Raw genomic sequence first — 115,343 nt, forward strand, 5'->3', positions numbered from 1 at the left:
TCGTTGTCGGTATCTTTATTGAGTGGGTCTGTTCCTATTTCGATTTCCTTACCGTCGTTTAATCCGTCACCATCCGTGTCGATTTTTGTCGGATCGGTCCCGAGTTTTTTTTCTTCCCCATCGTTAAGTCCATCGTCATCGGTGTCAGGTTCTAATGGATCTGTTTCTCCCCCAAGCTCGGTAGCATCGCTGAGACCATCTCCGTCAGTGTCATTTTTTGTCGGATCGGTCGCTGGATTTCCGTTGATCTCTTTTATATCTGTTAACCCGTCACCGTCGGTATCTGCTGCGCTCGCGTTTGTCCCATTTTGAACTTCTTGGCCATCATTCAACCCATCGTCATCCGTATCAGATTGATTTGGATTTGCTCCTAACTGTATCTCTTCAGCGTCTCGAAGCCCATCGTCATCTGAATCTGCTTTCGTTGGGTCTGTTTCATAATCAATAACTTCTGCACGGTCGTTAAGTCCATCCTTATCAGTGTCCTCACTAGTGACGTTTGTTCCAATCTCTATTTCTTCCTTGTTCATCAGTTGATCCCCATCTTCGTCTCCTGATTTAGTCATAGCATAGACCGGTGCTGTATTTTGTGTGAGGACAGTTCCATCCTTTTTGACGTTAACAACAGCAGTCCGTTGTCCGCTTTCGTTTTGAGGAACGTTGGCAAAGCTGAGATTGATACGTTGTACGGTATTTTTAGACAACGATATATCTCGGCACGTACCCGGACTCGTCGTGTTATTATTCGATAATTTGGTATACGTACAAAGTTCGTAGCTCCCCGAACGATTTCCTGTATAGAGTGTCACACTCAAATTATACGGTTCTGATTGCCAGAGATACGTATTGTTCTCGCCAGTTTCAGCTGCACCTGCCCCGCTGTATGTAATAGATTGAATAACAAGTTGATTATTCGATGATGATGCAGCTAATGCCACAGGTGTCATGGTGGCAAATAGAAGTACACATGTGCATACTATCACTACTATCTTATTTGTCATTTTTATTACGTATCCGAACTATCTATTTCAAAGATTGGACCTTCTGTGTTTGCTATCTCGGTGATGGGTATTTTTCTTTTGGGTTGTGTTCCTATTGTATAGGTATTTTGGATTTAATCGAGATCGACCCAACTACCTAGCATCAATCAGAGCCCTGTTTGACTGGTTCTGTGGGTTACTGCCTATCTTACATACGTGATGTCACTATATTTAATAATTAGGGTGAAATATCCTACATCGCTTATCAACGTACTATATGTTTGCACCAAACAAGTTGGAAATCAATAGTAAATATATAAACAATACTTAGAAGAAGAAAATTAAAAATGATTATAAAATAGAAAATCGTATTGTTAGAGTCATTTAGTGAGGGTGATCGTACCGATATCTGTTGTCTAAGGTAGTGCCACTCACATGATAGCACCGCTTATCGTATTGCTCACTTCGTAGTTACGTTGATACAGGCGCAAAGCCTCGCCCTTTAGGGCAGGGATACGCGCCGTACACTCCGTTAGCCAACCGAAAACTACGGTATTTCTGGCGTCGTACTGTACGGTAAGCCAATCGCATAAAGTATCAATTGGGAGACCCGGGGCCGCTCCCCGTCGATACGGACGGTTCCACACCCACCGGCGGCAAACCCGCCGAGGAGTACGTGGTTCGGATTCGTTCGCCGTCCTCACAGTACCCTTAACTCCGCTGGAATCATGGCGGTAACGCCTGTGTACGAGAGGGGGTGATGACTGAATCAAAACCTGCCCCGTTCGCGGTTGCACTTCGCCACAACCGGCGTGGCGGAGTACGGTCGATGGCACGTCCCGTGTCAGGTCCTTCGAAAGAGGGACGTGAATCGCCACGTTCGAACGGTCGCACCGTGCGACCGGACGTGACGAGCGCCACAAGCGGATATCCAAGCATACTACGTCGCGTTTGCGGCCCGACGTGGAGCGCACGAACCCGGTACTCCCACCATGGGGGGAAGTTGCCTTCGGGGAACTCGGTACGAGTCCGACGCCCCACGAAGGAATCCTCGCGCTTCAGCGCAGGGAGGATGTCAATCATCTGGCTTTCTTCGTGATAGTTATACAGCGTTTCGACAGACGAGGTTTTTAAACAGTGTCCGCCTCTTCTTTTGACATCCTCCCCGCCGTAAACGGCGAGTATTCCTCGAAGAGGAGATTACGGTTGCGCGTTTCCTCGGGAGCGAAGGACGCTTTCGCGTCTTCCCTCAATGGGTACCGTCCAATTATGACCACAGACGTACATTGCAGCGCGTAGAGCCGTGTCAAAGCGGCCTTCCCACCCATGTTCAATGGGCGTTTCACCTGGGAATATTACATCCCGTCCACGGCAGGATATTCAGCCTGCTGGGTACCATCATCAGCGTCAGACGACCCATAGGCCCAAACTGGTGGAGTGGGCTTCGACTTTGTTACCATGTGACGAGTCGATGCGAAGCATCGATACGGTCAAAGTCCGTGTTCGCCAACGAGGAAACGTCGGTAGCTATAGATGCGGCGGTAAGAGGCTTAATCCTACCGTTCGTGGCATATCCGGTAATGAAATGTACAGCGGAAGCCGAACCAAGCTGACGGTGCATATCTACGCCCGAAAGAACGTGGCATTGCGCCTGTTCAACCTGTAAATGTGAAGATCTGTGGTATGAAAACAAAGTGTGTAATATTGTCCTCTCACCTAGCGATCTATGTGTTATACTACTGGTTTGGTACATTTCTAACAAATTTATTACCAATTTAGGTTGTTGTGCTGTGTTTAACACCTTGCAGCCTGGTGATTTTGCGCAATATGAATTCTATTCTTTATCTTATAATAAACTCGTGATTCTGTTGTCGATGCAACTGAATCATATGGATGCATAATGAATCACTTGGACTGTTGCTATTTGACTGTGGGTTTCCCCCTCTTTGTAATCAGTTAGCACGAAAAATATTGGTTGAATACGGATTTTCGGGTACGACAGGCTTAGCTACTGTATAATAAAGCCTCTATGGTCACATTGATCAGATGAGGCTAATGTCTGACCGGACTAAGAGGGTTAAATACCTCCACACTCCCTGCTGCCGGTCGCTTCAATGCCGTTCAGGCGGCGTTGAAGAGCGAACGACGGAGGATCATCATCCATGAACTCGACGATAGGAGACACAGACACCCAGCAAGAGTATACTGAAAGCGAGAAAAAAGACATAATTAGAAGTCGAGACGCAACGATTTGTGTTGTCGGTCTCGGTTATGTTGGACTCCCGTTGGCGGTCGGATTTGACCAAGAAGGGTTTGACGTTGTCGGCTTCGATATTGACGACGGAAAAGTCGAAACTCTTCAGAGTGGCACCGATACGACAGGCGATCTCGGTGACAAAACTATCACCGAAAGCGAAGTTGCATACACAACCGACCCGGCGGAAATCGCTGATGCTGACTATGTGATGATTACGGTACCAACCCCCGTCGATCAGAACCAACAACCCAATTTCGATTTTGTCGAGAGCGCCGGGCGAACTATAGGCGAATACATGTCCCCTGATACGACGGTTATTCTCGAATCGACTGTCTTCCCAGGTGCGACTCGCGAAGTCCTTATCCCTGCACTCGAAGCCGCTTCTAGACTTACCTGCGGCGAAGACTTCTATGTCGGCTATTCGCCCGAACGTGCAACACCAGGCGACCCCAAGCATGGATTGCGTGATGTGGTTAAAGTCGTCGGCGGGATGAATGCTGAAGTTCGCGATGATATTGCAGATCTATATGCAACAGTCATCGACGCGGGCGTACACAAGGCTGCATCGATGGAAGTCGCGGAGGCAAGCAAAGTCGTTGAAAACATTCAGCGAGATCTGAACATCGCCCTCATGAACGAGCTCGCGATGGCATTTGACAACATGGATATGGATATCGACACCCGCGATGTACTCGAAGCGTCGGGCACAAAGTGGAACTTCCACGACTATCGCCCTGGACTCGTCGGCGGCCACTGCATTCCTGTTGATCCGTACTTCTTTATCCATCGCTCTAAACAAGCTGGCTACGCACCACATCTCATCGAACAAAGTCGGACTGTAAACGAGACGATGCCTGCTCACATCGCGAACATGATGATAAAGGAACTCAACCGAGCAGGCAAAACGCTACGCGGCAGTCGGGTTCTCATTCTTGGCCTGACTTACAAACCGGACGTGGCTGACATTCGTACGTCGAAAGTGGATAATATCGTTCGACATCTTCACGAGTACGATATCGAAACAATCGGCTATGACCCACACGGGGATAACGACTTGATGCGCGACCAGCTCGATACCTTAATCCAAGAGGACGACGAGCTATCGTTCGAGAAATTCGACGGCATTATCCTTGCGACACCGCATCACGAGTTCAACGACCTCGACACCACAAAGATGGCTGCTCAGATGAATGAAAACCCTGTCCTCATAGACGTTACCGGTGCGCTCAATGGCGATGAGGTTTCTAACGCCGGATTCTCGTATCGGAGGGTGTAGAATGTATGGAGGGCACACGATAGGCGTCGTCGTGCCCGCGTACAACGAAGAAGGGTTCGTGGGCGATGTTCTTGATTCGCTTCCCGACTTCGTAGATCGCGTCTACGCTGTAGACGACGCCTCAACAGACGGTACGTGGGACGAAATTTGTGAATACGCTGCAGTCGAGCGCGCGGCCCGCACCAATGTAAGTGACGATACCGATGGCCAGGTCGTCGCCATTCGACATGACCACAATCGCGGCGCGGGTGGAGCGATTAAAACTGGTTATTTCGCTGCTCGTGCCGACGGTACCGACGTGACGGTCACTATTGATGCAGACGGGCAGATGGATCCCGAGATGATGACGCGGCTTCTCGATCCCATTGTGGCCGATGAGGCTGACTATACGAAAGGGAATCGATTGTCGAATCCGAAGTTTCGGAGCTCAATGCCGAAATTCCGCCTGCTCGGCAACTGGTTGCTAACCGGTTTAACACGAATCGCAAGCGGGTATTGGGATATAACTGACCCACAAAACGGTTATACGGCCATCTCGCTTCCCTCACTTGAAGCAATTGATCTAGAGGGGATGTATGAATACTACGGCTACTGTAACGATATCCTCGTCAAATTGAATGTGGCAGGAATGCGGGTCATGGATGTGGACATGCCCGCAGTCTACGGCGCAGAAGAGAGTAGTATCGAATACGGCGATTACATCCCGAAGGTGTCTCTCATGCTTCTTCGCAATTTCCTTTGGCGATTAGGGGCACGCTATCGTACCCACCCACTCGGTATTGCGTACGCATTCGGTATTTTTGCGGCGCTGACTGGCTTCGTTCATGTGTTCCGCGCGATCGGTTCGATCCTAACGGGATCACAAAGCAACAACATGCGGAAGTCGCTCACATCGTTCATACTTGGCATCGTCGGCATTATTACCGGCCTTGCTCTTGATCGGAGGGAGAATCGATGAGGGTATTTGTTACTATCCAGCATCCAGCACATGTTCACTTCTTCCGAAATGCAATCACAGCACTAGAAGATGAGGGTCATGATGTGCATGTTTTCGCTCGCAGGAAGGAGATGGCTGTAGAGCTGCTCCAACGATACGATATCGACCATGAAGTATTGGCTGGCACTGCATCGGGACTGTCGCAGTTGGCATGGGTGCAAACAACCTATGAAGCTCGTTTGCTTCGCCGAGCGGTGCAGTTGAAACCGGACGTAATTACTGCAATCGGTGGGGTCGCAGCCGCTCATGTTGCGACAGTTGTTGGCGCACGAAGCATCGTCTTTTATGACACAGAACACGCAAATCTCATCCAAAACCTTGCGTACCCGTTCGCGGATGTCATTTACACGCCAGATTGTTACAATCAAAGCATCGGCCCAAAGCAGGTTCGTTACCCCGGTTATCACGAACTCGCCTATCTTCACCCTGACCGCTTCACACCGGATCCAACTGTCATTTCCGACTTTGGACTTGATCCCGACGATACGTTTGTCGTCCTCAGACTCGTCAAATGGGGCGCATCTCATGATGTCGGGCAGAGCGGGTTCAATGCCGTGGAGGATGTGATTGATCGACTCGAAAACGCTGGAGCAGAAGTACTGATCACATCTGAACGACCGCTTCCAGCAGAACTCGAATCATATCGAACAACGGTTGAACCCCATCGGATGCATGACCTCCTTGCTTTTGCTGACCTTTTCATCGGTGAAGGGGCAACAATGGCCGCAGAGAGCGCTGTTCTCGGCACTCCCGCAATTTATGTCAATACGCTCACGATGGGCTATACGGACGAATTGGACGAGCGGTACGGACTATTGTTCAATTATCAAGGCGATGACCGCCATGCATTGGCACTCGATAAAGCTGTTTCCATCCTTGAGAATGATGAGAACTGGGAAGAATATCGTGAACGATTGTTAGCTGATAAGGTCGATACGACAAGCGTAATTCTCCGCGCAATTACCGGTCGCTCTAGTCAATCGAATACACAAGCTCAGAACCCGAATATCGAGGGAGAACTACTATGATCGAACTACGATTCGACAGACGGAGGCTCTAATATGTCCGGACAATTAACTGGCTGGCTCCAACAACGACGGTTCGACGTCGACGCCGCGATAATCGGATTCATAATCGCATTAGGACTATTTCCACTGCGATTCATCGCGTCCCAGATCTACATTCAGACGATTCCAATTGTTCTTGGTCTGGGATGTGGTCTATACCTTCTCGCAGTTCGGAACGACCGCGCGTCGATGGATCTCTTCCCATCCTTCTCACAACCAGTGGCCCAAGTATTGCCGAGCATCGTCTTCACGACGGCTGCCCTAATGGTCGGTGTTGCGCTTTTCTTTGGAGAGCGGAACCTGTTGTTCCATGCCCTTTCAGGTCTAGCAGGTACGCTCATTCTTCTTCAGATCCTGTTTACTGATGACGAAGAGTTCCTCCCGCAACTTCTGCTTACGCAAATACTTGTCCTTGCGTTCGTCATCCGACTTATGGCGGTATACACTACACCGTCATATATCGGGATCGACATTTGGACGCATATGACACAGTTAGCACAGGGAGTGCTCGATCAGCATTCGCTTGCCTCAATGCAGGGGAACAAACATATTGCGGCACCGTTGTACCATCTGTTGGTCGCGTCTTCTGCAATGTTGTACGATGTGTCGCTCCGGAATGCACTGTATCTGTCTATTGGCATAGCAATGCCGATGGTTATCCTGTTCGTCTACGCGGCGACAAAACTACTTGTTCCGGTGCGCTGGGCGGTATTTGCAGCGATGCTCTATTCGATTGGTGATTACGTTATTGAATGGGGTATCCACCTGATCCCGACGAGTCATGGCTTGTTGTTTTTCGTCGCAATTGTATATGCTCTCCTACGTATCATGCAGCTGCAATATAATGCACGAGACTTTAGTCTGCTTATCTTTCTCTCCGTCGCTATCATTTTGACACACCAAGTCTCGACGTTCATCATGCTCGTCGTTCTGTTTTCGGGACTGGCCGCGCAGTTCATTCTGCGACTTGGTCTGCTCCAGTCAAACACGACGCGCAAACCGAATACCTTTGGGAATATGGAGCCGGTCAATCTCGCCGGACTGTTAGCGTTTGATATTGGCCTTATCACGTTCATGTGGTCGTTCACGCCGTACAATGGGGATTCATTCCTCGAAACGGTACTCCTGTATCTCGGTGAGACGATGCAGGAAAGTTTCGGATTTATGAATCTCGCAAATCCTGGAGACAGCGCGCAAGGCATTACACTGCCACCACCAACACTCATGCAAACACTCGCAACGTACACTGAGACGTTAGGGTTCCTGTTACTGTTCGGACTCTGCGTCGTCGGCTGTCTGTACGTTCTGCGACGTAAGCGTATCTCGCACGCTGCATTCACGCTACTGTTCGCCACTGTTGTCATGACCGGATTTACGCTCGGACTTCCATTGTTCGGCATCCGCAACTTTATCCCACAACGGTGGTTTGCGTTCCTCTATGTGCCGATGGCGATCCTCGCTGCTCTCGGTGTGGGTTATCTCGTTCACAACCTTAATCGGAATATTGTTGTAGCAACCCTGCTCGTTGTTGCGCTCATTTATCCCGGTACAATGATGATTTCAGGACATGGCGCGCTGGATAACCCTGTCTTCGAGCAAGAGCAGACTCGGCTAACATATACCGAACAAGAGATGGCCGCCGTCTCAAGTATTCGGAGGATGACCGGATCACCGGATTCCTCGAACGTTCTTCCAGAACAGGTGCTTCGCACCGACCATCCATATCAAACGGTGTTCAAAAGAACAGGGGCATATCCAGCCGCGGCATTTAACATCTCGGCAAATGGCGGACCAACGGACCATCCCCTCACGTTATATCGATCATATCAATCCACTGGCGCTCCGAACTATATGGTCGTTAATGAATCTGCAAACTCGAGTGTTCCCGTTACGCGGCCTATCCCAAAACGGAACGTGTGTCGCCCAGGCCAGAGCGTGCTCTATACGAATGGTGATGTAATGATGTGCGCCAACCAATCGACATAACTTCTTTTCTCACTTCGATCACAGTGAGCTATATAAGGACGGGTATGCTCATTTGACCTTCTCCACGCTGTCACCGGCGTGAAATCCCACCATGGGATATCGGCCAACGTCCTACAAGGTTTCAAGATGCATATGTCCGCGTGGGCAGTGACACCCCGTCAGAGACCATCCTTTAGCTGAAATGCAGGCAATGCCCCTTCCGAACCGGACGACCGAAGGAAGTGAGTAGTACGGATACATCTGCCATCTTTGGTCACTTCCACTGTACGCCATATCTGTACTACCTTCGCGATCAAACGTTGTAGTAAGATATTCACTACACTGGTTCCGGTGTTCAAACGCGATAAGAAGCATGCATCGGCCGTGGTAGTTGAGTGTCCATTCGGGAAGAGTGGGACACTTCGAACCACCCCTCGAGGGAAATCACCTGCGGAGTCTGGAACTGCAGTACCTTCCGGTGCAAGTTCCGACACAGAACCAGGACGCTCCGTCCGAAATATGCGAGAGCCGGGGAGGCCCGAGCGCGGGAGGGCAGGGTAGTTCACAATTAAGATCTTGATGACGCAACTGAGTTCTATGACGCAACTATTCTTCATGATGAACCGCTAATGAACATGAATGTCAGCTCCGACCTTGCAACGCTCTTATTGCAGTTAACGCTCGAAAAATGTCCAGTGAAAGCGGGCGAAGACGGACGTGAACTCCACACCTATATCCGTGATAATTAGTATACGATTCAGTAGTGGCAAACGAGCATGTCCCAAAATCTCTGTCGACAAGAATTGAGACGAATACGGACACGGCTTTGAAGGACAGAACAATCGCACGGAATCAGAAACGTTTCTTTGAAAATATTGGATTACGAATTCAAATCAATGGTATGATTTGTGCGATTTGGATGGGACAACTACGACTGGTCGGAGAAACCATATCTACGAAAGTCCAAAGAAGTATGTTCGAACTTGCGTATCCCGACGAAAGCGAAGTGAGTCAGAAAGGAGTCACACCCCAAATCCGCGCCGGAAGAATCCTCGTATTTTAGCGCGCGGAGATGATCAGGAGGAGAGCCACAACCGAATTACTCGGTATGGACTACCGGATGGATCACCTTTGTAGAGAAGCAGACGAACTCGGACGTTGTCGCCGGAAAGAGATGGGTTACCATTGAGTGTTACCTGTTTTGTCTGTCTCGACTGAACTGTTACTTGCTGTTGGTCAAATCGGTTCTGTTCGGTCACACTTCCGTTTTCGACGCGTTCGAGTACCGCTATGACGGTGTACTGGGTTTGTTCTCCTTCGCGATTGCCAACGTTGACGGTTATTCCGTTGTCTCCCAGATTAGATTGGTAGAACGTGTTCGTGTTACTGTTGATGTTTTGTCCTTCCACGTAAAACTCGGTAAATTGCTGCCCAGTTGGTTGACTAAGAACCGCAAACCCGACACTGGATGTAACCAGCAGAAGGCTGATAACGATACCAATGTTCACCATCGTCGTTGAACCATTCGAATGCCGTCCCACCGAGTTAAACAGTAATTTCGGCAGACCAATCGAATAGCGTTGGTTGGCGGGAACACGCCATCGACGAACGAATGCACCGAGTGCAGACAGAACGGTGAAGCCGAGAACTCCGATTACAATTGGCAGGACTCGGATCCCCCATGGGGTAAAGTTTGCAATTGCTGCGACTAGTGGAACGATAGCAACGCTTACCGTGACGGAAAGGCCGACTCGTTCAGGGCCGCCGACTGCGTATATGGCTTCGCTTTTATCGCTCCCAAATTTTCGAGTATCATCGTTTCCAGCTTCGGGGAAGATTGCTGAAATAAATGCGTATCCGGGAAGAAAGAGAACGAGCGGAAGCACAAATGCAACACGTAGCGGCCCATCAAGTCCGGTGAGTGCTATGCTTCCGCTAAAACTAGCTAGTCCTACGACTAGCACGAGGTCTGCAAACCACCAGCGGCTATTCGTACTCATTGTCTTTTAACTAGCGTGAACCGGGTTTTATTATACGGCTCCTAATCAGTTCTCGGACGAAATTCCGTCAGCCCCACCGTCATCTGTTTGCAAATAGAGGACGTCCGTTGGGTTGACGGCAGTTTTGGAACACTGGGCAACCCAACCAACCATGTCGTTGATGCGGAGTTTATGCCGCGGTGGCAGGTTGTGAATCGACTCATGGTGCGGGAACAACCGCTGATCGAGATTATATTTGTCGTACACCTGCTTCCGATCCGGCCATGCTGGCTCAAAGTTCTTCATGAATGGAACCTTACGCCGTGCAAATCGCTCCACCTCCGAGAGGAGCGTCGACATGTATGGTCGGTCCGGTGGTCGATGCCGGAACAAATCTCCATCCAATTGTCGAATCGCGCGGATAAACGTCGCTGTATTCCGGTACTCTGGCGGTGTTTGCAGATGCCACTCCAACAGCTCTGAATCTGCCGCAATGAATGATTCGAGGTAGTTGTCTGCGAGATGTGTCCGGAATGGAATCGTTGGCTGGTTGCTAATGCTGAACAACGAAAGTGCATTCTGTTCGGAATCGGTACGGCTCCAACATCGGTCAAATTCGTTGGCGATCGCGTTGCGGACGAACTTGCCCGCTGCGTCTAAGTCATCTGTGTACTGTTCTGCAACAATTTGACTTTTATCCGGGATGTAGCCAAAGTTATCGAGTGACGCTTCAGTGGGATCTATATCGACTTCCATCCGCTTTAGCGGAAGCGTTTTACCAAACAGCTCAATCTCGCTTCGTTTGTGACCAAAACCACGCAGAAGAGTGTCAAACAAGAGCCCGTGATACATTGTGTCGACTTCGATATCGTTGTTGTAGCCTGCGTGGTGGATGTGGATCGATTCCTTGATTCCGTTTGTATCCCGAACCTTCTGCTCGCCGGGCATAATGTACCGGTCGTTTGTCACCAGTGTTGTGTGGTCGACGTCGTACTGTTTGGCAAGTCGGCGGGCAACTTTTACTTCTTGTGCATTTGGTCTTCCGACTGTGTAACAGTGTTCGATTTCAGAGAACTGTGATAATAGCGTTCGAGAATCGTAGCCTGCCGACAGAAGCAGCCCTTTTTTCCCAGGCTGGCGCGATCGCCGTTGAATCGCTCGTTGCATGCGATCTGCAAGCTCGCCCACATAGTCCATCTCTTGTTCGTCGTAAATGAACCGGTCTAAGTCACCGACTTCATCGGCCGTTAGGTAGCCATCGAATGAGGTTCGATGCAGTTCGTCAAACAGCGTCTTGTTTCCGAGGACGACGCCCATATGGAGAAACTCGCCCACTGACTGTCTGCGCATAGTCGGGCTCTCAATGGTTTTTGCGACTTCTGCCGCGTCGGAGCCAAACACTCGGACACCGGGATCGTCCGTATAGAAACATTCCCACGAACGAATCATGTCGGTGAGAACTATTGCATCGCCCTCGCATTCGATAAACGCGAGGTAGGATCCGTTGAGTGCCTTGATGGCGTCTTTTCCTTTTTTCTTATACTGTTCAAGTAACCAGTGAGCGGGTTCCGACCAGCCACGTTTATTTGGATACGCTTCTCCCCAAATGATACACGATCCATCCTCTCCCGAGTAGGAGGCGCTTCGCCCCGGAATTCCGAGTCCTGTATCTCGAATCCCGACTGTTGCGACGTCGCTCGTCACGATATCGTCGAACTCGTGGGCGGTCCGGAATTGTTCAAATTCGTCCCGGTCGCCGAAAACGCCAAATATTTCTTTATTCATTGTTCACACACCTTACTCTCCGCGATTTGGAGATCTCTCCGTGCCACAGTGACAACTAGTCGTCCGTCGGTTCGGACGTCCAATGATAGGTCTCGTTCGTGTCACGGTTGGCTCTATCACAACTATTGTGTCTAGGGCGGTTAACTATACACAGTATAACATCAGGAATATTGTGTTTAGGAACATCCGAAATCAGTTCTTAGTCTTCAACACTATCTATTATCACTACCTCGTCTTTCTTTCGTCGTTGTTCGGTGCTTGAGCCATTATCGTTTCATCTAAGACTTCCTTGGATTTCATAATGAACAAGTGATTTCTCTACTCAAAACCAGTAATAAGCCGTTACTATCCGTCCTTTAGTTTCGCTCTGTTTGAGCGTTGTCTGCAAGTCGCTTTCTAAGTGCTGCTCTCACTTTGTATTCTGTTTTTTAAAGATATCTAACGTATCAAAGGCAATTGGTGCTCTGTTCATGCTTTTCAAATGTGTAGAGAATGTAAGTGCTGAATGAATCTGATTGCGTTGGTTATTGAGGGTGAAATAAGACGAACTACTGTGTCGCTGGAGAAACAATATGCTAGTCAATAGCTCTTTTCTAGAATATTTAATTTATAATTATGGATTCAGGAACTCATCTGGGTGATTATGCAGTTACTAAACCGGTAGTGATTTTGTTCCTCCCACAGATTATCCGTGATATATATTTATGGTCGCCACCTGCAATTTCTTATTATGCTTGATCTGGAACGCCGCGCGACCCGAAGTCACCTATGGGATTTCTGTGAGCGGGTCGGGATCGCACCAGTACTCGCTACTTTGTACTGGCACACTAAGCTAGGGCTTCATCTCTGGTCTGCAACAGTGTCCATCGGTGACCACACCGCTACATTTGCGACAGATACTCGAACTGAGTATCAGCGCGTAAACTCGCTCGTCGGTGAACTTCCCGTCATAGAAGCACTACTTACCGATGTTCGAGAATCCGATGTAGTGTTTGACATCGGTGCTAATATTGGTACCCACACTTGTTTTGTGGGGAAGTCCTTGGAAAGTGGCCGTGTTATCGCATTTGAGCCAATGCCAATGAACGCTGCTCGCCTCCGCCACAATCTTTCGGCAAACCTCCCGGCAAGTAAGTGGGAAGTCGCTGAATTTGCCCTTTCAAATGAGGACGGTTCTGGTACTCTTGCTGTCAAAGGGCAGCGCTACGGTGAAGGAAAACATTCTCTTTCTTCAGACGGTGAGCTAAAAATCGACGTTTTCCGAGGTGAGACTTTAATTGAGGAAGATCGATATCCTGCACCAGATATTCTTAAAATCGATGTTGAAGGCGCGGAATTGCAAGTGCTTAAAGGATTCGGCGAGCGGCTTTCGGACGTCCGTGTCATTTACGTTGAACTCCATCACGATCTAAGCGTGGAATACGGAACTTCGACAGCAGAAATCGAAACGTACCTGCGTGATCATGGTTTCGAAATTGATCGTCTTAATGACCGGACAGATGCGTACCATATCCGTGCTTTGAACTCCGCCCACGATTGAAGTCACGGGAATACCACTATCGGATTTCTGGCCATCCGATACGGCCTGCCGGTTTCAAGATGCATAGTTCCCAAGCGTCACTTGCTGGGTGTCAGCACCGGTGTGGGCGTCTTGCAGAACGGTCAAATGTCCCCCATCTCTACTCATTTTATCGGTATCCGAATCTTCTGGAATGGCTCTCGCCATCAAGGTAGCACTTTGAAACAAGCTATACAAGCGCTCAACCGTGCCAAGAACAGATATCCGACACAATCATTGGCGGCGGTGTGTCGGTTCATCTACCTTTCAACTCGCATCTGAAGGCGTGAGTAATCACTACAAACTACTATCATTCCAAGTCAACACCTGAAGAAGATATGTCTTCTGTGAACACGGTTGTTCACACAGCGTGTCGTCAAACCGGGAAGCTTATTCCATTAAGGCGGGGAGACCTCACCTCTTTGGACACAAGTCTCCATCCGGGACATCACTATAGTCATCGTCATCAGACCCACCGGATCCGCCGTCGTCGCCGCCGGAACCACCATCATCGCCGGAGCTGCCATCATCGCCGGAGCTGCCATCATCGCCGGAGCTGCCATCATCGCCGGACCCGCCATCGTCACCGGAACCACCATCATCGCCGGAATTACCATCGTTCTCGTCGCCGGAGTCGTACTCTGAACTGTTGTTACTGCCGTTGTACCCATCCGAACTATTGTCGTTGATACCGTTTGCGAAGTTGGAATCTTTGACAGTAACGTTTTCAGCGTCGCTTGTGATGCGAAGTGCCGCGTTGCCGCTGCGCGCTTTTGCAGAGACACTTTGGATCAAAGTTCCAGTACCACTCTCTACAATCGCATTTTCTTCGGAGACGTAATCGCCTTCGTAGATTGTGACATTGCTCGCTGTGTTCGTCAGTGCACGTCGACCTGATTCACCACCATGGTCGATCTTCAGATTCCGGAACTCCGAGTTATCGCGATTGTTTTGAATTGCACTCCGGGTTCCATTGATTGGTGCATTCCCAACGACAGTGACGTTTTCGAGGATAGCGGGTTCGCTACCTTGTTTGATTTTGATAGCTGGGCCACCACTGGTCTCATGGTCGACGGTGGTCTGTCTAATACTGGTTCGTCCTGCAGATTCTCGAATTGAAATCGCAGGCATTGCATCGTCGGCTCGAGCTGTGACAGTAGAATCGACGATTGCGACGTTATCTGCACTACTCGTAACCCAAATTGCAGGGCTCTTTTCGATTGTCGTCCGGACATCGACATTCCGTGCTACAAGATCCGACCCGTCTTCGATGCGAAGACCACGTTGGCTGACACCGTTTGCATCCTGTTGGTTCACGAGGATTGTTGCGTCTTCAATGTAACTTTCGTTACCACCGAGCCGGACGTTTGCGCCCGTACTACCCTCAAAGCGACCACCTTCAATTTGGATAGTACCAGTACCCTCGGATGCATATAGACCGTTGTCCGGGAAACCTCCTAGGTCACAGTCACGGTACGTTATTGTACCGCTGTTCTGATTGCAGAGAATACCGGTTGGTCCGCGCCAAAGCGAATCGCCGGGCGCGTTTCCGATATACGCGCCGCCATCTGGGGCGTTAAATTGCTCGACAAGGCCCGTACCGTCAGCATTTACAATTTCGAATCGTGCCGGTCCGAACGTTCCACTGTCATGCAGACCCTGGATGTTGATGTCGCGAACAACGAGTCCATCTGTGACTGCAGCTTCTATGACGCGAATGCCTGTGTTTTCGGCCGTTTGGTCAACGGTGAATCCCTCGACGCGCAGGTCTGTACCGGGGTTATCATCGACACCCAATCGGAAGAGTCGGTAATTCCCGCCGTTGTCATTGAAGTCTTGATAACTTGCTGGAACGAGTTCAGCATCGTGGCCGACCATACCGAAATTGGTGAAGCCAGTAAAACGGAATTGCTCGTCCATATAGTATCGCCCGGACGGGAAATACAGGAGCGTATTGTCGTCTGCATGCTCCTCAAGTACGGGTGTAATAGATTCGTTTCCATTATTATCTGCTCCCACGTCGGTTACATTGATGACGGTATCATAGTCATCGTCATACTCCGAGTGGTTGGCAGCCGCAGACCCAATCGCCGCAGATGAGGCCATGATTGCTCCAGTTAGTTTGAGATAATTTCTACGGGTTGTTCCGGTTCGATTTCTCTTGTCTGACGCCATCAAAATCACCCAATCAACCCCACCTATTAATTATCTGGTGGCTAGTCCACACTCTCCCTATTTTCCCGCCGTTGGAAACAGTATAAACGGTCTGAAGTGAGTCAATTTCACCCCTGCATAATAATTCACACACCGCGATTAAGTTCCATATAAGAAAATACCTATGTCTGGTTTAGTAGAGTAGTCATGAAACGACAAACGCGACGTACGTTCCTGACAACTGTGGGTGCAGCTGGCTCGTTCAGTCTTGCCGGTTGTACGGGGATCTTTGGATCCTCTGACGGTGAGACGACGACCGAAACCACTACCGATCAGGGAACACCCTCCACTACGACTACGTCCGCGGAGACCACGTCCGACGGCAATGGACAACAGAACGGTCCCCAGACTTTCGAGAGCTTCGAAAAGCTCGGTTCGTGGAGTGCCATGGAACGACAGGGCACACTGAAAAAGAGTACGAAGCAAAAATACGAAGGTTCACAATCAGCGCACATTATCGGTGGCAAACAGACAAAGGCAGGAAAAATATTCCGTGCAGACTTTGCACAGGATGGTGGACCTGCGGATCTCAGCAACAAAAATCTCTCTCTTGCCTTCAAATGTACTTCACACGACTTTGTGAAGATCGCTGTCCAGCTATTCGCACCTGATCGCGGTCACATCGTTGAGATGAAGCGCACGTTATACGGACCGAAAGGCAAATGGGTTCGTGTTAATCTTGGTGTCACGAGTGCGCAGCGCCCAAAAAGCGTTGACCTCTCAAAAGTGTACCAAATGCGCATCGTCGGTCGCCCGAACGACTCCAACTCAAGCAAACCAGTCAACTTTTTCGTTGACGATGTGAAAACGGTGCCCGCACCAAAGAAGGGAATGGTGATGCTCACCTTTGACGATGGTCTCAAATCGCAGTACACCAAGGCGTTCAAGATGATGAAGCAATACGGCTTCCCGGGTGTCGACGCCGTTATTACTGATGCCGTTTATGATGACGGTTTTCTCACGCAAAGCAATATGCGAAAGATGACTGAAAACGGATGGGACATGATTGCTCACCCGAACGCCCAAGCAACATCGTTGGACCAGCGACCGGCAAAAGAGCAAGAAAAGCTCATGCTAGATGCGAAAAATTGGCTTAAACAATACGGGTATAATGGCCACAAATACATGGCTGTCCCGAAAAACATTCTGGGTCCAAAGACATTCGAACTCGCACAAAAACACTTCGATGCAACGATGTCGTTCGGTGCATCACCAAATGCAGTTCCCGTCATCCAGAAGGACGCTGTCCTCTCGCGAATGTACGGTGACGGTAGCCTGCAAAAGACCAAACAGATGATCGACTATGCAGCCAGGTACAAACAGTTGTCGCCACTTCTATTCCACAAAATCGGTGGCGATGGGTTCCCGCAACAGAAATTCAAGCAGGTCTTAGAGTATATTAAACAGAGCAACGTCGACGTTGTCACACTCTCAGACTTGGAGGAAAGAGGTCTCTTCGTTTGAATTACCACGTCTCATCCCACCACTGATGCAACTTCAGTGAGCGCGCTGTTTTCTGTTTTGATGTATTTTGCAGATGTAGACGTATTTATACTATGTTGATATGTTGAAATCCTCTTGCTGTCATGCGGTTTTGTATTGCACCGATGTTCGATCGCATTGCCTATGAATAGCGTGCAAAGCCTTTTCCCAAATATCCTTCGAGAAGAAAATAGTGTCTACTATGTTGGTACGGTGGGAAGCGCCTTGAAGGCGCTGTTGAACACTCCTTCGCTGAACAGGAAGGCGGCGATGCGTGAAGTGCGTCAATACCTTCGATGTTGTATCACAGTCGGCGAACAAACGTGTCTTCTACGGCTACTCAATGCCTGTTTTTCTGTGGAACGAACCTACGGACGTCGTTAGAACTACTTCGGTGACGATACTGTGTAAGAAACCTCTGAATACCGAGGGAACTATCTTTAAACAGTGAGAGAATCCCGCCGTATACGGCGAGCGTGAATCGCGTACGCTCAACCGCACTACCGACGTTAATCAGCCGGTAGGAATCCCAACGTAAACGTTTAGTAGTTCTCGAACCAACTAATTGATGGCAAAGGTAAAAGTCTGCATGCAGAGGGTTGCCGTCCGGGTGTCCGGACGGGGTGCTCATAAGTCCGTTTCGGCAGGTGCCACCAGAAAGCCGGGTAAAAACGGTATAACGGCCTCCCGCAAGGGTAACCCGTTGGGAGAGAGCCGCGTTGAGAAACTGCGCGGCAATGACTCGCTTCGGGATAGGAGCACTGGTGACGGTGCCACAAGACACACCACCGGAGGGATGAACCCCGTCCCAACGAACGTGGTGCGAGGCGTCTTGAAACCGAACCGGCGTCATGCCGGGTTCCTCCTATGTGGGGAAGCCCCGCCGTTTACGGCGGGCGAGGACGTCACAGCAAAGCCGTACTCCCTTTGTGGTCAAACGTTGTAGTACGATACTTACGTAATTGCAGGAGAGAAAGCCTCGCCCTTGAGGGCGGGGAGGATGTCAATTAATACGTCTGGTGTTCAAACGCGACAACAAGCGTGCATCAGTGTGGTGATTGAGTGGTCATCCGGTCAGAGTGAGACACTCCGAACCACCCCTTAAAGGAAATCGCTGACGAAGTCTGGAACCGTCTGCAGAACCATCGGTTCTAATGGGCCACACAAGAGCTAAGCTCTTGTGAACGCTGTGGAATCGTTTTCTACACGTTCTGACACAGAAACAGGAATCTCCGGCCGTAACAAGTGAGGGCTCAACCTGCACGCGGTTAGATGGAGTAGTTCACTACCGAATAAGCGTTAAAATTGTGTCGTGTTGACTGTCGATGTGCTTCCCTGCGTGCTTGTTCCAGATGTCGTTGTTGAAGCTATGCCAAGTAGATCTCCACTGGTAGTTGTCGTAGATGAGGGCGCTGTTGTAGATTGGGAATTGGGTGTAGTGGTTGTCGTAGTCGATGGTTGGTTTGTATTGGTTGTCGACGATGGTGGTTGATTCGTACTAGTTGTAGTAGTTGGACTAGTCGACGGAGGCTGATTCGTGGTAGTCGTAGTCGATGGTGGTTGTGTCGTACTGGTTGTGGTTATCGTTGGGGTTGTGGTTGTAGTCGTTGTTGTGGATGGGGCTGTTGTCGTAGTGGTTGTGGTCGATGGAGCTTGAGTTGTGCTGGTTGTGGTCGACGGAGGTTGAGTTGTCTCTTCCGGTGGCGTTGTAGACGGTGGTTTCGTCGTACTGTCCGGTGGTGTCGTTTCCTCCGTGGTTGTGGATGACTGGGTTGTACTATCGGTTGGTCCAGCGGGCGTCGTACTCACTGGCGGCTGTGTAGTCATGTTCGATGCTGGATCGGAATCATCACCGAATCCGCCGAATCCGGGATCGAGGAACGCGTATCCGATTCCCGAAACGAAGAGCAGGATTCCGGCAACGACCATTATTTTTTGCATTGAGTCGGATGACATGGTATCTTTATTAACTTTTGTTTTGAGTGTTTCAGCGGTTGAGCCGAGTGGTTCTGGAAGTGGAGTGAGTAGATCTAAAACCTCATGGAGGTCAAGCGCACCGAGTGCAAAGGCGAAAAAGAGGAAGATAATGAGACCGACTACTGGGATGATAACAAGCGCCAGTGGTAGTTCAATACCTAGTACGGTTGGGCGTACGTCAAGAAGACGGGCGAGCAGGTAAATTGGTGGTGCGGAGAGCAATGTTGTTGCGAGGACGCGACCAAGACGAGCATCAGAGAGGGGATCGAATCCAACTTTTCGAGCGCTCCAAAGGTGGAACACGAACATCAGGCCGTATCCAATGCTCGTAGAGACTGCTGCGCCATGCATCCCAAACCGTGGGATGAGAATGGCATTTAATACGAGATTGATACCTGCTGCCGATCCGGTCGCAGCAATCGGATATTTCAATTCGCCTTTTCCCTGTGCTATCGCAAGAACTGGACGGGCGACGGCGAACCCAAGCGCACCGGGTAGTAACAAGAGCAGCGGTATAATCGCTGGCGTGTATTGTGATCCGAAATATACTGGGACAGCGATATCGGCGAGAACAGCAAGGCCAAGTGCCATGATTGCCGTGAGAAGGAACGTATAACGGGTTGTCTGTGCTGCTAGATCGGATATCTTTTCTGTTCTATCGTTTGACCAGAGTTCTGACGTTGAGTGAACGAAGACGGTTTGCAGGGCCAACGGAACGAACCACAGGAACTCTGCGAGTTTGAGTGCGGCTCGATAGTACCCAACCTGCAAATTGTTCGTAATAGACTGGAGCATTAGAATGTCTACATGGTAGAGAGACATCAACATTAGAATCAGAACGATGGAAAGAGAGTTAAACGCCAGCATTTGGCGACGTGGGAACTTCTTCGGCGTTGGACGAAACAGGCTCCGAAGCGATACTCGTTTAAAAATGAGGATGAAGCCGATAATCGCGACTGCGGCCGCAGACGCAATCTTCCCAACAAGCGCGCCAGCAACGGCAATCTCGAGAAGGCCGCGGCCTTTCATAATGTAGACTAGTGGGAGTGCAACCACAACAAACGCTACTCGTTGAACGACTTTCAGTGGTTCAGAGTACCATTCGAGTCCGAATCCCATCAGCGTTCGGCGGCTATATGCTCTGAACTGGCTGACTATTGTCATCACTGAGAGCAGGTAGAAGTACAACTCGTATTGCGGTCCAAAAATTCGTGCAATAACGCCACTCCACGTCAGGAGCGCGAGTATTCCTGCCCCAGCACCGGCGAGAAGGAGCGCTAACCGAAAATAAAATCCAACAACATGTGCCTCCCAACAGTCCATCTCTCGCTCTTCGGCGATGAATTTCCGAACACCATCCGTCACACCGGAACTGACGAGAATCATAAAGAGTGAAAAGACCGAAACGACGGTGGTATAGATACCGACTCCAGCCGGTTCGAGTAACCGGTACAGAATCGGAGTTGTAAGGATACCGATAACGAGTGTCAACACTTTAGTCCCGGCAACCGAGACGACGCCACTTAGAATACTTCGTTGCATAAAATCACCGTTAATGCGCTACTCATCGTACCAGTATCTATCATCACTATATCTCTATGGGGACTTTATTATGGATCGGCTAGTCTTCAGGCATAACCAAGATCCTGAAGTCGTTGTTCAACATCAACCGATACCTCATCCATATCCTCATCTTCTGCTCCTGTCGTAATAGTCCGTCGGTTGCCATTCTGATAGACGAGCCACGGAACCGTCGTTAACTGTGGGATGTAAATTTCGTTCGGGTGGCCGTACTCCGCCATCGGAATCGGCCACGCCCGTTCACCGAACGCTTCGCCGTGGTCTGCTGTTACAACGGTCTTCCCTTCGAGCGTTGTTAATAATTGGTTCACATATGGGTATACTAATTCAAGATTCTCTTCGTAGGCCTTATAGAGTATGTCGATTGGGATCTCAACTTCACCAGTCATAAGACGGTTCCAGAAGTCAAGCGAATCGAGTTCTAAATATTCCTTTCCAGTCGGCCCAATAAAGGGGTAGTGTGGTTGAATAAAGTGGACAACGATTCGCTTGTTTGGGAACTCTTTGGCAGCTTGCTCCGCAATCTCTGTAACCGTTTCTGGACGAACTGTTCTAAATTCGTCGTCCCATCCTTCGTCTTGCCAGATATTGATGACCTTATGGAGTTTCACATCTATCCGGTCGCGTTTTCGGTATAGCTGTGGATTCGCTGTCACATAGACCGTATCACGGAGGTCTGCACCATCGAAGTACGTGTACAGAAAATCTGGTGTCGAGCTTGAATTGGTCTGTCTTGACTGAAGCTCTCCTGGAAGATTATGAGTTTCTTCGAATGTGTCGAATCTGCAAGCATCAAGGATAATGAGATTGTCCCAGTCTTCATCAAAAAACTCTACGCCGTCGTTCGATTCTCTTTGTCTATAGTAGTATTTATTCAACTCTCGAACGACAAGATGTGGCTCTTTAATCCCACGTTTAACGCGTCGAACAGTGTCCGAGATGGTCATGTACCTTCGAAAAGGATACGTTTCTATATTATTATACGTTCCATAACATCAAATGCTCCCGATTTGGGCCGAATCTCAGCGTGGCGATAGTGGCTCCAACTGTTCATGCCGGTACTATCTTTACTTGAATTGCAGGCGGGTAAGGCCCCTTCCTCAGGGAGCGCGAAGGCGTGGGTAGGGAGGGGATACGCCCGCCGTCTTCGTTGTTCTTAGACGTACGATAGCTTGATGTACTATCGACACGAAGCGATACTGTGCGTGATAGTAGAGGAGTTGAAAACTCAAATCCTCGCACGCACTGCGCAGTGCGATAATATAGGCATGGGACGGGCCGAATCCACGCCTCCGGAGATTGAGACCGCTGTGGATTCCCGGTGAATCTGCAAGTCTTATCGTTGAACGAGGAAGCCCTCACCTCAAGAAGCAAGGGGTGAGTAACCCCGAGCGCGGTAGGTGGGGGTAGTTCACTTGAATACAGAGGCTAAGGTTCCTTCCTCAAGGAGCGAGTAGGGAGGGGGAGACAGTGCCGCCATTGTCTCTTTTCCGTGCGATGTTGGAGTACAAGTACAAACGCGAGGGTACGCACTTCGTCACTGTCAATCCACGAGGGACGGCGAAGGAGTGTCCGAACTGTGGCATTTCGACCGAGAAGCCGCTATGGGTGCGTGAGCACTCGTATCCCTCATGCGGGTTCGAGGCGGACAGGGATCTCAACGCCGCGTACAACATTCTTGCTCGCAGACTCGCCAAAGTAGGAGTGGTTCACTCCGAAGAAACGCCTGTGGAGACTGCGCTCCCTACGGACACGGTTGTGTCTACAAAGCGCGTCATCGAAACAGGAAGCCCCGTCCTCAACGAGACCGTCAGACCGAGTAGGGCAGGGAGGTTCACATCCCCGATATCCTATGAAGGAATTCTCGTCATTTACGGCGGGAGGGTATTAAATATCGAGCAATTCGGCATAGAGATGCGCAATATTGACACAGACACGCTCCCACGTGAACTGTTTCGCGTGCGCTTCGATACCATCTCGGTTCCAATCTTTGCGAAGCGCACGAATCATAGCATCTATAAGTGCGTCGTGGTTCTCCGGACTGTCAATGAGAAACCCGTGGTCTTCGGAGGTAACAACTTCTTCGCTCCCGCCATTAATAGTGGAAACGACGGGTGACCCGCAGGCCATTGCTTCAAGCTGGACGAGACCGAAGCTCTCACTGTAACTTGGGAGGACAAAGGCGTCACAGGCACTCATCCAATATTTTAAGCTATTGTTTGACACGTATCCAAGAAGCCGAACATGATCTTCGAGACCCAACTTTTCGATTTTTTCTTCAAGCTCAGATCGCATTCCGCCATGACCACCAATTGCACAAACCACTTTTTCCTCCTGCTCGACGATGGCAGGCATGACATCGATGAGATGCTGGAATCCTTTTCGCTTTTTCAGGTGTCCAAGTGCAAACAATAACTGTGTCTCATCACTGATTCCGAGTTCCGCTTTCGCTTTGGTCTGTGGCACTCGACGAAGTCGATCCTGACTAAATCCGTTTGGAAGATAATACACCTCGTCGTTGAACTGCTGAAGTGTGTTTTGGTCTTGCCGATTTACGCGGACAATAGCGTCGGCATTTTCCCAGGTCCAATTTATTTTTTGATTCGAGGATTCGAGCTGCTCGACGAACAGGTCGTGATTTTCATGAACGGTAAGAACCGATGGGATTCCGAGTTCGCGTCCAAGAATGCTTCCGACATAGCCGGCAGTCCAGGTTAGATGGCAGTGAATCACATCGAAATCGATGGGAAGGTCAGCGACGATCTTTTTCACTTTTCGAGCGTGCTGGTCGCCGAGATAACGCCGATGGAGGTCGATCGGTAAGTAGAGGAGCGGTGTGCTGATAACAGTGAGATTGTCAGGTTTGTCTTCCTGATTGATTTTCGCGTTCTTACTGAACGGTTTTGCGTAATCGATGGGGAGATATTCAGAAATATCCGCGAACCGGTTGTACCGTACAAGTACATATACCTCATCAAAATAGTCAGCAAGAACGTCTACCTGACCCTTGACGAAGTGGTTGTAACTGTGAGAGACAATGAGCAGGTTCTTGTCCCTTAGTGCCTCCAGATCGTGATCCAAGGGTATATCTCCGGTATCTGGTGGTTCGGCTACTTGAGAATGCGCGTCGCTCGACATGCTCAACAGTATACTTTCATCGATGTTTATTATCGGGTGGCTAAGCGTGCGGCCTTTCCCACGGACCAATACCATTTGCATAACGCGAACTAGTGATCACTGTTAACGGGAGTGTTTAATTCTCACGGGAAAGGACTAGGTCACATCGTCAGTATCGATGGTCTGGCGTTTTTCCATGTAAACAGGAGTTCTTCAGTAGCAATCGCTCTCAGTTATCCTCTTGTTCGATTCGCTCACGCTAATATATCTGATAGCCCTTTTACCTGAATTGCAGGCGGGTAAGGCCCCTTCCTCAGGGAGCGCGAAGGCGCGGGTAGAGAGGGGATACGCCCGCCGTCTTCGTTGTTCTTAGACGTACGATAGCTTGATGTACTATCGACACGAGGCGATACTGTGCGTGTTAGTAGAGGAGTTGAAAACTCAAATCCTCGCACGCACTGCGCAGTGCGATAAAATAGGCATGGGACGGGCCGAATCCACGCCTTCAAAGATTGAGACCGCTGTGGATTCCCGGTGAATCTGCAAGTCTTATCGTTGAACGAGGAAGCCCTCACCTCAAGAAGCAAGGGGTGAGTAACCCCGAGCGCGGTAGGTGGGGGTAGTTCACTCATTATCATCCTCTTCGATTAGCAAGTCGATAATAAAGCCCTGAGAAATTGGAGTAAAGGACAACAAAATGCCCCCGACAGTAAGCGTTATCGTACCGACGTATAATCGGGCACACTCCCTACCTCGAACCGTCGAAAGCGTCCTCTCACAAACGCTCGAAGATTTAGAACTCATCATCGTAGACGATGCGTCAGCCGATAATACGGCAGAGGTTGTCGCATCGTATGACGACGATCGAATTCGGTTTTTCAAACACGAAGAAAATCAGGGCGCTAGTGCCGCTCGAAACACCGGTATTGAGCACGCTGAGGGGAAATATATGGCGTTCCTCGACTCAGACGACGTCTGGCTACCAACAAAACTTGAAAAGCAAGTCCTTACCCTCGAAATGCGATCTGATGACTGGATTGCTGCTTACTGTAAAGCTGAAACTGTTCACCCGGATGGCCAAAACCCAGTTATAAAATGGGCGACACAACTCATCTCTCGACGGAACAAAACAGAAGGTGCAGAAGGAGGTAAAGAACTCATCGGCCCACTTCTCAGTGATAGTCTCCATACCAGCGCTGGTTCCACATTGCTCGTAACAAGCGAAGTGGCGCGGAAAATCAATGGGTTCGATGAGTCGTTTGACCGATTCCAAGATCCTGAGTTCCTCATTCGCGTGCTCAAACACGGGAAACTTGCCTGTGTGGATGAGACACTTCTCCTTCGATATGAGACCGGGTCGCCTCCAGCAAATTCAGTCGCGAAAGCGGATGTACACTATCTCAGAACTTTCGCTGACGAAGTCGAGCGTCTCGAACGCCAGGGCATCGACGTGACCGGTGCACACAACTACATCCTTGCGAGACAGTACCTCAACGAAGGTCAGTTTCGGACAGGATTCCGGTATCTCAGACAGTCGAGAAGGCCTGAAATACGCCAAATTCCAGGTTTGGTGATGAATCTGTACTCTGGTGTTAAAGCGAACATCGGATGACTACACACAATCTCCACTACGCATACTATTATCTTAGTCTATCAATCCTTTCAACGCTGTTATTTACCTGTACTGCACTTGATTTGTGGCCTCTCGATAAGCTTACAACTATGCAGTCAACTGGAATTATTGTTATCTTATTTACACTTGTGACACTTATACAATCAATAAACAGCAATTAGATCCTTACTAATAAGTGTGATTTTTTCAACTAATTGTTGGAATACTAATATAATCTATAGACAATTTTACTCCGTTCAAACCGTACAATCGCAAGACGTAAACGGTATGCAACGGACCATAAGAAATCGAGAGAAACATATTATTTTATGTAGTGTCCGTGTCTGGTCTGTGCCGAAGTCAAAATGAGCGCTACGACGCAGACTCTCCCTGAGACATCAGAGCTGCAAGGTGAAGAAAAGACAGAAGGGCTTTCAAAGGATAAAATATTTCATATCCTACAAACCCAACGCAGGCGGTACGCACTTCGTTACCTTAAAGAACATCGTGATGAGGTTAAAATGCGCGATCTCGCCGAACAAGTTGCTGCGTGGGAGAACGATACCACTGTACAAGCGCTTGCTTCGAAAGAGCGTCAACGTGTGTATATTGCACTCTACCAATCCCACCTCCCGAAACTTGATGAAGAAGGTATCATCAATTATAACCAAAGCCGTGGTAGCGTCGAGCGAGGGCCACTTGCTGAGCAATTTGACCCATATTTTGAAACAACCGACACAACCACTGATGAAACGGCGAACTCCGAGTCACCAATAGACGATGACCGTTGGTTCAGCTATTATCGGTGGGCAACGGTTATGAGTGCTGGGCTATTTGGGGCCGCTTGGCTGAATTTCCCTGGAATCTCAGCTATCTCTACCTACAGTCTTGCAGCAATTGTCATCAGCCTTTTCGCGTTTATTTCTAGTGCTCAATTTACATTCCAATAAGCACTCTTTTTGTAGCCAATAATCGATATTTATAGATCAGATAGCAGTTTTAATCCGCATCTACCTGACTACAAGCTTTAGCGGTTACATCGTGAGTACACAACCATCTGTGTACAACATACGGGTTCAAATTGACATCCTCCGCGCGCTAAAGGACGGGCTTTTCTCCTCGAATCTTCGCAAGCCGCTAGGAAAATAAATCACATCTCTGTATCAGTATCCTCTGTGAAACTACCTCCAAGCATCGCCATCTATACCAGAATTAATTATAAAAAATTTCTTTTATATAGAGATTACATAACCTGGCGATGATACCGTTGAAACTCTTTTCCTCTACTCATTGTTCCGATCAATTTCATTCTCTTAACCCCTGGATAATAATAGTAGTACCCTGAGAATGAACCGATGCGATGTCGATAGATATGATGGGAACTCGAGAAGCCGATGACAACAAGACGGCCGAAACTCAATGCCGCAATTGTGGCTCGTTTGTGACACCCCAGTTTACCCGCGTGTTTGGCAATAACCAGAATGTAGTATTCGGCTGCTTTGAATGTATGACTGCAACCGATGTAAAACGGGGAAGTGCAAACGACCCCGAGGATGCCGCCCGCGCTCGCAAGGAAATGCAGTAGTGTTCAATAGCGCTATTTTCTCCCTTTTTCATCGACGCAAAACAACACCTATGAGCTATTGTGTTAATTCACTTGTCTCGTGTTATTGCTTCGCCTGGAAGCGTTGTTGCTCCCGCTGAGAGCTTTAATCCTGGTGTAAGACTTGTATTGATGCCAGTTTTTACGTTGTCACCTGCGATAACACCAAACTTTCGTCGTTCGGTCGAAACACGGCTCCCTTTCACGGTAAACTTGATGTCTGCACCATCATGACGGAGGTTCGCTACGTTTGTTCCTGCACCGAAATTCACGTCACGCCCGAGCACACTATCGCCAACATACGAAAGGTGGCCAATAGTCGCACCTGGTGAGAGAACACTGTTTTTGACCTCGACGCTGTGACCGGCTTTTACCCCTTCATCGACAAGCGTCGCGCCGCGAATATAGGCGTTCGGTCCAATGCTCGATCCTGAGCGAATCAGTGCAGGCCCCTCGATGGTGACTCCTGCTTTTACCGTTGCACCCTCTTCGACAACGACGGCACCATCAAGGACAGCCTGCTCACTCACGTCACCACGCACGTCGCGTTCCAATTCCGCAAGTTTCCATTCGTTAGCTTCGAGTAATTCCCATGGTCGTCCAACGTCAAGCCACCGCTTGACTTCGACTGCAGTCACTTCGTACTCTGAGATGACTCGTTCTACTACATCCGTGATTTCAAATTCTCCACGCTCACTTTCACTGACATTGAGCCAGTCGCGCGCTTCCTCGGGAAAAACATACGAACCAGTGTTAGCGAGGTCGGTTGGCGGATCGTCTGGTTTTTCCACAATATCTGTTACGCGATCTCCATCGGTTGAAATAACACCGTAATTCGAGGGATCGTTGACTCGGTACGTTCCGACGCTCGGAGCATTGCTCAGGAGGTTTTTCACCGCTGCTGTGTCATAGAGATTGTCTCCGTTGAGAACTGCAAATGGTCCATCGATATGGTCACGTGCCGCACGAACAGCGTCGGCTGTACCACGCTGTTCTTCTTGAATCGCGTATTTAACTGGTATTCCGGCATACTCTTCGCCGAAGTACTCACGAACTGTCTCTGCTTCATAACCAACAACGAGGACAAGTTCATCGGCTCCGGCTTCGATGGCGGCATGTACCGTGTGAGCAACAAGCGGTTTCTCTGCAACTGGCAACATAGGCTTGGGAACCGACCCGGAAAGCGGTCGCATTCGTGTCCCTTCACCTGCCGTAAGAACGATTGCCTGCATACCAGTGTCTTTTGCTAGAAGGTGTATAATTATTCACGGGCTAACCGTCAGAAGATGACATGTACCAAAATGGATTGACCTCCTCAACGCCGTCATCGACGTGGAATCCCATCTTGGGATATTGGCCAACAGCTTTCGTGGTTTCAAGACACATATGTTCGCGCGGACAGTAGTGCCTCATCAGAGAACAGCCTTTAGAGGGATTGCCTTGTCGGCTCCAACGCCTTACGACAGCGGTGTGTCGACCTGGCCTACCGTTCGATCCGTGCCTAAAGACGTGGGTATGCACTACAAACTACTATCGTGAGATACATCCCCCATTTGAACAATATTGTTGGCACTCCGCCTATAACGAATAAAACAGTGTGAAACCGTATTTCCCCTTTTTACCCTCGGAGGAAATAAGCCCAGATAACATGAGTACAACCGAAAGCCGCTATCGGGTTTCCGACTTGGTCAATACTTTTGTCAACCTCAATATTGAAGATTTCCTCCGTATCACGGTAAGTGGTGTTACTATCGAGTGCCACGTTCATGATATTGATCGAACGAATGACCGGTTTACGCTCTTGCTGAAGACGTTTTCCAATGACTATCTTCGTATTGAAACACAGTGGGTACGTGGTTGGCTTGATCCACAGGTAGATCGACTCAAACCTGTCGCAGAAGAGCGCCAACCGCTCGGCGAGCTACAAAACATCGAATTGGCTAGCAATAGAACTGTTTGAGCTGTTTGAGCTGAAGGAATTATTTAGATTAGCCGACCATCATGTTTAGCTAATCATTTCATTGAAACCCGATCTAATTGATCAGTTAAAATACTATTGACCAGCTGTGGATTGGGAACGTTTGCAAATACGAGATCCATTGTCCCTGACCCAGCAGTGTAGACAGTGACGTCACCGTAGTTAAATATTCGTTCAATTAATGATTGTGAATATGTCGTGTTTTGAATCCGATCAAGCCGTATTTGTATCGTATTTGTGGATAGAATTCCTTTTTTGTGGTATATCTCTTCGGTCGTAAGAACGTACCACTCTGTTCGCCACTTAAGAAGTGGCGGTATGGCGATAATGAGCCCAATCAGTACAAGGATAACACCGATCCAATTCGCTAAGGGAAAAAAATTGCTTCCGGCTAATCCCGCACCAAGGAGAACAAAAAGAACACCGACTGTTACAAGCGGCAAGATGCGATAGACGCTTTGGTGGCCCCTCCAGAGTATCTCTTCATCGGGTGTGCGGTGAAGCCACGACGCATCGAAATCATTTACCATCGTACTTTGGAGTAATGAAGCCGAGCACCTTACAGTTTGTTTCAAAAGTACAAGAGGTGTTATTCTTTCGTTAAAAACAACGAGGGATCCTTTCAAGAGTAATTTATATATTACTTATAATTTTTCCAATTGATAAATTATATATTTAGTTTTCATAGATGTCTTCAGGTGGACTTTGGCAGTGTCACTCCTATCCATAACTTGTGGGGTCATTGCGTTGCTGTCTTCAGAGAACGATTTCACCCATTAGAACTTGCGTATGCGCTTGATTTGTCCCGAAATGTACTGCGCTACTACCAAAGCAAACACTAAGCCGACGAGTCCGAGACCTCCCCACATAAATAGCGTTAACGAGGAATCGTCAATCATCACGGGAAGGCGGTTAGCATCGGGTATGCTGAAATTTCCATTTCCACCAGATGTCTTTCTACTATTTGAATCGTCCACCTTATTCGATTCAACATCTCCAGCGATACTGCCCACATCCTCTTGCAGCTCCGGCAATGCAGATGTAGTAACGTACTGGTTAAGCCATGGATCTATTGACTGCCCGGCGATGTTTGTAACAATTCTCTTGAAGTCACCGTAGTCAATCGTTCCCTCGTGTGAGTTCATACGATCGAACACATCAAACAAACTTCGTTCTCCGTTGGTTGCGTTTCGAATCCTTGCATCTAATGCCCACAGTGTGTATGCTCCCTGGTAGTACGGTACTTCATGACTTGCCCATGTATTCGGTTTCGACAGCGCTGACTCATCAAATTTCTTTGCAGTGAGCAGTTGGAGAACGTCTGATTGTGATGTTCGCCCCTGTTCAACCGACAGATTAGATGCGAAATAGGCGGCACTAGCTTCGCGGAACCACATCATTTCTTTTCCAAGTTCGAATGATTGGCGCGTATGGACGTATTCATGAATCCAGAGGTTTCGCGGCCCTGAAAGACGTGCATCTTCGTGAACCCACAATTCATCACGTGACGGCGATGCGTACCCACCACGCCAACTGGGATCTGGAAGGACAAACGCGAGCACTTTATCCGGTGATTTCCCCGGCATATGCTTGCTTGCCATAGTAAGCGACTTGAAGATCTCAGAGGGTGGGTCGGCGGGCGCTGCATCGTTTGCAACGATCAATTGGAACTGCTGACCATCGGCATGGTGGGTATGTTCTTCGTACGCGCCGATATAGGTGAATGTAGAACCAAGAACTCCCGAGTCGGCGAATTTAACAGTTGCATTGGGATAGTCCTCTTGAAATGGCTGTCTGTATTGCCACCTGCTGTTCCTTGACGGTGCCCACGCGACCGAGAGCTGTGGTGTTGGGCCAAGTATCCATCTGTTTGTGGCTGTATACTCTTGTCCGTTACCTTCATTTGCGCTACTGGTGATAGTTACGGACGGCGATTTGGTTTCGCCATCCCATCGCAGCGCCTGTTCATTCTTATGCATTTTATCTGAAATAAAGCCTGTCGAGGACACCACGTTTCCAGTGTAATTGATGAGCCAAAATGTGTTTTCAGAGTCGGGTTCGTCAAACACAAGACGATACTGAATTGTAGCCGAGTCAACGGCACTTCGATCGACAAAAATTGAAACACTTGGAGGGTTCTCGGTAGGCTGTGAGGAGTTTTCTGTAGATTGAGCCGCCATAGGTAGTACAGATGAATTTGCAAGGAGCAAGCACACCAGTACAATGGATAATGCCTTCCCAGAACTCTGGATTCCACACGTCATCGAAATTATTGGTGTCTCGAAATCGTCTTGTTATATATTAAGTAAGCGCAATACCATGGTCTTTAGGCCGATGATATGCGCCGTGAACTTATTCCTTCCACCGTTGGTATTCGGGCAATTATCAAGAATAGGAGAGAGCGGACGCACTTCGTCGCCGTCGAACCGGCGGGAACGACGAAGGAATGCGCGGGGTGCGGCGTTTCGACCGATAAACCGTTGTGGATCCGCGAACACTCCTGTCCCGCCTGTGGTTTCACGGCGGATAGGGACGCGAACGCGGCATGGAACATTCTTTCTCGGGGATCAAGCAGGTAGGAGTGGGACACTCCGAACTAACGCCTGTGGAGACAGCGCTCCCTGTGGATACGCCAGTATCTGCAAAGCGCGTCGTTGAAACAGGAAGCCCTACCCTCAAGCGCGAGCCATCAGGCGAGCGGTAGGGTGGGGTAGTTCACCGTTCTACTCCTAAAATAAACTATTGCCTATGTGGGTGTAGAATAACTAATTATGGTTCGCTACTATTAGCTGTTTTGATGGTTTTGATAATTTGTACGCCTTTTCTATAGTGTCTTGTTTGTATGGTTTGGCTATTTTTCTGCATTGTATTTCCAATAGATCGTTTCACTATGTTTTCTCTTGTATGCTGCCTTCCAAAATGTAGTTTCAAGGCGGTAACTCATAAAAACGTGTCTCACGTAAGCTATCTTTAATCAGCGAGAGAATCCCGCCGTTTACGGCGGGCGTGAATCGCGTAAGTCTCGCTACGCAATTACCGTTAATCGGCAGGTAGGGACCCCAACGCTTAGTATTTCTCAGAACCAAGTAGGGGTAGCAGAGATACAAATCTGCATGCAGAGGGTTGCCGTCCGGGTGTCTGGGCGGGGTGCTCATAAGTCCGTTTCGGCAGGCACCGTCAGAAAGCCGGGTAGAAACGGTACAACGACCTCCCGCAAGGGTAACCCGTTGGGAGAGAGCCGCGTTGAGAAACCGCGCGGCGATGATTCGCTTCGGGATAGGAGCACTGGTGACGGTGCCACAGGACACGCCGCCGGAGGGATGAAACCCGTCCCGGCGAACGCGGCGCGAAGCGTCCTGAAACCGAACCGGTATCATGCCGGGTTCCTCCTGTGTGGGGAAGCCCCGCCGTAAACGGCGGGCGAGGACGTCACTACACCCTAAAGGACGCGGTATTCTCCGAAGGTTTCAGACACACCCTTGACATCGTGTTTGCCGAAAAATCATCGCAACAGTCATCTACAAATGTGCGCACCCATGCTACCAACTCTCAAAACCATCGTTTATATAATTTTCATTAAAGATTGAGAACGTATTCTACAACATCGTCTTTCGGTATCTGTTCTTCTTCGCCTGAGGCCATATTTTGCACTGTCACCACGCCTTCGTTCAGATCCCGTTCTCCAACAACGATGGTATGTTCGGCGTTGATACGATCAGCGTAGCCAAACTGCTCGCCGACGCTGCGGTCTGTAAGGTTCGTTTCGACTTTCAAACCACCACGACGAAGCCCCATCGCATATTCCAATCCAATCTGGTGTACGGAATCAGAAACAGTTAGGACATAGACATCAGTCGAAATCGCTTCGTCGGGCCATTTACCGAGTTCTTTTAGTAACTGCATTGTTGGTGAGTATCCGAAGGCAAACCCGATTGCCGGAACATCACGATTTCCAAACAGGCCGATGAGGTCATCGTAGCGACCCCCACCGAATAAAGCACGGAGGTCGCTTTCAGTGGCAAACGCCTCGAACACGAGACCAGTGTAGTAGTCCATCCCACGGACTATAGACAGATCAAAGCGACACATTGACTCAACACCGTATGCCGAGAGGGCATTGTAGAGATCATGCATCCGACCGATTGCTTCATCCGCAGCCTCATTTTCAGGCGCTTTATCGGATAATTCGACCAGTGCGCTTTTCATCTCGCCACTGATAGCGGTGAGCTCGTCAATTTCTTCGGCAGTGTCTCGGTCAACACCCTCGGCTTCAAGTTTACCGAGGAACTCCTCTCGGCTAATTTTCTCTTTTTTGTCGATAACGCGCATTACGTCCTTGTTTTCGCCAACACCGATTCCGCGGAGCAGTGCATCAAGCAGTTGACGGTCATTCAGCTTGAACTCGACTGAATCTGCTACGCCAAGTTTCTCGAAGATGGTGCCTGCGCAGGCGATGATTTCTGCGTCCGCTTCCACAGATTTGACGCCGAAGATGTCGAAGTCAGTCTGGAAGAACTCGCGGTCGCGGCCCTTCTGTACCGCCTCGTACCGCCAGCGTTTCGAGGTATCGAACCACTTAATTGGCGTTCCGAGGTCTTTACGTTGTTGTACCAACCGTGCGCGGGTCGGTGTCTGCTCGGGGAGAAGCGTTACTTCCCGCCCACCTTTATCGACAAAGCTGTACGTCTCTTCAACGATATCTTCGCCTGATTTTACTCGGAATAGGTCGGTCGGTTCGACGCTTGGTGCATCAAGTTCGCGGAAACCAAACTCGCGGGCCGTCTCCTCGACTGTATTCACGAGTTCACGCCACGCTGCCCACTCTGACGGGTAGCGGTCATAAAAGCCCTTTAGGCTCTCGAGTTCGCTCATGTGTGGCGTATCGAAGCCGAGTGATTTACGTTTGGCTATTCCGAAGGGCACACTGTCCACCGTTCTATACGTACAAAGAGAAGTACCACGGGTCAGGTGACCCGTGGATGAATGCCCCACCAACACGGAGTTATCTGAATTGCAGGCGCTAAAACCTCGTCCTTTAGGGCGGGATGCAACGCCGCCACATCTGTTCAAACGCTGCTTCCAGATGTTTTAGGGACTCTATCTGCGTATCTATCTTTTTCGTTTCGATGGTTCCCCATCGTGATTGACTATCCGAAAACTGGCAGTTGACGTGGTGTTTCCCTCATCAAAAAGTAAGTCTTCGGACGACCCAACCGACACAAAATAATCAAATAACTCTGAACCCCTTACGAGATAGGAGTTACGGGAGCGTGGCACTCTTATCGGTGTGTCATGTCGTAAATGGAAGTTCCCAAACCAGCGCAAATGGGCGTGGAAAGCCCCGCCGTAAACGTCGGGGAGGAAGTCACTCTTCGAACTGTATCCCTGTAATTTCAAATCTTGCACCACCCATTGTTCCTTCCGTAACCGCAATATCCCAGCCATGTACTTCTACAATTTGTTGGGCAATTGAGAGACCAAGACCGGTTCCATTGTCTGTTGTATAGCCGCTTTCGAAGACAGTGTCACGATATTCCGCTGGTATTCCAGGACCATCATCCTCAACGTATACTCCATTGGGAAGACATTCGACTCGAACGGTCACGCTTTCACCGCCGTGCTCGATGGCGTTGCGAAATAGATTTTCAAATACCTGTCTCAATTGATCAACATTTGCTGAAATTTCGGCATCGACGTTTTCTAGTACCAACGTTGCTTCGGGTGGAGCAATTCGCGACCATGCACTTTCGATAAAATCGTAAAACACTGTCTGTTCCGTATCGTTGAGCGCTTTGGGTTGCCGTGCAAGGTCAAGCATCTCATTTATCATACGCTCCATTCGGTTGTGTGCCTTCCGTACCTCGTCAAAGGCATCGTCTTCATTTTCTAACTCCGCGATTTGAAGATATCCTTGCGCGATTCCCAATGGATTTCGAAGTTCATGTGCAAGCATACTTGCGAACTCGTCCAGTCGTTCGTTCTGGCGTTCGAGTTCTTGTTTTCTACGTTTGTGCTCGGTCATATCGCGGAAAATGCCAATTATCTCTGGATACTCAGTATCAAACTGCAATCGCGCCGTGTTGATCTCTGCATAGCGTGTCTTACCATCGGGTGTCATGTATGTCACCGAGTACGGAGGGAGTTTGCCAGTCTCCTTTAATTCGTGGATATCTGCGGTGAGTCGCTCCAATGAGTCATTAGGGAACGCATGAATGTTTTCGACATGTTTTCCAAGTACTGTAGAACGTTTGAGACCAAAAACTTCGCAAAATGCATCATTGACTGCCTGAACCTGTCCGTCTGCATCGAGAACGAATACTGGATCTGGTGCGGTTTGAAATAGCGTTTGAAACCGCTCTTTGCTCTGTTTTTTCTCACGTTTTATTTCGACCGAAAGATGTCGGCGTTCTAATAAACTCTCGATACGTGTCCGTAACACTGCCTTCTCGATGGGCGTCGTAATAACTTCATCAACTCCTTGCCACACTTCTGGCGTTCGTGTGGCAGATGACGTAGATGTAACGAGCAAATATGGGAGAAATGTAGGTGATTCGGATTCTTTTTGAGTTTTGAGCTCGTCACGATACTGGTTGAACAACGTTTTGTCTGTGATACAAAGGTCGAAAGAGACATCGACACCCCCTTCCGGAAAAACAACATTGTACTCTGTCGCAAGCCAGTCAGCTAATAATCGACGATTTCGACGGTGGTCAATCAGTAAGAGAATATTCTCTTTCGAAGTCCGCATGTCTCTGTTCATCAGCTATGTTTGGTTATTCATTTTCCGCTTTTACGTTACCCGTATCTAACTTTATAAATTATATCTGCGACCAAAATCTCTAGTTTGGGGATTCAGAGCCGTTGTTTTGTTCCGATGATTGCACCAGTTTTGAACGGGCGGTATTGCGATCTTGGAACTCCGCACGCAAGTCGTCATTATCTAAGCCCTCTACGGTTTTTGAGAGATTGTCTCGGAGCGATGCTAACTTTGTTTTGAGATTGGAGTATTCTCGATGTTCGGCAAGTTCGTCAGCTTTCTTCCGGTTTTCTAATGCCGCTTTTTTTGTCGACAATGCCAACATTTCTTGTAATTGAGAATCATATGTTGAGCGTATTTCGAGTGAAGAGACGATGGTATGGAGCTGTTCTGGATCGGAAACTGGTTTACAAATATAATCATCAAAACCCAGTTCGAGAATATCAAAGTCTGGCTCGACTGCGGTCACCATCGCGACGCGGCAGTCGAGTTCTCGATTTCGGATTTCTTCAAGCACTTCTTTTCCAGAGTGATCGGGCATCCGTCTGTCAAGAAGGACGATATCTACTGCTTCGTCTATTTGTTCGAGCGCTTCGGTTCCATTATATGCCTTTTTAATATTATAGGAGTCTTCGAGCCATCGAGCATGCAGGTTAGTAATCGCATGTTCGTCGTCAACAATGAGGACGGTGGGAACGTCAGACATTGATTACGTAGGTTTGCGTAGTCTCGTTATATCAATTGTGGCTATATGTTCTATTCAGGAATTATCCATAAGCAAGAATCATACTGATAAATGGTGTTTAATTGTGAGTAAAATCTTGATTATAATTCTATAACGAACTCCTGATATTGATCTATGTAAACTATTTCGGCCCACTCATTCACCACACGAGTGATTCGTTTTTGAGAGAGGAGACTTAACGCCTGAATTCAGCTAAACTAGCGAAAAATGATTCAACTAGTTATGTTCTGGTAGCCCTTGCAAAAGCAAGGAGATATTTTTTAATAGGGGGATGGGTAATAGGCGATGTTAATGTTTAGAGACTGCCCTTCTAAAAAATTGTTGTATAAATTACAACGAAGACGAGGTGTCAGCCACAACTTGGGGCAGATATGAACAACGAGAATACAATCGGTATCCATAGAATAGTTACTTGTACTGGTTTGCATTGCTCGAAAATTCATTGGTGTGGAAATTCTCATATCATGAAAAACCCCGGAATAGTAAAGAGATCCGGGCCAAAACATTTAAAGCGAAATTCCGCCACTCAATTGGAATTCAGAGATGGTTAATGCAACTAGTGGAAAATGGAGAAGAAGAACACACCTGTGTCAAGAATGGATTTGCCAAATAACAAAACACCATTACGATTCCAAGTCACTATCAACCCCGAAAGATTTAACATTTGATAGATATGAATGTACATAAGCTAAAAACAGATCTTCAAAACGCATCAAATGTTCTTGTACTTGCACCTCTAACACCAGACGGTAATCAGGCACATCTGGAACTTTTAACTTCTACACCAGAAGAAAATACAGCAATTTCTGCAGTTACATACACACAGCCACCAGATCAGTGGTTCGTCGATTGGGAGCAAACTGTTGGTTCCCTTTCGCCCGTGACCCAATTTATCTACGCGAACGGGATGGCTCAATCTGAAACATATAATGAACAAATACCGGATGACGTGAATATAGTAATCGCTGATCCAACGGATCCGATGGAAATCATCGTTCCATTAAGCAACCATTTGAAAACATGGACGGAAGACGACAAACAACCAATTGTATCGGTACAAACGCTAACCGTTCTCCTAGAATACGTTGACTTCGACACCACGTTTCGATATCTTCACATCCTCACACACCGAATTCAAGCTGCAGGGGCAGTCGGCTATTTCCAGATAGATCCAGATATTCATGACCCGGAGACGATCAATACGTTAAAAACGCTGTTCGATACTGTGGTCGAAATTTCTGAAAGCGGTGCCGAGTGGACAACGACATCCGCATCTTCACGTTCTGAAACAACCACCACCGACCAACCAGTCGAAAATGATACCGAGGCAAAATCATCGTCAGATGGTTTGCAATCGTCGATACGAACCATGCTGTCTGGATTGTTTAGTCGCAATAAGGATGACATAGCCGTTGAGCAGGAAGCAGAACTAAAACCAAATGTCTCGGATGAAACCACTAAAACGGAATCACAAGAACCCGTTGGAGAATTGGTGGATGAAGAGATGCTAACAGATGAAGAACGAATACGTTCTATCCTTATTGAGTATGGGGGGCGAATGAAGCAAGTAGATATTACCGCAGAAACATCCTGGTCAAAATCAACGGTAAGCCGTAAACTTTCAAAAATGGAGGAAAATAATGAAATTAAACGGGTTCAAGTTGGTCGTGGAAATCTTGTTTTCCTCAATGGTTCTGAGCCGGAAGCGTCAAAATCTCCTTTTGAAGTTTGAGGTGAACTATCTGCCCTCCCGCGTTCGGGCTTACTCAATCCTCACGTATTGCGGATGGAGCGTCCTGGTTCTGTATCGGAACTTGCACCGGAGGGCACAGCGGTTCCAGATTCCGCAGGCGATTTTCTTGACGAGTGGTTCGGAGTGTTCCACTCCTACCGGATGGACACTCACCCACCACGACCGGTGCACGCTTCTTCTCACGTTTGAACACCGATCCCAGTGTAGTGAGTGTCTTTCTACAACATTTGACATGGGAGTACACGGCTATGGCGCGCGGTGACAGCGACCAAAGACGGCGTTGACGAGACGCTTCGCATCTCGTTCGCGCACAAGAGCTCCGTTCTTGTGAACGCTGTCTCCGTAGTACTCCGTTCGCTCCGCTCACTCCCTGGAGGAAGGGGGATTAGCGCCTGCAATTCAGCTAAAATCAGTTCACCATCTGTGATCAACCTGAGAATAAGAGGGAGTAGTAAGTCATGAGCGCTACTTTCCCTCGTTGCCGGATATTACTCTGCCTCCGTGCTAGGCATTAGTATGTATGTGACTACTCATGATTATTATAGGGATGTTAACGTCTTGTCGGTACTTCTGCTAGTATGACTTGAATAATTGTTCTTTGCTGTGAACTAACCTGCCCTATTCACTTCGCGCGTTAAGGACGAGGTAGTTCACACTTGTATCCAAGCATCTGTAGAAACGTCCGCTACGCGGCGGCTGCTCACTTGTGTGAATTTGAATTGAAGTGCATCGTCCGGCGACGATCTAGTCTTCAACGGCGACGAAGTTGTACTCGGTGGCATATTCGTTCGACAACTTGTGCAAAAAATCCCGGTACTATTTCTATACGATATATAAATACTAAGGAAGTTCAAAATAAGTCACAATCTAATTGCGAATCAAAACTTGCTATAGGTTTTAGTGTATTAAACTGGACTCCGTTAACACAAAATTCGTCCTTTATGTAATCACTAAGCATTCCATAATCTCTCGCAACAGTTTGCAACAAAATAGGAAAGTTTTATTGGTTTAATACTCTTTATATCAATAATCCATTCGTCATGAGTGCTACAAACGTCTCTACGGAAAATACAGAACAGGACAGCGTTAATACTGCGAATAGTACTATTGAATTATCCAGAGATAAAATATTCCATATTCTTCAAACACCACGTCGGCGCTATATTCTCCGCTATCTCCAAGACCACGAAGGGTCTATTCAAATGCGTGATGTTGCAGAGCAGGTGGCTGCATGGGAAAATAACACTTCAGTACAAGCCCTTTCGTCGAAAGAGCGTCAGCGTGTATATATTCCATTGTACCAGACCCACCTGCCAAAGCTTGATGAGGAAGGTATCATTGAGTATAATCAGAGTCGTGGAACGGTCAAACGAACCGAGGTAGCGAACCAATTTGATGAATATCTTATTAGTAGTGAGATAAAAGATGCAGATGATGAAATAGATAGACCAATTTCCTGGAAGTCGTACTATTTTGGGGTTTCACTACTCAGTACATTTTTACTTGCTGCTTCTTTTGTCGGCATACCCTTGTTTGCTACTCTCTCCCCTGTCGTCCTTGGTGGAAGCATCGTTACTATGTATTCGGCTGTAACATTTGCACAACTTATCGCCGAGAGAAGCAAGAGGTAACGCAGCTTGTCCCGCATAGCGGTTATTCTAGATTAATGCTCATACTTTAGCCGTTACTTAATATCTGGAGTGATTTCTATCTCCGGATTAGCCATTTTTTCTGTAATCTCGTTTGTGAGTATGAAAACCGAATCCCTATGAGCAGTTTTTGAACGGTGTATAGATGTTGGGTAAACCCCAGCATCTTCGTAGTTTTGAAGTTTGATTGTTTCATCGTTCCAAGCTTCATACTGGTCTTTTACTTCTATGAGCAGGCTATGAAGGTGGATCAATTCTTGCTTTTTCATATCATCGTTGAATAAGTGGCTTGGCCTTAATATCAGCTTGGGCCGTGTAGTAGACATATTTTATACCCATTTTAGAAAATCAAGAACCAAAAGAATTGACGTACTATTGTTTTGAGCTGTCTATTATCAATTAAACATCATTCTTGAATCCGGTTTACAGTCGAATTAGGTGCATTATCATGCTATTAACTAATACAGTGTAAACATAACACAGTGATGACCATGTACGATTTGACTGGTTTCCAACGAGACCTGCTGTATGTCATCAACGGCTTGTCTGAACCACACGGACTTGCCATTAAAGAAGAACTGGAAGACTATTACGAAAAAGATATTCATCATGGGCGACTCTATCCGAACCTGGATACTCTAGTCGATAAAGGACTAGTCGAAAAAGGTCAGGTCGACCGTCGGACAAACTACTATACCCTAACTCGGCGCGGTCAGCGGGAAATCGAAGCGCGCAGCGAATGGGAAGCACAGTACGTTGACGACAAAGAAGCGGTCGAGGCTTCGGACTGACCCCGTACTCAGGACGAAGGAATTTATTTCTGGATTGTAGACGCTAAACCCCATCCTTTAAGGCGGGAGTAGCCACTTTGAGCATGCGAGTCATTCACACGGATCATCCGGGGGTTTAAATGTTTGCTGTGAGTATAGAAGAACGATGAAACGGTCCACTCGCCAACGGGAGCGCCGCGCGCAGCAAACCGAAACCGAAGAGGAGGGAGTCAAGAGCTGTCCCGAATGCGGGTCGGAAAACCTCGTTAATAGTGCAGATCAGTCCGAAATTGTTTGTGATGACTGTGGACTGGTCGTCGAAGAAGACCATGTCGACCGCGGGCCAGAGTGGCGCGCGTTCAACCACAGCGAGCGACAGAGTAAATCTCGCGTGGGCGCACCGACCACGCAGACGATGCACGACAAAGGACTGACCACGACTATCGACTGGAAAAACCAAGACGCATATGGTCGGTCATTGTCGTCAGAAAAGCGCAGTCAGATGCATCGTCTGCGAAAATGGCAAGAGCGCATTCGAACGAAAGACGCAGGTGAGCGAAATCTTCAGTTCGCACTCTCTGAAATCGATCGAATGGCTTCCGCACTTGGTGTTCCCCGATCGGTACGTGAAGTTGCCTCAGTTATTTATCGGCGAGCACTCTCCGAGGATCTCATCCGCGGACGCTCTATTGAGGGCGTTGCAACGAGTACACTGTACGCTGCCTGTCGCCAGGAAGGGATCCCACGAAGTCTCGAAGAGGTCGCAGACGTCTCTCGAGTAAATCAAAAGGAGATTGGGCGGACATACCGCTACATCTCACAAGAACTTGGACTGGAGATGAAGCCAGTCGATCCCAAACAGTATGTTCCTCGATTCTGCTCGGATCTTAATGTCACAGAAGAAGTTCAATCGAAAGCAAACGAAATCATCGATACGACTGCAGAGCAGGGACTGCTCTCGGGTAAGTCACCAACCGGTTATGCTGCCGCTGCCATTTATGCTGCCTCGCTGTTGTGCAACGAGAAGAAAACTCAACGCGAGGTTGCTGACGTCGCACAGGTGACTGAAGTTACCATTCGCAATCGGTATCAAGAGCAGATCGAGGCGCTTGGAATCCACTGAGAATTTAAGCATCGTCTTGTTCAATCGTTTCTCTGCAAGCTGGTTACAATCCAATTTTAACGTTAGCTGAACTGCAGGCGGGTAAGCCCCCTTCCGCAACGAGTGAAGTGAGTAAGAGGGATACCCCTGCCGTCTTTGTTGTACTTACACGGACAATAACTTGATATGCTATCCCACGAACGCAGGTCGTGTGAGCAATAATAGGTGGAATTGAAACCCGCAACGCCACCCACGCACTGCGCAGTGCAGAACCATCGGTATGGGACGGGCTGAATCCACGTCTTCGAAGACTGGGACCGCTGTGGATTCCCAGTGAATCTGTACGCCGCGTCGGTGAACAAGAAAGCCTCCACCGCAAGAAGTATGAGCTGGTTGATATCCCCTGCCCTCAAGGGCGAGGCTTTCTCGCCTGCAATTCACGTAACCCCGCACGCGGTAGGTGGGAGTAGTTCACATCCACTGAGCAATCAAAACCAATTCCATTATTAAAATTACAAATACCGGGGGTTGTGGCACCATTCTCTGCGATAAGATAATAGTAGATATATAATATTCGCAACAGAGGACATAAATATTGTCCTAAGTAGGAAGTTTTATATCCTTTGTCAAATAATATCATGACTAGATTCCATGTCAAAGGCAAAAACAGTAACCGACACATCCACGGAGCGCGATTTGACTGCATTCCAACAGAACGTTCTACTCGTTCTGGCTGAGGAGTCTCGATACGGTCTTGCAATCAAACGTGAGCTAGAAAGTTTCTATGATGAGGAAGTAAATCACGGCCGTTTATACCCCAACCTTGATACGCTTATCGAGCTTGGATTAGCGGAAAAAAGTGAACTTGACAAGCGAACAAATGAGTATTCCATTACCGAAGATGGAATTGCTGCCCTGCTTGACTTGTTCGAATGGCGGTTCCAGAAGTTCATAACGGATGATGAGCGCGCAGAGCAAATTCAGAAGCTATTCGAAGCGCAGCACTGACCTCTTTCACGATTAAGTCGTGAGGTTCTTCCTAAGGGTAGCCCCCAGAATTTTGTGAACTCTCAGGGTCAACGATCCGGTTCTTGACCGCGTTAATATCTCAATCCAGCTCTACCGGTCGTGTGGGGATCCTCGTCATCTACGGTGGGTAGATATTAAGTTACTACTCGATTTTAAAAAGAAGATCTCTAATTTCCTCACCATCCATTCCATCGAGTGCATCGAGTCCAGCTTGTACGACTAATGGATAGAAATGTCTATTTTTCTCCAACTCATCCCCAAATGAGCGTTCATACTCCAAATTGAGCTCTTTATACCGAAAATCCAGCTCCGATCGCTGATTTTCTGGGAGATACATATATGTCCCAACCTGTGTATCTTTCACGCTCATTGGTTTGGACGGTTTAGACGAATTTGATGGTTCGTCTGTTTCGGACGTCTCTACATGTTCATCAGAAGTAGCTGATTCTATTCCTGTATCTGATGTTGATTGTTGTTCACTGTCTGTGGAATTCGACAATTCAGATTCAGTATTGCGTTCAGATTGTTGATCACGTTGCTTGCGACGTCGTCGACGAAGACGGTCAGCTCTGCTTTCGTCGCTCATGCTGTCACCTCAACAAGTCCGAAACGTCGTTCTAAGTCTTCGGCGATAGCAAGGAATTCCGCGCTCATGTCGCATTCTTCTTCGAATTCAAAGACTGAACAACCAGCAGAAAACGCTCGTTGGAGTGTAACGCGCTTTCGGATTTCCCATACTGGGATGTCGGAAAATGCCTCCTCAAACCATGCGAGCATCGATTTTGCCTCATTTGTTGTTTCGATGCGGTTAGCTACGACACCAAGATCACGAATGTGCGTATCATACTCTGCTTCTAATACTTCTATTTGATCGAACAGGATTTCGAGCGCGCGTTTGCTTGTCGATTCGGCCAAGGCAGGAATAAGAACATTTCCAGCAGTTAACAGTGCGTTGTCAGTAAGATTACCGAGATAGGGGGGACAGTCAATAATAATGACGTCATATTCAGCGTTGAGACTATCAATAACTTGTTCCAAACGTTCCCGGCCTCGCATAGCCATTGTGAGCTCGGGCTCAATGCTAGTCATATCAATATTACTCGGGAGAACGTCCATTTCTGAGTGAGACACGATGAGTGAATCGATATCTTCACGTGCCTTGTGGTCAGTCAGTGCATCAAATAGAGTCGGTGGTTGAGCTTCGTATTCCTCTTCTAATCCTAATCCTTCGGTGGCGTTTCCTTGTGGATCAAGGTCAATAAAGAGCACATTATGCTCCAAGCGGTTCAACGCTCCCGCGATGTTAATTGCAACAGTAGTCTTTCCAACCCCTCCTTTTTGATTTGAGATGGCGATTTTAGCCGTATCGGGCATACGAATCATCAAAACCGTCCAAATTATATAAAACTGCGTCAGACATTCGGAAATAACTGCAGATGTATTGATAGAGGCGCTAAAACGCTGGTTTACAGATGAAGCAAAATTAGTTTGTACATCAAAACCGAAGTCACTGCCCTATATTTTGATAGCAAAACTAGTATGGATCGTTTTGCTAGCCAAAATAAAATACGTCTCTATCACACGGAACGCGTCCGTCGATCCAATGCTGCGACAAGCGTTCCAGTAGCAATCATCAGCACACCAAGTGCAAAGAGTACAAAGGGTGGATTGAAATCAGGAAAAGAGATACTGAATAGTAACAGAGCCCCTACTACTATTAGGACTAGACCTCCCCAGAACCGTCTCGATTGGCCAAACATCCATTGAATTACATCATCTATTGGTATAAATTGACCGGGAAATATCAACCATATGAAAACCAATTGTTGATTGATATCGTTATCTTACCGAGTTGACTCCTCCCGTACCCATAATTGCGGGAATTTAACCAGAGGATTTCAGGCCATCCGAGACGACCTGACGGTTTCAAGACGCCTACTCCTCATATGTATCTTGCTGGGTGTCAGCGTCGACTTAGATATTTTGTGACATCCTCGCTCGCGCCCTAAAGGACGGGGCTTCCTACAAGGGAGGCCTCGCGTTGGAGGCTTCAGGACGGAAACGCCGCAAGCGTTGTCTATCCGGATTTCGGACTCGGCGTGCGGTGCCCTGTGGCGCTGCCACAAGCACTCCCATCCAGTGGCGTTCATCGTCCGTCGATTTCAACGCCAGACTCTCATCCCACGGGTTGAGGCGGCCAGCAATGTTCGCCGCCGCGTTGATGTCCGCTTGATACTCCGAAACCCAACACTCACCGTTCGTACACTGGAACGTTGCTTGCGACAACCGCGAACCAAGGTGGCCGCACTCGTGGCACGTCTGGCTGGTGTACGCCGGGTTCACGAACCGCACCGAAATGTCCGCTTCGAGGGCTTTGTCTTCGATACGTCCGGTGAGACGTGCAAATGCCCAGTTGTGCAACCGGCGGTTCATCCACTTGCCGTAATCCAGATACTCACGGATGTACGAAAGATCTTCGAGGACAATAACCGGATTTTCGAACTTCCGGGTGTACTCGACGGCCTGCCGAGACGCTTTCTCGACAATATCTGTGAGCGCGTTCTGGTAGTGGTCGAATCGATCGTCAATTCGCCAGTCGGCGTCACGTTGTTGAAGACGTCGAAGGGTTGTGAACATCTCCTTGCGGAGGTGTCGTGCCTGCCCGCAGTTGAACAGCATTGGTTGGGTTGGAGTATCGTCCTAGCAGGCACAGCTCGTCAGGAGTTTGGATTCACCGATGTCGAATCCAATCGGCGTTGGGTTATCCGGTTCGTCTGGTTCCGCGACCGCGTACTCGATGGTGACGTGCAGAACCCAGCTCGTGCGGTGTTCTTGCAGTCGGAACTCTCCAACTGTTACATCGTCGTTGAGCAGGTCCGTCCACAACTCGCGTTGGGCGGGGTTGATACGGAGCGGAATCCAGAAGGCGTTGTTACATTCAGCCTGTGGAACGCGCCAGCAGAACTTGTGCGTTCGGTCCTCGGAGTGGTCGAGCTTCCATCCACGGTTCGTGAACCGAACATGGTGGTTGTTTTCGAGTTCCGATGCGTTGAACGTCCGACGAAGTTGCGGGACGTATTTCTTGAGCGCGTCTTTTGCGTAGGACGTGAGTGTGTACGGTGTGACGATATCGTTGACTGCCGTTTGCGTATCCGCGCCACTTTCGAAGGAATCCGCGAGGGCACGACGGTACGTCGCCACGGTACGCTGAAGCCGGTGTTCTTTGTGTGCTGTGGGTGGCGCGAGTGAGGCTTGGAGCGTTTTCGTGGCGGTAGTTTCGGCGGTCATTCGACAGTGCAAGATACAATCCGAAGATACATAAGAGTATAAAATATATACCCAATGTATGACCAAAAGCATCCATATCAGAATAGACGAAGACCAGTACGACGAACTAAGCGACTTCAAAGACCGAAGAGGATACACATGGAAAGGATTACTGCTCGAAGGCTACCGCGCCCTCGACACCGACGATACGACCGAGTAGGACAGACCGCCGAGTGAAACGCGTGTAAGCTGCCCAGCTAACCGAACGCAACTCCTCTCCGCCGAAAACGGCGGAATTTCCTTGCTACCACACAGATGAACAGTGAATACGTCCCGTCTTGCGAACACACCAAGCAACTGAATGAATAATAAAGATATTTTATTGATTATGGTATGATATAGTAGTAAATCGGTTATCGCTCTAATTGGTGTTTCGTGTGGCAATGGGACTCAAAGTAATACTATAGGGCTTCGGTCAGTAGTTGACTTCGCGATGAAAAAACAAGAGCTCATTCACTTGCACGGACTGCTTTCAGAAGTACGAGACCGATTCGAAAGACAAACTGATTCTCCACTTGATTTTTCAAACTATACTAACCAAACTACACGACCTACCTCTATTCACCACTCGAAAAACGACCACCGCGAAGCAGTACTTACCTTAGCTAACGGTCTCACTACTCAAATGATGGATACTGAGTCAGAGACTGTCGTTCCTCACGCTGACTGAATCTTTAGAATTAGAACTCACATCCATAATAACCACAAGCGTTGGTACCCGTAGAGATCTAGACTGTTGACTTGAATGTAGGTGCTAAAATATCGCCTTTTAGCGCGGGGTATAGTTTCGTCTTAATCCATTCAAACGCGCTTTTCGATAGTCTCTGGTACTTTCCCGTGTACAATCCTCACGCTTTAGCGTGCAGAGAATGTCATAATGAGAAACCGCGATGTTTCTGTTTTAAGATCTGCACGACACTTCATCACGCGTTGTCATTATTTTCGCAGTTGCTTAATTCATACTTTCTGTGAGAGTTTCCGTTGCTCCCGTTCCAAGCGTTGCGTTAATCGTTTACAAAAAAGGCCCTAGCGCCTGTATTCAGCTAAACAAGTTAGGCCATCGGAAGAATAGTCGAAAAGACGAGTGTACTCAGCAAACCGATGATACCGATTAATATTGTTGCAACAGTCCATGTTTTAAGCGTCTCAGCTTGTGTCAGTCCTCCAATCTCCTTGACAATCCAAAATCCGCTGTCGTTGTACCACGAACAGAATGTCGCACCTGCACCAATTACCATGACAAGATAAGCTGGGTTAACTACGAGTTCACCTGTGAACGGTGCCATGATCCCTGCTGTCGTGACAATCGCTACAGTTGCTGATCCTTGAACAACGCGTACTCCAGCAGCAATTACCCACGCGGTTACAAGGAGACCTAGCCCAATATTTTCCAATCCTCCTGCAATGTAATCACCGACACCCGCTTCAGCGAGCATCGCACCGAATGCGCCGCCAGCAGCGGTGATCGCGGCAATATTACCGCCACTCTGGAGTGCGTCTGTGAGTTTATCGGAAAATACCTCACCAGAGAGCTGGCTCATGCGGTAGAATGTGTATGCTGCTGCCAATGCAGCTACTGTCAGCGCCAAATTCGGATCGCCGAAGAATCCAGTAATGGAAGCAACTGTGGAGTTCTCACCCATGAACGTCTCAACGAATGTATGCGTGCCTACAAGTAGAACTGCTAATAGAATCGGGAGAAGAGACTCGAACAGTCCCGGTAGGGCGCTGATAGGCGTATTAACCTTTTCTTCGACTTCTTCGACTGTGGTTCCCATTGCATCGCGCAGTGGGATGGTGATTCGACGATTTATCCAATAACCATATCCAAGACCTGCGACAATTGCCGTTGGAATTCCAATAAGCAACCCAATCATGATCGTGGTGCCGAGATTGGCATCAAGTTCATTTGCTGCAAGTAGTGGTCCAGGCGTTGGCGGGACGAATCCGTGAGTGACTGCTCCAGCAGCACCTACAGCGACAATAAAAAGTGCATAATTACTACCTGTTCGAGAGCGAGCTGCTCGAGCAAGGGGAGCAAGCAAGTAAAAGACGTTGTCGAAGAAGACCGGAATTGCGATCACAAAGCTACTTCCAAACAATGAGATCTCTGTGTGATCTTGGCCGACAACCGCAGTAAATCCACGCACAATTCGATCTGCAGCCCCACTTTCGATCATTGACTTTCCAATAACCGCTGCCATCAGAATTGGTATCCCAATTCCTGCCATTCCTTCGCCAAATGCGGTGGCAAATTGCCCAGGGACCTCTGCAAACGCAATCGCAGGCGTAACAATCCCTACAATTATCCCTGCAAGAACGAGTGCAATGAACGGTGGTAAGTCCAGTACGATTAGGAAGAGTACAATTGCTACAATTCCTACTATGAGCGAAATCAAAGGTGTTTGTCCGCCTAGCTGCAGTGGTAATAATTCGATAACCATTACCACACTTCTTTTGAGAATGGCTATTTAATTCTTTTTATTAGAAAAGTAGTATATAATACGAAGGAGTTGAATAATTAAAGTATTAATTGCGGCTAGTTTAGCTTTACAATCTTGTATTAGCTGAATACAGGCGCTAAGCCCCCTTTCTCAGCAAGTGCCGAATGGCGCGAGCAGAGAGGGATACAGCGTTCACAATTCAATTCTGATTTTGGTTCGTCGAACCGAACCGATCGGGCATCGAACAAGCACCTGACCTCGTCCTTGAAGATCGTATCTTACCGGAGCTTGACCGGTTCGTTGCGACGACGTTTGAAGACGTGTGTCGGGAAGCACTCTGGAAACTTACTCGCAAGGATCAGTTGAGTGGCTCGTACGGCGCAGCCGGTCGATGGTGGTATGGTGAGCAGGAAATCGATCTCGTCGCGCTCGACGATCGGAGGCTGTCGGTGCTGTTCGGCGAGTGCAAGTGGACGACCACGCCAGTTGGGATGAGTCTTGCCGACGACCTCCGGGAGAAAACGAGCAACGTCCGATGGAAAACAGGCGAGCGGGACGAGGAGTTCGTGTTGTTTTCGAGAACTGGCTTTGAGGACGGACTCGCCGACTCGGAAGCCGGTAGTCGTTGTTCGATTTGGAATCAATGTCGGCGGTGTTCAGCAACGAGTGACATCCTCCCCGGCGTTTACGCCGGGGCTTCCCTTCCAAGGGGATTCCGGCCTGCTACCGTAGGTTTCAATCCGAATACGCCGAAAGCGTCATCTGTGCGGGTTTCGAACTCGTCTTCCGGTGGACTGTGGCGGTGTCACGACCGCTCCCATCCCGAGGCATGTCATTGCGTTCCGGTTTCCAAGGAACGCTCTCACCCCACGGGTCTACGCGACCGGCGATATTCGCCGCCGCGTTGATATCTCCTTGATATTCCGATACCCAGCATTCATCGTTCGTACATCGAAACTCCGCTTGCACGCTTCGCCGTCCGATGTGTCCGCATTCGTGGCACGTCTTCGAGGTATATGCCGCGTGAACGTACTCAACGCGAACCCCTTCCTCGGCCGCTTTGTCTTCGATTCTCCCCTGAAGCCGGGCGAACGCCCATGCGTGCAATCGGCGATTCATGAATTTACTGTAGTCCAATCGCTCGCGGATGAACGACAAGTCCTCCATGACGATGACAGGATTGGAGAACTGCTTGGCGTACTTGACTGCACTCCGAGTTGCCTGTTCAACGATATCCGTAAGCGCGTTCTGGTAGTGGTCGAAGCGTTCATCCACTCGCCATTCGGACGCACCACGTTGTTGAAGCCGTTTTAGCGTCGTGAACATCTCCTTGCGAAGGTGCCGGGCTTGATTACCGCTGATGAGTATCGGGTTCATCGGTGTGTTGCGCTTAAGGGCACAGCCCGTAATCAACGCAGATTCGCCGATATCGAAACCGATGTACGTTTCGTCACCATCCGTATCAGGTTCGTCTACCTCGTACTCGACGGCGATGTGGAACACCCAACTCCGCCTGTTCTGTTGGAGCTGTATTTCGCCTGCTTTAGCGTCACCTTCGAGAAGGTCGTCCCAAAGCGTTTGTTGCTCCGGATTCAACCGAAGCGGTATCCAGAAATTTGTCCCGTAGCCGGGAAGTGGAACGTTCCAACAAATCTCGTAGTGCCGAGATCCGTCACGGTCAAACTTCGCCGCTTGATTCGTGAGCCGAAGCGGATGCTCGTCGTCAATCTCACGAGCGTTGTACGTCTTCCGAAGTTTCGGGACGTAGCTACACAGCGCGGCTTTCGCCTGATACGGGAGGTCGTAGGGCGTCACAACATCACTGACGCCGCCCATCGTATCTGCGCCGGAATCGAACGCTTCGCCCAATGCTTCTTGATAGGTGGAGAGAAGGCGACAAAGACGCACCGCTTTGCCCTGTGTTGGTGGGGCAAGGGTGGCTTCGAGCGTCTTCGTCACTGTCTCCACCATGTGTATTGATACACTTACGCCACACGTATACATTGTGGTGTTGTAGGAGTGCGTGATGCAACGGAAGCAGATAACGATTCGAGAAGATCAAGAAGAGTGGATTAATGAAAACCACATCAATCTTTCAAGCCTTGTCCGAGGCTGTATTGACGAACGTATGGAATCCAGTTCTGCCGATTAACGGTGGACTGTATAGTGGAGCTTACGTGATTCACGCCCGCCGTAAACAGCGGGATTCTCTCTCTGCTTAAAGATAGTTTCTGTCGAGTGAACGCAACTGCGGGTGCAAACTCTGGGGCTTGAATATCGTCAGCATTGCTCAGCAACCTAATCGCCAACTACTTTTTGATTTAATTCAGGGTATTTTATCCACTACATCTTGTAGCTCATCAGCATCAATCCACTCATGGCAGCGGTTGCCAGTCAAGAATAGCTTGACGTGTGAAGCAGCCATCCCATTATCATACTTCTCTCGTTCTGTTTTTTCGTTTGCATACTGTCGTTTCAATATCCATACTTTCTTCCGGTAGGACGGCGCGAATAGTAGCCCCAACTCCCAGACGTAACCGCCGTCAAAATCTTCGAGCACGCCGACGATATGCGTTGCCCTTCCACAAAGAATATCGAAGACGCGCGTCCAGAGACGGATTTCCTCGGGTGTGAGACCGAAGTCCTCGAGCCGCATAGCAATCGACGATGGGTTTGTCCGTGCATTAAGGATGTCATAGACGGTTCTTCGCCGAGTTGCGGCCCCTGTTTCACCACCTGCGCCTGCGATGAGATATCGACGAGTGTGACCCTTGATACGATTCATTCGCTCGCCATTCACTAGGTCTTTGATCCGCTGATGTTCGCTCGGACTGAGCTTGATACTCTCTATTTCGGATATGATTTCATTTTCTTCGGGGAACTCAGAGACCTCTATCGCCCCGGCCTTGAGCTTATTTTCACCAGAATCCATTATACATCCTTTGGAGCGCCAGCACTATTAATTGTGGGTTCTTCGTTGGACTAGTTGCGACACTATTTTCGATACTATTCTCATTTGAGCACAAGTGTTTATTATGTTGGCTCCCGAAGAGAGACATATGAAGCCCAAAACAGAGGTAGCCAACTCTTCCCACGACGCCCAGAGCGCTACTAATAACCAGTTCGATTCGTGGCGGGCACTTCAGAAAGCGACCGATAAGAAGCGGGCCGACATCCTCTCGGACATCATCGGTCATCCAAAGGGAATGCCCAGCGTCGAAGAGTTAGATTATATGAATCCTTCACTCAGCGATGACGCTATTCGCCGACATCTCCACACATTAGAGAATGTTAGCGTCATCCGAGAGCATGAATTTGAGCCGGGTGAGCGACTTCGAGATTTCCCTTATAAGTTCTACAGTCTTACTGAGGAAGCCCGTGAATTGTTCGACCGCAACGGACTATTCCCGGAGGAAGCATGGCAACGGCAATACCGATCTGTCGAGAAAACGTCTCGGATCCAAGAGATTGAGGATATGCCTCGTCCTACCGCCTAATGCAGTATTCACTCTTCAACCCGACTCTTCGCTAGATCGAGATATAGGCTGTGAGATACGCGAGAACGCGTTTTTAGATCTCCAAACATATCTTGGGTTTCGCGAGAATTTGGCAGCAACCAAGGGCGTATGGAGTTTCACGCTCGAATTGCAACGATATCGAACGCCGCTCAGACACACTCACCGAACACACCTTCGGAACCTCCCTATCGACAAAATCCGTGAAATGTACCGCGAGGTGGTTGACCCGTTGTTATCACCGGATCTCTTGAGAGTCAGTGACGGAGCTGTCACCTGCTGTATCAAATGTTAGCTGAGATATAAGCGGCCTCATCACAATAGGGATACCATAATGCCACCGACCACTGCAGGTCTTCATCATGTGACCGCGATCGCTGGCAATCCCCAGCGTAATGCCGAGTTCTACGTGGACACGCTTGGACTGCGCTTCGTCAAACAAACCGTCAATCACGACGACAAGTACACATACCACTTCTACTTCGGTGACGCTGAGGGGACCCCAGGGACGAACATCACATTCTTCCCGTGGGGTGATCAGGGGCGTTCAGGGCGGTTCGGCGAAGGACAAACGAAAGTTACGACGTATTTCGTTCCACCGGAGTCACTCGACTACTGGATTGACCGGCTCGAATCCAACGATATCGAGGTAACTGGCCCTATTGAGCGATTCGGTGAGACCGTCATCGAGTTTGATGATCCGGACGGAATCACGCTTGCGCTCGCTGCGTCCGCCGGCACTCCTAATGGCCATCCGTGGGACCCGAGTCCCGTTCCGGCCGAACACCAATTACGGGGCTTCCACAGCGTTTCCCTCGCAGTCAGCGAAATCGAGCCGACCGCCGATGTGTTGACCGAAGGGCTCGGCTACGAGTTCGAAACTGCGGAAGACGGATGGCACCGTTACCGATCCGCTGCTGGTGGACCGGGTTCAATCGTCGATCTCGTTGAAACGAATCGGCCGCGTGGCCAGATGGGTACTGGTACTGTCCACCACGTCGCCTACAAGTCCCAAGACACTGCCGAACAAGAACAGTGGCGTGAACATCTATCTGACAGAGGCCTGCACGTCACTGAAATCATCGACCGGAAGTACTTCAAATCGATTTACTTCCGTGAGCCAGGGGGTGTTCTGTTCGAAATCGCGACGATGGGTCCTGGATTCACGGTTGATCAGAATGAGGATGAACTCGGAACGGAGCTTGTGCTTCCGGAGTGGCTAGAGAATGAACGTAAAGAGATCGAGTCCCGCCTTCCGTCGTTCGAGAGCCCGTCTGTTGAACCAGATCCTGACGTGCAATAAGCGGAATCATCCTTCAGGGCGGGTCTAAGTGATAGATACAGATACGATATCGTATGATTTAGGCTGGTTGGTATCGTATGTAAATCTAATTTAACACCTACAAGTGCCCCTACTGGTGTGGTTCTCACCAACGTGGCTTCGACGGTGAGTATGGCTGATGGCCACGCCAGTATGCCACAAGCGAGCGATTTCATATGAACTGGCCTCGCCACGCGTTCATCGCCTCGACGTGGAGCATACGAACCCCACATTACCGCCAGGAGTGTCGAACCGCCCGACACCCATTGAGGGAATCCTCGCGCTTTAGCGCGGGGACGATATCAAAGCCCACGCTCATAGACTGGCGGAGTTTCATTGCCTACACTGGCTGCTGTGATTGCTGCTTCACCGACAAACAAGAGGCCACCAACAATAGGCAAGAAGATGGGGAGAATCGAATTATATTGTGCTGCAATCGACGGTGGAGTCACTATTGCAATGAGGTAAGCGATACCCCAGTATGCTCCATCAGCACCACCTGACCCAATCAGTGCATCTCGAAGCATGATTGCAAATACGGTACCACCCAATACGCCGCTTATTGCACCGTGTTGGGCTCGTACCCGTCGTGTTTCCTCCAGTTGTTTTCCGACAATAAATCCCCCGATGAGGCCAGTGCATAAGAGAAGAATCGCGCTTGCCCACCGCGATGCTGCTGTAATTGGTGCAATGCTTGCAGCAATCGCAATAGCAGCCTGAACGATTGCACCGAGGGCAATTGATTTCCAGTCCATAATTGCTTTTGCTTGTACCTGCACAGCGATGGGGGAAATGCTTTAGGTCTAAGGTCAAAGGAACTCGTAATGCAACGGCGCGCAGTCATCCAACTCCTCGGCTCGGGTGTAATCGCAGGCAGTACGGTCCTTTCTGGATGTGCTCGTCTGAACAAGTCTGATTCGTCAAGTACAGTCCAAATGGTTACAAAGGGTCACCAGTCGTTTTTTGATCCAATTGGACTATTCGTTGAACCTGGCAAAACTATTGAGTTCGTAATGGACAGCGGCAACCATTCTGCGACAGTGTATCACGAACAGTATAGCCTTGCAGAAGAAACACGAATTCCAGCGGATGCAGAACCTTTTGACAGCGGTGTTCTCATTGATCAGGGAGAGACCTTCAAGCACACGTTTGACACAAAAGGAACCTATGATTATTACTGCATTCCACACAAAACAATGGGAATGATTGGTCGCATCGTTGTTGGTGAACCTGGTGGACCAGCCAAGGGAAGTATGCCTCCTGATGGATCACTTCCAGATAGCCAGGTAATCGTTGATAAAGAAATTATAAAATATAAACAATTCAAAAAGAATTAAACTATAAAATACATGATGGTATATATATGACCGTCACTTGACCCACAGCCAGCGTCATTTCACCGAAGACGAGTCTATCTTTAAACAGCGAGAGAATCCCGCCGTTTACAGCGGGCGTGAATCGCGTAAGCTTGGTGACGTAACTGCCGGCAGTTGCATGGCCGAAACCCAAACGCTTAGTACACACCGTGACTGCGTAATACCAAGGGTTACGTCGACTTCCGGCAGTTGCACGGGAGTACGAGACGCGCTGAAACCATCGTCCTGAATATTTCGGGGCGACGGTTCCCACGGGCCGGTTCTGTAACCGGTTGCGGGGTTCGCGTCGTTCGTAAGCACGGTAAACCGACCCACTGGGCGGCTAAGTGTGACCGAACCGCCTTCGACCGTGAGGTTGACGCCGTGGGTGAGAGACAACGGTTGAAAACCGTTGGCGATGACACGCTTGGCGATGGGAGCACCCGTGGCAGTGCCACAGAACGCTTCCGGAAGAGCGGTGGCGTGAAACCCGCGCCTTTGACGCCGGAAGAGACAGTCCTGAAACCTGCTCGGCACCGGGTCGGGTTTCCTCCTGTGTGGGGACGCCCCGTCATTTACGACGGGGAGGATGTCACACTCGCTACAAGCGATCTCTTTTCTTGATTCCAATATTGTCTTGTTATTGATCGACAAACGAGTCCACGCCGAAAGCTCCGTACTCCCAAGCGTATATGTATTCGCAGGGGTACTCTTGTCTATGAGCCAACTCGACGCGGTCATCGAGGACAACCGATTTAATTCTCTTATTTCCTGGCTGATTGTCGCAGTATTGGTGCTTGCCGCCGTGGCGAGCGTCATCAGTGGGGAGCCAATCTGGGCTGTCTTCGTGACTGGTGGTCTCATGATAATTCTCCTTCCAGTCGGCGTGCATCGTGATCCATCAGTGATGCCGCCATGGGAGATCTTAGTGTTCGCTGCACTCCCAATCACGAGTCAATTCTTTAACCTCCCAGATATATTTGCCGACCTTACGACCTACCTCGCAATCCTCGCCATCGGAGTGTTGGTCGTCGTCGAACTCCACGTCTTTTCGTCGGTTAAGATGACACCCCGCTTCGCTGTTGCGTTCATTATCTTCGTCACAATGGCGACAGCTGGCGTGTGGGCTATCCTCCAGTACGCGTCTGATGTTTACTTCAATACGACACTTATCCAGAACAAGACGACACTTATGTGGGACTTGGTCTTCGCGACCGCCATCAGTCTCGTGGCGAGCCCTTTCTTCGCGATATATTTCCGGTGGATCGAGGCTGTGGACGTCCGTGGACTCACAGCGGGTGAGGGGTTATGAGTCTGCATGATCAAGTAAGTGTTGACGATGTCTATCTCCATCTTCTCGTGCGTTTGCTGCAGGTCGCGCTTCTCGGCATTGCCCTTATTGGCCTGATCCGATTCAACTGGGGGCTTGTCATCAATGCCAGCGTGTCTCTCGGTGTGACATTCCTCCCTGGGATTCTCTCCCGGGACTATCGCGTGCCACTGAGCGCTGGGCTGACGCTATGGATCACCACAGCCGTGTTTCTCCATGCAGTGGGGGCGCTCGGCCCGTACCAGTGGTTCGGCTGGTACGATTCGGTGACCCACACTCTCTCGGCAACGATTGTGGCCGGCGCTGGCTACGCGAGTGCACAGGCACTCGCCGAACACGACGATTCACTGGAGATCCCTTCGGAGTTCATGTTCGTCTTCATTCTTGTCTTCGTCCTTGCGTTCGGCGTGCTTTGGGAGATCCTCGAATTTGCTTCCGGCGGCGTGGCGAGTCTCATTGGCGGCGAAGCTGTTCTCGCCCAGTACGGGGTGAGTGATATCGTTCTCGATCTAGCGTTCAATGCTGTCGGTGCTTTGATTGTTGCTACACTGGGAACGGACCATCTTAGAGATGTCGCGCGAGGCATAGCACGAACACTTAGCACGTGAAGTTAAGCCTCACATTGGCTTGCGGCGGTCAAGAAACAGCCACCCTCTCAGAATAAATCTGTCTGAACAATCTCGATGAATCAAGAGTCCGATAACCAGCACATCTTGGAAGAATTGATCACCCGCGAACATTCGTGTCCGGCATGTGGCCACACCGAAGATCGGGACTTGAATGCGGCAAAGAATATCCTCGATAGGGGACTCAACAAACTATCTCTTCATGCAGGGCCGAGACGGTCCGAATCAACGCCTGTGTAGACTGTGCTCCCTGCGTTCGCTCGTCATTCGGGACGGGTGGGTGCAAAGCACGTCGTAGAAGCAGAGCCCCGCGGCTTGACCGCGAGGTGCCTTCACTTTGGAGAAAACGTTATGTATACGATGTACTAAGATGTATACATGCCGTCAATCAGCGCTCGAATCTCCGACGACGACGAAGTAGAACTTGAGGCTGTCATCGAACTCCTTGACGAAGACAAGAGTACGGTTATTCGCAAAGCCCTCTCCGAAGGCCTCGCGTCACTCCGGCGACGCGTCGCCATCGAACGCTACCAGTCGGGAGACATCTCTGTCAATCAGGCTGCCCGCCTCGCTGGCGTGAGCATCGCTGAGTGGCTCGAAATCGCCCGCGAACACAATCTCACCTCACAACTCTCCCCCGATGATCTCGACGCTGACGCGGCTGCCGCTCGCGAGCTATGACCCAAGTTTTCATTGACGCGACGACGCTCATCTCTCTCGGTACCATCGGCGAACTCAATCTCCTTACCACCTTTACCGGCGACCTTGTCATCCTCCCACTCATCCAAGATGAGGTCACGACCGAACCCGTCCAGACGAATCTCACTCGCTTCATCGACGAGTACGAAGTCCGCACGTGCGACCCAGCCATTCGCGACCGAACTCACCAGGCCAAAACTGTTCTTGGAGAGTCAACTGAGAACGGCGATGTCCATCTGATCGCCGCTGTCCTGGCCTACACTGCCAATAACCGATCGATTGGTGTCGTTTCCGATGATCGCCGTGTCCGCACCACTGCTCGGGGATTGGGGGCGACGGTCACCGGAACCATTGGTGTTATTGTACGAACTGTCGATAAGGGTCTTCCCCCCGAGGACGCTCAGGAACTCGTCGATCGCGTTGACTCACATGGCCTCCACATGACTGGAAGCCTCCGTGAGAAAGCATACTCACTTATCGATGACGCCACTGATACGTCACCTGAGTAGCTATATTAAGGACTCTGCCTCAGGCCAAAGTCACCCCCCCCCGGCGTAAACGCTGGGGCTTGTGTGTGGTCGGACCAGGCCAGGGACACAATTTCTCACCGGTGTTCTCGCGTTCTACCCCTGCTACGCACACCCATGTAGGGCTTTGTAAGTAGTCTCAACTTCACGTGCCCATGAATGGCTGAAACTGGTGCTTTCAATGCACGTCCTCCGATCGAATGGGCACGCCGACGTCTTCTTCATCGTTCGTGGCACCTCACCGGAGGTGCTTCAGACCACAGCGGAGCAATTCCTCGCGTCCGGACGGGAGGCCTATGAGAACACGGACGTCGCCCCCGGCGACCTTATCGACACCCTCTTTATGAGGGGGTTTTGGAAATTCGTCGCAGACTCCAAGATGCTCGCGGTGGCGTGGACCGAACTGAACAAGTCCTATCGGAAGGAGAAGTTCGTCGAGGATTCCCAGTACATCGTCCCCGAAATCCGGGCAAGCGACCTGAGGGACAGCTACGTAGGCACCCACGCCCAACTCGTGAGCGACGACGGCCTCGTCGCCGCGAAAATATCACGGCGACCCGTCGCCACGGGTCCGTTACCGCTGATACCCCGCACAGATTTCGGGGGAACGTACATTTAATAGCCTCCACGCGCACCTTCAGTCATCAGCTGTACTCCGTGCACTATGCAGTCGACACGCGACACTATCACGATATCGACGAACCGCCTCAGTACTGCCGGGAATCAGCGGTACGGATACGACCCACACCAGTTTCGCCCTACCGACGATGACCGATGAACGTCCCCCGGACGCGGGCATCGTTACCGACCGCCGGTACGGCGATCTCCCGCTCGCGGACGCCGCGACCGCCGCCGCGATTATCGCGCCGGACGCCACCGTGCTCACCAGCGGGTTCGGGAGCGTTGGCTACCCGAAACTTGTCCCGCTCGCGCTCGCCGAAGACGACCGCGACCTCGAACTTACCCTCGTCAGTAGCGGGAATGTGGGCGAAGAAATCGATGTCGCCCTCGTTGAGTCTGGCGCTGTCGCCCGCCGATTCTCCTACCAGTCCTCCCGGGTCGCCCGCGCGATGACGAACCGCCGCGAGGTCGCGTTCAGTGACCGGAACGCCTCCGCCATCGGTGACGAGGTCCGGTACGGCGCCCTCGTCGATCCGGATGTCGCAGTCGTCGAAGCCGTCGCCGTGGGTGAGGACTGGTTCGTCCCGTCGACGTCGCTCGGGCAGGTTCCGGCGTTCGTCGCCGCCGCTGACGAACTTATCGTCGAACTGAACTATGCCCAACCCCGCGAACTGCAAGCGTTACATGACATTTACCGGCCGGACGCACCGCCGAACCGCGGCGAAATACCGCTTGACGATCCCGGCGACCGTATCGGTAAACCCTACGTCTCCTTTGATCCCAAGAAACTGATCGCTGTCGTCGAGACCGACCGCGCAGATTCGACGTACATGTTCCGCGACCCCACCAGCGACGACCTCGCTATCGCCGAAAATCTCGGCGCATTCCTCGCCGACGAGGTCGGCAGAACGCCTGTCTTCGAGGATGCCGTCCACCTCCAGTTCGGCGTTGGAAGCCTCGGCAACGCACTGATGGGCGAGTTGAAGAAACTCGACTTCGGCGGCCGGGATGTCGTCTATTTTGGCGAACTCATCCAGGACGGTCTGCTCGACATGCTCGATGCCGGCCGTCTCGAGAGCGCGAGCGCCACCTCCTTGGCCCTTACTAGCGACGGTCAAGACCGCCTGTTCGCGGATGTCGAACGGTACGCCGAGGACGTCGTCCTCCGCCCTGCCGATGTCTCCAACCATCCCGGCCTCATCGACCGTTTTGGCGTCGTTGGCGTGAACAGCGCTATCGAGTTCGACCTCTACGGAAACGTCAACTCTACGCACGTCGGCGGGAAACGCATGATTAACGGTGTCGGCGGCTCTGCAGACTTCAATCGGAATTCGCTCGTCTCCGTTTGCGCGCTCCCCGCTCGCCTCACCGGGAGGAACGTCTCACGCGTCGTTCCGATGGCGTTCCACGTCGACCACACCGAACACGATATCGACGTGTTTGTCACCGACCAAGGCGTCGCCGACGTCCGCGGGCTCTCCCCAGTCGAACGCGCCGAACGCATCGTCGAGAACTGCGCCCACCCCGATTATCGGGCGGACCTCCGTGCATACCTTGACGACGTGAAAACACAGGATAGCCACATCCCGCATGACGTAAATCGTGCGGCCGAGTGGCAGCAGTAGCGCACTACTCGCTTCTGTTTGACGCGTGGATAAAATCGGGGCGGTCGGACCGCTACGCGGTCAGGTAGAGGAACAACCAGTAGAGGTAGCCGCCGGTGAGGGCAAGCGCGGTCAAGGCCTCGAGAACGCCGGTGTACCGGTTGCCGTACGTCTGGCGGAACGCCTGGATCGCCTCGATACGTCGCCATACCGGTAGCAGTGATTCGGGAATGAGTTCGCCGAGATCACTGGCGTTCGCCGTCGGGTCGTCCTGATCGTTCGTCGCTCTTCGGTCGTCGTTTCCGCTCATTGTTTCACCTCCGTGAGGAATGGGAGTTCGAGGTCGTGGAACATCACCTTCTCGCCGACGAAGACACCGACGAACACGACGATCCCGGCGGCCTTCACGAGCCACCCCGGATACACCATCACGACTATGCCCAGCACGGTGAGCACGGTGCGTATCAGGATCCGGCGACCGGGTTTCAGTTCGAAGGGGTAGTTCAACCCGTAGATCATCGTGATCGCGCCGAGCAGGACGAGCGTCCCGACGGCGAGCGTGTGCGTGCCGAGCGTGAATGACACAAGCCCGGTGTTGTAGACAAACGCGATCGGGAGCACGAACAGGGGGGAGGCGATCTTGATCGCCGCACCGCACGTCCGCCAGAAGTTCGCCTCGGCGATCCCCGCCGCCACGACTGCCGCGGTGGCAACCGGCGGCGTGATACCCGCGAGGATCGCGGCGTAGAACACCGTGTAGTGGGCAGTGAGATTGGGGACGCCAAAGTCGGAGACGAACGTCGGGACGATGAGGATGGCGACAATGACATAGGAGGCGACCGTCGGCAGCCCGATCCCCATTAGGATGGCGACGCCCATCCCGAGCAGGACGGCGAACAGCAAGACGCCGCCGGAGATATTGATGAGCATCAACGCAATCTTCGACGGGATGCCGGTCGTCCCGAAGAGGTTGACGACGCCGCTGATGACGACGAGGATGATCGCGATCGGGGCGAGGATGATGGCGCCGCGGCGGAAGCCGTGGACGGTGGCCAACAACTGTTCGCGGAATTCGACGCCGGCGTCGGCGAGCGATCCGGTGACCGCGCGGTGGACGACTGGCATCGCGATGCCGGTAATGACCATCGCGACGACCGTGTAGAGCGCAGACGTCATCACGGTGTACTGGACGACCCCAAGCAGGTAGATGAGAAGGGCGAACGGGATGCCGAACCGAACCGCCTGGAACCACTTCTGTGACGTCGTGAGTTCGTCCTCGAAGAACGCATCGAAGTCGAGGTCCTGATCGCTGGCGTCGCTGAGCGCCGTGTAGTGGACGGCGATGGCGATAGACGCGACGAGGATGGCCGCCGGGACGAGACCCGCGACGACGATCTGGAAGTACGCGACCTGAAGGTAGGAGGCCATTACGAACGCGGACGCACCCATAACCGGCGGAAGCACCTGACCGGATGTCGACGCGACCGACTCGATTGCGGCGGCGCGGTGGCTGGCCATCCCGGAGTCTTTCATCGTCGGGATAGTGAACGACCCAGTCATCGCGGCGTTCGCAGTGTATGATCCGTTAATGGAGCCGATGACGGCAGACGAAAGCACCGCGGTCTGGGCGACGCCGGAGCGGACGTACTTTGCGGCGACGATAGCGACCCGAAGGATGAGGTCAAACGCCCCGTACGCGAACAACAGGCCTGCGTAGAGGAGGAACGGTGCGATCTTCGACGCGGTGATCTGGGTGAGGTTCCCGTAGAACCCGTACAGGTCCGTGACCGTCGCCTGCAGAAGTGTCAGCTCGCTCATGCCCGCATGCCCGAGGATGCCGGGGACGTGGTTCCCGTAAATGGCGTACAGCAGCACGCCGATAACGAGGAAGAAAAAGAGGTTCCCGAACTCCCGCCACGTCAAGTACAGCAGGGCGACGATGATGAGGCGGGCGAGCATGTACTCGTGTTCGAGTGCGAACCCCTGTCGGAAGAGGTACACTTGATCGAAGTTCAGCGCGAAGTACGCGGACGCAGAGATGAGGATAAGTGACGCGGGTATCAGCACCGCGCCGTCGATCCAGTCGCCTTCCGCCAGCGCCAGCCGCGTCTCGTTGAGGGCGTAGACGGTCATGATACCGCCGACGAAGACAACGCCGTATTTGACCGTCGACCAGTCCTGCGTGTTCGCGAACCAAAGGACAAACGCCCAAAAGGCGAGGGCAATGGTCGTGACCAGCACGTCAAGTCCGCGGAGCAGTCCAGAGTCGGTCGCGTTCTGTTCTGTCTGTGTGCTCATGATACCATGGTAATATGTGGTGTGTAGTTAGGAGACAATGCGCGTCGTCTGAGGACTTACTTGCCCTCCTTGAGGCTGTCATCCCAGGCGTCGTTCTCCTTGTAGTACTTGACCGCGCCGGGGTGGACAGGGATGCGTTTGCGTGCGGAGGCGAGCATGTCGCTCGTGGATTTGAAGTCGTTGAACTGCTCTTCACCCTCGTTCACGACGCCGTTGTGTTTGTCGACGACGCGACAGAGTTCATACACGGCGTCCGCGTTCGCACTCGGGTTGAACGTATAGTTGACTTCAAGGTTCCAGTGGAATACCTCGTCGGTGCCGATATCGGTGTCCATGCTCCAATCGCTGTACTTTGTGGTGCCGGTTCCGGCACCAGAGTAGGATTCGGCGGATTTTTTGAGCGCCTTCGTGGGTTCGACGTAGTGGACATCGACGCGGGAGGCGATCTCGCGGACGAATCCGGTGTAGCGGACACCGGGGGTGCCATAGGCGATAGTGGCGTCAATGCTGCCCTCCTCCATCGCACCGGGCGCGGAGTCGACACCCATGTTCTGGATGTTCATCTTGTCGTAGACGCCCTTTGTCGGCTTCTGTGACCAAACATCGAGCGTCGTCGCGCGGGTTGAGTAACCGGGTTCCGCGGGGTAGACGTTCTTCCCGGCGAGGTCGTCGAATGTTTTGATGCCCGTGCCGTTGCGGGCGATGATGTAGATGCTGTACGGGAATGCGTAGAATCCGTAGTAGGGGACCCTGTCGACGCTCTGCTTGGAGAATTGGCCGCGGTCATCGAGCGCTTTCGTCAGGGAGTTATTGTCGGTGATACCGGCGTTGAACTGGTCTTGCGCCATCCGGTAGATTGTACCGATATAGCCCGGGCTCTCGACCGTCGAGTAGTTGAGTTTGTCGCTCTTCTGGCTGACAGCGCGTTCGACCGCGAGGCCGACGTCCTTGGTGCCGCCCGCGGACGTTCCCACGCGGAGGGACATATTGGAGTTCCCGCCACCGCCGTCTCCACCGCCTCCATCTCCACCGTTGTTGCTGCCGCCACTACTACAGCCAGCGAGGCCAACTACGCCAGCAGTCGCTGCGCCGTACAGGAATGTACGTCGTCGAATGTCGTTTCCTGACATGAACATCCGTTTGTTGCGTGCCACCCTATAACAACCTATCTGTTTTCCCCTATAGGATTATTAAAAATTTGCAATATATCTCCGACACATTCCTGCAAAAAGTACACTATTTTCAAGTATTTATTATATTCGTGATCGTTTGACATCCTCCCCGCGCTAAAGCGCGAGAATTCCTCCGTTGGGGTTCGGCTACCGACCCACGGTGGCAACTTGCGGGTTCGTGCGCACTTCTTTAGGACGTTCGTGAGGGTGTGATTTCCCCGACCAGTCGTGGTCGCCCCACTCGAATCGCACGGGCCGTGCCATCGGCCTGAGTTCGCAACCACTGTTTTCTCGAAGGAACGTCTCTGACGCCGTGAGGTCGGCGTGCCCCTCGAAACCATATGGACACGTCAGCGTATCTCCGTGGCGAATCGTCTCCTCATGGTCGCCACACTCGGGACACGTCTGACTCGTCCACGCTTCCGACCCGGCTTCGAGAGAGATACCGTACTCCTCACAGACACACGCGAGACGGCGGCTGAACTTCTTGAACGCCCAGAAGTTGTGCGTCTTCTCGTTCACCCTGACCGACCAGTGCGACTCCAGAACGTCGGTCAAATCGCCCACGTACACCGTCGCCACGCCTTCGTCGTACAGCCATTCAACGAGGTCGCGCACCAGCACGTTCTGTGCGTGGTCACGGCGCTTCATCCGCTGTCGGTACAGCCGTCGAATCTGTTTCGAGGAGTAGCGCCCCTCTCGGAGTTTCGACTGTAGGCGGGCGATTTTATCGGTCGTTTTGCGGAACCGTCCGAACAACTCCCGTCCGTCGTAGAGGTACTGGGAACCAGTAGTCGTGGAACACGCGACGAGGTTGTTCACGCCAACGTCGAGGGCGACTTCTTCCCCGCCCTGAAGGGCGAGGCTTTCGCCTCGAATTTCCCGTCATAACATCCCCGACAACGAGGAACGTGCCGTAACTTTTCACCCCCGTGAGAAACCGAGGGTTCCGCTGGAAAACGTCCTCCACAGTTAAGTTGATAATCGGGAGAAACCCCGCGATGACGCTGTCTGCCTCCGCTTCGCTTACGTTGTTACACGTGCGCCCTATGACGATCGCGAGCTCGGCCTCCGCGGTGACCCGGTCGCTCTGCTCCCGCGGCGGCAGTCGGATAGGACCACCCGCACGGTCAGTACCGAATTGGATTTCATGAAGTTGCCAGCTCCTCGGGACGTTCTTCGTCTAAATCGCCCGCATGCTTTTCGTAGTTCACCCCGATTCCCTAGAGTTTCCCGAACGACGCGAGGGGCAGGCCGATCGAGATATTCTCGGCGGGAACTGGCTCCGCGGTCACAACCCCGACGTCGCGGAGCTCCCCTTGAGCCGCCATCGGGAATGCCTCTCGGATGCTGTCAAGCGGGACGAACCCACCGTCGTCCCCAAGTAGGGGGTTGCCGGTGTCAGTGCGTGCGAGGTACTTTATTCATCCTCTCGGTCCGTCCAGAAGTCGAACGACCGACCCGGTGCGAATACGTCGAGGCCGATCGCGAGTTCGTCGCCCGTGTTCTCGACGCGATGTGGTTCGTCCGACTCGAGAAGTACGGAGTCATACTGCCCGAGCGTTACCGAGTCGTCCTTGGTCGCAACCGTCAACTCACCCTGCAGGCAGATGCAGACTTGCTCGTTCTCGTGGTCGTGCATCGGCGACGAGTGGCCAGACGGCTTCTCGAACCACTCGAAACTGAACTGGTCACTCCCCGCCATCGAGACGCGCCGCCACCCGTCGTCAGGTTCGTATGACTCCGTATCGTGGAAGTTGACGGGTTTCATAGGTTCGCCCCAGTAGAGCCGCCGTCAATGGGAATGGCAGTGCCGTTGATGAAACCGGACTGCGGCGAGGAAAGGAACGCGACCGTGTTCGCGAGTTCCATCGGGTCGCCGATGCGTCCGAGCGGGTTACCCGCCCAGTCGTCGAGGCCTTCTTCATAGGTGTCGTAGTCTCCGCGGTCGACGGCGGCGTTCACGAGATTCTCGATGCGTTCGGTCTCGTGGGGTCCGGGGAGCACGGCATTCGCGCGTACCTCGGGTGCGAACTCCTTCGACAGTGTTTTTTCTAGGCCGATGACGGACATCCGGACGGAATTCGACAACACGAGGTTGTCGAGTGCCTCCTTCACGCTCCTGGACGTGATGTTGACGATAGTGCCGTGGTCGCTCTCACGCAAGTGAGGGTGGGCCTCGCGGGCGAGACGGACGACGCTCATCACGAGCAGATCGTACGCCGCGTACCAGTCTTCATCGTCGGTGTCGAGGAACGAGCCAGACGGGGGACCGCCCGCACTCGTCACGAGGTGGTCGAGACCGCCGAACTCGTCTATGGTCGTCCGGACGAGCTCTTTCATGTCGTCCTCGTCGGTAAGGTCGCCGGGTTGTGCGACGACGTCGCCGGCGGCAACTGCCTCGATTTCAGCTTTCGTCGCGTCGAGTTTCTCGGGGTCGCGGGCGTTGATGACGACATCGACGCCTTCGCGGGCGAGTGCTTTCGCGGAAGCTTTTCCGAGACCACTAGACGACGCCGTGACGAGCGCCGTATTACCATTTATCTGTAAATCCATGACTAATTCACGAGTAGAGGCGAGTGAAAACGTTTTCGTAGAGGCAATTCCCTCACGATTTCGGTCACCAGACGTCGAACGACAGGTCGCCGGCGGGAAAGGTGAAGACACCGCACTCTACGACCTCCGCGCCCGCTGCGAGGTCATCCACCACCGCCTCCGAAACGTACAGTTCCGCGAGGTTCTGCGTATTCTCGATGCGGACGATGACCGGGTCGAACCCGGCGCCGTTGAGGAACTCGACGGCGCCGCGGTCGCGATGTCGTCGATTGCGTAGATGTCGGACTTCCGAGGCCAACCGCGACGGTCACCCCGCGGTCGAGCCCTGAGAGGCCGACCAGTTCGTCTTGTGTCGCTGCCGCCACGTCGGTAACGGTCTCCGTTTCGGGGTCGGCGCGGACGCGGGCGAATGAGGGAAGTGACACCGAGTTGAGGAGGCGTTCGATGTCCATGCGGTCGGGAAATTCCGTGTGTATCGCAATCGCTCCGACAATCCATAACCCGCGCCTCCGGAAAGGGTTGCCCATACATGGTCATTTTTGATAGTAGACATCAGTGCTCCAGCATGGAAGTCGCCGACGTGGAATCGTACCCGATTGAAATACTTCTCGACTCACCGGTGTCGTTTTCCAACCGGACGCTCACCTACCGAGACCACACCCTCACGCACGTCCGTACGACGATCGGCCGCGAGGATGTCATGAAAATCGCGTACTTCGCCGCCCACGATGTTTCCTTCCACGAAAACGCCTTCCACGAGTTCAACGCATGAGAGATTTCTCCAACCACGCGACCAACCGCGGCGAAGGCCGCGACGTACAGATCACTGACATCACGACCGCCGTCGTTGAAGGCAACTTCGAGTGGAACCTCATCAAGGTCGAGACGGACGCTGACGTCACCGGCATCGGCGAGTCCTACCGAGGCGGTGGCATCCCCGACCTCGTCGAGTACACCAAACGCTTCCTCATCGGAGAGAACCCCCTCGACGTCGAACGTCTCGTCCGTTACATCTTCCAGGAGATGAGCGGACACGGCGGCACCACCGGGAAGGTCGTCACCGCCGCCTCCGGCATCGAGGTCGCGCTCTGGGACGTCGTCGGGAAGCTCCTCGATCTTCCTGTCTACCAGCTCCTCGGGTCGAAGTACCGCGATGAGGTTCGCATCTACTGTGACTGCCACGCCGGCGAAGCGTACGCCGTTGAGGACGGCGCGACCGCCTACGCCGAAACCGACGCGTACTCGCCGGAGGCGTACGCCAACGAAGCCCGCCGCGTCGTCGACATGGGATTCAACGCGCTAAAGTTCGACCTTGACCTCCTGAAGGACAACGACCCCGACCCCTACAACGGCCGCCTTACTAACGCCGCCATCCGGGAAAAACGTGAGATCGTCGAGGCCGTCCGCAAGGAGATTGGCTACGACATCGACCTCGCGTTCGACTGTCATTGGGATTACTCGGTCGAGAGCGCGAAACGTCTCACGTACGAACTCGAAGAGTACGACCTCATGTGGCTTGAAGACCTCGTCCCTCCGGAGAACATGGACGCCCAGATCGAAGTGACCCGTGCCACCCGTACCCCGGTTGCGACCGGTGAGAACCGCTTTCGCGTGTTCGAACTCACTGACCTCATCTACGAACACGGCGTGGACGTCATCACCCCTGACCCGACGACAGTCGGCGGGCTCGCGGAGACAATGCGGGTCGCGGACCGTGCGGAGGAAAACTATATTCCGATGTCCCCGCACAACGTCTGTAGCCCCGTCGGGACGATGGCGTGCGTCCACTTAGGTGCTGCCGTCCCAAACTTCGATGTTCTGGAATACCACGCCCTGGAGGTGGAGTGGTGGGACGACCTCCTCGTCCGCGACGAGCCCCTCATCCAGGATGGCTATATCGAGGTCCCAGAAGCCCCCGGCCTCGGCATCGAACTCGACGAGAATGCCATCGAAGACCATCTTCTCGACGGCACCACAGGGTTCTAACCTCCGATACTACTCGCCCTCCTCGGACGACATCGTTTCCGATTCTTCGAAGAGGTCGTAGAGCACGTTCTTGTCTTCGAACTGGTTGACTTCGTCCAGGATGGTGACAAACTACGGACCGTCGTACCTCTGAAGCCGGTCGAGCAGGAATCGTTGCGATAGATATTACCGAGGCCAATCCATTCACTGGTGATCGTTCCGGTCACGAAGACGAAATCATCGGGACGAAAGAAGCAAGCGACGAATACGCCTACCAGTGGGTGACGGTCCAGCTGGTCGGGAACGCGGCCCCATTAGTACTGGATGCACGCCCGGTACAGAAAGGCGAAAGCCGCTTGGAAATCGTCGAAGATCTCCTAGACTCTGCAGAGAAACTCATCTTCGTCGATAACGTGCTGATGGACCGTGAGCTCGACAGCCAGCACGTTCTCGAAGCCATCAATCAGCGCGGACATACCTATGTCGTCCCAAAGCGGATGAAGACCAGAGAGAAAGCACAAGCGAACGGCTCTCCCAGCGGGATCAGAACCGGTATGTGACCGACCGGAACCTCCATCTCGGCAGCAACGAGTGGCACAATACAACACTGATCTATCGCCGGAAAGATGATACCGAGTACACCGTTCACCGTCAGTACTCGGTGTTCATGTCGAACGGTGGTGAGAGGTTTCTCAGCAAGTACGGCTCCCGCTGGGAGATTGAAAGTGGCTACAAGTCCATCAAACGGTTCATGGGTGCGACCACCTCAAAGAACTTCGTGCTGCGGTTCTTCTACTTCGCGTTTGCGTGTCTGTTGTACTCGATCTGGCGTGCAGTCGATCTTCTTGTGCAGGTCGGAGTGATGGGTGAGTACGACCGATCACCGATTGTGACAGCATACGGTCCTAACGCTGCTGAAGCAAACTGGAATCGGCTAGAACTGATTTCAAGGCGATGAACGCTAAGTGATCAGCGGCAGGTGCTGATTCGGCTAGTCAGTAATTCGGTGAAAGATTAGAGAAGTGATCAGAAACGGCTTCTGGGATTCAGTTTGAAGAGTGTGTAGAAGGGTGAATTGGCTAAAATCGTGCATTCTTGGGTCTCTATACCTACTGTAGTCTCATCTTCTGCAATATCAAATTTGATATAGCGATATATGATTTGTGAATATTCGAATGGCTGTTATCTCCCGAGATAGGGCTTGAAACACGGATTTACACTGAACGTGGTAGTCTGTGTTCTACTTCTCCATTTTCTTCTAAGCGGAAGTGGCCAACCCCCGGTACCCTCAAAGCAATCTGTGCGGAGTTCGTAGTGCAAAAATCTCAGTCGATGGGTTAGTACACCTTTTTGGAGGTTACGATACGTCTCTTAGCCCGTACTCCACTGGGTCGATCTCCTCGACAGCGGGGACGTGGCGCAATAGGGGATGGGCAATCCAGTATAGCGTCACGAAGAGGAAGCCAGCACCTGTCACGGCTACGACAAGGGTACTCCCAAACGCATCGCCTGCGATTCCACCAAGCAACGAACCGATTGGCATCGCCGCTGCCGAGGCGCTGATACTGACCGAGGTCACACGTCCCACCAGCTCTTCTGGAACGTACGTCTGGATCAGTGTCATGAAGATAGTATTCGTGACGCCGATGGGAATCCATGCAAGACAAAACAGGGCGACCGTCATGGGGAGCCATTGAGCGTAGACCGCTGCAAGCCACCCGAGACCTCCAAAACCAAACCCAAGAATAGTCAATCGACTCAACGAAACTCGTTTCATTAACGGGGCACCGCACGCCGAAATCGACTCTCAAAAGGATCAGTCTTCTACTAACAATACTAATAACGAGGCTAGAGAGACAAGCGGTCCATCTCCATCGGAGCTCACATTTGACTGGCGGTCAGCTCCCACTACAACGTTTCGCGATGTCGGGAGAATGGACACCCTCAAATGCAATATTATGCGATCGGTTCTTCGCCCGCTCTCTTACACCGATGCCGCTACGAGCGGTTCAACGTCTCGCCACCAAATGGCATCCTCCTACATGGCCCTCCTGGCACGGGGAAAACGCATTTCGCTCGGGCGATTGCTGGCGAACTCGGCCATCCATACCTTGAGCTGAGCGCTGGTGATATCAAAAGCCGATGGGTGAACGTGTCCACCGAGCAAGTCAATCAGTTATTCAACGAGGCCGAGCAATTCGAGCGGTGTGTGATCTTCGTCGACGAGATCGATGCCCTCCTTGCTGGTCGTGGGAACGATCTTCACCGTGAGCATGCTCAAGTCGTCAACGAGTTTCTGGCACACTTGGACGATGAAGATCCGAGTTTTCTGCTCATTGCGGCGACGAATCGTGCGGACTTACTTAATGAAGCCGCGACTCGTTGTGGTCGCTTTGATCAGCAGTACGAGGTAGGTCTGCCCGACAAAGAGGCACGGAAGCTGATTTTCCGTGTGCGACTCCGTGAGCTCCCATCGAATCTCGATGAGGACGATTATGAGATGCTTGCTGAGCAAACCGCAGATCGCAGTACAGCGGACATCGTTGGAATGGTCGATGATGCTGCAATGCGGGCTGCAGAACGTGACGCCCAGACGATTACGAAAGATGATCTTCTTGATTATGGCGTAACGAACGGCGATACCTGACGTATTGTAGCAGTGAAGATCGGTTGGCTCAGTATAGACAGAGCTTGAGCCATGTGCTGAAGTGTGAACTCTCATTATATCCTGAATTCTCTGATATTTACTGCATTTTCAGTGCTTTCACTACAAACACTCTTAACGATGGGTTCACTACCTACACACAGCGATGTCCATCGACCGAAAAACGTTCGAGAATACGAGCGAGGACGAACTTGAGGAGCTCTCAGTTCCGGATCAGGTACTCGGATTCCTCGCGGTTCACGATGACCGCGCGTTCAAGGCACGCGAAATCGCCTCTCAGGTTGAACTCGACGAAGGAGCAGTCAGTACAGCCCTTTCGCGATTGAAGCATCGTGCTCTCGTTGAGCACAAGGCGACGTACTGGGCGGTGACCGACGATCAAGACCGACTCGAAGGGTACGGCGGCTACGAGCGGGCGACCGCGCTCTTCAACGAGCAATTCGGCGAAGAGAACAAGAGCGCGTGGCGTGAGCATGCGCCCGATGAACCGCATCCAAGCGTTGAGGACGAACAGTGACCGAACACAAGGACATCCCAATCTTTGAGCGAGGCGATGTCGTCTATGGCGACGATCCATTCAAGGGCGAAGAAACGTCTCGACCCTGGATAATCCTCTCGAATCACGAGGGTCGTCCGTTCCATGGCAAGCAATATATCGCGCTAACATTATCATCGAAATCGTGGATGGACGGCCTTATCGATATTCCTGAGGAGAGCTGGATTCGTGGGGGGACACCGGACGAAAGCCGAATAGTCCCATGGGGAATCCAATCGATCGACAGAGAAGACATCGACTTTTGGCAAGGCCGTCTCGAGAGTAAGATTGTTGACCAAGCAGTGACTGCTCTCGTCAATGAACTCCAGCAATAGGACTTTTCTCTAGCGAGGTGAATAACCAGTAGATTGCAGCGCAGCGGAAATCGCGCTCACCGCGTTCATGTCGATGTGATTGGTCTCGGTGCGGTCAGGATGTGTCGTAGACCGTCGCGAGTCGCTCTTCAACCTCGGAGACGGTTCGCAAGAGTTGCGATGGGAGGTCCTCCCTGAACACGTTCCCTTTCATGCGGTACGTCGGGCCGCCGATCCCGATTGCCCCACGGACACTGCCGATCGGGTCCGTCACGACCGTAGCGATGGCACGAAGCTCCTCTTGGTACTCCTCGTCATTGATCGCGTACCCCGCTCGCGGACAGCCTCAAGCGACTCCAGCAACCGCTCTCGCGACGTGATCGTCTCGTCCGTGAGCGCTGGGAGGCCGGTCGCGTCGACGATCTCGAGCACTCGCTGCCGCGTTCGTCTCGCCGTCCGAACAACGGTTGATTGATAATGACATACGTAGTGCTGTGCCCTTCGGAGAATTAAATAGATTACCGTTGGATTCATCTCTAAATATAAGGAATTTATTATCATTCTCAACTCGGCAACGCAAGTTCCGAAATGTTCGAACACGCCCACCACTGATTGGCACGTAATCGCATTACAGTGCCCGATTATGCCATCAATATATTAGCTCTCTATCGTTCACATATTGTGAACTCTTATAAGATCCCTTCTGAACCCTGAATCCGAAAATATCAGTTCCAACTCAGCTTTTGAGACGTTTCTAAATCCTGCTGATTAGCACCCCCAACGCTACGTTCACGATGTGTGAACTGCTGACTTTTCCTTGCGGATTTCCCAGGACCAAGTCCGTGCTAGCACTATCGCGAAGATTGTGAACGTGACTCCGAGTGAGCGTGGGAGAGAGCGTTTGATGGGGGAGTGACCAATAAGTCCGCTTTCGTCCGAAATTTTTAGAGTTGAAGACGTTACAGCTTCCAGATCACACGGATTCATCGGTTGGACAGGAGAGAACATGCAGCCAGAAACTCATATGGGAGATGGGTTTACAAACGTCTAGCTCGATGGAAACAAAGCATGACAGCAACGACTCGCAATCGGCCAGAATTTGACACAGTACAGCTCACAATTGAACCAAAGGAAGCTCAAGAACTCATTGAGCAGTCGTTGAAGGGATTGCAGTCGTCAGTCACCGAGGACGGCATCCTCTTGCGCTCGTCTGATGGGATGTTGGTCGCGATTCTTCATGACGGCTCACCAACTGATGAGCAGCGCCGAACAGAACTTGCGTATCGTGTTGCACCGCCGTCCGAACTCGCAACACGAAGAGGAAAGAAGATATTTGAGACTCTCGAGTCACACCGTGTCTGATGCCGGGTTAGCGCCGGTAATTCGAGGTAGCCAGCTCTGTTGAGTTCTTCTATCAGTGCCAGTTTTTCGCTAGAATGATGAATACATAGTGTATATGCAGTAGGGAGTTTTCTCGGTGTTCGAAGTCGTATGCGGGTTGGTAACATCTATTACTATTGCTGAGATGTCCACAGAAACAGATAGCTCACGAAAGGGTTACGCGCTCTTCCTGGAGGAGATTACAGACTGGGAGAGCTACCTGAACGACTATCTCCCGGTCGCGGCCGAAACGATTGAGAATCACGACGGAGAGGTGATCGTTGGCCATCCTGATCCCGAGGTCATCGAGGGAGAGTGGGAGCACGGCATGAGCGTCGTCATTGAGTTCCCCTCGGTTGCGGATGCTCAAGCATGGTACGATGATCCCGCGTACCAAGAAGTCAAACTGATTCGTGTCGAGGCATGCGAGTATGCTCATGCGGTAATCTGCCCGTCGTTCTCCCCAGAGGATTTACCAGGTTAATCGACCGTATCGCTTAAACAGCGCCCCGCCTATCCTCGTTTGTGTATCAGTGGTTGTTCCTGCCATAAAATACTGATCATGACTCGAATTGAGACCACTGATGAAGGATCGCCCGTCTCCCCGTCGGCTGCTGAATACGTTCTTTCAGAGCTCAGTCGATCGCGACATGGTCGAAACCCTCGTGGAAATCGTGTATCGAGACATGCCCGGTCCCCAAGGTCGATGCCTTCTCGCGTAACCGCTGAGCAAGGTCCTCACCAGGGTCTCCATAAACGTCAATTGCCTCAAGTTCGATGAATTCACCAATGGGGGGAAATTTGGGCCCGGCAATATCCATGTGATATTCCAGCGTCGCCGGATCGGCGTGCATGTGGACGACGGTCATTCGATCCCAGTCGTTGTTGAAGTAGACATTGTATGACAGGATATCTGGCTCGTTGAATTCGACGAATTCGACCAGCTCCGCCATGGCCGATTTGAGATCGTCCAGTTTCCCGTCGTGCACTACTGATTGGTCGACGTAGAGGATGAAATCAGTCATGTTGCCACCTCTGGCGGAATTGGAGCCGTGGATCGATGCATGTCACGTATGATCACCGATCAGACCTCGTCGGCCTACCTAATAATCCCACCTGCTCCCAGTGATCCGTGTGAACGCGGTGAACCGCCTCGGGGTCAAGCCCCGAGGCACTCGGCCTGCTCCGCCTGTAGATGCCAGCCGTCCCGATCCGAGCAGGGCGCGCGAAGCGAGCAGAACAGGGAGCGAATCGATCACACACTCTGCGCCACCGGCGAAGCCATACAATCCGACACTCACCTGAAGGATTAGCTTCCAGCCGATTCTATCGATGAAGGTCCCTATGACGGGCGCGCTGAGAGCAACAAAGATCGACGAAAACGTGAGCACGAGTCGAGCGAGCAGATCGACGTTTTCAACGCCAGTGAAATGCGCATGAAGTGCAGGCAGAGCAGGGGATATCACCGTATCAACCATCACCGTCAGCGTGCTCACGAGCAACAGCGTTGTGACTCCCAAGCGCGGTATAGAGTCGTTGCGCGTGCTCACTCCTTATTCCCTACCAAGAAATCCGGGAACCAAAATAAATGTCGCCATCTCTACATCCATCCTGTCGCCCAAAGGAGCAAGGCAATGAAGAAGAGCTGGATCAGGACTCGAAACCAGAGTGGCGTGGCTGGCTTCCCGTTGATTTCGATGTTCTTTCGTGCGGCAACGACGTTCGCCGGGAACATCACCACGAGAAGCACGGTCAATCCCAGTCCAGCCGCTGGTGCAAACCCTGATAGGAGTAGCCCGATTGCGCCAGCGATTTCTGCAAGGCCGGTGATCGTCACCAGCAGTCCGGGATGCGGTACTGCGTCCGGGACCATCCGGATGAGAGTATCCCGAGTTCCAGCGAAATGAGAGAGGCTTGTGAAGACGAACATTACTGCCAGCGCGAGTCGAGTGGCAATCGGCCACGAGTCTACGGCTGTCACGCCGAGTACGCCAAGACCGCGGAGTACTAGCAGTACGACGAGCAGCAGTAGAAAAGGGACGACAACGTACGGATTGCCGCTCGCGTTTCCAGTCGCAGCGGATTCTGATGAGGGTTCTATCGTTGACTCAGTGCGCAGGAGTTTCATGTGGTATTCCTCTTCATGATACTTTGACGCCGCAATGGAGCATGAGCATGCTTAGCTGTAGTGGGGTCGAGTGCTGCTTGCAGTGCTTCGTGGGCGACCGTCGTCACGGAGAGAGGGCGGGCACCACCGAAACGCCGAGCAAGCCAGTTGTGATCGTCGATCGCTCGCAGTGCTGCATTCATTACACCTGGATAATGGCCGATGCTGTCATCCTCACCGTAGACGGGGCCTAACCGGAGGACCGTCGTTCGGAGCTTAAGTTCGGCTATCGTTCGCTCCGCCCGACGTTTCGCGGCGAGGTGTTCCTCGCGTGCAAGCGATCCTGTAACTGATAATAAAACGAACGCCGGAATGTCTGTGCGGTCAGCTTCGAGCGCGGTGATGATCGCCGAGTCACCGTCCAGCCGTTCGCGGATCACGCCTTTTCCGGGAGTGATGCTGATGATTCCGACCGTGTGGATAACAGCGTCACAGCCGTCGAGGGCGTCTCGCCAAGAGTTCGGATCGAAGATATCCGCTTCGCCCCACTCGACCGAATCAACCCATGTCCCATCAGCATCTGGCCGACCACCACGTGAGACGCTTCGTATCTCATGGCCATCAGCGACCGCGAGTTGACAGATTTTACGACCAATAAAACCACTTCCTCCGACGACGAGTATTCGACTCATGTTGGTGTATTCTTGGTGCTTTTGGGCGTTTCAGCGTTATCCGCAGCCCGCGTCAGCACGCCGACGCTGACGACCGCTACAATCACGTGCATCATGGCTAAGGCCGCCAGCACGGACGTGGGCGCGGCCGCAAGCACCGATGGTGGCGCGACGAACGAACCGAACGAGAGTAGCAGCACAACCATAGCCACAATCGTGAACATCCGGTTCGGCCGCTTTGAGTAGCGTGTGATTCCTCCGTACACGATGGTCGCCCCACCCGTCGTGAGTACAGTGCTTCCGAGCACCGCTCCCCACCCCAATGGCCAAAAGCCAACAGGGACAGTACTGACGCTGAGGGTTATCATCCGAACGAGCGTGTTTGCGACGACAGCGACGAACACCGTCAAGAGACCGTATTTTGCGAGGCGATTCACACTGACGTGCGTCGGCGATCTTGTGTCGACCGTAGTTGCCATTAGAGGCATGGTTGTACTGGAACGGGAGAGATCACGGCTTCGCGCCTGAACACGTTCATGCGCTTAAATACCTAAGACGCTCAGCAATCGATTCTCTATGTGTTGCATTGTCTACGTGTGCTCATATAATTCTGGTCGATGGTCATTTCGAGATTCGGATTCAGTAATGACCCATCACTCCGGTCTTGCGAGCGCGGTCGGTACACCATCTGAACACGAGGTATCCAAGCAGCGAGTAGACGACTGCAGACCCGACGAGTAACGATAGATCGATTACTGAGAATTCCCACAGACGGACACCATTTTGCATCGCCTTTTGTAGCATTGTACTTCCCTGTACTAGTGGCAACAGTCTCAGTGCCGGAATGTCCACTATTGGTGCCGAAATAAGTCCGATAAGTACGAATTGCATGAGTTGCGAGACGTTTTCGATGCGTTTGTACAGCAGTGCAAGCCCGGCGAAGACGAACCCGATACCGACCACTGAGAGAAGTGTTAGCACACTAATCACGACAATCGTTAGTAGATCCACTGAAAGCGTCCGCCCTGTCGTCACCAGCATCAAGAGAAGAATGGATGCACCCCACAACAGACTCTCCAGTACGTTCACAACGACTTGTGCGCCCATCACCGATCCAAACCCGTAAGGAGACATGTACAGCTGTTCCAGCGTCCCCCATTGTGATTCGCGGGTGATGTTCATCGCGAGACTGAAATACGCTGTCAGCGACATGGTCCAGAGGAACCACCCGACGACCAACCCATCAAAAGTCCCAACCAGTGCCGTTCTATCGGTTGCAATCCATGAAACCATCGCCTGACCTCCAAAGAAGATGACCGCAAAGAACAGATAGATGGTCACAATCTGTGAGGCGGTATTCACAGGGTAGCGTATCAGCAATAAGAACCGTTTGGACAAGACGGCTCGCAATAGCGTCCACCGCCCCGCTAGATCGGGATTAGTAGCAGTGCTCCATGCTTCGTCTGTGGTCGGGTGACTCACGTGCCATCACCTTCGTGGTCTCCATCAGTGATATGCAAGAACACGTCTTCGAGATCTGGCTCAACTGCCTCGATAGAGGCAACCGTGACACCAGCCTCACGGAGCGCGTCAGACAGAGCGTAGAATTCGTCGCCAATTACCTGCGCGTGAAACCGTTCGCTCTCGTCACAACGTTCGAAATCGGAAGCACTGAACTCGGTTTGAAGGGAGCGGCGTATCGGTTCGGAGAGGAGCCCATCGAGTCGCACCTCATAGGTTTGGGTGCGAAAGAGATCGAGCAAGTTCTCGACTGTATCGTCAGCGACGATGCATCCCTCGTTCATGATAATTACTCGGTCGCAAATGTCTTCGATAACGTCCATATCGTGACTCGACAGCACGACCGTCATCCCATCGTCGTCGATGAGTCGGTGGAGTTCTGCGCGCAGTTCGAGCGAACTTTCTACGTCGAGTCCGAGCGTCGGCTCGTCGAGGAAGACGACATCGGCATTCCGTGTCAGCGTACACGCAAGCGACACTTTCTGTTTCATCCCCTGAGACAATTCCCGGACAGGCGTATCTGCTTTCTCCGAGAGACCAAACTGGTCGAGCAACTCGTCGTGACGTTCACGGACAGTCGAAGGGTGCTGACCGGCTATGGCTGCGAAGAACCGGAGGTTTTCACGCACAGTGAGCCGCCAGTAGACGTTACGAGCGCCTTCGAGCATCGAACCAACCCGGCGATACGCCACCCGTTCGTCTTCGTGTACATCCACGCCACCGACTCGCGCGCGGCCACTTGTAGGGACGACGAGACCCAACAACATCTTAATCGTGGTCGTCTTGCCAGCACCGTTTGGACCGAGTAGCCCGACGGCGGTTCCCTGCTCGACCGCGAAACTGATGTCATCGACCGCTGGGACAGCATCATCACTACCGTACACCTTCTGTAACCCATTGACGACGATAGCTGGATCACAGATGGTCGTGTCTTTCGTAGGATCGCGTTTCGCTGTAGACTCAGCGAGAGGATCCGATTCGACCGCAGTTGCTTGAAGAGGCATGGTTGTACTGAGCCAGGAGATGTCGTGGCTTCGCGCCTGAATATGTTCAGGCACTTAAATAGTTAAGACGCTTGGAAACGACCCTTTGGTACGATGCCTACCATACAACTGAAGATCAACGCTGCGGCGTCTGATGATTGCCTAGCCACTCTCTCGACCGAGTTTCCGGACGAGGAGTTCAAAATACTGGCAAGCCATACGACTGCCGACGGCCTGCTCGGGATCGTCGAAGTACGAATGTCAGACGGGGATACTCTCGTTCGACAGTTCGACGAGTCCCCGGAGGTGTGCTCGTCTGAGGTGATCCATGCCGATGAGCGAATGGTCTTGATTCAGTACGTGATTCCGATTCCCGATTCGTATCGCGTGGTTCGCACGTCGGGGGTTCTCGTGCGCTTTCCCGTTGTCATGCGAGATGGGTGGCTATTTGTTGAGCGAACCGCCTCACACGAGCGGTTAGCACAGTATACAGACGAGTTGGAAGCGGTTGACATGGTGTATCAAATCCTTTCATTGACCCAGTCATATGACCCGATAGAGCTGCTTACCGACCGCCAGCAGGAGTTCATGACCGAAGCGGGCGCGCGCGGATACTACGATACCCACCGACGGTGTACGCTGACTGAGTTGGCAGAGTCGTTTGCGGTGACCAAATCGGCGGCAAGTAGGATTCTTCATCGTGCCGAAGAACGGATTATCAAGGACGCTCTTTCCGATTCTATGATGCTTTAGATCGCTTGACAACAGGTACTCATTGGACATGGACGACCGCTGTCGGCGGGATGCTCTAACTTCCGTAACTTGGTTCAGATACGGAGATGGCAAGTGGATCGGAGAAAGTGTTGTTAGACGAATTCAGTCTCAGAGCGCGCGGAACAGTGCGGTCCTCAGTCGGTTTTCGATGTGAATACAAAGACTGGCAAAGTTCATTACAGTGCCTCTAGCGGCGTAGACCGACGTGAAGCCCAGCAGTGATGCGCCGACTGCACCAATGATGTCGATGGGATAGTGGACACCGACGTACACGCGGTTGACTCCGACGAGTGAGGCGAGAATCAACGCAACGAATCCGACTCGCCACCGATCGTGAAGGTAGAATAACGACCATGCGAACGCAAACACGACTGTCGTGTGTTGGCTGTTGCGAATCAAAGCTTGCGATCTACCTTGAGGACGGTTACTGTTCGAAATGCCGTAAAAGCTGACCTCTGAGAGTTTGTAATCTACGACTAAATAATTGATCAATCAAATAAAAACTTACAAAAATAGGTTCGACTTTGAATGGTTAAACTATAGAACAAATTCGACAGGGTGATCATAGGGAAAATAACTGGTTTTTGTATACTCCACATAATGACAAAATAGAAATATTCATATTCTCATCCGTCCTAATTAGTCTTCACGGAGAGGTAACAATGGGGAGAAACTACAACAGCGAGAACACGATTGCTGAACGATGCGAAATATGTGGCCGTGAGACATCTCATGACGTCGCTATTGTAATTAAAACGGAAAGCAAAAAAGCAAAAAATGCAGAATTCTCTCGGGAACCCTATCGAACCTCACAATGCCAGGTCTGTGGCAGTACACACAGTCAGCGAATGAACAATGCCTAATTAATGATCTAGCTCTATAGATTTTATAATTATTATCGTATTATTGTCTCACTTATATACTGGTGTGATCTCAATCCGACCATCAGCACTGATCATCACTACGTAATCGTGTACAATAAATGTGAGATGGCCATTGCTTCGAGGTATCCCATTGTATTGGGGTTTAAACAACTCGTCAAGTGCATCCGGATTGATGCTCCTATAAAGTACTTGCTCACTATCAGTAACATCAATATCCATGGCATCAGCTAATGCATGAACAAGCGTCGTCGTGAGGGCTGTTGATTCGCTCTGGCCGTAGTAGGTGACGTATCGGCGGGTTGAATCCGGTGTATTGGAAGTCTCTGGAATCATCGGTACGACTCTTATTGGACGGGTTAATTTTCGGTACTAGTCCTTTGTATAAATATCCGATAGACCGACGGATTTTTTGCGAACAATGAATAGTCCTGAATGGATATAAACTTACTGCTGAGCCTGACTATCCCCTTGGCTACAGTGATTGGACAGCCCATTTTTCAGCATCTGACACAATAGTATTATTCGGATTTTTCAAGTACTGTAGTGTATGTGCGTTCAGACCCGTGTCTTACCTCTGCAACTTCCCATCCAGTCCCGACTGCTGCTTCTCGGAGACGGTCAGGATTGAATAGACGGAACAAGAGTATTTCCCTGTCCTTTTTTTGTACTCTGGAGGACAGACCAGATACGCTAAGATCTATTGTTAAAGCGGTTCGGAATTTAAATACTGATTTATGAAACAAAAGATGTGGAGAGTTCGATTGAAGCGTCGCTATTAACATGCCCCATGTCTATTAGTTGCCTACAGTTGGCATCGAAGTCGATAACTTACCTCCGACATTCTCCAATCGTCCTTGCCTTATTATAAATATTGGGGCAAAAATTATGCGACTATCACCATTACTATACACGTTTGTTTACTATCCACTTCGTGGAATCCTTGCCCTTTAGGGCGGGTGAGAATGTCAAAGTATATACTGATCTGTGAACAGACGTGGAGAGTTAATTTGGCGTCACGATGACATTTTCACGCCTGTTGATACTTCGTGGATGACGAAGGTGAACAACCTTTCCTTCGACACGCTTCAATCGGAACCATACTCTAGTAAATATTGTGGCTGTGGGGGTCGTAAATATTGCCGCACCTACACACTTGTTCATAGTACAATATAATTCAGTCAGACGTGCGTCAGCCATGGGCACAAAAGCTATACGGTAGTTCTCCTTTAGTCCGCATGCGATCACAGTTGTGATCGCACGCTCGGAGTTAGGGAGGCAAACGTCTCCCTGGTGCGAATGGTTAGTATGATATTCTAACTTACGTCGCACACACCCCTACCCAATCTCTCCCTTTCCCCTTGTATCTGTTTAACCAGGCATTGCCCTGCAAATATGGCAAAAATCGAAGATGAAGTCGAGACGTCACGGCCATTTTTAAGGTAGTAAATAGAACCAAAGAAATGCTCAACAATGACTGCTAAACATCGAGGAACAACCAAACAATGGTTGATAATCCTACTCTTTAGGGTGCTTGTGTACCCGATTCTTCTTTTGATCGAATTGAGTTATTGGGCGCTCCATAGAACCTGGTATAGGTACTCGCCGAGGAAACTCACTCAAGAATTATTTGACATATAAAATTATGAATAATAAATTGTTATGTAGTAAATCATATATTGGATACCAGTTGAGAATAACACTCTGTTCCATAGGGCTGCCAAATGATCTCTATTCGTCCTTTCAGACTTTCTTCAACGTGCGTTTGTAAGGGCCAGCAGCATTGCGAAGAGCCTCAAGGCAATTGGAACACATCAACGTTTGCTGTTCGTGATTTTGTACGAGTAAGGTGTCTCATGCAACACAATTAAGTGGCCGATCAGTCTCAGTCATTGTCATTTGTTTCCTTTTTTGTATGAGACGAGAATATTCCAGCCTCGGTGCGTTTATACGCTGTCTCCTCACTTTAACCTACAGTATTGTTCAAAACCAGTGGTGTTGGTTAACCAGTGGTATCTCTCCTACTATGACTAGTAGGGTGACGTTGCCCTTCCAACTAGTCGCAAATCGCTATTTTGGACTCACAGGAGCGAGATATTCTGATCTAATACGGTCGCCTTCTCGCCATTGGAAGTAGTAATACTCGTTATCGTTGATTGTCTTCCTCACGATTGATGCTTTCGCGGGAACTCCTTTTTCGAAAATCGTGCTCCAGTCTGCGATATCTTCGGGAATTCCTTTTGCATGTGCTTTGGCGGCGAGTTCCTCGGCTGTCGCCTGTTCAATCTGATGAGTGTTGGCAGCTGCTGTGCGCTCAGCCTCCGCTCGCGCGGCGCGATAGACGCGGAGTTCTTGGGCATAGTGCGCGATAGCCTGCAATGTTTCACTGTCTTGTTTTTGGAGCCCTTCGACGAGGTATTTCGGTAGTAGATCAGAAGGTTGGGGCTTCGTTGGACCCGGCATCAGAGTTGTCTTTCCTTAACCAACACTATGAGGTGATAGTGTATAGTCTTGTTGGTTAATTCAAAGGGCCATATACTTAAGCAGCGTATTAGCGCCTGTAATCAGGTAAACTTTTTCTGCTCGACTGGCATCGAATACGCCTCACCATCGACAGTATGAAGCGACTCACTATTGCTTGGAAGAACGGTATGAGAATTATTCTTTTGTTTTTCTGCACAAATATTATGTAGATAGTATACGATATAGAACTGTGTCACCGAATGACAAACAAAACAGACGTACAGTCCTACAATCGTTAGCCGGCGTTGGAGCCCTCTCGATCGGAATTGACAGTGCTGCAGCGATGGGCGGCGCGAATGAAAAAACTCGTCTGGAGGACGTGGTTCCCGTTCCGGCCGAGACTAAGTCTACGGATACCGGGTACACCATAACTGAGAATACGGTAATTAATATCAGAGATGAGGTGGCGGCCGGCATAGCGGAGCTCCTCGCAGGACTCCTTCGTCCCGCGACTGGCTATGAATTGCCGATCATCAATGGTTCGACGCGAGGATCGAGCAGCGGAATTTCGCTCCGACTCGACGGGGCACCGTCAGACGTTGGTGAGCAGGGATACCGGATGCAGGTAAACCCGAGTGGGGTAAAGATCCGTGCCAACAAATCGGCTGGACTGTTCGCCGGCGTCCAGACACTCCGGCAACTGCTCCCACCAGCCATCGAGAGCGAGACGGAGCAGTCTGTTGAGTGGACCGTCTCAGGCGGACACATTCGCGACTATCCGCGGTTCGACTATCGCGGTGCGCACCTTGACGTTGCCCGTCACTTCTTCGGCGTCGACGCAGTCAAGCAGTACGTCGACTACCTTGCCCAGTATAAAGTCAATTATCTCCATCTTCACCTCACCGACGATCAGGGATGGCGCATCGAGATTGATCGCTGGCCGAACCTCACCGACGAGGGGGCAGACTCCGAAGTCGGTGGCACTGCTGGAGGCTATTATACGAAAGAAGAGTATATCGAACTCGTCGAGTATGCCCAGGATCGATTCATCACGGTGATCCCAGAGATCGATATGCCAGGCCACACCGGGGCAGCCCTGGAGTCGTATGCAGAGCTCAACTGTGACGGCGAAAAACGACCGGAGGACACGGGGGTCAATGTCGGCGACACCTCACTATGTGTCGACAAGGAGGTTACCTACGAATTCGTCAACGACGTAATTAAAGAGGTCGCAGAGATGACACCTGGTCCTTACCTCCACGTCGGTGGCGACGAGGCCCACATTCTCTCCGACGAAGAGTACAATACCTTCATGGATCGAGTGATTCCAATGGTTCTGGAACACGGCAAACAGCCAATCGGCTGGCATCAAGTGCTTGGTGCGAACCCACCGACGAAGACGATCACCCAATACTGGTACCCTGGCCGAGATGCGCCGGAGGTCGCGGCGGCCGCCAAAGAGGGCCATGAGATAATCTCTTCGCCAGCGAGCCGTGCCTACCTCGACATGAACTACAACGACCAGGACGGCGTGGGTCAGGACTGGGCCGGCAACACGTCGGTCAAGGATTCCTACTCTTGGGATCCAGGGACTTTCGTTGACGGCGTCAACGAGTCGTCAATCAAAGGTCCCGAAACTGCGCTGTGGACGGAGTTCGTCGAGACGGTCGATGACATCGAGTATATGATATTCCCACGGCTACCCGCCATCGCCGAACTTGGCTGGTCACCCAAGAAAAAAACCACCTGGATCGAATTTCGGCAGCGCCTCGCCGCTCAAGGCCCGCGTTGGGATATCCAAGAGATAAACTACTACCAGTCTTCACAGGTTCCCTGGCCCTAAATAATCCCTCCAGCAAGGATGTAATGTTTGTTTGCGGGATTGCCAGTGTTGACGGAAGCAACTCACCGATTAACACAGCTGTTTCCATATACAACACGGAGAGAAGAGTTAAGCACAGAAATTTTGGTGACAAATACTTGTGTATGCCCGTAGAAGAGTAATACCAAACTTTATGTTGTTCAAATACATTTATCCTATGTCAAGTAACCATACTCGACTGCGTTTCATCCAACAAAATGGTGAAGAGAAAACGGCTTACCAACGCCGTTTTCTGTAGATTTCATAATAACTATAGAAATTTCAGGTGAGAATACCACGCCTTGCAGGACATGGATGAGTCACCCTCTTCATGGTGGCGAGGAAATTTGCCGTTTACAGCAGGGAGGATGTCACCTGTGCAAACACCCAATTCAGAAGTCTTCGGTGCGTTTCGTGCGTATCTTTCTGTCGATCCAAATAGGACACCCCTCGGTCACCGACAGTTCGAAAACTGGCATAAACTCGGTGTTTGCCATGGCGAAACCCGAAATCAAACAAGTTGTATCCCCCTCCCTACTCACTCGCGTTCTCATACATTGCGGAAGTGCCTTATCGCTTGTATTCCGGTAACGGCTACGTGACATAGCCAGCACCTCGTTGGGGTGTGAACCAATATCTCTCGCTCTAGCACGACCAGCCTTGTGGGAAGCTCTACCGTTTATGACGGGAAGGATGCAAAATTCGAAATGATCGATCTAGGATTTGTGTTCAAATTGTCACCCCCTTCTCACACTCTTTGCTTGTCCACTGCTAGTGAGCAGTTCGGAACAATGGCTTGGCCAAAAGATATAGTTATACGGCAATCTTAGTACTTTCTTCATACCACTTTGACACGATCAGTGGTAGTAGTGGCATAGTCCCGATCCTGGAAACGAAACGAGAGAATCATTGACCATGACTCAAAATCAATCGACACACCAATTACCAGAAAAACAATGCCAATCTCAAATTTTAATTTCTCTCCAAAAAGGAGATCAATTTCATCAGAGAACGGAGTACGAGATTGCCTGTGGAAGAACTAGTATAAAAACGACACCCTGCGGAGGAAACCGATGATTAAACGGTCGACTCCTAATTTAAGTCATCGGGTGATCTGCTTTCGCTGTCAGCAACCAGTAGATCGCCCAGAGGCCAGGGAATGGCGTGGAGAGTTATTCCATCCAGATTGTTACCGAAATTCACTCCATGAGAAGACAAGAATAATCTAAACCTTGTCAACTGTTTTTATAACGTCTCACGTAATATTCCATAATTATATCTTAATGAAAGAAGCGAGCATAGGTAGGATTGAATCACCGGAGCCATTTCCTGAATCTAATTTATCATGAAAGATATTTTGTATGCCTATGATGATTCTACCAACAATTAATATCCTCCTTCAAGAACAGAGCTTTCTCCTCGAAGTGCCATAACCCGTTTCTCGCTTCCGAATTCCCCTCTCTTGGAGCCTCAGAATACAGTAGTCACACTGGGAAAAGGCACGGTCATATTGCGGGGAGCATGCCATCAGACGCGGTGTTTGCTGGGCTCGAACGTCGCAAGGACACGGCAATCAGGAGGTCCTCAACTGACGTCCGCACTTTAACCAATAGACGCATTGATTATTGTTATGTGGTGCCTGATGTTGAATAATGGATACAAACACATCTTCTGTTGTGACGTTATTTATGGAAATAGACTGTAATTATTTACTCAGTTACATTCACTCGGTAAATCATTACACCCCGGTTTTCGAACACGAGTGTATATTCTGATGACCTCATCAGAGAGCGTCGCATTCGCACTGACTGGGTGTGGTCGTCTCGGCGTACCGTGTACTGTCCTTTCGGAACGTACACGTAGTCCGGCTGCAGGCGTGCATCTGTGAGCGACGCCGTAAGACAATCAGCGGTTTTACAGGCCGATGTCGAGTCGTACAACTCCTTTTGACGCTTGAACTGAGTACTGCCTTTCCATTCAACGCCCCATGGACTCACAAGGCTAGTTCGGTGTGTAATGTACGGAAACAGTTCTGCAGCATCACCAAGTACCACGAAACGTGATGAAGGAGGTGTGTGACGCTTTACCCACCCCATGGCGTTTCTGTCGTGTTTATCCATGTATGGTGCAGGCAGAACTGTTTCCATTCGATCTTCGATCGGTTCACTATCAGTCGTCATTAGAGCGCCGAAGCCGACGACCGAACTGACAAGCAGCACGAGCAGGAAAAGCGGGATATATCGTCTATGGATATCATCTTCCATTTGATCTCTGATAACCGGGAGACAGACTTCGAAAACGAATGCCGCCGCCGCCATTGCACCTGCGATGTATAAAAACCGATTTTGGCTGAGGATGTATCCTGTCAAAACCATCCAAACAGGGATGAACAATCGTCGATCTCGAACGAGATATAAAACGCCGGCGACCGCGAGAAAGTAAAACGGCCATTGAGTGCTTGACATCAATGGATCAACGAAGGAATCGAGGAGACGGGCGATCCCGCCGCCAAGACCGTCATGCGTCCCAGCTGCAGCTGCAAATATAGATAATCCGTACGTCGAAATGATGTGCCACCACCACGGTGCCGTCAAGACGATGCCGCCTATTGCAACCAACGCACCAAGTCCTACCCCACGCCATGACCGATCAAAAAAGCCGACTAGAAGAAGGTAGCTCAGTCCAAACAGCGCCATATACACAGGATGGGTGAGGATAGTAAGCGCAAACAGCCCGATTGACGGGAGTAACCATCGTCGATTCTTTTCTTTGAACGTTTGTATTCCCGTAAACAGTCCTGTAAGGACGAACAAAAACGCCACCGCACGAACAATTCCACCTGCCGCGAGATGCCACTTGAGCATCACCGGTGTTATAGCGAGTAACACGGTGGCACCACCAGCTTGGGATGGCGATTCGAGAAGTTCCTTCGCAACGTAATAGTAGGGAACTAGATACGCGATTGTGATAAGTCCGGGTAAATACCGCGTGAGGGAAATTGGATTAATACTGAAGGCATCACGAAGCACTGCGATCACATAAAACATCAACGGCGGATATGCAAACGGAACTCCCTCCGCAGTATAATGTGGAATTGTTTCAGGCAACCGGTAGCCATGCCTGCTAATCTGCTCAGCTATAGCGAGGTATAATCCCGCTCCATGTGCCGGAATTGGGTATATTACGAGATAAGATAAATAGACTGCCACACCGACTGTTAGAGCGATCGAAAGCCAAACACCATCACTTTCCACCCCGTCAGCGCTAAAGAATGCATATATGCGGCTTTTAAGAGGAGCCATTCATATGATCGATTGCAATGGCCGGTATTGTGTCTATTGATATCGCGACCGGTAATGTGGGAGGGGATGATAGCAGTAACAGTAGGGTGGGAGCCAGTGACATCCTCGCCCGCCGTAAACAACGTGATTCTCACACTGATAAAAGATAGAAATCGAAATTTTCAGATCAGCTCTCTACATTGCGACGAAAAGCAGACTACTGTTGTCTTTCTACCCTTAGGGCAATGTTTTATCGTCCTACATAGCACTCCATAAGCCGGTCAACGACAGGCATTTCGAGAAACGTCACGAGCGTGTACAACGAGCTCATCCGTTCTTCGCCAGCAAGATGTGCTTCATAACATTCGTTTACACCCTCCCAGCTGAGGAATGGTAGGGCACGAATTGTTGCTTCATTTTCGTTCAGTACCTCACGGACAAATTCATGTGTACGGATTAACTCGGGATGATCCGGCCACGGTCCATGTGTCCAGTGTGGTTCCTGAAGATCATTTAGGAAATGGCGTTGGACAAAGCTTGTAGCGAGTTCACCGGCTCGCTGCAGTGCAAACGGATACTTAACTGGAATCATGCCACTTCCGTGAGGAATTTCAGATAATGCCGGTGCGAGGCGCTCTGTTGCGGCATTTATCAAATCACCCCTGAGAAGGTACTGAATCGGGATCGAGAGGAATAGGTCAATCAGCCGATTGTCCAGAAACGGTGTTCCAGACGGCATCATCTGTGCAGTCCCGTAATAGAAGAACTGAGAACTGCCATTTGTTAGTGGACAGCGGCTAGCGAGTGTCGCCTCTCGAAGCGAGGAGTATGCCACACCATGATCAATTATCTCGTTTCCATTTACTCGAACATTGTCTCGGTAAATCTCTTGTATATTCCGTGGAAGTTGTAGGTAGGATGGCGAATTCACGTCTGCTCGATGTTCGATAAATGTCTTGATGTCCGTTATCGGCCACTCAAACGAGAGATCAAAGGAACCAATCGATCCAAGATCAACTGTTGGGGTGCGCAAGTGGTTGCCTTTGAATAGCATATCCCCATAGTGGCCTGTGAACAGAACGTCCACAGCGGAAGTGAGCGTCTCAGAGAATCCACCCGCATGAATTTGATTAAAGTAGCCACCAAAATTCGAAAGTTGAGGATACATTGCTAGCGCACGAGCTTGATACTCTCTGTCGCGCCGAAGTGGCGTGAATGGGACATCGGCTGCAGTAGCAACCTGTTCTGCAATTTTCGCTTCACGATTTCGCCAATCTGTAAGATGAAATGTTTCAACCGATAAACCAAGGGAGACGAACGCAGCGAGTACAAGACGTGAATCGCTTCCACCACTCAATAATAATCCATAATCAGTACTTTGTTCAGTACGATCATCAATGACATCACGGAACGTTCGCGCGAGCTGATCGACAAAATATTTTCGTGGACGGTCAAGCGGGGCATAGACGGGCTTCCAGTACCGAGTCGTTTCGATCTTACCGTTCGCATCAAGTACAGTTATTGATCCAGGCTGCGTTTTCTCGATTCCAGTGAGTGGTGTTTTGACTCCATAAGTTCTATTAAATGCGAGATATTCTCCAAGATATCCTTCGTCAAACTTTGTTTCAACCCCCGGGTGGAGAGGTAACGATTGAATCTTGGTCGAAAACACAACCCCGTTATCAGTTATCGCCAGATGGAGGGGTCGCGTCCCGAGACGGTCGGTAAATAATGATACGCGCTCCGTTTCACAATTTCGGATTGCACCAACGAAGTTTCCATTGAGCCCTCCAACAAATTCGATACCATATTGCGCATATAAGGTAGCGCACAGTTCTGCACCTCCCTCGGGATGAGATTTATATCCACCTAAACCATCGAACCCCCACACCGTTCCCCACAACCATATTTGATCACCGTCTTCAGTTTCAGCATATCCTAAGCCTGCGTCAGACGGGTGAACGACCGATGCTATTGCTACTTCTTCATCCTCTTTTGCAAGTATTTGTTCATCGCCAGTCCACTGGAGGTCGTCGATCAGGTCATCAACGTTTCGAGTATCTCCAATAGTGCCACAGAGCCCAACCATATAGTTCTCTATAGAAAGTAATTAAATTCATTAATAGATTACCATACCAGAAAACAATGTAATGAATGCCCTATCGTTACTCAATGAAATCGGATGGATTCTGCTGTATAAGCAGTGTCCGCATTCTATGGTTGTGTGCGTCGCATTTCCCAAAGATCTGTAAAACCGATAGCTTCGATACCATTCGTCTGATCAATATGCGCTAAGAGTTCCTCATAGTCGCTAATATCCATTGTATTCTTGGAATTAAAGTGGTGAAAATTGAGAATGGTACATTGACGGTGGTCAGCAGCAAGGTTCACTGCTCGCTTGCAAATATCGATATCGTGACCTATTGTTCGTGGAAGAACAAGTGGATCAAACCCATATACGCCGGTGGTGTTCACATTGCCGGACTGATTCATCCCACCCATATAATGATATTTACTAATTACCTTGAGCGCACCTTTGTCAAAATTGTTTCCTGGATACACTATAAAGTCTGCACCTTCAAATCCATTGTCGAGTAACCATTTCTTATTACGCTTGAGGAGGGTATCGAGTTGTGATGTAGATATTTCGGCGAACGGTTCGTTGGTACTACCATGTGCAACGACCTCGTCGCCTGCGTTCTGTCGTTCATGCAATTCCTTAATCGACATGAAAAATGAGTCAGCTGTTTTTCTAGGATAGACTGGCATTGTGAGGACAGCTGGGAAATTAAAGCGATCATGGACCGGTGCCGCCTGTTCATAGTAACTCCGGTTCCCATCATCCCAGCTCAACACGACATAGCCTGTATCGGGTTTTGGATGAAGGCGCATATCGTCCACCCATGATACTGCATCGCCATCCGATGCGTTCGTTATTTCAATTTCAATTCGCTCAATATTCGTGAGATCTGGGTTAGTGTCACTAGTGGCAAACACACCAGGACTGGTTCGAAACCAACCAATATCTGGGGACCGATACGTTACTGATCGGAGTTCAAGTACTGCCCAGTTGTCATCGGAGTCAAAGAGGTAAACGAGAAGTGCGACAACATCGGGATTTTTGGATCGAAATGCCACCGATAGGTCATGATTGGAAAAATCCATTGGTGATGACAAGGTTCGATTGGCTACTGCATGGTGGCCTGATTTTCCAACTAATTTCAAACTCTGTGAACCAGTTACGCTCTGTGTTGTGTCCGCCAACACGGAACCCTGAACCCGTTGCCATCGAGACAGACCCTCAAAATTATCGAACTCTGTTCCGGGTGAACTATACTGTTCACGGCTATTGTATTTTGTCTGTAGTGTTTGTTTCGACGTGGTTTCTGTACCCTCAGTGGTTTCATCTACTGTCGTTGTGTTCGCCGTCGATGGAATCTGAGTATCCGAAGTTGGTTGTGAGGAAGGCGTTTTCCCGGAACAACCAGCGAGCATTCCAGCAGCGACAGTGCCGGACAAGTGAAGGAAGCGGCGACGAGTAGTGTTCGTAGAGCAGTTATCCGTCATGTTGTCGTTCACCTGCCTGTCTGGGACTGCCTAGCGAGGACAAAGTGAAACTAGATATCGGGAGGCTACATGCTCCATTGGTTAGCAGCGATTGCCACAGAGAGTCTTCTTTACTGATCTCTGTTGTTCTCTGTATTTTGACGATATTCTTTGAGCTGCCTGGTCCGTTCTCTTTTTTCTCTTGAGTCATCGCCGACAGGGTGAACCAGCGTTAAAGAATTAGTTATGTTCTACCTGACTAAAAATATCGTCTTATAATCCCTGCTTAATGCTTGTAAAATCAGCTATTGTATCCAAATTACTATTTTTAGAGGCATGATTCCAAGACTCTATGAGATCGATAAGTATTATGAAATCAAATATTACAGCTCAGTATTATTCTGTTCACGCTGTGAATCTCGACTTTCGTACCACTAGCAATCGTATATTCGATAGTGGATTTCTCTGTAATCTCCTTCCCAGGCAAAAACCGCACTAAAGGAAGGAAATACCCTGGTGTTATTGTGCTGAACTATACATATGGCTCAACGATCTACCCATCGTGTTCTAGCACTTTGCTTTCTGGTCGTTCTCACACTTCTTTCCTTTCTTTTTCTTACCGCCGTCTTGTTGACTACCAGTGTTGGTGGCGGTTGATTCGGCAGCTTGAATGTTTTCGTTGAGCTGATAATTAAGCTGCTCTGCCGATGCATTACCATCGTTTGTTGCGAACGCGATTGCACTGGTCTGCTCGCTCACGTTCAGCTGCTCAATGTATTGCGCTTGCTCAACGACAGCAAGTGCTTTCTGTTTGTTAACTTGTCCGTTTCCGTTGTCATAGGACACTGCCCAGGAGTTATCGCCTTTTGCGTCCGTACCATCCATCACCGCAAAGACCTTTTTAGTGCCTTCGTCGACATTCACTGCAGTTGCTGAAGCCACCTGTGCATTGAAGTTTGCTTGGTAACTTGCTTGTGTAGCTGTTGCTTCGCTACCATCAAGCCCAACAGCAACGGCTGCATTCTGCATGCTGATGTTCTTCTGACTCACATCCTGGAACTGCTTGATGTTCGCTTTTGCACCTTGTTTGTTCGATTGGGACGTACACTTTTCGGAACGCTTCACGGCTGAGTCCGAGTAGTCGCCTTTCATGTTAGCGCTTGCAGTGAATTCTTTGACCGACTTCGGATCAAAGTTTACTGCAGTTGCGCTTGCAACCTGCTTATTCCGATTGAACTGGCAACTAACTTGCCACGCTTTGGCTACGCTTTCTTCGCCAACCGCAAGTGCAATAGCAACACCCTGTTCGTTTACGTTCAGTTGGTTAACAACTTGAGCCTGCTCGACCGAGGAACTTGCATTCTGTTTGTTTCCGTCACCGACATTCGCCGCGAGCGCTTCGGCCGTCTGAGCGTTCTTGTTGAGTTGGAAGCTTCGCTGATACGATCGCGCATAGCTACGGTTCTCCGCAATTGCGATAGCAGTGCTCTGGCTGCTATAGTTCACTTGGTCAACTTCTTGTTCTTGCTCAATGTCTGCTTCGGCGGTCTGTTCACTCTGGTAAGCGTCATCGCTCACGACCCAGCCAGAGAATTCGCGTGAATCAGTTTCGCCCGCGAGGACAACATACACATCTTTGAGATTTTCGAATTTCTGTTCTTTAGTTTGTTCTTTAGCATTAATCGATTCTGCACTGCCAGCTTGAGTGTTTTTGTTATTCTGGTAGGTGCGTTGAATTGCGTCTGCTTTTCCACCATCAATTGAGATGGCAACAGCGTTTTTCTGTTGATTGACGTTCAACTGAGTGACATCCTGGTACTGAATGACCTGGGAAGAAGACTGTTGTGAACTTGATTTGAGGTCTTTCTTATTCTTTTTGAGCCATGGGTGAAGATCAGTTGCGGAGGTGTCGGCACCGAAGATGAGGTAGACATTACCCCCATCCGCGTCCATAGCGTTGTCCGTGGCTGCAGCCGATGTGCCAGCAAACGTGGAAACGGCACTTGCACCGATCCCTGCGGCCGCAATTCCTTTCAAATAGCCTCTTCGCTTTACCTTGTTGCTGCTGTCGGATTTTCTTTGTCGCATCGCATTATACTGCAAATGCACATTGATATTTTGTTATGATTTACCTGATATCGGTAATTATTGAGTAGGTGCTAGTTATAACCCTCTTTAGGCCAAAACCAAAAGTCGGATAGAAGATAACTTGAAAACGAATCAACTGTGAAACAGAGAATCAGATTCTCTGTCAACTACGTTCCCAACTATTTTCCCATCTATTTTTTCGTTAGTAACTATTGTTGAGGGAAAGTGGATCTGTTCCCGTTTGACCTCCTTGCAGTCAGAAACGCCATCTCCAGCGGTATCTGCGCAATTTGAATCCGCACCTAGTTCTTTTTCTTCTCAATCTATGAGTCCATCACCATCGCTATCCCTTGGTTTGTCGCTCTCATCACCCTGATCGCCATCGTCACCATCACCTGGTTCTTCCGGTGGTTCCTCGGCGGGCGGCTCTCACCCTCATCATATTCTTCAATTGCGGCAGTGGCCTCAGCTTCATCGTTGACCGTCGTACCAGCTTCGTTATCGCTAGTTTCAGTTACGATATAAGTTCCGGGGTCAAGTTGGATTACTCGTTGCTCATCCGGCTGAAGAGTGATCGTTCGTGATCGTGATTCATTGAATTGAAGATCGATGGCGAACTCCGCATCGTCATTGCGAAGTTCGGCTGCTCCACAGTCTTCATTGTCTACGCGGGCGTTCGAAGGGCATGGCTCAAGTGTGACACTGGAAACTGATTCGTCTGTCAGGATGTCCATAACCGGTACTGAATCGCCACCGCTCATTTTTTGCTCCGACGGTGCATTCTCCCGGTACGTGTTCGAACTCTCCGATTTCTGTGTCTGGTTCGATCTCTGCTTGTGTCGGTCTATCTTTAGGAATTTATGTGATACTTCCGTCCGGAGTTCGCACGGTTACAGTCACCACTCTATCTGTATTGTTTTGGATGTGCGCAACAGCTTCACATTCGATCTCCAAAGTGACGCCATCACCGGTCTACTATGCCACGGCGATGCCCGAGCCTACTCCACCGATGGTTGCGGCTAGCGCAGAGGTTTTGAGCACTTGACGTCGTGTAATCTCATCCTTCTTTTCCAAGTTATAATTGATCATCTCTCGCATCAACCGGGAATAATTCGGCCGGTGATATTGTTTTGGGGAATTTATCAAAAATAAGAAGGGTATAGGTAGGAACTACTAGAATTTAACACGGATAAAGCGAAATGACCGAAGGAAATTTATATTATTGGCTGATTTTACGATTTATACTCTAACCTATTAGACTACTGATACAATATACAAACTCGTTTCGCGGAATGATTTCCGCGGTGACTAGTCTTCGTCGATTTGTAACTGTACCCGTTTGTCGACCTCAAACTTCTTTTCTGCAGCCACTTTGACTTCTTCGACGAGTTCAGCCTCAACAGCGGCCACCGAATGAATCTGACCGCGGATTTCGCCTGGCGGATTTTGCTCGGTGTGAACGTTCACATACGTATTTCTGGAGCGCATCGCTTCGACGAGTGCACTCAACGGTTTTCCAGCGAGTGGGCCAACCAAGTCTGCTGCCGTAATCGATCCTGTTGCCAGTACTCCATTTTCGGTTACGCCTTGATCGAGGGCACCGACGAACTTCCCTTGTTCGTTCTTCTGTCCAAACAAGAAGGTCACTACGTCTCCATTCTCACCTTTCTGACCGAGATGAATATGGGCCTGAGTGACGTTTTCGACTTGAGCAACGAGGAGTACATAATGAATGTGCGGTCCATCTCCATGATCTGCGAATTTAAATATGGCTGCACCTTGTCCTTTCGTCTTAACGGGGGGCACCTCTTGTGCACCACTGAGTTTCCCCGCGCTAAACACCGTGCGTTTCTTGTCATTGCAATTTTCCATGTGTGCACCAGTGGACTGTGCACCAAGACCAACGCTAGCTACTGTTCCTGTCCCAACGACTTTGAGAACATCCCGTCGTGAATTGCTTACCATGGTTGGTACCAGTCAAAACACAGAATGATAGTATATTGTCATACTGATGCTGAACAGTGGTCGTTTCTCTTCAGATACCATCTACTGCCACGACACAAACTAATAGTGAACTATTCCTCTTCACTTACTTCTTAAGCAAGTGGACTTAGCATCTGCATTCGGTAAAAAAGATGGCTATGCAGATCTCACTCTATTCACACAGGTCCGAAACATTTTAAGAATAATTTTGGAGTCAACCTACGAAAATAGATATCTCTATTATTTACTCATAATATTGGAAAGTGAAGACTCCTTTCTCAGAGCTCCTCTTTGATTGCCGCGTCGGCAAGTCGCATCTCTTGAGAGAGCGACTCTTTACCGTGAGCGATTTGATTCCGTGGGATGATATATCGCTTTGAATTCGACTTAATGACAATATCATTCGATCCATTGCCATTATAGTCGGTCAGCGCAACGCTCGTCCCTGCTTGTTCACCAGCTGCAGTGCCAATGATACGGACGTCAGCGTCTGTCAGATCCGTGATTTGACTTGGTTTGATTGGTCCGGTAAAGAGATAGGCGGCGCCAGCCTTTGACCCACCTAGATTACTCTCTGAGACGCCAACAAGGATATCACGAGTACCATCACCAGTGAAGTCACCACGTGCAACTTGCCACCCAGGCCGATCGTCAATGGGAATCTGGCAGCGATCCGGTAACGGTTGGATGGGTTTCTGGAAGTCGTTCTGCTTGTCTCCAACTCGGAAGATACCCCAAAGCCCTGATTCAAGCCGACGACGTTCTTTCGTCTCTTGGTAAATGAAGTCGCCGGTACTATTAGCAACTCCACCGGCACCATCATGCATTTTAAAGCTCAATGCTTTTCCAACACCAAACCGGTCATCAACGCCGATTGGAATGTATCCTCGATTACCCGTTTCTGTGACGGACGTGAATCGATCCCACTGATGGTCTGCAAGATGGAAGGTGATTCCACGTGCTTTGTCTGCAGACATCTGAACACGGAACGTCACCGGATCATTTAGGTAAGCATTCAGCACAGGTGTCGCTGGATCACCGTGAACTTCCGAGCTATATACTTTGTGTTGTCGAGGATCTTTATCAAAGCGGCGGATAAATGGCTCCGCTCTGTTGTTGATCGCTCCGTATCCCTGATCCTCTGGGTCACCCAGTTGGTTACACGGATCGTCTGGATCTATCTCATCTGCATCGAAACCTGGCGGCACGACACATGAATCCGGATTCTTTTCGTTGATGATGTACCGACCATCACTGAACGAAAGCCCAAATTCACGGAAATCTGCCCCATTCGGGTTTTTGACGATCGCATTTGTTCCCGTATTTGCGGGGCCGTTACTACTATCCATATAGGGTTCGCCCGTCACCGGATCGAGCCATGTTGAATCTTGAGGCTCAATCATCAATTTTCCGAAGGCTCCGCGATGACGGTTGCTCCGTAGATCAGCCATATCCCACATAACTGCCGCCTCAAACTCAGTGTCGCCAGACCATCGGTAGGTGATGGTCTCTCCAGGTGGAATTGTTTGATCGTAATTGAACCCAACAGTCGCACCGTCAGATCCGTTGGCATCATATTCGACACCACCAGAATGCAGCGAAATACGTTCTGAACGCTCCCATTGCTGATTGGGTCGCATCTGTGGCTGATCATCATTATTGCCGAGATCATGGGGAAGGTCATTAGTGAGGTTAATTTCAACACAATCACCACGATTCACTCGAATCATCAGCGGTTCTGGCTGTCGACGCCCTGCTTTGATATCCTCAACATGTTCGTCGAGTGCGAAGATGACTCCACACGGATCGTGGTCACCGTAGTCATCAAATTCGATTTCCGTCTGGAAAGCCGTCACGTCGTACGACGTGATAGGGGAATCATCGGAACATGGATTGCCAGGTTCTGGTGCCAATGGCGGCGGATTGCCATTAATACCATCGTTCTGACGTTCATCCTTATCCGGTGGGAACGCCTGGTCATCCTTCTTGTCATACAGCAATTTATCTTTTTGACCATTTTCTTCCCAATTACTGTAGGGCGCAGGATGACCCATCTTCTTCAGCTGTTTATTGCTAATCTTTCCGCTAGGTGTCCCACGATCGGGCAACGGCTGAAGATGGTTGACTTCTGCATCGAAGGTTCGATGCAGTCCCCACATCCCGTTCCAAATATCGTCTATCATGGACGACCCGAACAGGTAATCACGAACCGGAAGTCCGGATGGGTTGTTCATCTCTTCGAAGTCATGGTCTTCTTGCACTTGGAAAGTAAACGCCTCGGACGTCCCAAAGATGTGTGACGTTGACTCTTCAGCAGTAAACCCTTCGGGATCCAGTCCGTTTTCATGGATAAAGAAGTTGTGTTGTTCTTCCCACGCAGCTTGCCATACGTGGAGTCGAAGCGGATCACCAGCGTATGATTCGACGACTGGTGTCTCGGGATCCCCATGGACGTATGAGCTGTGGACATACGCAGGATCACAATCGTCGCGATGGTAGTATGGTGTGTTCCGGAGGTTGATCGCCATCACTCCTGCATTTTCCTGATGCTCTTCTTGTTGAGTTACGAAGTTGCCATCGCGATCAACTAGTTGTGCAAAGTCATGAAACGCAAGTGCTTGTTCGCGGAAATCGTTCCCATTCGGATTCTTGATGATCGCTTGGGTGCCGCTTCGAATTGGTTTTCCTGAATATGGATCTAACCATTCGGAATCACGGGGTTCAATGATAAGCCCACAGAACATGCCGTGCATCACATTCTCGATGCCTGTAATGTGATCGTGGAAGAAAATGGTTCCTTCCTCATCAGCATACCATCGGAAGGTAAGTTCCCCATCAGGGCCTGGATCCGCAGATTGGCTATAGTTGTAGCCTGTTGCTAACGAATCAGACCCTAGCACGTCGAAGGAGACGAAGTGAGGGTGATTTGATGTCGAAACGTCGAATTCGTCTTTTAATGTGACCTCAATACAGTCACCGACATTCGCCCGAATCACCAGAGGTTCAGGATTCATTTCTCCGTTTTTAATTTTCTTTGCGTCCTCTTCGAGTGCAAAAACCATCCCGTCTGGGTCGTGGTCACCCGCATCGTTGTAAGCGATATTTGCTGGAACACCGACGATGGTGTACTCGCGCTTCTCGCCCTCAAAGGCAGGTTCAAACTGGGGATCACAAGGATCAGTGTACGGTGCCCCCGGGAGGATATCGCTGCCTAGTGCTTCTCGCTCCTTGGATGTAGGCTGACGGCCAATCGGACTCGGTGGTTCGGGCGGTTGCTCGCCTTTCTCGCCAGGAATGAAGTCAGGGAAGCCGAGGTCGTCTTCCTGGTTCGGTGGATTATTTCCTGGTAGTGCTTTGAGATGATCTTGAATCTGGTCGTGCACCCGGAAGAGACTCCACATTCCCTCTCCGTAATGAGGAAACAGGTGGCAGTGGAAGAGGTAGTCACCCGTCGAACGGTGGGCACCACCCGCTCCCACTTCAAATGCCTCCTGGGACGTCATATCTGGACGAACACTTGTTTCTGTTTCGACATTACCATGGGCTGCCGTAAGATACGTTTCGTAAGCTGCCCCAAGACCGATCGTTTGTGAATCGATGGTGTCAGATCTCTCGATATCTGGGACTTCTTTCCAACGGTGACCATGCAAGTGGTGTACGTGGTTTTCCTCTAGTGAGGCGCTAACAGCGACGAACTTGGTTGGATCGCCAAGGTAGGCTTCGGGGAAAATATCACCACCTCCGGGATCACCGTGGACCCACGAGTTATAGAAGAACTCATCCTCTGCACAGTCGGGACAGTCTTCACGGAGTCGGTTTCCAGTTGGATCCGCTCGATAGTTGATGGCGTGAGTCGTCTGTGGTTCGTCGCTGTTAGGGAATGTAAGCTGTTCGTCATCACATGTATAGATCCCCTCCGGTGTATGATAGTGGACGACAAATTCACGATAGCTCGTTCCAATGAATTGTGGATCATGGATGATTGCATTGACGCCACTGCGCAGTTTTTCGCCGGTCTCTGGGTCTGTCCATGTTGCGCCCTCCGGTTCAACGACGATTGAACCAAAAAGGCCGCGCGACAGTAGATTTGCCTCTTCGGGTGGTTTGTCACCACTGTCTACCGCGGGGTTTGCTCCATCATAGAAGTAGTGCGTGCCGCGATGACTTGCATGCCATTTATACTCGATAGAGTCACCCGGTGCAACCGTTGTATCGTCATTGTACCCGACGTCTAGCCCATCAGAGGTTTGAACATTGTATGGTAGAGCAGTCTGATGGATTGATGCATGCCGACAGAGATGATTTACAAACTTAATCTCGACAATATCTCCCTTGTTCGCGCGAATCGTCAGCGGTTGAAGAACGGACGTATCGACTTCGGCCTTGTTACACTCTGAATTTTTGTCTTTTCCGCTCTTTTGTTCATCACCTGCCTCTTCATTATCGTCAATGAGTGCAAACGCATCATCCGGCACTTTTCCGGATGCTTTGCGAGCTTCTTCTAGATTTTCCTCAAGGACGTACATCGCCGCATTCGGCTGGTGCAGGCCGTACTTGTTATAGACGATATCGGTCGATATCGCATGAACCGTGAACTGCCGGACTTTACCGCCGTTAGTAGGTTCATCTGGAACCTCCTTAGGCTCGTCCTCTTCTAACATCGAATCAGTTAAGCCGGCTCTGTTGAGTACGGTACTCGTTGCAAGAGCGCCGCCCGCCATGAACGACCGTCGTGACGTCGCCAACGAGTTTTCTGATAGTGCACTATTCTGTTCCTTATCTCTCGTCGTTGTATTTTCGCTCGACATCTACGATTCAGGCTAATTATTGCCTACCCTATTGTTATAGCCAACCTGAAACATAGAATGAGAACTCTAACTATCTGTCCATTCTTCCGAGAAGGATAGTAGCTCCAATGTAATATCAAAAAATATGAGTATTCGTTCAAACCAAAAGCTAGTGAAGGAAGCCAACTCTTCCTAATAATCGTTTGTTACCGCCATTTTGATTACTTTTTCTGGTGAGAAGGACAGAAATTGTTTTACTATTTATAACAAAAATGAAAATAAAATAATTACTTACTAATAGTAAAATAAATTTATTCTGATTATAGAAACTAAAATTCTGTTATTTACGACGAGGATACAGCGCCGTCATTATTTTGCTTGCACGTGAGATGACAATCTTGCAGGCTCACGGAATCGAGACATTCGCGTTGACAACGTCTACAGATATACAGCGAAAGTGCCTCGGAGCTTGACTTCGAGGATAAATTATATAGTTGAGACGTGGATTAAAGACCTTAATTCGAGGCAACTGCCGGCAGTTGCGAGGAATGCGGCAACTCTCAACACCTACGTCAAGGACATGGTGAGACGGATGTTGTCGGGGTGTGGTGGAGCAGCCGTCCCTCACGGACACACCAGATGTTCGGGTGTTACTTCCAGACGATCCATTACGAGGAGTTCGAGGGGAATTAAATCTGCCTGTGGCTATACGGCTCGTTTTTAGGGCTACCGCTAAAACAGCGAAGCCGCGGGGGCTTACCCCTGCGGTACTTCACACAATATATAAGGAACGGGTCGAAGTCAACGGCCACGAAGTCGTGGACGGCAATGTGCGTCCAATCAGTAACGGTGCGCACGACCACATCCGGTTGAAAGATGAAAAAGATCCGGGACGGAAGTCGGCCTCCTCAAGTGGAAAACACTAACCAAATAATCGGTCAATCACGTATCGATAGTCTGGCTTCGAACTCAAGAGTACGAGTGCTCCACCTGTTGTCCCACTCTCAAAAATTGGTGAGATTCTAATTCGAATGCACTGGGGCATTCTGGACGGTGCGAACCCAAAGCACATCGCGATGAAAAAGAACCGACCAGCAAGTAGAGCTCACTGGTTTCGGTATCGAAACACCAAATGACCCGTTGGGGTGGGAGGAGCCATTAAATGTGATTCAGGCAGTCAATAACTATGCACCAAAACATTGTACTAAACATGCTCACAGCTAGTGAGCCCTCAGAAGAAATGAGGCAAGGTGATGTAGCGAGACTGAGAGCTCTGGGCTTGGTTGGTTCCCGAGCAACGTTGTACCACACTCTTCGCGAAAGACATGTTCTACATCACCACTCCTTTGCATGTGCTAATATCCGTTAGCTCTACCTTGACAACAAGTGAACTGTCCTTCTGACGTTCGCGGGTTCCTGTTTCAATGACGCGCTTTGCAAATACGGGTGTATCTACAGATATACAGCAACAGTGCCTCGGAGCTTGACCCCGAGGCGGTTCACAGAAAGCACAGTCTCCACAGGCATTGATTCGAACCGTCTTAACGCAGTGGATGTTGCTTTTACAAACATAAAACGTTGTGAAATTGCCGTACAATCGCTGAACGACTTTGAAGCACCTTCTAGTAAGCGTTTTCCCTACTTCTTAACACTCAACAAGCGTTTCTATTCGGAAGATGCAAATGTATCAGCGTTTCAGTTGAGTCAGTGGAGAAAGTGGTTGTAGACCTGTCTCTAGGTATCGACGGTTTATCTGTCATCAGTGAGAGAATCACACCATTTACGGCGGGCAGGATGTCACGCTAATCGCTTTTCAACGTCAGCAGTTGAATTCAATCCCTGTAGTTGTAATTCATCTACAAGCGATCTACGATGTGCTCATTGAGTTTTACTTTGGTAAATCGAGAGAAACTCAAGCAAATACAAAAATGAGTTTGTACGTCGACGACTACTGAATTTCCGCATGTATTTTACTCTGTTCTGCAGACTCTACAGTTCTCTCGGTTCCAAAGATGGATGTCGATACTGAATATGGTTTCATCTCCGTCTGATCAATCCATTCTCTAATATCGTTAAATCTCAACTTATGTCTCCAGGACAATTCCGGACATGAATTCTGATCGGAAAACAACAACTCATCGAAGTTATATTGTTTATATATTTCATCTCTATCGGGCCAGGCTAGCTCAACTGTCCGACCAACTGGAATTCGTCGGTGAAGGAACTGATCAATATTGTTGAAAATCTGTGAGTTATATGGTTTGTCAGGTGGGCGATAGCGGAGCAGATTCGAATCAAGCTGGTGAATGGCTTTCATGAACGTTTTTGAGTTGCGAACTGATGGCGGCGCCTGTAGGTGCCACTCTAATAGTTCAATATCTGCAGCAACAAATGCCTCACAATATGAATCAGCGAGATGTGTCCGAAATGGGAGCGTCGGTTGGTTCTTAATCATGAACAAATCCATTGCATTATGGATCGAATCTGTCCGTTTCCAGCACCTCTTAAATTCCTCTTGAAGACTCTCTCTAAGCCATATCTCTGGGGCGTCCACATAGTCATACGGGAAAAGCTCGAGCATTTGTTCCATCACGCGGTGGCGACTGGTGGGATTATAACCAAGTGTCTCAAGCAGGAATTCGATAGGCTTCGGTTCGGACTCTAACCAGGGAAGTGGCGCGCTAACACTGCCAACCTCAAAGGACGCATTTTGAAGAAAATGCCCTTTAAATAAGGTATCGAAGAGAAGTCCATGATACATTGTATCTGCATTTATTTCAGGGTTATATCCAGCATGATGAATATGGAGCGACTCCTTGATTCCTTGTGAGTGCCGAACTTTAGTAGCGTCTGGAAGCAGATATCGTTCATCTGGATCAAAGGCAGTGTGATCAGCGTCGTACTGTTCCGCTAATTGCCTGGCGATCCGAACTTCCTGACTGCCAGGTGTTCCGATAGTATAACATCGTTCAATATCTGGGACCTGTGAGAGGAGTACTCGTGCGTCTGAACCCGCTGAAAGGAGTAGCCCTTTTTGACTTGGGTAGTTGGCTCTGCGTTCTAGCGCTCGCTTTAAGCGAGCCGCCAGCTCATCGATATAATTGAATGACCGAGGATCATACGTGAATCTAGAGAGAGTAGTACTGGTTGCAGGGGTCAGATACCCGTCGAAGGGAACTCGATGCAACTGCTCAAAGCATGTTCGATTTCCGAAAACAGTTCCTATTTGGAGGAATTCATGGAGAGATCGCTGATGGAGCCGTGGCTCAGTAATCGTTTGTGCGACAGTCGCAGCATCGGTTCCGAATACTCGTGTCCCAACGGCATCAGTATAGTAACATTCCCACGACCGAATCTGATCAGTTAGGACAATCGCTTTTCCATTAAATTCGACGACTGCTACATACGATCCATTGAGTTTTGAAAACGAATCAATGCCATTGGAAATTGATTCTTCAAAAAGCCAATGAGCCATGTTCTCAAAACGGTCTTTTTCGGTTTGACCTTGCACTTCTCCCCAAATAACACAGATACCATTATCGCACGTGTACGCTGTACTCCGCGCGCGTTGCCCCAAATATGGATCCCTCATACCTACGGTTACTTTGTCTCCACTATATATAGCATCAAATTCGTCTTCCGATCGTAATTCAGCAAACTCGGTTCGTGATCCAAAAAGGCCGAATAGTTCTTTTTGCATCTGTTAACACCTCCAGCTACAGTTTTGAGTAAGGGATTTGTTTGCCACATACTCCATCATCCAAATCGCAGATAACGATTTCCGTGTTATAATGAGACTATTCGTGATCTTAGCGTTGCTTACTTGCTTGTCTACCATTACAAGATAAGGTATACCAATAATTATTTTGTTATTCACTTCTTGAATTCTAGAAAGCAAGTGTTACCTAAACCACAATAAATAAACAATTATATATAACTAGTATGATTTAAATATTTATGCATTAGCATGGTATATCTCAAACCACAAAATAATCGTTTTGGCTGTTTTGGTATCCTTCTCGCTCTTCACTCACCAATATAGGGGTGGTTCACACCGATTCAACGCTTGTGGAGACTGCGCTTCCTGGATCACCGTCGTATTTGTACAATACATCATTGATACCGAAATTCTATCGTTAGGTTAAGAGAAAGCAAAATATAATGTAATCATGGCTCATATTCTTCTACCTTGTTTTAAAACTATCACACGATAAATAGTACGTTGTACATACTTATTATCTCTACCGTATTCGTACATTTATGCCTAATTCAATTTCGTTCAAGAACACGGCTCAGAAGAACGCACGGATTAACGATCAAATGTATACTCACCAGTACCGGTTTGAATACGATGCTACTGGTGAGACCACACTCGAACTGTGTATCAGTGATATCCTTTCATTCATCACTGATTCTCCACGGGACGAAGCGGAATCCATAGTTCGCCAACAGTGCCAGATCAGCATTGACAACCATTTTTCGATGCTTGACCAAGTCGAAAAGCCACAATTCGATTTCTGGATTGATTGCCTGCACATTACGGTGAAGTACAATGGAGAGATATTGGTTCGAAAGAGTCAAACTCCACAAGAGGAACCCCAGAAATCTGACGAGGTAACTGGACAGAGTCAAGAAGAGTGAATTATTCTGCCCTCGAGAGTGAACGCATCTCGCGGTCAAGCCGCGGGCTTTACTTCTACGACGTGCTTTGCATCCACCCGTCCCGAATGATGAACGAACGCAGGGAGCACAGTCTGCACAGGCGTTGATTCGGACCGTCCCGGCCCTACATGAAGAGATAGTTTGTTGAGTCCCCTGTCGAGGATGTTCTTTGCCGCGTTTAAGTTCCGGTCTTCAGTGTGCCCACAAGACGGACACGAGTGTTCGCGCACCCACTGCGGCTTGCTGGTTTCAACACCGCATTGGTTGCACTCTTTCGTGGTTCCGCGAGCGTCTACTCGAACCATGTGCGTACCGTACAGGTTGCCTTTGTATTCCAGCAAATCGAGGAACCGGGACCATGCGGTGTCCTGCTTGTTCTTTGCCGACTGACTGGTTTCGAGCATCGGCTTCACATCCAAGTCTTCGACCGCTACTACATCGTACGCTTTAACCAGCCACGTCGAAAGTTTGTGCTGAAAGTCAAGCACCTTCCACCGAATTCGCCGTTTCGCTCGTGCGACGTTCTGGCGTTGGTTCTCCCAGTTGGCCGACTTGTGCTCCTTTCGGTCGAGTGACCGCTGTTCGCGGGCGTACTGGTCGTACTCCGATTTGAGGTCCAAACACTCTACTGAAAGGTCCTCGGACATATGTATGTACGACTGGATGCCGAGGTCCACGCCGATACAGTCGGCACGGTCGATGTCCGTCGGGATTAGATGGACGACCGACACACTACCTGAATGTGGACATCACTGTTAGAGTAATAATTTCAATCTCAGAATTAAGAATGAACAACGCCAGGTGACTACAACGGTGGACTGCGTCAAAACCACTGTCTCAAATTTATCTCAGCTCTTTTCGGGCAATACATCGGTGTGAGCGAGAGATTTCTAACGCCGTTCACAGAGAGATCATTCGAAACACCGGAAATAGCTATCCACTTACTGTCTCGAATTTGTAAGAAACGTCACCATCTGAATAGAGATGCGATGTCTCACACGGTGCACCTTTTACATCGACATCTAAAAACTCGGTAACAAGCAGATCCTCACCTTCCTCATAGACTAGGGTTACTGTTTTTGGTGTTCGATTCCCTGGCAAATCGACTTGTATAACACCATTCTCATTAACAACTGTTTCAACTTCTATCTGGCTTTCATCCTCAAACACAACAAACACAAGTACTGTCTTGTCTGCTGAAAGTGACCCTTCAGCCAAATTTTTGGTGAAGAAGCTGATTTGGTCACAAGCAACCCTGATTTGGTCGCCAGCGGAATTATCATTTTGAGAGCGAGATGGTGTGCGATGTTCGTCGACCCCGGTAATGGATGTGCCACTCACTGCAATTCCTTCTAGACAGCTCCGGCGATTGGTATTCTCCTTATTATCGAGGTGTTTTCTCTGCATACAAGACAATCATAATGAGGCTACCCTATTGTTATGTAGTGCCTGATAATAGTAATTGCTGCCTGTACATTTCGAATTCGTCACAGTAGATGTTTTTGAGCTATAAATCGGTGCAAATATCGTACTAATCACCAGTCTATTCGATAGTGTAGGATTTGAACGAACGGGGGTGGATTCGAACCACCGGGGCCACAGAGTGGCCGCCATCAACATTGTGTTGATGGTGCTTTTACCACCGAGCAACCCGTTCTTTCCCCGGAAACCCAGTAGCACAGTCGAAATGGGAGTGTTAGTCATAACACACCCATCTGAATTGAAGTCTGACTTCAGATTCGACACGCAACAACTGAACTCGAGCGACGCAAGTACATATCCTGGGAATGCTCTTGCGACGCTCGCAACTCATTCATTGGCTGCATTATATATTGTTATACAGTTCTTTCTGTTGCTAATTGAACATGAATACACTACGCTGAGGATCATAGCTCGTCTGTTGAACAAGGTTCTCGCTGAATACGTAGTAGTACAGTAGTTCTCAGAGCTAGGGTGATAACCTCTCCTAAAGGGAGTGGTTTCCCAAAGTGGATAGTAAGCGTCTTTAGCAGCCCTACGAAACCGCTCTCAACTACTCTAGATATATTTATAAATATATCTCCATTAGAAAATCTTATATTAACATAAGTATACATGAGTGATGCGTGAGACGAGTTACAAAATCATTTGATATAATAATAGAATATTCCTACAAAGACTCTTTATAACACTGTAGGAAGCTTATAACAATAACAATTAGTGTAGTGTGTAAAGCTGTGAGAGACAATGAAACGAAGTAACAAACTATCAACAAGCAATATGCGTTCTAAAGGTGGGTCCCATGAGTGTTAACTCAAAAACCGATTCTACGATCTCACAAACAGAGTTAGCAGTCAGATTAGACGACAGCGAGCAGACGATCGAAAAGGACGACCTTTTCCACCTACTACAGGCAAGCCGTCGTCGTTCTGCACTCATTTATCTCCGAGAGCGGAACGAACCCGTATCACTCGGAGAACTGGCTGAACACGTTGCTGCATGGGAAAACAACAAATCCACGGCCGAATTGGTCTCAAAGGAGCGTCAAAATGTTTATATTTCACTGTATCAGTGTCATCTCGATAAGCTTGCAGAACATGGTATTATAGCGTTTAATAAAGATCGTGGGCTCATCACTCGGCTTGAAAAAGCATCTCAATTAGATCCGTATTTGGAAGTGGAAAATAATCGCCTCACTTCTCTAAGCGAATCACAACCAAACGATGTGGGTTCGAAATCAATCGTCCAAAAAATATTGAGTGTTTTACGGGAGATTCGAGGAGAAAGCCCCGTCCTTGAGGGCGGGGATGAATCCGACAAAGTACCCAGCAACCGCCGCCGATAACAGGGCCGGATATTCCACGGGTTGTTTCACTTCACTCCGCACTACGTAGATATAAGTATTTGTGGTGACATAGGTTACGTATGGCGAAACAGGTCGTTATGCGAACCTATCGCGCCCGTATCTGCAACTACTCGCAGGTGCGCAACGACCTCGATTCGCTCGGATTCGCCGCCAGCAAGCTCTGGAACGTTGGCCGATGGACGGCCCAACGAGTCTGGGACGAATGCGGCCAGATTCCCGACGCTAACGCGCTCATGGCGTACCTCAAGAACCACGAACGTTACGCCGACCTCCATTCTCAGTCGAGTCAACGAGTTCTTCAAGAACTCGGTGAGGCGTTCGAAAGTTGGTACGGCAAGCGCCGAAACGGGAACACGAACGCGAATCCGCCCGGCTACCGCAAACACAACGACGACCACCCACGGTCAACGATCACGTTCAAAGCCGCTGGCTTCAAACACGACACGCACAACAACCGGATTCGTCTCTCGAAAGGTAAGAACCTCAAAGAGGATTGATCGGACTTCGTTCTGTGCGAGTACGATGCCATCGGCCCGTCCGAGAGGACTATTGAGAACGTTCAGCAGGTTCGTGCGGTGTACGAACATGGCATCTGGCGGTTGCACTTCGTCTGTCGCGTCTCGATTGACGATGCTGAATTGCCCGATGACGGCGTGGCAGGCATCGACCTTGGTATCTGCAACCTCGCCACCATCTCGTACGGCGACGAATCAGTGTTGTATCCTGGTGGAGCGCTCAAAGAGGACGAATACTACTTCGCCAAGAAGCGCGCCGAAACGGACGATTCGGCGTCACGCAAAGCCCGTCGTCTCGACCGAAAGCGTACCGATCGTCGGACACACTTCTTGCACACACTCTCGAAGGATATCGTATCCGAGTGTTCCAAAAGGGGTGTCGGAACGATTGTTGTTGGTGACCTCGGTGGCATCCGCGAGGACGAGAACGGCGACGCTCGCAACTGGGGTAAGCACGGCAATCTCGACTTGCACGGCTGGGCGTTCGACCGCTCCACGTCGATGCTCGACTACAAGGCCGAAGAATGCGGTATTGCAGTCGTCACGAAGTCCGAACGCAATACGTCGAAAACGTGTTCAGAGTGTGGTCGGTCTGACGACCGCCAGCGCGTCCAGCGAGGCTTGTACGTCTGTGAGTGTGGGTTGGTTGCGAACGCCGATAGTAATGGTGCGGAGAACATCAGACAAAAAGTACTCCCGAATCTCGCCTGTGATGGCGGCGATAGGGATAACGGCTGGTTGGCACAGCCAGCGGTGCGCTTGTTCGATTGTAGCGAGGGTCGGTTCGCCCCGCGAGAACAGGTCGTCAACCGCGAACCGTAATATCCCAACTCGGGGGAATCCTCGCGCTTTAGCGCGGGGAGGATGTCAACAGGATACAGGCGCTAAGGTCCCTTCTTTAACGAACGAGCAACACGAGTGAGTAGAGAGAATACAGCGTTCACACAAGCAGAGCGCTTGTGCACAAACGAGACCGCGAAGCATTTCGTCAACACCGTCATTGGCTTTCATACACGTTTCTGTTGCCAAACCAGTGATGTATTCCTCTTGTTCATGACCTTCAGTTATCACAGAGGATGGTTGTACTGTGGCTGCTAATGTATTCCTATAATCAGAAAATCATACAGATGACGCTCTTCAAACAATTCAGTTCGATCTATACCTCTCTTGTGAACGCTGTATCCGTGCTCCTCCGCTCATTCCATGGAGAAAGAGGCTTAGCGCCTGCAATTCAGCTAATATACCTAATTTCGCAAATCGTCGTCAACGTCTCCTCCAAAGAGCGTCGCTAATATCAATAGAATACCAAATCCGATGCCAGACATCTTCACCATCGTATATATTTTTTTATAGATGGTCTGTATGAAGAGGACGTTTCTTTCCCAAAGAGCACCCTCTTTTCCTAGGTTCACGTGGAAACTGCGACTAACACTCATTTTCATCATCCTCCTCTGATTCTTTCACAAGATCAATTGAAAGCGTACCAGAACCGGTTACATCGATGACCGAATTCGACGTTGCATGGATATCTGCACAGAAAGAGACATCAAGTTCTTTGACAGCACAAAGCTGATCGCGGAGTTCTCCATCTGGGTAGTTTGCCGTATGTACATTTATGTACGCGTTGTTCGCTTTAATCTCGGCGAGGAGCGTAGCGATTTCCTTGCCTTCACAGGGTCCGACAAGATCGTCGGCAGTAAGTGTTCCAACTGCTACGGCATTGTTTTGGACAACCGTTTGGTGTGCGTCAGCTTGTTCACCGAGGAGATGTGCAATAACTGGCCCATTTTCACCTGGGCCACCTTGGTGAATATGAGCCGCACCAATTTGTGATGTTGTATTGATCGCCACGAGTGCATAGTCAAGACGGGTCTTGTCTGGGCTGCCCCGGAAAACAGCGAGTCCATAACCATCACTTTCGACAGATGAGACTTCGTTTTCTCCCAGGAGGACGTCAGTACTGAACAGTTTCCCCGGTATTTGAACGCTTCCTTGATCTCTCAATTGCTTTTGGTTTGTCTCATTCACCTGCGTGATGTCCGCGTTTGCAGTCGCAGGAGTAGCGGTAAGTCCAGCGATTGCTGCAACACCGGTTCCGAGCACTTGCATACTTTGTCGCTTATCTGTATCAATCATGAGTCTCTCCTATTTGGATCCACTTCGTACCGAATTCACTTTCGTCGGCTTGAAGCTAAATAAACAAACAAGATTCTAATGGAAAGGTATGGTCTCGTTAATAGCAAGCCATACTCAGAAATGGGAGATTAACTTAAAAATAACGCATTGTTCTTGAATTATAATCTCTATTCAATATTTCATATATTGTAATTTATAATTCTAAGCACTGTGAAAATCTTATTGTCTATAGATGAACAAGGCGAGTGCCTCGGAGCCTGACCCCGAGGCGGTTCACACTAAGGTGACATCCTCTCCGCCGTCAACGGCTGGATTCTCTCGCCATTTAAAGACAGACCGAGTCAAGATTAAGAGTCTGGTAATGTAGGGTACGATTCCAGAACAAAGAAATTTGAATAGTAGATATACCGATATGCAAGTGTAGATCCAGATGGATAGGTAGCAGTGTACAGCTTTCCGTCTGCTACGACTGGGGTTCCAGCAGCAGGCGGATTTTCGGGCGATGTTTCAAGATCAGTACTGTCAAGTAGATACGCCCATTTTTGCTCACCAGTTTGTAGATCGATCGCATAAATGACGGCTTGACCATCCCAGCGGTTCGATCCCGGTACCGACCGACCACCAACGTATATTGTCTCATTGGCGATGGTTGGACTGCTAAAGTATGTTCCATTCACACGTTGTGTCCATACAACTGCCCCTGTCTCCGCATCAAGCGCTTTTATGATTGAGTCTTCATCATTTGTATTGAGTAATACTACGTGTCCACCTGCGATTGCGAGCCGTCCGTCCCACTCATTGCTCATATTGGATTCGTAGGCCCACTGAGTCGTTCCATCGTCTATTGACCGGGCTGTTACGCTTACACTGTCATCGTCTCCAACAACACGTTCAGTTCGAATGTAGTAGACCATATCATCAGTGGCGGCATGGTTTCCGAGTGTAAATTGGTCGTGATCTATGCACCACTTCATTGACCCATTTTCTGCATTTAAGGCAGTTCCGTCGCCAAAAAAGATGGTACTATCGCTATAGCTTAAGGCGCCACCGACACCATCTGCAATCCCACCGACTCCGTCTGTTTTCCAAATGGTCTCTCCTGTCGTTCGGTTGAGTGCATACGCACCGTTTTCATTCGAGGTATACACTCGTTGTTCTGTAACGATTGGGGCAGCCCACTCTTGGACAACTGTTCGATTCCACTCGATTTTCCCGTTTTCGGCATCTAAGGCGTACAATCCGCCTCGATCGGCGTCTGGAGTTGACGGAATTTTCGTAGCGAAGTAAATTCTTCCGTCACTGACTACAGGTGTCCGCGGTGCAGGAAGGTCGGCTCGCTTCCATCGTTGGTTGCCTGTTTTACTATTGTACGCCCCGACAAACCCCTCGCTTTTTGAGGGGTCATTGGCCGTCGATACGGCGAGATAGGCAGTCTCGTCGACAACTATCGGTTCCGTATTGTACATGCTGCCGCCCAAATCCATTTTCCAATCGGTTTTCGCGTACGGTGTCGGGCCATTATCGGTAATAGCGGCTGTTCGTCCTGGAGTTGCCCGAAGCCCTGCCCAACTGTTGGATTGTTTCCAGTCGTGATCACTGTCCGAATCTCGGCTAGCAGCAATGGCGCTGTCACAACTCGCCACACTCACTGCAACGCCGACTGTTTTTAAAAACGTTCGACGGGTATTTCGAATACTCGATGCGTGTGATTTATCGACCATTATCATACTTAAATTATTAAACTGAGATATTGTTATGCTCTGCTTGAAGATGGAATTCCATCTTCAGGGGCTATATAACAATGATGTTTTAACAATTAAAAGAATCTATGTACAGGAGAAAAATTATCAATACAACACTGAACATAGCTGATGCAGTAATTCTACCATGGAAAACACACTATTCGAATCAACAGAATAGAAGTTCACAAACGACTCTCCGCCGAAGCACAGCTAAGCGAAAAACAAACAATCGTACGAACTTGATAAGCGGGGACGTTTGAATGCCGACGTTTAATATCGTCGACCAAGGGGCGAGCAACTCCGGAAATTCAACCATTGATTCAGTTCTCAATCCCCTTATTGCGAGTGATACGACGGTCGTCTTTCCACCGGGTACATACAGACTGAACGAACTCGTTGTCCCGTCTGGAATCAATGATTTCGAACTCATTGCACCTTCTGGTGCACGTCTCGTCCCTGATCAATCAGGAGACAATCTTCGATGGATCGACGTGTCCTCAAGTGGATTCGTGTTGGATGGATTCGAACTTGATATGCGAAATATCACGATACCACCGTTCGTGCGAATGAATTCTAGCGCTGGTAATTGGGAACTAAGACGACTCATTACGCGTGGAAGAGTTCGGGCAGCTACAGACACTAACATTGGATCAAATAACTCTGGAGAGGCGCGTACCTATTTTCGCTTGTCAGCGGCAGCAGGCACACGTGGTCTTTTACAGGACTGCTATTTTCACGCAGGATCCTGTGCGCCGACCGAGGCGAGCAATCGCCGAGCAATCCTAATCGAATCGGCGAAGGGTGCACTCACATTCAATCGATGTTGGTTCGAGAGATGGGGTGAAAATACAATTTATGCAAAGAAACCAGAAGGAAAATTCAAAATACTGAACTGTTTCTTCCGCAACTCGCAAAATGGACTACGACTTGGAGGCGATACAGAGGTTCGTAACTGTGTCTCGATTAAAAACAACCAACATCCACGGTCAACATGGTCAGGTGGGTCACTTCAACGAGGAGTGAACATCGAAGCAACTAGTCCGTCCGATTCGTCAGTGGGTATCAACAGTTATGATGGAACACTCACCATTGCGGATTGTGACTTCTATCATCGTTATTTAGATAGTAGCTGTGGTGGAGCCATTACGGCATCCGTTCCATGCCAGCGCATCAATGTTCAACGGGTTCGGATTAGTTATGAATCGAGAAAGAATCACGATGCAATCTATACATCTGATGGCCGGATGGATGACGGCACGCCAGCGAACCTCGAGTATCTTCAACTTGAGGATGTTCACGTTACCAACGATCATCCTTCGGAGTATGCGATTTACATCGGCCAAGAGCCAGACACGTGGGGAACTGTGTCTGGTGTATTAGGTGGCAGTGGTGCTCAAACCAACTCATCCTACATTAGCGAGCAGATGACTACGAGTGGTACTCCAACACAACCAGAAAGAACTCCACCACTCCGAAGCCCACCGCCATTTGGGGAAATCCCGATGCAATCGTCACAACTTGTCCGTATCGATAACACGGGCAATAACGAACCAACCTCATACCGAATTACCGCAGGTGAGGATGTTCTTCCTGCAGGGAACGATGGTGCATCATTAACGATGGAATGGGGACCGAATGGAAGACCAATGCGACCGTCGAATTCAATGAAAGCGACTGGCACAGTGCCTGCTGGGAAAGTGCATGCGTATTACGTCACTGGTGGCATCGAAACAACTGAAGCAGTTGGGCCAGCAACTTGGACTGTTGATGGAGATGTCTACGACCCGAACGCTAGCAACATTTTTTCGACAAACACTATCTCGAGTAACCAAGCAACCAGAGGTCAGTGGCAGCAAGCTGAATCGGGTGACCAGCCGACGGGTGTTACCATCGCAAAACCTCTTTCGTATAACGGTGGGCAGCCTGTTCACGTTCGATTGCGAAACGACGCCAATGCTGGCTTTGAATATAAGCTTGAAGAATGGAATTATCTCGATGGCTCTCACACTACCGAGACATTCCACATCCTTCACTCGCTTACTATGGAACCAAGTGAGCGTGAGTTCGGGCTTAGTGATGGCACACGTTATCAAGTAAAAGCAGGAGAGGTGTCAGTATCTGATGAATTCAATACTGTTTCGATGGGGAACTTCTTTACAGAGAGGCCGGTTGTCCTAGCGCAATCCCAGACATATAACGGCACTGAGCCGATCGTTACTCGAGTAACGGATGTCTCGCCAAATTCTTTCCGAGTGCGGCTTCAAGAAGAGGAAGCAAACGGTGCGCACACCACTGAAACTGTTGGCTATATCGCACTCCAACAAGCGACAGGGCAAATAAATACCCAATCGTTTGAAGTACAACGAACTGCCCAAACAGTGTCTGATCAATGGACTCTGATTGGTTTCCAGCAAGAATATGAAACACCTCGGTTCATTGCTGGCTTGCAGACCTATAGTGGTCTCGATACGGCGAACTTGCGCTACCGGAACCTATCAGGAACCGGTGTCGAGGTTAAGGTTGAAGAAGAACAAAGTGCTGACGCCGAAACAGCGCATACCACGGAAGCGGTTGGTTATGTTGTGTTCGAAGGAGCGACATCGTAACTATCTCTTTGCTCTCAAAAATAAATCATAAATGTCAAATAAGGTCCTGTCCTTCAAAGACAAGATAACTAACGATCTCTGAGGTGTGGCCAGTCTCTGTATCAACGCTTTGCTCTTCTTCGACGCGGATATCAACGGCTGATCCACTAAGGCTTTGATAGCGAAGAGCCGCTGGATCACCGCCATCATATGTGTGAAGATTTGCGATGAAAACTGGCTCTTCATAGACGCGTTGGAACGTAATCGAGGCCCAATTGTTGGTGATAGTATCGGGAGTAAACCCAGCCTCAAACGGAACGCCGTTGAGCGTGCTCACACCCGGTTCAACTGCGATATAGCCGACTGTTTCAGAAGCATGATTACCGCCGGCTGTTTCTTCTTGGAGACGGACATCGAAACCTGTG

Annotated in this window: 94 protein-coding genes and 12 pseudogenes (2 of these 106 running past the window's edge); 47 read left to right on the top strand and 59 right to left on the bottom strand. The window is 50.0% G+C overall.

Translation table 11 applies throughout. From position 1 onward, the window contains the following. The 3 genes from LIX15_RS24545 to LIX15_RS32970 form a co-directional block, all read right to left on the bottom strand. Positions 1-947, bottom strand: partial view of a helix-turn-helix transcriptional regulator gene (locus LIX15_RS24545; protein ID WP_227777817.1) — the 5' portion only. The gene continues 439 nt to the left of window position 1, outside the view; the window shows 947 of its 1,386 coding nt (coding positions 1-947); it begins with the start codon at positions 945-947; the stop codon falls past the left edge of the window. 759 nt (positions 948-1,706) lie between these two features. Beyond that, entirely contained in the window at positions 1,707-2,063 is a 357-nt protein-coding gene (locus LIX15_RS24550) for a hypothetical protein (RefSeq protein ID WP_227777818.1), read from the bottom strand. Positions 2,064-2,110: 47 nt separating this feature from the next. Continuing rightward, complete coding sequence (locus LIX15_RS32970; protein ID WP_265338447.1) at positions 2,111-2,233, bottom strand: hypothetical protein; 123 nt, start codon at positions 2,231-2,233, stop codon at positions 2,111-2,113. A gap of 909 nt (positions 2,234-3,142) precedes the next feature. Between LIX15_RS32970 and LIX15_RS24555 the strand changes: the two genes are divergently transcribed. From LIX15_RS24555 to LIX15_RS24570, 4 genes are all read left to right on the top strand, one after another. Continuing rightward, positions 3,143-4,513, top strand: a complete 1,371-nt coding sequence (locus LIX15_RS24555; protein WP_227777819.1) for a nucleotide sugar dehydrogenase — start codon at positions 3,143-3,145, stop codon at positions 4,511-4,513. Position 4,514: 1 nt separating this feature from the next. Further along, positions 4,515-5,471: a glycosyltransferase family 2 protein gene (locus LIX15_RS24560; RefSeq protein ID WP_227777820.1), complete on the top strand. Its 957-nt coding sequence runs from the start codon at positions 4,515-4,517 to the stop codon at positions 5,469-5,471. Further along, positions 5,468-6,538, top strand: a complete 1,071-nt coding sequence (locus tag LIX15_RS24565; RefSeq protein WP_227777821.1) for a DUF354 domain-containing protein — start codon at positions 5,468-5,470, stop codon at positions 6,536-6,538. Before LIX15_RS24560 ends, LIX15_RS24565 begins: the two co-directional genes overlap by 4 nt. A 228-nt stretch (positions 6,539-6,766) precedes the next feature. Next, the gene (locus LIX15_RS24570) at positions 6,767-8,563 is read left to right on the top strand and encodes a hypothetical protein (protein WP_345411000.1); all 1,797 of its coding nucleotides are present in this window, start codon (positions 6,767-6,769) and stop codon (positions 8,561-8,563) included. A gap of 1,055 nt (positions 8,564-9,618) precedes the next feature. Here the strand turns inward: LIX15_RS24570 and LIX15_RS24575 are convergent. Both LIX15_RS24575 and LIX15_RS24580 read right to left on the bottom strand, forming a co-directional pair. Further along, positions 9,619-10,542 carry a DUF1616 domain-containing protein gene (locus tag LIX15_RS24575; RefSeq protein ID WP_227777550.1) on the bottom strand — a complete coding sequence of 308 codons (924 nt, stop codon included), beginning with the start codon at positions 10,540-10,542 and terminating at the stop codon, positions 9,619-9,621. A 45-nt stretch (positions 10,543-10,587) separates the two neighbouring features. After that, positions 10,588-12,306: an asparagine synthase-related protein gene (locus LIX15_RS24580; RefSeq protein WP_227777551.1), complete on the bottom strand. Its 1,719-nt coding sequence runs from the start codon at positions 12,304-12,306 to the stop codon at positions 10,588-10,590. An 859-nt stretch (positions 12,307-13,165) separates the two neighbouring features. Between LIX15_RS24580 and LIX15_RS24585 the strand changes: the two genes are divergently transcribed. Then, positions 13,166-13,846, top strand: coding sequence for an FkbM family methyltransferase (locus LIX15_RS24585; RefSeq protein WP_227777552.1), 681 nt, complete (start codon positions 13,166-13,168; stop codon positions 13,844-13,846). 432 nt (positions 13,847-14,278) lie between these two features. On the opposite strand, the gene LIX15_RS24590 is transcribed toward LIX15_RS24585, so the two are convergent. Next, positions 14,279-15,970, bottom strand: a complete 1,692-nt coding sequence (locus LIX15_RS24590; protein ID WP_227777553.1) for a hypothetical protein — start codon at positions 15,968-15,970, stop codon at positions 14,279-14,281. Positions 15,971-16,465: 495 nt separating this feature from the next. On the opposite strand from LIX15_RS24590, the gene LIX15_RS24595 reads away from it, so the two are divergent. Together LIX15_RS24595 and LIX15_RS24600 are read left to right on the top strand one after the other, a co-directional pair. Beyond that, a complete protein-coding gene (locus LIX15_RS24595) occupies positions 16,466-17,542 on the top strand; it encodes a polysaccharide deacetylase family protein (RefSeq protein ID WP_227777554.1) in 1,077 nt (358 codons plus the stop codon). Positions 17,543-18,149: 607 nt separating this feature from the next. Continuing rightward, entirely contained in the window at positions 18,150-18,506 is a 357-nt protein-coding gene (locus tag LIX15_RS24600; RefSeq protein ID WP_227777555.1) for a hypothetical protein, read from the top strand. Positions 18,507-18,859: 353 nt separating this feature from the next. Here LIX15_RS24600 and LIX15_RS24605 read toward each other — a convergent pair whose 3' ends face one another. Together LIX15_RS24605 and LIX15_RS24610 are read right to left on the bottom strand one after the other, a co-directional pair. Next, positions 18,860-21,079 carry an oligosaccharide flippase family protein gene (locus tag LIX15_RS24605; protein WP_345410994.1) on the bottom strand — a complete coding sequence of 740 codons (2,220 nt, stop codon included), beginning with the start codon at positions 21,077-21,079 and terminating at the stop codon, positions 18,860-18,862. An 86-nt stretch (positions 21,080-21,165) separates the two neighbouring features. Further along, complete coding sequence (locus LIX15_RS24610) at positions 21,166-22,065, bottom strand: alkaline phosphatase family protein (RefSeq protein ID WP_227777556.1); 900 nt, start codon at positions 22,063-22,065, stop codon at positions 21,166-21,168. Between the two features lie 541 nt (positions 22,066-22,606). Between LIX15_RS24610 and LIX15_RS24615 the strand changes: the two are divergent. Beyond that, positions 22,607-22,924: pseudogene (locus LIX15_RS24615) on the top strand (zinc ribbon domain-containing protein); the annotation flags it as partial. Positions 22,925-23,005: 81 nt separating this feature from the next. Here LIX15_RS24615 and LIX15_RS24620 read toward each other — a convergent pair. Further along, positions 23,006-24,256 (bottom strand): glycosyltransferase, encoded by a 1,251-nt coding sequence (locus tag LIX15_RS24620; RefSeq protein WP_425556747.1) that lies wholly within the window; start codon positions 24,254-24,256, stop codon positions 23,006-23,008. 676 nt (positions 24,257-24,932) lie between these two features. Here LIX15_RS24620 and LIX15_RS24625 point away from each other — a divergent pair. The 3 genes from LIX15_RS24625 (at position 24,933) to LIX15_RS33790 (ending at position 27,432) form a co-directional block, all read left to right on the top strand. Then, positions 24,933-25,847: a glycosyltransferase family 2 protein gene (locus tag LIX15_RS24625; protein ID WP_227777558.1), complete on the top strand. Its 915-nt coding sequence runs from the start codon at positions 24,933-24,935 to the stop codon at positions 25,845-25,847. Between the two features lie 365 nt (positions 25,848-26,212). Further along, positions 26,213-26,797 carry a DUF7344 domain-containing protein gene (locus tag LIX15_RS24630; protein WP_227777559.1) on the top strand — a complete coding sequence of 195 codons (585 nt, stop codon included), beginning with the start codon at positions 26,213-26,215 and terminating at the stop codon, positions 26,795-26,797. A 425-nt stretch (positions 26,798-27,222) separates the two neighbouring features. Further along, positions 27,223-27,432 (top strand): DUF7563 family protein, encoded by a 210-nt coding sequence (locus LIX15_RS33790; protein ID WP_438267231.1) that lies wholly within the window; start codon positions 27,223-27,225, stop codon positions 27,430-27,432. A gap of 68 nt (positions 27,433-27,500) precedes the next feature. Here the strand turns inward: LIX15_RS33790 and glmU are convergent, their stop codons facing one another. After that, positions 27,501-28,682: a bifunctional sugar-1-phosphate nucleotidylyltransferase/acetyltransferase gene (glmU, locus tag LIX15_RS24635; RefSeq protein ID WP_227777560.1), complete on the bottom strand. Its 1,182-nt coding sequence runs from the start codon at positions 28,680-28,682 to the stop codon at positions 27,501-27,503. Positions 28,683-29,098: 416 nt separating this feature from the next. Here glmU and LIX15_RS24640 point away from each other — a divergent pair, with 416 nt between their 5' ends. Continuing rightward, positions 29,099-29,410, top strand: coding sequence for a hypothetical protein (locus LIX15_RS24640; RefSeq protein ID WP_227777561.1), 312 nt, complete (start codon positions 29,099-29,101; stop codon positions 29,408-29,410). Between the two features lie 53 nt (positions 29,411-29,463). Here the strand turns inward: LIX15_RS24640 and LIX15_RS24645 are convergent, their stop codons facing one another. Both LIX15_RS24645 and LIX15_RS24650 read right to left on the bottom strand, forming a co-directional pair. Continuing rightward, the gene (locus LIX15_RS24645; RefSeq protein WP_227777562.1) at positions 29,464-29,958 is read right to left on the bottom strand and encodes a PH domain-containing protein; all 495 of its coding nucleotides are present in this window, start codon (positions 29,956-29,958) and stop codon (positions 29,464-29,466) included. Positions 29,959-30,204: 246 nt separating this feature from the next. Next, positions 30,205-31,497, bottom strand: coding sequence for a M61 metallopeptidase family protein (locus LIX15_RS24650; RefSeq protein ID WP_227777563.1), 1,293 nt, complete (start codon positions 31,495-31,497; stop codon positions 30,205-30,207). A 318-nt stretch (positions 31,498-31,815) separates the two neighbouring features. Between LIX15_RS24650 and LIX15_RS24655 the strand changes: the two are divergent. Together LIX15_RS24655 and LIX15_RS24660 are read left to right on the top strand one after the other, a co-directional pair. Beyond that, positions 31,816-32,132 (top strand): annotated as a pseudogene (locus LIX15_RS24655) (zinc ribbon domain-containing protein); the annotation flags it as partial. Between the two features lie 409 nt (positions 32,133-32,541). Further along, positions 32,542-32,841, top strand: coding sequence for a hypothetical protein (locus LIX15_RS24660; protein ID WP_227777564.1), 300 nt, complete (start codon positions 32,542-32,544; stop codon positions 32,839-32,841). A 163-nt stretch (positions 32,842-33,004) separates the two neighbouring features. On the opposite strand, the gene hisS is transcribed toward LIX15_RS24660, so the two are convergent. The 3 genes from hisS to LIX15_RS24675 form a co-directional block, all read right to left on the bottom strand. Beyond that, complete coding sequence (gene hisS, locus LIX15_RS24665) at positions 33,005-34,300, bottom strand: histidine--tRNA ligase (protein ID WP_227777565.1); 1,296 nt, start codon at positions 34,298-34,300, stop codon at positions 33,005-33,007. A gap of 493 nt (positions 34,301-34,793) precedes the next feature. Next, the gene (locus tag LIX15_RS24670; protein ID WP_227777566.1) at positions 34,794-36,188 is read right to left on the bottom strand and encodes a sensor histidine kinase; all 1,395 of its coding nucleotides are present in this window, start codon (positions 36,186-36,188) and stop codon (positions 34,794-34,796) included. A 79-nt stretch (positions 36,189-36,267) separates the two neighbouring features. Next, positions 36,268-36,891, bottom strand: coding sequence for a response regulator transcription factor (locus LIX15_RS24675; RefSeq protein ID WP_227777567.1), 624 nt, complete (start codon positions 36,889-36,891; stop codon positions 36,268-36,270). Between the two features lie 712 nt (positions 36,892-37,603). On the opposite strand from LIX15_RS24675, the gene LIX15_RS24680 reads away from it, so the two are divergent. Continuing rightward, positions 37,604-38,662: a helix-turn-helix transcriptional regulator gene (locus LIX15_RS24680; RefSeq protein WP_227777568.1), complete on the top strand. Its 1,059-nt coding sequence runs from the start codon at positions 37,604-37,606 to the stop codon at positions 38,660-38,662. Positions 38,663-39,386: 724 nt separating this feature from the next. Here the strand turns inward: LIX15_RS24680 and LIX15_RS33405 are convergent. Further along, a pseudogene (locus LIX15_RS33405) lies at positions 39,387-39,496 on the bottom strand (RNA-guided endonuclease InsQ/TnpB family protein); the annotation flags it as partial. A gap of 227 nt (positions 39,497-39,723) precedes the next feature. Between LIX15_RS33405 and LIX15_RS24685 the strand changes: the two are divergent. Then, positions 39,724-40,314: a DUF7344 domain-containing protein gene (locus tag LIX15_RS24685; RefSeq protein ID WP_227777569.1), complete on the top strand. Its 591-nt coding sequence runs from the start codon at positions 39,724-39,726 to the stop codon at positions 40,312-40,314. A 53-nt stretch (positions 40,315-40,367) separates the two neighbouring features. Here LIX15_RS24685 and LIX15_RS24690 read toward each other — a convergent pair whose 3' ends face one another. Next, a complete protein-coding gene (locus LIX15_RS24690; RefSeq protein ID WP_227777570.1) occupies positions 40,368-40,601 on the bottom strand; it encodes a UPF0058 family protein in 234 nt (77 codons plus the stop codon). Between the two features lie 222 nt (positions 40,602-40,823). Between LIX15_RS24690 and LIX15_RS24695 the strand changes: the two genes are divergently transcribed. The 3 genes from LIX15_RS24695 to LIX15_RS24705 all read left to right on the top strand — a co-directional run bounded on the left by LIX15_RS24695 (position 40,824) and on the right by LIX15_RS24705 (position 43,212). Then, positions 40,824-41,123: a PadR family transcriptional regulator gene (locus tag LIX15_RS24695; RefSeq protein WP_227777829.1), complete on the top strand. Its 300-nt coding sequence runs from the start codon at positions 40,824-40,826 to the stop codon at positions 41,121-41,123. Positions 41,124-41,268: 145 nt separating this feature from the next. Further along, the gene (locus LIX15_RS24700; protein ID WP_227777571.1) at positions 41,269-42,225 is read left to right on the top strand and encodes a transcription initiation factor IIB; all 957 of its coding nucleotides are present in this window, start codon (positions 41,269-41,271) and stop codon (positions 42,223-42,225) included. Between the two features lie 630 nt (positions 42,226-42,855). Next, entirely contained in the window at positions 42,856-43,212 is a 357-nt protein-coding gene (locus tag LIX15_RS24705; RefSeq protein ID WP_227777572.1) for a PadR family transcriptional regulator, read from the top strand. Between the two features lie 163 nt (positions 43,213-43,375). On the opposite strand, the gene LIX15_RS24710 is transcribed toward LIX15_RS24705, so the two are convergent. From LIX15_RS24710 to LIX15_RS24720, 3 genes and pseudogenes are all read right to left on the bottom strand, one after another. Next, entirely contained in the window at positions 43,376-43,819 is a 444-nt protein-coding gene (locus tag LIX15_RS24710; protein WP_227777573.1) for a DUF8160 family protein, read from the bottom strand. Beyond that, complete coding sequence (locus LIX15_RS24715) at positions 43,816-44,607, bottom strand: ParA family protein (protein WP_227777830.1); 792 nt, start codon at positions 44,605-44,607, stop codon at positions 43,816-43,818. The genes LIX15_RS24710 and LIX15_RS24715 overlap by 4 nt, the downstream gene beginning before the upstream one ends. A gap of 703 nt (positions 44,608-45,310) precedes the next feature. Then, positions 45,311-46,521: pseudogene (locus LIX15_RS24720) on the bottom strand (RNA-guided endonuclease TnpB family protein). Between the two features lie 58 nt (positions 46,522-46,579). On the opposite strand from LIX15_RS24720, the gene LIX15_RS24725 reads away from it, so the two are divergent. Together LIX15_RS24725 and LIX15_RS24730 are read left to right on the top strand one after the other, a co-directional pair. Next, positions 46,580-46,720 carry a hypothetical protein gene (locus LIX15_RS24725; protein ID WP_227777574.1) on the top strand — a complete coding sequence of 47 codons (141 nt, stop codon included), beginning with the start codon at positions 46,580-46,582 and terminating at the stop codon, positions 46,718-46,720. Positions 46,721-46,993: 273 nt separating this feature from the next. Next, positions 46,994-47,230 carry a UPF0058 family protein gene (locus LIX15_RS24730; RefSeq protein ID WP_227777575.1) on the top strand — a complete coding sequence of 79 codons (237 nt, stop codon included), beginning with the start codon at positions 46,994-46,996 and terminating at the stop codon, positions 47,228-47,230. A 382-nt stretch (positions 47,231-47,612) separates the two neighbouring features. On the opposite strand, the gene LIX15_RS24735 is transcribed toward LIX15_RS24730, so the two are convergent. Then, positions 47,613-49,004, bottom strand: a complete 1,392-nt coding sequence (locus tag LIX15_RS24735; protein ID WP_227777576.1) for a GntP family permease — start codon at positions 49,002-49,004, stop codon at positions 47,613-47,615. Positions 49,005-49,243: 239 nt separating this feature from the next. On the opposite strand from LIX15_RS24735, the pseudogene LIX15_RS32975 reads away from it, so the two are divergent. Then, positions 49,244-49,423, top strand: a pseudogene (locus LIX15_RS32975) (DUF234 domain-containing protein); the annotation flags it as partial. Positions 49,424-49,739: 316 nt separating this feature from the next. Here LIX15_RS32975 and LIX15_RS24745 read toward each other — a convergent pair. After that, the gene (locus LIX15_RS24745; RefSeq protein ID WP_227777577.1) at positions 49,740-50,975 is read right to left on the bottom strand and encodes an RNA-guided endonuclease TnpB family protein; all 1,236 of its coding nucleotides are present in this window, start codon (positions 50,973-50,975) and stop codon (positions 49,740-49,742) included. Positions 50,976-51,330: 355 nt separating this feature from the next. Beyond that, the gene (locus tag LIX15_RS24750) at positions 51,331-51,936 is read right to left on the bottom strand and encodes a DUF8170 family protein (protein ID WP_227777578.1); all 606 of its coding nucleotides are present in this window, start codon (positions 51,934-51,936) and stop codon (positions 51,331-51,333) included. A 127-nt stretch (positions 51,937-52,063) separates the two neighbouring features. Between LIX15_RS24750 and LIX15_RS24755 the strand changes: the two genes are divergently transcribed. Both LIX15_RS24755 and LIX15_RS24765 read left to right on the top strand, forming a co-directional pair. Continuing rightward, positions 52,064-52,501 (top strand): helix-turn-helix domain-containing protein, encoded by a 438-nt coding sequence (locus LIX15_RS24755; RefSeq protein WP_227777579.1) that lies wholly within the window; start codon positions 52,064-52,066, stop codon positions 52,499-52,501. Positions 52,502-52,853: 352 nt separating this feature from the next. Next, complete coding sequence (locus LIX15_RS24765) at positions 52,854-53,822, top strand: ring-cleaving dioxygenase (protein WP_227777580.1); 969 nt, start codon at positions 52,854-52,856, stop codon at positions 53,820-53,822. 320 nt (positions 53,823-54,142) lie between these two features. Here LIX15_RS24765 and LIX15_RS24770 read toward each other — a convergent pair whose 3' ends face one another. Beyond that, positions 54,143-54,619: a hypothetical protein gene (locus LIX15_RS24770; RefSeq protein WP_227777581.1), complete on the bottom strand. Its 477-nt coding sequence runs from the start codon at positions 54,617-54,619 to the stop codon at positions 54,143-54,145. A gap of 45 nt (positions 54,620-54,664) precedes the next feature. Between LIX15_RS24770 and LIX15_RS24775 the strand changes: the two genes are divergently transcribed. Next, positions 54,665-55,177 carry a plastocyanin/azurin family copper-binding protein gene (locus tag LIX15_RS24775; protein WP_227777582.1) on the top strand — a complete coding sequence of 171 codons (513 nt, stop codon included), beginning with the start codon at positions 54,665-54,667 and terminating at the stop codon, positions 55,175-55,177. 105 nt (positions 55,178-55,282) lie between these two features. Here the strand turns inward: LIX15_RS24775 and LIX15_RS24780 are convergent, their stop codons facing one another. Continuing rightward, positions 55,283-55,732, bottom strand: a complete 450-nt coding sequence (locus tag LIX15_RS24780) for a hypothetical protein (protein WP_227777583.1) — start codon at positions 55,730-55,732, stop codon at positions 55,283-55,285. A 181-nt stretch (positions 55,733-55,913) separates the two neighbouring features. On the opposite strand from LIX15_RS24780, the gene LIX15_RS24785 reads away from it, so the two are divergent. The 7 genes and pseudogenes from LIX15_RS24785 (at position 55,914) to LIX15_RS24815 (ending at position 60,623) form a co-directional block, all read left to right on the top strand. Further along, on the top strand, positions 55,914-56,507 hold the full coding sequence (locus LIX15_RS24785; RefSeq protein ID WP_227777584.1) for a hypothetical protein: 594 nt from the start codon (positions 55,914-55,916) through the stop codon (positions 56,505-56,507). Further along, positions 56,504-57,133, top strand: a complete 630-nt coding sequence (locus LIX15_RS24790) for a DUF2238 domain-containing protein (RefSeq protein WP_227777585.1) — start codon at positions 56,504-56,506, stop codon at positions 57,131-57,133. Before LIX15_RS24785 ends, LIX15_RS24790 begins: the two co-directional genes overlap by 4 nt. 123 nt (positions 57,134-57,256) lie before the next feature. After that, positions 57,257-57,520 (top strand): annotated as a pseudogene (locus LIX15_RS33795) (zinc ribbon domain-containing protein); the annotation flags it as partial. Between the two features lie 9 nt (positions 57,521-57,529). Continuing rightward, entirely contained in the window at positions 57,530-57,832 is a 303-nt protein-coding gene (locus LIX15_RS24800; RefSeq protein WP_227777586.1) for a UPF0175 family protein, read from the top strand. Further along, positions 57,829-58,359 (top strand): PIN domain-containing protein, encoded by a 531-nt coding sequence (locus LIX15_RS24805; RefSeq protein ID WP_227777587.1) that lies wholly within the window; start codon positions 57,829-57,831, stop codon positions 58,357-58,359. Before LIX15_RS24800 ends, LIX15_RS24805 begins: the two co-directional genes overlap by 4 nt. A gap of 199 nt (positions 58,360-58,558) precedes the next feature. Next, positions 58,559-58,996, top strand: a complete 438-nt coding sequence (locus tag LIX15_RS24810) for an FAD dependent oxidoreductase family protein (RefSeq protein ID WP_227777588.1) — start codon at positions 58,559-58,561, stop codon at positions 58,994-58,996. A 148-nt stretch (positions 58,997-59,144) separates the two neighbouring features. Next, entirely contained in the window at positions 59,145-60,623 is a 1,479-nt protein-coding gene (locus LIX15_RS24815; protein WP_227777589.1) for an acetyl-CoA hydrolase/transferase C-terminal domain-containing protein, read from the top strand. 52 nt (positions 60,624-60,675) lie between these two features. On the opposite strand, the gene LIX15_RS24820 is transcribed toward LIX15_RS24815, so the two are convergent. The 7 genes and pseudogenes from LIX15_RS24820 to LIX15_RS24855 form a co-directional block, all read right to left on the bottom strand. Continuing rightward, on the bottom strand, positions 60,676-60,912 hold the full coding sequence (locus LIX15_RS24820; protein ID WP_227777590.1) for a hypothetical protein: 237 nt from the start codon (positions 60,910-60,912) through the stop codon (positions 60,676-60,678). Continuing rightward, positions 60,909-62,900: a TRAP transporter permease gene (locus LIX15_RS24825; RefSeq protein ID WP_227777591.1), complete on the bottom strand. Its 1,992-nt coding sequence runs from the start codon at positions 62,898-62,900 to the stop codon at positions 60,909-60,911. The genes LIX15_RS24820 and LIX15_RS24825 overlap by 4 nt, the downstream gene beginning before the upstream one ends. A 56-nt stretch (positions 62,901-62,956) precedes the next feature. Next, complete coding sequence (locus LIX15_RS24830) at positions 62,957-64,030, bottom strand: TAXI family TRAP transporter solute-binding subunit (protein ID WP_227777592.1); 1,074 nt, start codon at positions 64,028-64,030, stop codon at positions 62,957-62,959. Between the two features lie 189 nt (positions 64,031-64,219). Continuing rightward, positions 64,220-64,918: pseudogene (locus tag LIX15_RS24835) on the bottom strand (RNA-guided endonuclease InsQ/TnpB family protein); the annotation flags it as partial. A 49-nt stretch (positions 64,919-64,967) separates the two neighbouring features. Next, positions 64,968-65,496, bottom strand: a pseudogene (locus LIX15_RS33800) (fumarylacetoacetate hydrolase family protein); the annotation flags it as partial. Next, the gene (locus LIX15_RS24850; protein ID WP_227777594.1) at positions 65,493-65,843 is read right to left on the bottom strand and encodes a cupin domain-containing protein; all 351 of its coding nucleotides are present in this window, start codon (positions 65,841-65,843) and stop codon (positions 65,493-65,495) included. The gene LIX15_RS24850 and the pseudogene LIX15_RS33800, both read right to left, overlap by 4 nt. Next, the gene (locus LIX15_RS24855; protein WP_227777595.1) at positions 65,840-66,628 is read right to left on the bottom strand and encodes an SDR family oxidoreductase; all 789 of its coding nucleotides are present in this window, start codon (positions 66,626-66,628) and stop codon (positions 65,840-65,842) included. Before LIX15_RS24855 ends, LIX15_RS24850 begins: the two co-directional genes overlap by 4 nt. Here LIX15_RS24855 and LIX15_RS24860 point away from each other — a divergent pair. From LIX15_RS24860 to LIX15_RS24880, 4 genes and pseudogenes are all read left to right on the top strand, one after another. Continuing rightward, positions 66,627-66,905 carry a hypothetical protein gene (locus LIX15_RS24860; protein ID WP_227777596.1) on the top strand — a complete coding sequence of 93 codons (279 nt, stop codon included), beginning with the start codon at positions 66,627-66,629 and terminating at the stop codon, positions 66,903-66,905. The two genes, LIX15_RS24855 and LIX15_RS24860, sit on opposite strands and share 2 nt — an antisense overlap. A gap of 288 nt (positions 66,906-67,193) precedes the next feature. Further along, positions 67,194-67,328: pseudogene (locus LIX15_RS24865) on the top strand (mandelate racemase/muconate lactonizing enzyme family protein); the annotation flags it as partial. A 68-nt stretch (positions 67,329-67,396) separates the two neighbouring features. Next, positions 67,397-68,614 (top strand): mandelate racemase/muconate lactonizing enzyme family protein, encoded by a 1,218-nt coding sequence (locus LIX15_RS24870; protein ID WP_227777597.1) that lies wholly within the window; start codon positions 67,397-67,399, stop codon positions 68,612-68,614. A gap of 125 nt (positions 68,615-68,739) precedes the next feature. After that, positions 68,740-69,531 (top strand): annotated as a pseudogene (locus LIX15_RS24880) (transposase); the annotation flags it as partial. A 419-nt stretch (positions 69,532-69,950) separates the two neighbouring features. Here LIX15_RS24880 and LIX15_RS24885 read toward each other — a convergent pair. Continuing rightward, on the bottom strand, positions 69,951-70,370 hold the full coding sequence (locus tag LIX15_RS24885; RefSeq protein ID WP_345410967.1) for an MFS transporter: 420 nt from the start codon (positions 70,368-70,370) through the stop codon (positions 69,951-69,953). 171 nt (positions 70,371-70,541) lie between these two features. On the opposite strand from LIX15_RS24885, the gene LIX15_RS24890 reads away from it, so the two are divergent. From LIX15_RS24890 to LIX15_RS24900, 3 genes are all read left to right on the top strand, one after another. Further along, positions 70,542-71,240 (top strand): ATP-binding protein, encoded by a 699-nt coding sequence (locus LIX15_RS24890; RefSeq protein ID WP_227777599.1) that lies wholly within the window; start codon positions 70,542-70,544, stop codon positions 71,238-71,240. A gap of 163 nt (positions 71,241-71,403) precedes the next feature. Beyond that, positions 71,404-71,775, top strand: a complete 372-nt coding sequence (locus tag LIX15_RS24895; protein WP_227777600.1) for a MarR family transcriptional regulator — start codon at positions 71,404-71,406, stop codon at positions 71,773-71,775. Further along, on the top strand, positions 71,772-72,128 hold the full coding sequence (locus tag LIX15_RS24900; protein WP_227777601.1) for a type II toxin-antitoxin system PemK/MazF family toxin: 357 nt from the start codon (positions 71,772-71,774) through the stop codon (positions 72,126-72,128). The genes LIX15_RS24895 and LIX15_RS24900 overlap by 4 nt, the downstream gene beginning before the upstream one ends. Before the next feature lie 94 nt (positions 72,129-72,222). On the opposite strand, the gene LIX15_RS32985 is transcribed toward LIX15_RS24900, so the two are convergent. Together LIX15_RS32985 and LIX15_RS33410 are read right to left on the bottom strand one after the other, a co-directional pair. Next, positions 72,223-72,429 (bottom strand): IclR family transcriptional regulator domain-containing protein, encoded by a 207-nt coding sequence (locus LIX15_RS32985; protein WP_497007444.1) that lies wholly within the window; start codon positions 72,427-72,429, stop codon positions 72,223-72,225. Then, the gene (locus LIX15_RS33410) at positions 72,378-72,539 is read right to left on the bottom strand and encodes a hypothetical protein (RefSeq protein ID WP_345410963.1); all 162 of its coding nucleotides are present in this window, start codon (positions 72,537-72,539) and stop codon (positions 72,378-72,380) included. Before LIX15_RS33410 ends, LIX15_RS32985 begins: the two co-directional genes overlap by 52 nt. Positions 72,540-73,175: 636 nt before the next feature. Here LIX15_RS33410 and LIX15_RS24910 point away from each other — a divergent pair. Both LIX15_RS24910 and LIX15_RS24915 read left to right on the top strand, forming a co-directional pair. Continuing rightward, a complete protein-coding gene (locus tag LIX15_RS24910) occupies positions 73,176-73,469 on the top strand; it encodes a hypothetical protein (RefSeq protein WP_227777602.1) in 294 nt (97 codons plus the stop codon). A 163-nt stretch (positions 73,470-73,632) separates the two neighbouring features. Further along, entirely contained in the window at positions 73,633-73,971 is a 339-nt protein-coding gene (locus LIX15_RS24915; protein ID WP_227777603.1) for a DUF1330 domain-containing protein, read from the top strand. Between the two features lie 151 nt (positions 73,972-74,122). Here LIX15_RS24915 and LIX15_RS24920 read toward each other — a convergent pair whose 3' ends face one another. The 6 genes from LIX15_RS24920 to LIX15_RS24945 all read right to left on the bottom strand — a co-directional run bounded on the left by LIX15_RS24920 (position 74,123) and on the right by LIX15_RS24945 (position 78,790). Beyond that, positions 74,123-74,512 carry a hypothetical protein gene (locus tag LIX15_RS24920; RefSeq protein WP_227777604.1) on the bottom strand — a complete coding sequence of 130 codons (390 nt, stop codon included), beginning with the start codon at positions 74,510-74,512 and terminating at the stop codon, positions 74,123-74,125. Between the two features lie 575 nt (positions 74,513-75,087). Then, the gene (locus LIX15_RS24925) at positions 75,088-75,615 is read right to left on the bottom strand and encodes a DoxX family protein (RefSeq protein ID WP_227777605.1); all 528 of its coding nucleotides are present in this window, start codon (positions 75,613-75,615) and stop codon (positions 75,088-75,090) included. Next, positions 75,612-76,286: an SDR family oxidoreductase gene (locus tag LIX15_RS24930; protein ID WP_227777606.1), complete on the bottom strand. Its 675-nt coding sequence runs from the start codon at positions 76,284-76,286 to the stop codon at positions 75,612-75,614. The genes LIX15_RS24925 and LIX15_RS24930 overlap by 4 nt, the downstream gene beginning before the upstream one ends. After that, positions 76,283-76,744 carry a DUF6069 family protein gene (locus LIX15_RS24935; RefSeq protein WP_227777607.1) on the bottom strand — a complete coding sequence of 154 codons (462 nt, stop codon included), beginning with the start codon at positions 76,742-76,744 and terminating at the stop codon, positions 76,283-76,285. Before LIX15_RS24935 ends, LIX15_RS24930 begins: the two co-directional genes overlap by 4 nt. Before the next feature lie 160 nt (positions 76,745-76,904). Next, entirely contained in the window at positions 76,905-77,558 is a 654-nt protein-coding gene (locus LIX15_RS24940) for an ABC transporter permease (RefSeq protein ID WP_345410957.1), read from the bottom strand. 185 nt (positions 77,559-77,743) lie between these two features. Then, a complete protein-coding gene (locus tag LIX15_RS24945; RefSeq protein ID WP_227777608.1) occupies positions 77,744-78,790 on the bottom strand; it encodes an ABC transporter ATP-binding protein in 1,047 nt (348 codons plus the stop codon). Positions 78,791-78,883: 93 nt separating this feature from the next. On the opposite strand from LIX15_RS24945, the gene LIX15_RS24950 reads away from it, so the two are divergent. Then, a complete protein-coding gene (locus tag LIX15_RS24950; protein ID WP_227777609.1) occupies positions 78,884-79,522 on the top strand; it encodes a helix-turn-helix domain-containing protein in 639 nt (212 codons plus the stop codon). A 129-nt stretch (positions 79,523-79,651) separates the two neighbouring features. On the opposite strand, the gene LIX15_RS24955 is transcribed toward LIX15_RS24950, so the two are convergent. Further along, a complete protein-coding gene (locus LIX15_RS24955) occupies positions 79,652-80,035 on the bottom strand; it encodes a phosphatase PAP2 family protein (RefSeq protein ID WP_368410709.1) in 384 nt (127 codons plus the stop codon). Positions 80,036-80,205: 170 nt separating this feature from the next. On the opposite strand from LIX15_RS24955, the gene LIX15_RS24960 reads away from it, so the two are divergent. Beyond that, complete coding sequence (locus LIX15_RS24960; RefSeq protein WP_227777611.1) at positions 80,206-80,406, top strand: DUF7835 family putative zinc beta-ribbon protein; 201 nt, start codon at positions 80,206-80,208, stop codon at positions 80,404-80,406. A gap of 48 nt (positions 80,407-80,454) precedes the next feature. Here LIX15_RS24960 and LIX15_RS24965 read toward each other — a convergent pair whose 3' ends face one another. From LIX15_RS24965 to LIX15_RS24975, 3 genes and pseudogenes are all read right to left on the bottom strand, one after another. Further along, positions 80,455-80,760, bottom strand: a complete 306-nt coding sequence (locus LIX15_RS24965) for a HalOD1 output domain-containing protein (protein WP_227777612.1) — start codon at positions 80,758-80,760, stop codon at positions 80,455-80,457. Between the two features lie 185 nt (positions 80,761-80,945). Beyond that, positions 80,946-81,077: pseudogene (locus LIX15_RS24970) on the bottom strand (class I SAM-dependent methyltransferase); the annotation flags it as partial. Between the two features lie 1,417 nt (positions 81,078-82,494). Then, positions 82,495-82,887 carry a DUF6788 family protein gene (locus LIX15_RS24975; RefSeq protein ID WP_227777613.1) on the bottom strand — a complete coding sequence of 131 codons (393 nt, stop codon included), beginning with the start codon at positions 82,885-82,887 and terminating at the stop codon, positions 82,495-82,497. Positions 82,888-83,230: 343 nt separating this feature from the next. Here LIX15_RS24975 and LIX15_RS24980 point away from each other — a divergent pair, with 343 nt between their 5' ends. Next, the gene (locus tag LIX15_RS24980; protein WP_345411089.1) at positions 83,231-84,730 is read left to right on the top strand and encodes a beta-N-acetylhexosaminidase; all 1,500 of its coding nucleotides are present in this window, start codon (positions 83,231-83,233) and stop codon (positions 84,728-84,730) included. 1,727 nt (positions 84,731-86,457) lie between these two features. Here the strand turns inward: LIX15_RS24980 and LIX15_RS24985 are convergent. From LIX15_RS24985 to LIX15_RS25035, 11 genes are all read right to left on the bottom strand, one after another. Then, positions 86,458-88,050 (bottom strand): ArnT family glycosyltransferase, encoded by a 1,593-nt coding sequence (locus tag LIX15_RS24985; RefSeq protein WP_227777615.1) that lies wholly within the window; start codon positions 88,048-88,050, stop codon positions 86,458-86,460. Between the two features lie 229 nt (positions 88,051-88,279). Further along, complete coding sequence (locus LIX15_RS24990) at positions 88,280-90,118, bottom strand: asparagine synthase-related protein (RefSeq protein ID WP_227777616.1); 1,839 nt, start codon at positions 90,116-90,118, stop codon at positions 88,280-88,282. Positions 90,119-90,243: 125 nt separating this feature from the next. Next, positions 90,244-91,608 (bottom strand): polysaccharide deacetylase family protein, encoded by a 1,365-nt coding sequence (locus LIX15_RS24995; protein WP_227777617.1) that lies wholly within the window; start codon positions 91,606-91,608, stop codon positions 90,244-90,246. A 534-nt stretch (positions 91,609-92,142) separates the two neighbouring features. Continuing rightward, on the bottom strand, positions 92,143-93,663 hold the full coding sequence (locus LIX15_RS25000) for a hypothetical protein (RefSeq protein WP_227777618.1): 1,521 nt from the start codon (positions 93,661-93,663) through the stop codon (positions 92,143-92,145). A gap of 323 nt (positions 93,664-93,986) precedes the next feature. Continuing rightward, positions 93,987-94,424, bottom strand: a complete 438-nt coding sequence (locus LIX15_RS25005) for a hypothetical protein (protein WP_227777619.1) — start codon at positions 94,422-94,424, stop codon at positions 93,987-93,989. 214 nt (positions 94,425-94,638) lie between these two features. After that, on the bottom strand, positions 94,639-94,761 hold the full coding sequence (locus LIX15_RS33415; RefSeq protein ID WP_368410710.1) for a twin-arginine translocation signal domain-containing protein: 123 nt from the start codon (positions 94,759-94,761) through the stop codon (positions 94,639-94,641). Positions 94,762-94,971: 210 nt separating this feature from the next. Continuing rightward, on the bottom strand, positions 94,972-95,628 hold the full coding sequence (locus tag LIX15_RS25015) for a CHRD domain-containing protein (RefSeq protein WP_227777620.1): 657 nt from the start codon (positions 95,626-95,628) through the stop codon (positions 94,972-94,974). A gap of 296 nt (positions 95,629-95,924) precedes the next feature. Beyond that, positions 95,925-100,367, bottom strand: coding sequence for a multicopper oxidase domain-containing protein (locus LIX15_RS25020; protein ID WP_227777621.1), 4,443 nt, complete (start codon positions 100,365-100,367; stop codon positions 95,925-95,927). A 2,014-nt stretch (positions 100,368-102,381) separates the two neighbouring features. Next, on the bottom strand, positions 102,382-104,133 hold the full coding sequence (locus LIX15_RS25025) for an asparagine synthetase B family protein (RefSeq protein WP_227777622.1): 1,752 nt from the start codon (positions 104,131-104,133) through the stop codon (positions 102,382-102,384). Between the two features lie 976 nt (positions 104,134-105,109). Further along, positions 105,110-105,826 (bottom strand): RNA-guided endonuclease InsQ/TnpB family protein, encoded by a 717-nt coding sequence (locus tag LIX15_RS25030; RefSeq protein WP_390185252.1) that lies wholly within the window; start codon positions 105,824-105,826, stop codon positions 105,110-105,112. A gap of 202 nt (positions 105,827-106,028) precedes the next feature. Next, the gene (locus tag LIX15_RS25035; RefSeq protein WP_227777623.1) at positions 106,029-106,436 is read right to left on the bottom strand and encodes a hypothetical protein; all 408 of its coding nucleotides are present in this window, start codon (positions 106,434-106,436) and stop codon (positions 106,029-106,031) included. A 940-nt stretch (positions 106,437-107,376) separates the two neighbouring features. Here LIX15_RS25035 and LIX15_RS25040 point away from each other — a divergent pair. Together LIX15_RS25040 and LIX15_RS25045 are read left to right on the top strand one after the other, a co-directional pair. Beyond that, positions 107,377-107,919 carry a DUF7344 domain-containing protein gene (locus tag LIX15_RS25040; RefSeq protein ID WP_227777624.1) on the top strand — a complete coding sequence of 181 codons (543 nt, stop codon included), beginning with the start codon at positions 107,377-107,379 and terminating at the stop codon, positions 107,917-107,919. Between the two features lie 80 nt (positions 107,920-107,999). Continuing rightward, positions 108,000-109,277 (top strand): annotated as a pseudogene (locus tag LIX15_RS25045) (RNA-guided endonuclease InsQ/TnpB family protein). A gap of 603 nt (positions 109,278-109,880) precedes the next feature. Here the strand turns inward: LIX15_RS25045 and LIX15_RS25050 are convergent. Continuing rightward, positions 109,881-110,591 carry a CHRD domain-containing protein gene (locus LIX15_RS25050; RefSeq protein ID WP_227777625.1) on the bottom strand — a complete coding sequence of 237 codons (711 nt, stop codon included), beginning with the start codon at positions 110,589-110,591 and terminating at the stop codon, positions 109,881-109,883. Positions 110,592-110,938: 347 nt separating this feature from the next. Continuing rightward, the gene (locus LIX15_RS25055) at positions 110,939-112,312 is read right to left on the bottom strand and encodes an outer membrane protein assembly factor BamB family protein (RefSeq protein ID WP_227777626.1); all 1,374 of its coding nucleotides are present in this window, start codon (positions 112,310-112,312) and stop codon (positions 110,939-110,941) included. 281 nt (positions 112,313-112,593) lie between these two features. Here LIX15_RS25055 and LIX15_RS25060 point away from each other — a divergent pair, with 281 nt between their 5' ends. Then, the gene (locus LIX15_RS25060) at positions 112,594-114,939 is read left to right on the top strand and encodes a hypothetical protein (protein WP_227777627.1); all 2,346 of its coding nucleotides are present in this window, start codon (positions 112,594-112,596) and stop codon (positions 114,937-114,939) included. A 34-nt stretch (positions 114,940-114,973) separates the two neighbouring features. On the opposite strand, the gene LIX15_RS25065 is transcribed toward LIX15_RS25060, so the two are convergent. Next, positions 114,974-115,343, bottom strand: partial view of a S8 family peptidase gene (locus tag LIX15_RS25065; protein WP_227777628.1) — the 3' end only. The gene runs 1,604 nt beyond the window's last position; only the last 370 of its 1,974 coding nucleotides appear in the window; its start codon lies off the right edge, out of view; its stop codon occupies positions 114,974-114,976.

It is taken from the genome of Haladaptatus pallidirubidus (assembly GCF_020700235.1).
In the GTDB taxonomy this organism is placed as follows: domain Archaea; phylum Halobacteriota; class Halobacteria; order Halobacteriales; family Haladaptataceae; genus Haladaptatus; species Haladaptatus pallidirubidus.

Coding starts and splice junctions, on each gene's coding strand:
- LIX15_RS24550 (WP_227777818.1), bottom strand. CDS start 2,063: ATGATTGACATCCTCCCTGCGCTGAAGCGCGAGGATTCCTTCGTGGGG.
- LIX15_RS24555 (WP_227777819.1), top strand. CDS start 3,143: ATGAACTCGACGATAGGAGACACAGACACCCAGCAAGAGTATACTGAA.
- LIX15_RS24560 (WP_227777820.1), top strand. CDS start 4,515: ATGTATGGAGGGCACACGATAGGCGTCGTCGTGCCCGCGTACAACGAA.
- LIX15_RS24565 (WP_227777821.1), top strand. CDS start 5,468: ATGAGGGTATTTGTTACTATCCAGCATCCAGCACATGTTCACTTCTTC.
- LIX15_RS24570 (WP_345411000.1), top strand. CDS start 6,767: ATGGATCTCTTCCCATCCTTCTCACAACCAGTGGCCCAAGTATTGCCG.
- LIX15_RS24575 (WP_227777550.1), bottom strand. CDS start 10,542: ATGAGTACGAATAGCCGCTGGTGGTTTGCAGACCTCGTGCTAGTCGTA.
- LIX15_RS24580 (WP_227777551.1), bottom strand. CDS start 12,306: ATGAATAAAGAAATATTTGGCGTTTTCGGCGACCGGGACGAATTTGAA.
- LIX15_RS24590 (WP_227777553.1), bottom strand. CDS start 15,970: ATGGCCTCATCTGCGGCGATTGGGTCTGCGGCTGCCAACCACTCGGAG.
- LIX15_RS24595 (WP_227777554.1), top strand. CDS start 16,466: ATGGAACGACAGGGCACACTGAAAAAGAGTACGAAGCAAAAATACGAA.
- LIX15_RS24600 (WP_227777555.1), top strand. CDS start 18,150: ATGCAGAGGGTTGCCGTCCGGGTGTCCGGACGGGGTGCTCATAAGTCC.
- LIX15_RS24605 (WP_345410994.1), bottom strand. CDS start 21,079: ATGCAACGAAGTATTCTAAGTGGCGTCGTCTCGGTTGCCGGGACTAAA.
- LIX15_RS24610 (WP_227777556.1), bottom strand. CDS start 22,065: ATGACCATCTCGGACACTGTTCGACGCGTTAAACGTGGGATTAAAGAG.
- LIX15_RS24620 (WP_425556747.1), bottom strand. CDS start 24,256: ATGTCGAGCGACGCGCATTCTCAAGTAGCCGAACCACCAGATACCGGA.
- LIX15_RS24625 (WP_227777558.1), top strand. CDS start 24,933: ATGCCCCCGACAGTAAGCGTTATCGTACCGACGTATAATCGGGCACAC.
- LIX15_RS24630 (WP_227777559.1), top strand. CDS start 26,213: ATGAGCGCTACGACGCAGACTCTCCCTGAGACATCAGAGCTGCAAGGT.
- LIX15_RS33790 (WP_438267231.1), top strand. CDS start 27,223: ATGGGAACTCGAGAAGCCGATGACAACAAGACGGCCGAAACTCAATGC.
- glmU (WP_227777560.1), bottom strand. CDS start 28,682: ATGCAGGCAATCGTTCTTACGGCAGGTGAAGGGACACGAATGCGACCG.
- LIX15_RS24640 (WP_227777561.1), top strand. CDS start 29,099: ATGAGTACAACCGAAAGCCGCTATCGGGTTTCCGACTTGGTCAATACT.
- LIX15_RS24645 (WP_227777562.1), bottom strand. CDS start 29,958: ATGGTAAATGATTTCGATGCGTCGTGGCTTCACCGCACACCCGATGAA.
- LIX15_RS24660 (WP_227777564.1), top strand. CDS start 32,542: ATGCAGAGGGTTGCCGTCCGGGTGTCTGGGCGGGGTGCTCATAAGTCC.
- hisS (WP_227777565.1), bottom strand. CDS start 34,300: ATGAGCGAACTCGAGAGCCTAAAGGGCTTTTATGACCGCTACCCGTCA.
- LIX15_RS24670 (WP_227777566.1), bottom strand. CDS start 36,188: ATGAACAGAGACATGCGGACTTCGAAAGAGAATATTCTCTTACTGATT.
- LIX15_RS24675 (WP_227777567.1), bottom strand. CDS start 36,891: ATGTCTGACGTTCCCACCGTCCTCATTGTTGACGACGAACATGCGATT.
- LIX15_RS24680 (WP_227777568.1), top strand. CDS start 37,604: ATGAATGTACATAAGCTAAAAACAGATCTTCAAAACGCATCAAATGTT.
- LIX15_RS24685 (WP_227777569.1), top strand. CDS start 39,724: ATGAGTGCTACAAACGTCTCTACGGAAAATACAGAACAGGACAGCGTT.
- LIX15_RS24690 (WP_227777570.1), bottom strand. CDS start 40,601: ATGAAAAAGCAAGAATTGATCCACCTTCATAGCCTGCTCATAGAAGTA.
- LIX15_RS24695 (WP_227777829.1), top strand. CDS start 40,824: ATGTACGATTTGACTGGTTTCCAACGAGACCTGCTGTATGTCATCAAC.
- LIX15_RS24700 (WP_227777571.1), top strand. CDS start 41,269: ATGAAACGGTCCACTCGCCAACGGGAGCGCCGCGCGCAGCAAACCGAA.
- LIX15_RS24705 (WP_227777572.1), top strand. CDS start 42,856: ATGTCAAAGGCAAAAACAGTAACCGACACATCCACGGAGCGCGATTTG.
- LIX15_RS24710 (WP_227777573.1), bottom strand. CDS start 43,819: ATGAGCGACGAAAGCAGAGCTGACCGTCTTCGTCGACGACGTCGCAAG.
- LIX15_RS24715 (WP_227777830.1), bottom strand. CDS start 44,607: ATGCCCGATACGGCTAAAATCGCCATCTCAAATCAAAAAGGAGGGGTT.
- LIX15_RS24725 (WP_227777574.1), top strand. CDS start 46,580: ATGACCAAAAGCATCCATATCAGAATAGACGAAGACCAGTACGACGAA.
- LIX15_RS24730 (WP_227777575.1), top strand. CDS start 46,994: ATGAAAAAACAAGAGCTCATTCACTTGCACGGACTGCTTTCAGAAGTA.
- LIX15_RS24735 (WP_227777576.1), bottom strand. CDS start 49,004: ATGGTTATCGAATTATTACCACTGCAGCTAGGCGGACAAACACCTTTG.
- LIX15_RS24745 (WP_227777577.1), bottom strand. CDS start 50,975: ATGGTGGAGACAGTGACGAAGACGCTCGAAGCCACCCTTGCCCCACCA.
- LIX15_RS24750 (WP_227777578.1), bottom strand. CDS start 51,936: ATGGATTCTGGTGAAAATAAGCTCAAGGCCGGGGCGATAGAGGTCTCT.
- LIX15_RS24755 (WP_227777579.1), top strand. CDS start 52,064: ATGAAGCCCAAAACAGAGGTAGCCAACTCTTCCCACGACGCCCAGAGC.
- LIX15_RS24765 (WP_227777580.1), top strand. CDS start 52,854: ATGCCACCGACCACTGCAGGTCTTCATCATGTGACCGCGATCGCTGGC.
- LIX15_RS24775 (WP_227777582.1), top strand. CDS start 54,665: ATGCAACGGCGCGCAGTCATCCAACTCCTCGGCTCGGGTGTAATCGCA.
- LIX15_RS24785 (WP_227777584.1), top strand. CDS start 55,914: ATGAGCCAACTCGACGCGGTCATCGAGGACAACCGATTTAATTCTCTT.
- LIX15_RS24790 (WP_227777585.1), top strand. CDS start 56,504: ATGAGTCTGCATGATCAAGTAAGTGTTGACGATGTCTATCTCCATCTT.
- LIX15_RS24800 (WP_227777586.1), top strand. CDS start 57,530: ATGCCGTCAATCAGCGCTCGAATCTCCGACGACGACGAAGTAGAACTT.
- LIX15_RS24805 (WP_227777587.1), top strand. CDS start 57,829: ATGACCCAAGTTTTCATTGACGCGACGACGCTCATCTCTCTCGGTACC.
- LIX15_RS24810 (WP_227777588.1), top strand. CDS start 58,559: ATGCACGTCCTCCGATCGAATGGGCACGCCGACGTCTTCTTCATCGTT.
- LIX15_RS24815 (WP_227777589.1), top strand. CDS start 59,145: ATGACCGATGAACGTCCCCCGGACGCGGGCATCGTTACCGACCGCCGG.
- LIX15_RS24820 (WP_227777590.1), bottom strand. CDS start 60,912: ATGAGCGGAAACGACGACCGAAGAGCGACGAACGATCAGGACGACCCG.
- LIX15_RS24825 (WP_227777591.1), bottom strand. CDS start 62,900: ATGAGCACACAGACAGAACAGAACGCGACCGACTCTGGACTGCTCCGC.
- LIX15_RS24830 (WP_227777592.1), bottom strand. CDS start 64,030: ATGTCAGGAAACGACATTCGACGACGTACATTCCTGTACGGCGCAGCG.
- LIX15_RS24850 (WP_227777594.1), bottom strand. CDS start 65,843: ATGAAACCCGTCAACTTCCACGATACGGAGTCATACGAACCTGACGAC.
- LIX15_RS24860 (WP_227777596.1), top strand. CDS start 66,627: ATGACTAATTCACGAGTAGAGGCGAGTGAAAACGTTTTCGTAGAGGCA.
- LIX15_RS24855 (WP_227777595.1), bottom strand. CDS start 66,628: ATGGATTTACAGATAAATGGTAATACGGCGCTCGTCACGGCGTCGTCT.
- LIX15_RS24870 (WP_227777597.1), top strand. CDS start 67,397: ATGAGAGATTTCTCCAACCACGCGACCAACCGCGGCGAAGGCCGCGAC.
- LIX15_RS24885 (WP_345410967.1), bottom strand. CDS start 70,370: ATGAAACGAGTTTCGTTGAGTCGATTGACTATTCTTGGGTTTGGTTTT.
- LIX15_RS24890 (WP_227777599.1), top strand. CDS start 70,542: ATGCAATATTATGCGATCGGTTCTTCGCCCGCTCTCTTACACCGATGC.
- LIX15_RS24895 (WP_227777600.1), top strand. CDS start 71,404: ATGTCCATCGACCGAAAAACGTTCGAGAATACGAGCGAGGACGAACTT.
- LIX15_RS24910 (WP_227777602.1), top strand. CDS start 73,176: ATGACAGCAACGACTCGCAATCGGCCAGAATTTGACACAGTACAGCTC.
- LIX15_RS24915 (WP_227777603.1), top strand. CDS start 73,633: ATGTCCACAGAAACAGATAGCTCACGAAAGGGTTACGCGCTCTTCCTG.
- LIX15_RS24920 (WP_227777604.1), bottom strand. CDS start 74,512: ATGACTGATTTCATCCTCTACGTCGACCAATCAGTAGTGCACGACGGG.
- LIX15_RS24925 (WP_227777605.1), bottom strand. CDS start 75,615: ATGAAACTCCTGCGCACTGAGTCAACGATAGAACCCTCATCAGAATCC.
- LIX15_RS24930 (WP_227777606.1), bottom strand. CDS start 76,286: ATGAGTCGAATACTCGTCGTCGGAGGAAGTGGTTTTATTGGTCGTAAA.
- LIX15_RS24935 (WP_227777607.1), bottom strand. CDS start 76,744: ATGGCAACTACGGTCGACACAAGATCGCCGACGCACGTCAGTGTGAAT.
- LIX15_RS24940 (WP_345410957.1), bottom strand. CDS start 77,558: ATGGTTTCATGGATTGCAACCGATAGAACGGCACTGGTTGGGACTTTT.
- LIX15_RS24945 (WP_227777608.1), bottom strand. CDS start 78,790: ATGCCTCTTCAAGCAACTGCGGTCGAATCGGATCCTCTCGCTGAGTCT.
- LIX15_RS24950 (WP_227777609.1), top strand. CDS start 78,884: ATGCCTACCATACAACTGAAGATCAACGCTGCGGCGTCTGATGATTGC.
- LIX15_RS24960 (WP_227777611.1), top strand. CDS start 80,206: ATGGGGAGAAACTACAACAGCGAGAACACGATTGCTGAACGATGCGAA.
- LIX15_RS24965 (WP_227777612.1), bottom strand. CDS start 80,760: ATGATTCCAGAGACTTCCAATACACCGGATTCAACCCGCCGATACGTC.
- LIX15_RS24975 (WP_227777613.1), bottom strand. CDS start 82,887: ATGCCGGGTCCAACGAAGCCCCAACCTTCTGATCTACTACCGAAATAC.
- LIX15_RS24980 (WP_345411089.1), top strand. CDS start 83,231: ATGGGCGGCGCGAATGAAAAAACTCGTCTGGAGGACGTGGTTCCCGTT.
- LIX15_RS24985 (WP_227777615.1), bottom strand. CDS start 88,050: ATGGCTCCTCTTAAAAGCCGCATATATGCATTCTTTAGCGCTGACGGG.
- LIX15_RS24990 (WP_227777616.1), bottom strand. CDS start 90,118: ATGGTTGGGCTCTGTGGCACTATTGGAGATACTCGAAACGTTGATGAC.
- LIX15_RS25000 (WP_227777618.1), bottom strand. CDS start 93,663: ATGCGACAAAGAAAATCCGACAGCAGCAACAAGGTAAAGCGAAGAGGC.
- LIX15_RS25005 (WP_227777619.1), bottom strand. CDS start 94,424: ATGAGCGGTGGCGATTCAGTACCGGTTATGGACATCCTGACAGACGAA.
- LIX15_RS33415 (WP_368410710.1), bottom strand. CDS start 94,761: ATGCGAGAGATGATCAATTATAACTTGGAAAAGAAGGATGAGATTACA.
- LIX15_RS25015 (WP_227777620.1), bottom strand. CDS start 95,628: ATGGTAAGCAATTCACGACGGGATGTTCTCAAAGTCGTTGGGACAGGA.
- LIX15_RS25020 (WP_227777621.1), bottom strand. CDS start 100,367: ATGGCGGGCGGCGCTCTTGCAACGAGTACCGTACTCAACAGAGCCGGC.
- LIX15_RS25025 (WP_227777622.1), bottom strand. CDS start 104,133: ATGCAAAAAGAACTATTCGGCCTTTTTGGATCACGAACCGAGTTTGCT.
- LIX15_RS25040 (WP_227777624.1), top strand. CDS start 107,377: ATGAGTGTTAACTCAAAAACCGATTCTACGATCTCACAAACAGAGTTA.
- LIX15_RS25050 (WP_227777625.1), bottom strand. CDS start 110,591: ATGATTGATACAGATAAGCGACAAAGTATGCAAGTGCTCGGAACCGGT.
- LIX15_RS25055 (WP_227777626.1), bottom strand. CDS start 112,312: ATGGTCGATAAATCACACGCATCGAGTATTCGAAATACCCGTCGAACG.
- LIX15_RS25060 (WP_227777627.1), top strand. CDS start 112,594: ATGCCGACGTTTAATATCGTCGACCAAGGGGCGAGCAACTCCGGAAAT.